Consider the following 115,343-nt stretch of genomic DNA (forward strand, 5'->3'; position numbering starts at 1 on the left):
GAGCGGCGGCATCGGCATGATCCGCCATGTGATTGCCGGGGTGCTGATTTTGGCGATCATCGAAAACGCGATGAACCTGAAGAACATCGACACGTTTTACCAATACGTGATCCGCGGCTCGATCCTGCTGCTGGCGGTGGTGATAGACCGCATGAAGCAACGCTGACCTCAAGCTCTGCGAGGAATCAATGTGGGAGGGGGCAAGCCCCCTCCCACATTGGATCTGCACTGTTTTGATGTTGGGTATTTGCCATAATGCTGCCGCGTTCACACTTATAGGCCCCGATATGCAGGAAACATCCGACACCCCCGGCAAAGACGCCGCCCCCACCGGCACCCAGACCCTGCTGCGTGGCTTGGGCGTGGTGCAGGCGGTGGCCGCCGGAGCACGGGATCTGAAAGAGATCGCCCGGCGCATCGGCACCACCCGCAGCACCACACACCGCCTGGCCAGTTGCCTGGTGGAGGAACGTTATCTGCGTGTGGTGCCGCAAGTCGGCTATTTGCTGGGGCCAAAACTGATCGAGCTGGGCTTTCAGGCGCGCGAGGAATTGCCGCTGGTGAGTCTGGCGGTGCCGTACCTGGATGAGCTGTCGGCGTTGACCGGCGACACCATCCACCTGGCCATCCGTGAGTATGACGACGTGCTCTACCTGCACAAGAACCCTGGCCGCAATGGCCCGGAAATGCGCTCGCGGGTTGGCCATCGCATGCCGCTGGCGCGTACCGGGGTGGGCAAGGCGATGCTGCTCGATGACAGTGTGGCGGAGTGGCAGCGCTTGTACGAAGCCAGCTTGCCCGAGGGTGGGAAAAACCTGCAGTGGCCGCAGCACCCGGAACAGTCCTGGGCGCAGTTCGAGCAGCGCATGCATGAATACGTGGTGGGCGGTTACGCGTTCGATCTGGAAGACAACGAGCCGTCGATCCGTTGCGTGGCGGCACCGGTGCGCGATGCCAGCCGGCGAATCGTCGCCGGCATCAGCATCGCCAGTACCGTGCCCTATATGCCGCTGGAGAAAATGGCCGAGCTGATCCCTGTGATCAAACAGGTGGCGGCCCGGCTGTCCGCAGAGTTGGGCGCCAAAGCCTGATCAGGCCTTGAGGGTCGCCATGTCGATGACGAAGCGGTACTTCACATCACCGGCGATCATGCGGGTGAAGGCCTCGTTGATCTGGCGGATGTCGAGCATTTCGATGTCGCAGGTGATGCCATGCTCGGCGCAGAAATCCAGGACTTCCTGGGTTTCGGCAATACCACCGATCAACGAGCCGGCCAGCACTTTGCGGCCCAGCACCAGCTTGGCGGCATTCACCGGCGGGTCCACCGGCTCGATCAAACCGACCAGGATATGCACGCCGTCAAAGCGCAGGGTATCCAGGTAGGGGTTGATGTCGTGCTGCACCGGGATGGTGTCGAGCAGGAAGTCGAAGTGCCCGGCGGCGGCTTTCATTTGCTCGGCGTCGGTGGACACGATCACATGGTCGGCGCCCTGGCGACGGCCTTCTTCGGCCTTGCTCGCGGAGCGGGTGAACAGCGTGACTTCGGCGCCCATGGCCTTGGCGAACTTGATGCCCATGTGGCCCAGGCCGCCCATGCCGAGGATGCCGACCTTGTCGCCGGCCTTGACCCCGTAGTGCTTGAGCGGCGAATAGGTGGTGATGCCTGCGCAAAGGATCGGCGCGGCGCTGGCCAGGTCGAGCTTGGCCGGAATCTTCACCACGAAATGCTCGCTGACCACGATGCTGTCGGAGTAACCGCCCATGGTGTTGCTGCCGTCCACGCGATCGGGGGTGGCGTAGGTCATGGTCGGGCCTTCGAGGCAATATTGCTCCAGGTCCGATGTGCACGCGGCGCAGGTGCGGCACGAATCGACCATGCAGCCAACGCCCACCAGGTCGCCGACTTTATGCGCGGTCACGCTGGCACCGACGGCGGTGACCTTGCCGACAATCTCGTGGCCCGGCATCAACGGGTACACGGCGATGCCCCATTCGTTGCGCGCCTGGTGGATATCGGAGTGGCAGACGCCGCAGTAGAGAATCTCGATGGCCACGTCATCGGCGCGCGGGCTGCGGCGTTCAAACGACATGGGGGCGAGGGGAGTGGTGGCCGACTGGGCGGCGTAACCGATAGCGGTATACATAGGGAAAACCTCGCAGGAACAATAAACAAGTGAGGCGTGCCATTCTCCCCGCCAAGCCTGCACGCGGCCATGGTGATTGCTCCGGGTGTTATGCCTATTCGTCCGGGAGTGCCCCTGGTTTGGATGCATTGGCCGCCAGACCTGCGATGATGCTCTCATCCCTTTTTTGCGAAGTTTTTTGCCATGTTGTTGACCCGCCATCTCGACGCCAACGCCACGCTGGTTTGCCTGATTGAGGGGCTGACGCCCCGCGATGGTTTTTCCCCGACCTGTCTGCCGGGCGTAAAAGTGTTGCGTGCCAGTTGCGATGTGGCGCGCGGGCCGCAGATTTATGAGCCAAGCCTGATGTTCGTCGCTCAGGGCAGCAAGGTCGCGTACCTGGGCCCGCGTACCCTTGAATACGGCGCCGGGCATTACCTGATCCAGGCAATGCCGGTGCCGTTCGAATGCGAGACCTTTGCCATGGCCGACGATGCACCGCTGTACGGCGTGACGGTAGGCATCGACCGGGTGGTGCTGGGCGAACTGGTGATGGCCATGGGCATGCAGGCCGGGCCGCCACCGACGGCGCAGACCCTGGCGTCGATGAGCTCTGTGGTGCTCGATGATGCCATGCGCGGTTGCGTGGAGCGGCTGTTGCAATGTCTGTACGACCCGCTGGAAAGCCGCATCATGGGCCCGGCGCGGGTACGCGAATTGCTGTTCACTGCGTTACGTGGCCCGCAGGCGGATGTGTTGCGCGCCCTGGTCGAGCAACAGGGGCAATTCTCGCGCATCGCCACGTCGTTGAGTCACCTGCATGCCCATTACGCCGAGCCGCTGAATATCGAGACCCTGGCCGGGTATGCGCACATGAGTGCGTCGACCTTTCATGAGCACTTCAAGCGTTGCACCCTGTTGTCGCCGGTGCAGTACCTCAAGCGTCTGCGTTTATTGAAGGCCCAGCAGTTGCTGCTGGCGGAAGGCATGGGGGTGGCGCAGGCGGCGCACAGCGTGGGGTATCAGAGCACGTCGCAGTTCAGTCGCGAGTACAAGCGCTATTTTGAGCGTAATCCCGGCGAAGAACGGGCTGCCTAGATTCTGTTGATGCAGCTCGGTCAATGTGGGAGCGGGCTTGACCGAGTCGACTGGCCTTTTCCGACCGTAAAAAAGGCCCCCGTCTGGGAGCCTTCTTCTCAAGCAGCTGGTTTACATATTCGGGTAAGTCGGCCCACCCGCGCCTTCCGGCGATACCCAGGTGATGTTCTGCGACGGGTCCTTGATGTCACAGGTCTTGCAGTGCACGCAGTTCTGGGCGTTGATCTGGAAGCGTTTCTCGCCGTCTTCCTTCGTCACTACCTCATACACGCCGGCCGGGCAGTAGCGTTGCGCCGGTTCATCATAGAGCGGCAGGTTGGTGCCGATCGGGATGCTTGGGTCTTTCAACTTCAAGTGGCACGGCTGCTCTTCTTCGTGGTTGGTGCCGGAGATGAACACCGAACTCAGCTTGTCGAAGCTCAGCTTGCCGTCGGGTTTGGGGTAGTCGATCTTCTTGCAGTCCTTGGCCAGCTTCAGGCAGGCGTAGTCCGGCTTGTTGTCGTGCAGGGTGAAGGGCAGCTTGCCGGCAAAGATGTTCTGGTCCAGCCAGTTGAAACCGCCGCCGAGGATGGCGCCGAACTTGTGCACGGCAGCGCCGAAGTTGCGGCTGGCGAACAGTTCTTCGTACAGCCAGCTCGACTTGAAGCTGTCGACGTAAGCGGTCAGTTCATCACCGCCTTCGGACTCGGCAAACAGACGGTCGGCCACGGCGTCGGCGGCGAGCATGCCGGATTTCATCGCGGTGTGGCTGCCTTTGATCTTGGCGAAGTTCAGAGTGCCGAGGTCGCAACCGATCAGCGCGCCGCCCTTGAATACCATTTTCGGCAGCGAGTTCAGGCCGCCTTTGCAGATGGCACGGGCGCCGTAGCTAATGCGTTTGCCGCCTTCCAGGTGCTGGGCCAGTACCGGGTGATGCTTGAGGCGCTGGAATTCATCGAAGGGCGACAGGAAGGTGTTGCTGTAGGACAGGTCGACGATCAGGCCGACCACCACCTGGTTGTTTTCCAGGTGATACAGGAACGAGCCGCCGGTGTTCTCGGTGCCCATGATGTCCAGCGGCCAGCCGGCGGTGTGCACTACGAGGCCGGGTTGGTGTTTGGCTGGGTCGATTTCCCAGATTTCCTTGAGACCGATGCCGTAATGCTGGGCGTCGGCGTCGCTGTCCAGGTTGAAGCGCTGGATCAGTTGCTTGCCGATATGCCCACGGCAACCTTCGGCGAACAGCGTGTACTTGCCGCGCAGTTCCATGCCGGGGGTGTACACGCCTTCCTTGGGCTTGCCTTCGCGGTCGACGCCGAGGTCGCCGGTGATGATCCCGCGCACCACGCCGTTCTCGTCGAACAGCGCTTCCTGGGCGGCGAAGCCTGGGTAGACTTCCACGCCCAGGTTCTCGGCCTGCTGGGCCAGCCAGCGGCACAGATTGCCCAGGGAAATAATGTAGTTGCCTTCGTTGTGCATGGTCTTGGGCACAAAGAAGTCGGGCACCTTGGTGGAGGCGTCGGGGCTGCGCAGTACATAGATGTCGTCGCGCACCACGGGCGTGTGGAGCGGGGCGCCCAAGGCTTTCCAGTCCGGGAACAGTTCGTTCAGGGCGCGGGGTTCAAACACCGCACCGGAGAGGATGTGAGCGCCGACTTCGGAGCCTTTCTCGACCACGCAGACGCTGATTTCCTTGCCGGCGTCAGCGGCCTTCTGTTTCAGGCGGCAGGCGGCGGACAGGCCTGCAGGGCCGGCGCCGACGATGACCACGTCGAATTCCATGTATTCGCGTTCCACAGGCTATCTCCTACTCAAGGCTCAACGGGCTTTTTTCTAATGGGTGGAGGTTCGGTGCGGCCGTGCGGCGATGGCAGGGCTCACCTTTCTCTCTAGGTGGCGCATTCTAGGTCGCGCATTATATCTACACCACCATGAGCGTCCAATACAAACGTTTGTTTGAATCGCCCGCAGGCTAGGTAAATCAAAGCAACGCGGCTTATGACTGGCTATTTTGCCGTATTGACCAGAATAGGCGTTCCGGTCAATATACGGTCGGTTTTGCGCTTACCGTAGGCAGACTGCGGGTTCCAGGAGCACGTCCAAAAACAGGCCAAGGCAGGTGCGCTCAGCAAAGCGCGCGCAGTTTACACGCCGCCATACAAGAATGACCTGTCAGTCCCCCCTGACGAACGGTCATCACTGCCCGTGATCAAGGTCACACGCCGAGGTTTTTGGAGGTGCCCTTGTGTGCCGATGAGCATCAACCGCCAGGTTCGCCTAGGCGACTTTCTTTTCACCGGAGAGTAACGAGGAATCCATGAAGGTTCTTGTAGCTGTCAAACGCGTTGTCGATTACAACGTGAAAGTTCGCGTCAAGGCGGACAATTCCGGCGTCGACCTTGCTAACGTCAAGATGTCGATGAACCCTTTCTGTGAAATCGCCGTGGAAGAAGCCGTACGCCTGAAAGAGAAAGGCGTTGCGACCGAAATCGTCGTGGTTTCCATCGGCCCCACCACCGCTCAGGAACAACTGCGCACCGCCCTGGCTCTGGGCGCCGACCGCGCCATCCTGGTCGAGTCCGCTGAAGACCTGACCTCCCTGGCCGTGGCCAAGCTGCTCAAGGCCGTTGTCGACAAGGAACAGCCGCAGCTGGTGATCCTCGGCAAGCAAGCCATCGACAGCGACAACAACCAGACCGGCCAGATGCTGGCTGCGCTGACCGGTTACGGTCAGGGCACCTTCGCTTCCAAGGTTGAAGTCAGCGGCGACAGCGTGGCAGTGACCCGCGAGATCGACGGCGGCGCGCAGACCGTTTCCCTGAAACTGCCAGCCATCGTCACCACCGACCTGCGTTTGAACGAGCCGCGCTACGCGTCCCTGCCCAACATCATGAAAGCCAAGAAGAAGCCGCTGGAGTCGCTGACGCCGCAAGCGCTGGGCGTTTCCACCGCCTCTACCAACCAGACCGTCAAGGTTGAAGCGCCGGCTGCTCGCAGCGCGGGCATCAAGGTCAAGTCGGTGGCTGAACTGGTCGAGAAACTGAAGAATGAAGCGAAGGTAATCTGATCATGACTATCTTGGTAATCGCTGAACACGACAATAAGGTGCTGGCCCCGGCCACCCTGAACACCGTGGCCGCTGCCGTTAAAATCGGTGGCGATATTCACCTGTTGGTAGCCGGCGAGGGCGCAGGCCCGGTGGCTGAGGCTGCTGCAAAAATAGCTGGCGTAAGCAAAGTGCTGCACGCCGACAACGCTGCCTACGCGCATCAGTTGCCGGAAAACGTTGCGCCGCTGGTGGCAGAGCTGGGCAAGGGCTACAGCCACATCCTGGCCGCCGCCACCTCCAACGGCAAAAATATCCTTCCACGGGTGGCTGCACAGCTGGACGTCGACCAGATCTCCGAGATCATCTCGGTCGAAAGCGCCGACACCTTCAAGCGCCCGATCTACGCCGGTAACGCCATTGCCACCGTGCAATCGAGCGCCGCGATCAAGGTCATCACCGTGCGCGCCACCGGTTTCGACCCGGTCGCCGCCGAGGGTGGTTCGGCCGCGGTTGAAGCCGTCTCCGCCGCCCACAATGCGGGCACTTCCAGCTTTGTTGGCGAAGAGCTGGCCAAGTCGGATCGCCCTGAGCTGACCGCTGCCAAGATCGTCGTTTCCGGCGGGCGTGGCATGCAGAATGGCGACAACTTCAAGCACCTATACGCCCTGGCCGACAAGCTGGGCGCTGCGGTAGGCGCCTCCCGCGCTGCCGTCGACGCGGGTTTCGTGCCCAACGACATGCAGGTCGGTCAGACCGGCAAAATCGTTGCGCCACAGCTGTACATCGCCGTCGGTATCTCCGGCGCGATCCAGCATCTGGCTGGCATGAAGGACTCCAAAGTGATCGTTGCGATCAACAAGGACGAAGAAGCTCCGATCTTCCAGGTGGCTGATTATGGCCTGGTGGCGGACTTGTTCGAAGCCGTACCCGAGTTGGAGAAGCTGGTCTAATCCAGTCGCTTCACTTATAAAGAGCCCGGTCTTGTGACCGGGCTTTTTTTTGACTTTCGGAGAGCTTCGCCATGCAATTGCGCCCCTGGATCGTATTGCTGGGCCTCACGCTGCTGCCAACCCTGGCGCAAGCCGGCGGCAAATGTGATCGCCTGGTCATCACCGGCAGCCCGGATGCACCGCCGCTGCTCTGGCGCGACCCGCAAGACCCCACGCACTTGATCGGCGCCACCGCCGATGTGCTGCAGCAGGTGGCCAAGGACCTCGGCCTGAAAATCGACCTGCTCTACGGCGGCAAACGCGCCGCCGCCCTGGATGAAGTGCGCAGCGGACGCATGGACATCCTCGCCGACGCGCCGCTGAACCTCGGCGAGTTGCAAACTCTGGACTACATTCACCCGGCGCTGATGCAACTCGACTACCTCGTCTGGACCCGCAAGGATTCCGCCCTGGTCTACAGCACTGCGGCCGATCTGCACGGCCACCCAGGCGCGGTGTCGGAGCGGGCACGCTTGAGTGCGGATTTCGACACCTTCGCCAGTCAGCAGCTCAGCCTGCAACGCCTGCCCACGCTGACCCCGGCCTTCCAGAAACTGTTGCTGGGGGAAGTGGACTACGTGCTCGCCAGTCGCTATTCCGGCATGGCCATGGCCCAGAGCCTGGGCATGAGCAACGACCTGGTGGCTCGCGACGTGCCCATCGATCAGCCCGGCCTGTACCTGGCCATTTCCCACAACTCGGCCTGCAATGATCCGTGGCTGCGCGGACAGCTGGCGAAAAAGATGACAGAATTGCCCGCGTCCGGTGTGGCGCAAGCTGCGTTGCAGCGCAATCTGGAACGCTGGAAGGCGCAATTGCAGCAACCCGTCGGCACCTCAACACAGTAGGGATTTTCAGTGACTTTTCGACCTCTTTTAGCGGCCCTCGCCGTTGTCGCGCTGGCGGGATGTGCAGCCGATCCTGCGCCGAATGAACAGCTGCGCCTGACCCGGCAAGCGCTTGAGCAAGCCAGTGCGGTCGGTGCCGTCGCCGAAGAGTCGGCCGAATTGAAACGCGCCGAAGACAAATTCGCCCGGGCCGAGGCCGACATGGCCGAGCAGTCCTACAAGGACGCGCGCATGCAGGCCGAGCAGGCCGAACTGGATGCCCGCCTGGCCGAAGCCCAGGTACTGACCCGCAAGAGCCAGGAGCAGTTGAACGTGCTCAACACCCGCATCACCCGCTTGCGCAAGCAACTGCAGTTGGGAGAAGCCCAATGAGCCGGCTGATTCATGGGGTGAGCGCCTTGCTATTGGCCGGCGCCATGCTGGGCGGCTGCGCCACCCATCCAAACAGCGAGCTGGCTCTGCAGCAGGCGGGCGGCGATTTCCAGAAGGTCAAGGAAGACGCCAATGTGCTGCGCTTCGCGCCCAAGGATGTGATCCGCGCCGGTGAGTCACAGGCCCGCGCCGACCGCCTGTCCAGCTACTGGGGCAGCGGTGCCGATGTGGAGCATTACGCCTACCTGAGCCGTCGCTACAGCGCGATTGCCCGTGAACATACCGAGCAGGGGCTCAATGCAGAACGCGGCGCCAAGCTGGAACTGGAGCGCCAGAGGCTGCAACTGGCCCTGCGCGAAAGCAAGCTGTCGAGCGTGCAACAGCAGGGCAAGTGGCTCGAAGAGCAAATCACCAGCCTCGCCACTCAGACCGACCGCGGTTTGGTGATGACCCTGGGTGACGTGCTGTTCGACACGGGGGACGCCGAGCTTAAAAACTCGGCCAACCGCACAGTGCTGAAAATCGTGCAGTTCCTGCAACTGAACCCCAAGCGCGTGGTGCGTATTGAGGGTTATGCGGACAACACCGGCGGCGAGCAGGAAAACCTCAGGCTGTCCCGCGACCGTGCGCAATCGGTGGCCGATGTGCTGGTGGACCTGGGTATAGACGAAAAGCGCGTGCAAGTTGAAGGGTATGGCGACCAGTACCCGGTGGAGGCCAATGCTTCCGAGCGGGGCAGGGCGCAGAATCGCCGGGTTGAAATCGTCTTCTCCGACGCCAAGGGCCAGCTGGGCGCCGCCCGCTAGGAGCCTGGCGCAGGTCAAAATGTGGGAGGGGGGTTGCTTCCGATAGCGGTGGATCAGTCACAACATCATTGACTGACACTCCGCTATCTGGAGCAAGCCCCCTCCCACATGTGTTTCTGTACCGCTGGAAACTCTATCCGCAACCGTTACAGTTTTTGCTGTCACTGCCGCGCGCCCTCGACTATTGTGGCAACTGTCCCCGTACACTTCTAAACTGTGCCGGTATGTTTCACACAAAAATAAAACGCCCGTGAAATCGAGTGCTGCGTCATGACCAATCTGTTGCTTTACCAACGTATTGCCCAGCAACTGGCTGAGGACATCCGGCGCGGTGTCTATCAACCGGGGGAGCGCGTGCCTTCGGTGCGCAAGATGAGCTCTCAGCTCAATGTGAGTCACGCCACGGTTTTGCAAGCCTACGCTAACCTGGAAGACCAGGGGTTGATCCGGGCGCGGCCGCAGTCCGGCTATTACGTGCACCAGACGCCCGCGCTCACCGCGCCCACGCCGGATATAGCTCGGGTAGAGCGCCCGGGGTTGGTCACCCGCAGCAGCATCATTCAACAGGTATTGGGCGAATCGCGCCGCGAAGGCGTGTTTCCACTGGGCGCCGCTGTGCCGAGTGTCGACTACCTGCCGGTGCGGGCGCTGCATCAGCAGTTGGCCAAGGTTACGCGCTTTCAGAGCCCTCGGGCCTTCAGCTATATGTTCAGCCCCGGCTTCGAGCCGCTGCGCCGCCAGGTGGCGATCCGCATGCGTGATGCCGGCGTGGTGGTCGATCCATCCGAAGTGGTGATCACCCACGGCTGCGTCGACGCGTTGCAGATGTCCCTGCGCGTACTGACCCGCCCCGGCGACCTGATCGCCGCCGAGTCGCCGACCTATTACGGTTTGCTGCAACTGGCCGACCTGCTCGGCCTCAAAGTGATCGAGATTCCCAGCGACCCCTCCACCGGCATGAGCCTGGAAGCGTTGCAGCTGGCGGCCAACCAATGGTCGATCAAGGCGCTGGTGCTGACCACACGCTTGAGTAACCCGCTGGGCGGCACCATGCCCGAAGAGCGGCAGAAGCAGTTGCTGCGTCTGGCCTCGGATTTCGATATCCAGATTGTCGAAGACGATATCTATGGCGAGCTGATGTTCGAACTGGGCCGCACCAAGGCGCTGAAAGCCTACGACCGCCTGGATCGGGTGATTTACTGCTCGAGCTTCTCCAAGACGCTGTCGCCCGGTGTGCGCATTGGCTGGATGATCGCCGGCAAATATCAACAGGAGATCCAGCGCTTGCAGATGTTCAGCACCCATTCGGCGTGCAGCGTCACGCAGATGGGCGTTGCTGCCTACCTGGAGAACGGTGGCTATGATCGCCACCTGCGTTACATTCGCCAGGAATACCGCAAGAACCTCAGCGCTTTCCAACTGGCGGTGCAGCAGTACTTCCCCGAAGGCACGCAGATGACCCGGCCCACCGGCGGTTTTATTCTGTGGGTCAGCTTGCCGGGGCGCGTCAATACGCAGGAGTTGCATGTGCGTGCCCTGCAACAGGGCATCAGCATTGCGCCGGGGCTGATTTTCAGCAATACAGAGCAGTTCAACCACTGCATTCGGCTCAACTGTGGCACGCCGTGGAACCGCGAGGCAGAGCGGGCGCTGATGACGCTGGGGATGCTGGCCAGCCAGTTGTGTCAGGAGACCAGTGCCGGCCTTTGAGGTGCGGAACCGGGACAATTCCTACAGGGCTGTGCGTGTCGTGCTTGTCATGCCGCGCACAACAAGCGAGCATATGGCCTTCTGCCGTTAATGCTGTTGGCGATATGAATTCGATTTTTCGCGTTGTAGGAATGATTGGCCTGTTAACGCTGTGCAACGTCGGCGTCGCAATGGCGGCCGCGCCCGTGTCGGACACCAAGCCTGCGGCAAGCGCCGCGCAGGCGGCCTCCACCAAGAAAACGGCGCAGGCGAAGAAAGCTACGGTCGCGAAGAAAAAGCGCGCCTCGGCAAGAAAAAAATCCAAGTCAGCCCGTGAGGTCGCCCAGACCAAACTGCCACCAGCTCAACTGGACCTGTCACTGCCTTCGGACATGGTCAGGCATTTACAGCCGATCGGTACCATGCCCAAACCCAAAAGCGTGCCGCTGCTACCGCCGATGTTCGGCGACAAGCCCAGCGACAACAGCGCGTTCCAGATCAACGGCCGTTTGCTCAGCAACGAGATGAAGCTGCAACTGCGCAATGAAGAACGTCGTGATGTGGAAGGCGCCGCGCTGGATTTCGAATTCAAGCAATAACTATTGTGAGCAAGTGACGCCCTGGCTCGACCATCTGTCGCGGACTGGTCAGTCACTTGTTTTTTGCGTGAAAAACCCTTGTTGGACCATTTTAAAACGGTTGTTCAAGGGCGTACCCTAGCCCCGCCATCCCATTGAGTCGTCGAGGACCTGTTGGTCATGAAATGCCGTGAAGGCTGTGGCGCTTGCTGCATTGCCCCCTCCATCAGTTCGCCGTTACCCGGTATGCCCCAGGGCAAGCCGGCGGGCGAGCGCTGCCTGCACCTGTCGGTCGAACAGCTATGCCAGCTGTTCGGCAAGCCCGAGCGGCCGGCTGTGTGCAGTGACTTCAAGGCGGACCTGGAGGTGTGCGGCACCGACCAGGCTGATGCCATTCGGCTGATCGGCTGGTGGGAGCAGATGACGGCGGCTTGATGGGCTTTACTCTCGGAACTTCAACAATAAGGAATACAACGATGGGTTCGCTGAAACGAATGGCTGTGTTGTGCGGTTTCACGATGTTGTTCGCGGCCACCGCGCAGGCCGAGGACTGGCAGGTGGCCAAGGACGAAGACGGCATCAACGTGTCCCTGAGCGAGGTTGCCGGCTCCAAGTACAAGGCCTATCGCGGTGTCACCTTGATCAAGGCGCCCGTGGCGAAGATTCAGGCGCTGCAGGAAGATGTCGCCGCTGCCTGTTCATGGATTCACGAGTGCAAATCCCAGAAGCTGGTGGACAAGAAGGGCAATGAAGCCTGGACCTACACCCAGTTCAACGCACCTTTCCCGGTGACTGATCGCGATTCCTACACCCACATCACCACCACCAAAAATGCCGATGGCGGCATAACGCGTACATTGCAGGGCGTGCCGACCTACAAGCCGGAAGAAAAAGGCTACGTACGCGTGGCGCAGGTCGAAGGATTCTGGAAGCTGGTGCCCAAGGGCGATAACCAGACCGAGGTCACCTATCAGGTGCACACGGAGCCTGGCGGCAGCGTGCCGTCCTGGCTGGCCAACAAGTTCGTGGTCGATGCGCCGTTCAACACCTTGAAAGCCCTCAAGGAACACGCCGAGAAATAATTGCTGTCGATCAGGTGCCTGCGGCCTTGAGCGGAACGTTTGACGAGCCCTCAAGGTCCAGATGGATGTGAGCCCACACATGGGTTTTATCGAGGAGGCACCGATGCAAATGTGGCAAATTACCTTCGTTGACGATCACGGTGTGCAGTCCGTGGAGCAGTTCGACTGCGAGCACAAGCCCAGCCTCGAAGATGCGGCGCACATGATTCGCAACAAACTCGTGCCGGTCGCCGCAGAACTCGACCTCAATGACCTTGAAGGCCGCAAGCCCGAGCCTACGGTCAAGATCCTCAAGGATCAGAACAGTATCCAGATCCTCGACATTTCGCCCGCCGCCTGAACATTCCTCGTTTGCCAGCGCAGCCCCTCTGGTGGAGGTGATAGCTTCGCGCTACTCTGCAAGCGAGATCAGCGAATGATTCGCTAGGTACTGGTCTTGTCAGCTACATGCTTGTTTTCCCTGCGGTGCAGTCATTGCCGTGGTGCTCGCGCCAACAGCGCGCGGGCTTCGGGAAGCACGGAAAGTCTATCCATCAGTTTGAGGAGGACGTTTCATGAGCACAGCCTATCAAGAAGACATCAGCACCCACGTTCTACGCCGCATGAAAGAAGGCGGTTTTGATTTTTCACGGTTTCACCCCATCGAGTTCTACGCGATTTTCCCGGATGAAGAACGGGCGCGCAGGGCTGCGGGTGAGTTTCGCGGGGAGTCCCTGAATGCCCAGGTCAGCGCACGCGATGATGGCGCCTGGTACCTGGAATTGAGCAAGATCATGTCAGCCACCTACGACGGCATAGGAGACTTCGAGCAAGACTTTGAAGCGGTGGTCGAGCCGTTGGGCGGGATCATTGAAGGGTGGGGCGTCAAGCATCAGGTGCGTGGGTTACCCATGTAGCCGTCTGCACAAACGCTGCGTATCGGCTGACCTTTGGGTCGGCCGATTTTGTTTGTGCTGTGGGAAAACACTGCGCGGATTTTTCGACAGCAAAAAAAAGCCACCCAAGTTGGGTGGCCTAAAGGGAAGATCGTTGCGCTGAAACTGTAGGACGCGTCCTGTTCAGCAGATGTTGGCGATTATCCGCAGCTTCAGCTGCGCAGTGAAATCAAGTCTGACTATGCTGTTGATAGTAAAACGCCGCCTTGCGATGACGCAGGCGAGCAATGCGCCGGGAGTTATGCGCACCAGGACGGTGTGGACATATCCGGGTAGTTATTCAACTCACTGATTTTTAAGTGTTTATGCCGCTGGTACGGGCCTTGCGAAGGTCCGTATGTCCGGGTGACAAGGAGTTCGGCATGATCCGCACTTGTTTCGACGAAATGTACGACGGGGCAGGGCAGGTTCGTCCCCATTACCGTGAATTCGCCCGCTGGTTGGCGCAGACCCCGCCCGAACTGCTGGCCCAGCGCAGGCGCGAGGCCGATTTGCTGTTTCACCGAGCGGGTATCACCTTCACCCTCTACGGCGACGAGCAAGACACTGAACGCCTGATTCCCTTCGACATCATCCCCCGCAGCATTCCGTTCAGTGAATGGCAGATTGTCGAGCGCGGCTGCATTCAGCGGGTCAAGGCGCTGAACCTGTTTCTTGCCGACCTGTATCACGAACAGCGCATCATCAAGGCGGGCATCATTCCCGCCGAGCAGGTGCTGGCCAACGAGCAATACCAACTGGCCATGCAGGGCCTGGATTTGCATCGCAACCTGTATTCCCACATCTCCGGGATCGATCTCGTACGCGATGGCGATGGCACTTACTACGTACTGGAAGACAACCTGCGTACACCCAGCGGTGTCAGCTACATGCTCGAAGACCGCAAAATGATGATGCGCCTGTTCCCTGAACTGTTTGCCGCCCAGCGCATCGCGCCGATCGATCACTACCCCAGCCTGCTGCTCGACACCCTCAAGAGCGCCAGCCCCATCGACAACCCCAGCGTCGTGGTATTGACGCCGGGACGCTTCAACAGCGCCTTCTTCGAGCACGCGTTCCTGGCCAGAGAAATGGGCGTGGAGCTGGTGGAAGGCGCCGACCTGTTCGTGCGCGATGACCACGTATTCATGCGTACCACTGACGGACCCAAGGCGGTGGATGTGATCTACCGTCGCCTCGATGACGCGTTCCTCGACCCGTTGGCGTTCAACCCCGATTCCATGCTCGGTGTGCCCGGCCTGCTGGCGGCTTATCGCTGCGGCAATGTAGTGCTGGCGAATGCGATTGGCACCGGCGTGGCGGATGACAAGTCGGTGTACCCCTTCGTCACCGAGATGATCCGCTTTTACCTGGACGAAGAACCGATCCTGAAGAACGTACCGACCTTTCAGTGCCGCAAGCCTGATGAGTTGTCCCACGTGCTGGCCAACCTGCCGCACCTGGTGGTCAAGGAAACCCAGGGCTCCGGCGGCTACGGCATGCTGGTCGGGCCGGCATCCAGCGCAGCCGAAATCGAAGCCTTTCGCGCGCGCCTCAAAGCCAAACCCCACGCTTATATCGCCCAACCGACCCTGTGTTTATCCACGTGCCCGACTTTCGTCGACAACGGCATTGCACCGCGCCATATCGACCTGCGCCCGTTCGTGTTGTCCGGCAAGGAAACCCGCGTGGTGCCCGGCGGTTTGACGCGTGTGGCGCTGCGCGAAGGCTCGCTGGTGGTCAACTCGTCCCAGGGTGGCGGCACCAAGGACACCTGGGTGGTGGAGGATTGAGCCATGTTGAGTCGAACTCCCTTCATCTACGTGGTGCGCACGTTGGGCGACACCATCCACGGTTCCTGCGCGGAGGCCCCATGAGACTCTCTATCAGTCACGAAACCACATACCACTACGAAGACCCGGTGCGCGCCAGCATCCAGTACCTGCGCCTCACTCCCCACGACAGCGAACGCCAGCAGGTCATCAGTTGGCAACTCGATCTGCCACGTCCGGTGCGCGCCCAAGTGGACCCGTTCGGCAACATCCTGCATGTGCTGACCCTGGATGAACCCCACGATGCAATCGTTATCCGCGCTCGCGGCCAGGTGGATATCGACGAGCTGCGCGAAGCCGAGCATGAGGGCCAGTCGGCGTTTCCCTTTCTGCGCTGCACCCGCCTGACCGAGCCGGACGAAGCGCTGCGCGGCTTTGCCGACCAGCACTGTCAGCAACGCCGTGACCGCAATGCGTTGATCGACCTGATGCACGCGCTCAACCAGAGCATGGTCTACACGCCTGGTGCCACCGAGGTCGATACCTGCGCGGCCCAGGCCTTCGCCGGCGGAGCGGGCGTGTGCCAGGATCACACCCATGCGTTTCTTGCCTGCGCGCGAAGCCTGGGGATTCCGGCGCGCTATGTGTCGGGGTATTTATACAGCGAAGACAGCACGCACCTGGCCAGTCACGCCTGGGCCGAAGCCTGGCTGGAGGACGCGTGGTACAGCTTTGACGTGACCAACCAGATGGCGCGGCCGCAGCGGCACCTCAAGCTGGCGGTGGGCCTGGACTACCTCGACGCCTGCCCCGTGCGCGGCATGCGCCGGGGCGGCGGGCATGAGCAGATGCACGCGAAAGTGTTGGTGATGCCGACACCGGTGATCGAGGTGCAGCAGCAATGATTGCGCCGCTCCTGCAGCATAAGACTCACGGTTGGGCTTTGCGCCCGGCCATGTGCTTCAAATACCCCACCAGCAAATCCAGTTCGCTGTCGGGCAATACACTGGCGGCAAACGCGGGCATCTTGGCCTGTGGCCAGTGCCGCACGTTCTGCGGGTCGCGAATATACCGCTTGAGAAAATCGCCGCTGAAATACTCGGTGGGGCTGTAGGGAATATTCAGGTCAGGCCCCACCTCTGCATCCCCGGCGCCATTGAGCCGGTGGCAGGCCAGACAGTTCTTCTGGAACAGTGCAAAGCCCTGGTTGACCGGATCATTCGCCGCCAGCTCAGGGGCGGGCAATAACGCAGGAAAACGCTCGGCCACGGTCTTTAGCTGTTTGATTCGGGAAACCTGAAACGGCCACTGCTCCGGGCTGATCGGCCCCGCCTGCGGGTCGGTCCACACCAGATAAAACGGCCCGGCGCTTGGTTTGCCAGGCGTCAGGGACGGCCAGGGGTGGGCCGGGTCCTCCACTGCCAGCCAGGCGCGAGCACCGGTTTTTTCCAGCAAGGGCGCGGCGTTGAGTTCGGCCGCAAACCCATCCAGGGCGACCGCCTGCAGATGACTCTGCGGTGCAAGCCCCGGCAACAGCACCGCCAGCGGCACTGCGCGATACGTCATATCGCGCTTGTAGGAAACGTCATCAACGATGTGCACCGTCTGCGCATCCGGGTGCTTGAGCAAGTCGGCGGTCTGCCAGGTCCTGCTGGTGTGGTCCAGTTCGATAGTCAATTGCGCGGCGCCGGCCGGCACGCTGAGCAGCAGGGCGAACAACGCAAGGAGTGTTTTCAACAGTGAGCCCGTTTTCAAGTCGCAATGACCTTCAAGATAGCGGAAATCAGCTTGTAAAAAGACAGCCCCTGCAACGGGATCGCTATGCGCAATACCTCGCAGGTGCTGTCAAAAACTGCAATTCTGATGCGCTGGATGCACAGAACGAGTGGATCGGATCGTTACCCAATAACCTTGGTTAAATTGGGCAGGATCAAAATCAATGTGGTGGCGAACAGAATAAGTCCCGCCTGACGTACTTTCGAATGCTTGAACATGGCTGACTGCCTTTTGTTGTTATTCCTGAGCGTCAAATGCGTGCCGTTGAATCCAGTATCGCGATCTGGCGTGACATCTTTCTTACAGCTGCTCCAGCAAAACCCGGCAGCAACCTCTTACTGAGTTCAACCTTAGAGCCCTCGTTCTTGCACGCTTAGATTCATTTCATATCAGCTAAGCGTGATTCGAGCTTAAAAAGGCATGAGGCATAACGCCATATTGGCGCCAATGCCTTGGCTAGACAGCTAAAACGATTAATCAGGTCATTCCCTCAGATGCCTACCGTTCGTCCGGGCGCAGGGGGTCAAAGCGGCGAGCGCATCCGTTATTGAAACCGTGTCAATCGGGCCTGGATAAAGGCTTGGAGGGTGAACGAGCAGTTCTGCGCTTGCGTTATGGGCATGTTTCAAGGCAGGCTCTCTGGGTGTTCATTATTCCCATCGCCGTGTCAGGTATTTTTTATGTCGCTACGCGTCTGCATTCTGGAAACCGATATCCTGCGCCCTGGCTTGATTGATCAATACCAAGGCTACGGACAGATGTTCAAGCGTCTGTTTTCCCGGCAGCCGATTGCCGCCGAGTTTGTCGTCTACAACGTCGTGCAGGGCGAATACCCGCCGGATGACGAAGCTTTCGATGCGTACCTGATCACCGGCAGCAAGGCCGACTCCTTCGGAACCGACCCCTGGATCCAGACCCTCAAGACGTATGTGATGGAGCGTTACGCGCGCGGCGACAAATTGCTCGGTATTTGTTTCGGACACCAGTTATTGGCATTGCTGCTCGGCGGCAAGACCGAACGCGCGAGCCAGGGCTGGGGCATGGGCACTCACGATTACACGCTTGATGCCAAGGCCCCGTGGATGAGCCCGGAGGTACCGGAGCTGACGCTGCTGATCAGTCATCAGGACCAGGTCACCACCTTGCCGGCCAACGCCACGGTTATCGCCTCGAGTGAATTCTGCCCCATCGCCGCCTACCACATCGGTGATCAAGTATTGTGCTTCCAGGGCCATCCTGAATTCGTCGCTGATTACTCCCGCGAGCTGCTGGAAATTCTTCAGACAACGCTTGGGGAAAAGGTCTACACCCATGGCGTCGCAAGCCTGGAGCGAGACCACCACGGCGCCACCGTGGCGGAATGGATGATGCGCTTCGTGGCGCACAAACCCGAGTCGGCTTAAAGCCAGCCCGACCGCTTGAAGCTGGCCCACAGGCTGATGCAGCCGGTGGCAATCAACCCGAGCACCGCGAAGTAGCCGTAGTGCCATTGCAGCTCGGGCATGTTCTGGAAATTCATCCCGTAAATCCCCGCCACCGCCGTGGGGAATGCCAGGATCGCTGCCCACGCGGCGAACTTGCGCTGCACCACGCTCTGCCGTGACGCCTCCAGCAAGACGCCGATCTCGATGGTCTGGCTGGCGATATCGCGCAGAGTGGTGAGGTCTTCCATCTGCCGCGTCACGTGGATCTGCACATCACGGAAGTAAGGGCGCATGTTCTTGTCGATAAACGGGAAGCTCAGCTTCTGCAGTTCCTGGCTGATCTCCACCATCGGCGCCACATGGCGCTTGAGCCGCAGCACATCGCGGCGCAGGCCGTGGATCTTCTGTATATCGCGTTCGCTCAGCGAGCTGCACAGCACATTGCGCTCCAGCTCATCGATCTCGGCATGGATCGCTTCACTCACCGGCTGATAGTTCTCGGTGACGAAATCCAGCAGCGCATAGAGTACGAAATCTTCCCCATGCTCCAGTAACAGTGGCCGTGCCTCACAGCGCTGACGCACAAAGCCGTAGGACGCCGAGTGGCCGTTGCGTGCGGTGATGATGTAGCCGTTGCCGGCAAAAATATGGGTTTCGATAAACTCCAGCTTGCCGTTCTCGCGCACCGGCGAGTAGGTGACGATAAACAGCGCGTCGCCGAAGGTCTCGAGCTTCGGGCGGCTGTGCTTTTCCATGGCGTCTTCGATTGCCAGTTCGTGCAGATTGAACTGGCGCTGCAGGTTGGTCAGCTCCAGGGTGCTGGGCTCTTCCAGCCCGATCCAGACAAAATGATTCGGTTTGGCGGCCCAGGCCGCGCCTTCATCAAGGGTGATATCCGTGACTTTCTTGCCATCGCTGTAAACGGCTGCCGCAACAACTCTACCCATGATGCTGATCACTTCTAGTCGGGAGGACAGGAGTTGGGCAGCTTAGCCTGATTGACGTTCCGTTGTTGCTCCGGCAATTTCACGGTCCATGGCGGTGATGCATTCATCCATCTGCGCCTGGCACACTTGCATCAACGCTGGAATGTCATCCGCCGTCAGGCCCGCCGTCGGAATCGGCGCCAACGACCGTATGAGCACATCGCCACTGTTCCAGCGATTAAGCTGCATATGCGTCACGTAATTGCTGACACACACCTGCACGATGGGCACACCCGCCGCAATCGCCATATGAAACGCGCCTTTTTTGAATGGCAACAAGCCCTTGCCCAGATTTCGCGTGCCCTCCGGGAACACCCAGATCGACGTGTCTTCATGCTGCAGGGTACGCGTAGTGGTCAGCATCGCGCGGCGCGCCTTGTGCGCATTGCCCCGGTCGATCAGCACATTGCCCGCCAGCCAGAACAGCTGGCCGAACAGTGGCACCCATTTCAGGCTTTTCTTGGCGATACACACGGTGCGGTGGGGCACCACGGTGCCCAGCACAAACAGGTCATAGTTTGACTGGTGATTGGCGATCACCACGCAGGTCCCCGGCTTATCACGCAGCGAGTCGACATTGGCCTTCACGTTCAGGCGCAAAATCCACATCGCCGGCACTGCGTACAGGCGGGCACACAAGCGACTGTTGTCCGGATTGAACGGTCGGCAAATACCCAACAGCACGCCCAGCACACCGGCGACCATAAAGTGCAGACCCATCAACAACATACGCAACAGAAACAGCATCGACACGGCCCATCGAGACAAAAGGTGGCGCAGTGTACGGATGTGCACTGTATTCGGCAATTGACCCTAAGGACGTGGGAGATGGCCGATGTTTAAGCGCATGTTTCAACTAGCGCTGACAAACCCTGTCTGGAGCGGCCAGTAAAGTTTCGGATTTTCTTGTAAGAAAAAGCCCGACACTAGGTCGGGCTTCGGTGGGCGCGGTGCAGGAGCTTAACTGAGGCCATGGCTCTGATCCTGGATGATTGCGTCATCCAACGCCTCCAGCAGTGCCTTGCGCACCTTCAATTTGGTCTGCTTGTGCGCAGCCATATTGATCTTTTTCAACTGCCGCGCCGCTTCCAGAGCCGCTGCGTGCAGTTCCTCCGGTGCCACCACCTTGTCGAGGAAGCCCGCTTGCAGCGCGCCCTGCGGGTCAAACATCTCGGCGTTGATCACCGAGCGGTGGAATGCCGATTTGCGCAGGCGATCGCGCGCCAACTCGATGCCTGCGTGGTGCATGGTCATGCCGATCGCCACTTCGTTCAGGCCAATGCTGAACGGGCCCTCCACGCCGATCCGATAATCCGCCGACAGCAGCAGGAACGCGCCTTTGGCCACCGCATGCCCGGGGCACGCCACAATCACCGGGAACGGATGCGACAACAGGCGCCGCGCCAGCGTCGAACCGGAAGTTACCAGGCCGATGGCCTCCTTGGGGCCTGCGGTCATTACCTTCAAATCATAACCACCCGACAGAATGCCCGGCGTTCCGGTGATGACCACCACCGCGCGATCCTTCTCGGCCTGATCCAGTGCCTCATTAAAAGCGCTGACCACCGCCGGAGAAATGGCATTCACCTTGCCGTTGCTCAAGGTCAGGGTCGCGATACCTTCTTCGAAGTGGTAGGCAATCAACTCACTCATGACGCGTTTCCTTGCAGGACTTGTTATAGAAGAATGCAGCAGACGTTACCCACCACGCACGCCCCGGTAAAGCGCCGTGACTGACTACCCAGTCAGGCTTTTCCCGCACCTGCAAGGGTAGACGGCCCGGAGCAGGGCGTGACAATCGAGTCAGACGCACGCCGTCAGTGCCCGAGAATGGCACAATCACCACCCCCCGTCGGGTGTGTGCTGGCGGAGCGGTCTAACCGCATGAAAATTCTGAAAAAAACCTTTGCCATCAGAAAGGCTTTCGACTACATTAGCGCGCCTCGACAGACTGAACTGGTTTGCCGAGATACGGTGAAGTGTCCGAGTGGCTTAAGGAGCACGCCTGGAAAGTGTGTATACAAGAAATTGTATCGAGAGTTCGAATCTCTCCTTCACCGCCAAATTTGATGTAAACAAAACCCCTGGTTTCGAGAGAAACCAGGGGTTTTGTAGTTTCTGGCCCTTGCAAAGGCGCGTTCAGGCAACTCGCAACATCATGGGCCATCCGCTGAGGTCTGGCCCATGATACGTCGCGTGCCAGAGTGCTGACTCTGACAGTTCCTGCTTACTGCGCAGCCTTCAATTTGACCACATCACCCGAAATCTTCGTGGTATAGCCGCTCAGTACCCACGCCCAGAACCACTTCTCCTGAATTTGTGTATTGATCAGCGCATCACCGCCTTTGGCCTGGATGGCGGCGGTCTGTGCGCGCACGAAGCGGCTGTTCTGGCCGATCGGGATGATGCCGAACAGCATGACGCCGGTGGCGCTGGCTTCGCTGTGGCCCAGAACGGTGTACTGGCTGCTGTCGTATTGCGGGGATTTGATGGCGGTGCCGGTGCAGCCGGCGAGGGTGAAGCCGAGAACGGCTGCTGCAACTGCTTGACGGGCGTACTTCATTGGTAACTCCATGGGCTGAATATCGAGATTCAATTCTCGAAGGCGCGACACTCTAATGGCGTGAAGGTCGGATTGAAATCCATCGTAGGAAATTTCCTGGATTTCTGTGGCGAGCGGGCAAACCCTAATGCCGTTCATTTAAGGAACATGTGTCGGCTTATTGTGGCGAGCGGGCTTGCCCCGCGTTGGGGTGCGAAGCGCCCCCAATCAAGGAAAACGCGGTGTGCATGACGCTGCGCGGAGCATGGTTTTGGGGCTGCTGCGCAGCCCAACGCAGGACAAGCCTGCTCGCCACAGGGAATCTGCGCTTAACTGAACGGCATTGGGGCTTGCCCGCTCGCCACAAGGCGCGCCCCGCATTCAATCAGAGATGCAACCAGGCCAGGCTGCCAAGTACCACGGCCACGCCGCCGGCGGTATACGACAGGCGCTTGAGCCATTCCTTGCGCGTGAGCAAGGTAATCGCCGCCAACGAGATCGCGATCTGAATCGCGGTCATCGCCTGGGCCCAGCGGTGATGCTGGTGCAGGGCCTCCTCGGACTTGTCATTCCATTCTTTGGAGGTCGCTTCAAGTTTCTCCGCCTGTTTGCGTACGTCCTCCTTCTGGCCTTTATAGCGCTGGATTTCATCTGTGTAATGGGCGACGTCGACGCCGGGGATGTGGGTGGCCAGTTCGGCCAGATTCTGGCGGCTGGATTTGGCCTGGTAGTAATTCCACTGGTTGGCGGCTTCGGTCTTGAAGATGGCGGCGTTGTTCTTGTCCATCGCCGCTTCGCTCTCGGTGGAGCCGGCCTGGTAGCTGAGCATGGCGCCGAGGGTGGCCATCAGCGCGGTCATCACGGCAATGCGGCTGGCGAACCTGTCCCCGCGACCGTGGGCATGTTCAGTAGTGTGTTCGATGTGCTTTTCGTGGGGGCTGGGGACTTCGAAGGCTTCGGACATGGCGGCGGCTACAAGCGGACTGAGGGAGTCTGATTCTTCACCGTTAAGGCTGTCTCAAGCCTGTCCGTAACGTCGGAAAATTCGCACATACACCGCGATATTGATCAGCAGTACCAACGCGCCCAAGCCCAGTTGAATCTGCGGTGTGAGCGCGGCCGGGTAAATCAGCGCGAGAATGTAGTGCTCGACAAAGCCGCCGCCGTAGCCGTCTTGGCCGGCCAGGTGGCGAAACAGGTTTTCCCAGCGTGTCAGCGGGCAGGGCAGATGAAACACCTCGACAACAACGCCCCACGCGGCTGCCGGCAGGTGCAGCCATAGGATCGGTCGCCATTTCAAGGCGAGCAGCCCGCCGAACAGCGCGAACAGGATGAAACACAGGTGGAACAGCACGAGGCCATCGGCGGCCAGACGATAGAGCATTTTTGATTCCGTTATAAAGTGGCCGAGGGCGAGGTGTCGCGTGAATGACGTTATAGCTCAAGTTGAATGGCGTTTATCCCGAACGCCTTGGCAATTTTTTCCCGAGTGGTCCGGCGAGGTTTACTGACGACCTCTTGCTGGGCAAATTCGGATTGTGAAATACCCAAGCGACCGGCGACCTCTTCCTGGGTCAGGCCCAAGTGCTCGCGCCACGCCCGGATCGGCGTTGCTCCATCCACCAAGCGGCTTACGACCGCGTGGGGGACCAGATTCGGGTCGTTCTGCTGGGCCAGATAATGTTCATAAGGAATTACCACGAAGGCTGGGCTGCCCTCCGTATTGTGGATGATCTGTACGGCAGCAGGTTCGTTCGTCACGTTTTTTGACCTCTTGAATGCTGACCACATGGATGCCGCCGTCCCAGTCGAATTTGACGGATTTTCTGGTCCAGTGGATTGAGTTCATTGAAGAGCAATAAGTCTTTTATAAGGTTTGCAAGGGGCTTTTTCACACCTTTTTACGCAGGTGATCGCGCCGTTCTCACAAATCCTGGACGGCCGTTATGCACGCCGGCTGGTAAAACTGTGACGCGATATGAATACCTCACCGTCATCTGAGCCGAGCACAATCCCGAATGAAGGAGGTTGCTTGCAGGCAAGCGTGGCCGCTATTGTGCTGATCTCTCTAGTCCGTCCAAGGATCCTTCTCCGATGAGTGCACCGCGTACCGCTGTCCCGATCAAGGCCGTGATTTTCGATATGGACGGTTTGCTGCTGGACACTGAAGGCATCTATACCGAAGTCACCCAGATCATCGCCGAGCGCTACGGTCGCACCTATGACTGGGGGATCAAGCAGCACATCATCGGGCGCGGCTCACAGGATCTGGCGGAGTACGTCGTCAAGGCACTGGACCTGCCGATCACCCCGGCGGAGTTCCTGGAAATCCGCGAGCCGCTGATGAGCGAGCGTTTCCCCAAAGCCCTGGGCATGCCGGGCGCCGAGGCGCTGGTGCGGCATTTGAAGGCGCACAATATTCCGATTGCCGTGGGCACCAGTTCGTCGCGAAACTCGTTTGGTCACAAGACCACTTTGCACCGCGAATGGTTTGGCCTGTTCGGCACCATCGTCACTGCTGACGACCCGGAGGTCGGCGCCGCCAAGCCTGCGCCGGACATCTTCCTCACGGCCGCCCGCCGCCTGGGCGTGGCGCCGCAGGATTGCCTGGTGTTCGAAGACTCGCCGTTCGGCGTCACGGCTGCCAAAGCCGCGCAGATGACGGCCATTGCGGTGCCCGATGAAGCCATGGCCGACAGCAAGTACCAGCATGCCGATCAGATCATCCGCAAGCTGGCGGACTTCGACCTGGCCGCCTATGGCCTGCCGCCTCTGCCTTGAACAGGCAGATCTGATCTTCAGCGGCTGAACGTGCCCGGCCAGCCAATGACTTTCTTCGGCCTCGGCGTCGCGTAGGTGCGCACCTTCGAGGTCGACAAGCCCAGGCGCACAAGGCCCTCGGCAATCGTCACCGCCGCGGTCACGCCGTCCACCACCGGCACGCCGGTGCGCTGGCGGATCTGTTCGTCAAGGCCGGCCATGCCGCCACAGCCCAGGCAGATCACCTCGGCCTTGTCCTCGGTAATTGCCAATTGGGCCTGGCGAACGATGGCTTCCATGGCGGCCAGCGGATCTTCCTCCAGTTCCAGCACCGCCATGCCACTGGCACGCACCGACGCACAGCGCTGATACAAGCCGGCGAGTTTCAGCCGGTCTTCAATCAGCGGCACGGTGCGGTCCAGGGTGGTCACCACCGAATACGCATGGCCCAGGAACATCGCCGTACTGGCGGCCGCTTCGGTGATGTCCACCACCGGCACGTTCAACAATTCCTGCAGTCCCTCGCGTCCATGCTCGCCATAGCCGGCCTGGATGACCGCATCGAACGGCTGGTCGTAGGCCATCACCCGGTCCATCACCGCAATGGCCGCCAGGTAGCTTTCGAAATTGCCCTCCACCGACTCGGCGCCAAAGTAGGGCGTGAGTCCGACAATCTCGGTGCCCGCGCAGGCCACGGTCCGCGCCTGCTCGGCGATGGCGTCGGTGATGGATTGGGTGGTGTTGACGTTGACCACGAGGATGCGCATGAAACCTCCTTGACGAGTGACAGACGTCGCCTCAAGCCTTGCTGATGATATTCCCGGCATGCAGCCCGCATTCCTTCTGCGTTGCCTCTTCCCACCACCAGCGACCTTCGCGCTCATGCTGATTCGGCAACACCGGGCGCGTGCACGGCTCGCAGCCAATGCTGATAAACCCGCGCTCATGCAGGCTGTTGTACGGCAACTCCAGCATGCGGATATAGCCCCAGATTTCTTCGCTGGTCATCTGCGCCAGCGGGTTGAATTTGTACAGGGTGCGCTCAGGTGTGGAAAAGGCCGTGTCGATTTCCAGCACCGCGACCTGGCTGCGCGTGCCGGGGCTCTGGTCGCGGCGCTGGCCGGTGGCCCAGGCGCTGACGCCGGACAGCTTGCGGCGCAGCGGTTCGATCTTGCGTATGCCGCAGCACTCGCCGTGGCCGTCCCGGTAGAAGCTGAACAGGCCCTTTTCCTTGACGAAGGGTTCCAGCTTGCTCTGGTCCGGCGAGATCAGTTCGATGTCGATCTTGTAGAAATCGCGTACCTGCTCGATAAACCGGTAGGTCTCCGGGTGCAGGCGGCCGGTGTCGAGGCTGAACACCTTGACGTTCTTGTTCAGCTTCCAGGCCATGTCCACCAGCACCACGTCTTCGGCACCGCTGAAGGAAATCCACAGGTCATCACCAAACTGGCTGAAAGCCAGCTTGAGAATGTCCTGGGCAGACTTGTTGGCATAGGTCGTGGCGAGTTCAACGACGTCGAAGGCTTGGTTCATCAGGACGGTTCCTACAGGTCAGTGGCGCTGAGCGCTCTATAGGGGAGCGATGGTATCAAAATCAGCCCGGGGTTGCGGGGCTGCGCTTGAGCCATCGGGTCCGCCAACTGGCTGCCGGTATTCGGCGGCTCTGATGACCTGTTCTGCTCAAACGCCTGCCAGCAGCCGCTCATAAGGAATGCTCAAGCCATCGTGCAGACGCTTGATCATGGCCAGGCTCAACTTGCGCTTATGATTCAAAACTTCCGAGACCCGCCCACTGGTCCCGATAAATGGCTCCAGGTCGCGGGCTGTCAGGCCCATTTGCTCCATGCGAAATTTGATCGCTTCCACTGGATCCGACGCAGGCATGGGAAAATGTTCCGCTTCGTATTTTTCGATGAGCACGGCGAGAATTTCCAGTTCGTCGCCCTCGGGTGAGCCGATCTGCGCTCCCCATAGCTGCTCCACTCGCGCGAGCGCGGCGGTCAGGTCTTCAGGGGTATGAATGGGTTTAATGTTCATCACACGGTCTCCGCGTTTATTTGATCGTATTGCGCATGAGTGCCTAAAAAGCGTATGAACCCAAGCTGGCGTTGATAATCGATGGCCATGATGACTCGATATTTGTTGCCGCCTACGTTGAAGACGACCCTGCCAGCCTTGAGAATGCTCGCTTTTCTGAGCCTTGCCTTCAGCGCCTGTGGCGTCGGGTAGGTGGCGTTCTCCATGTACCGATACAGTTCGACCAACGGCGTTCTCGCGTCGGCATGGTTTGGGTGGCTTTCCCAGAACCGTCGAAAGGTCGATAGCGCGATTATTCGCATCGTGCAGACCTCCCGATTTGGGAGATTAGGCGTGGGCAGAACGGGATGCAACTCCGGAAACAAATTCTGACGAGTAGGCAATCGCCTATGTGATCCTTCACAGACGGCGCATAGGCAGTAGCCGCCGACGCTATAGGCGTGCTGGCGGGCCGTCCACAAACGTACTGATTCAGGTTTTTTCGTGCCTTGCGCTTCGTGAGGTCAGAGGCCGGAGTGCCGGGGGGACTACAGGCTTTCCAGCGTCTGTAACAAAACCCGTACCTTCGTCATCGACTCCTGATACTCCGCCTCCCACTGCGAATCCGCCACAATCCCGCCGCCGCCCCAGCAGCACACCTGATCATCCTTGACCAGCAGGCTGCGGATGGCGATCGAGCTGTCCATCTCGCCACGTACGTCCAGGTACACCAGCGAGCCGCAGTACAAGCCGCGTCGGGTGGGTTCCAGCTCGTCGATGATCTGCATGGCGCGGATCTTCGGTGCGCCAGTGATGGAGCCGCCGGGGAAGCTGCCGGCGATCAGGTCGAGTGCGTCCTTGTCGCTTGCCAGCTCAGCGGTCACGCTGCTCACCAGATGGTGCACGTTGGGGTAGCTTTCCAGGCTGAACAGTTCCGGCACTTTGACCGAACCGGTGCGGCAACTGCGGCCCAAGTCGTTGCGCAGCAGGTCGACAATCATCAGGTTCTCGGCGCGATCCTTGGGGCTGGCCAGCAGTTCGGCGGCGTTGGCCGCATCTTCCTCTGGCGTGAGGCCGCGCGGTCGGGTGCCTTTGATCGGCCGGGTTTCGACCTGGCGCCGGCTGATTTTGACAAAGCGTTCTGGCGACAGGCTCAGCACCGCGCCATGATCGGGCAGGCTCTGGAAGCCGGAAAATGGCGTTGGGCAAGCCTCGCGCAGGGCGCAGTAGGCCGCCCACGGATCGCCAAGGCAGGGCGCGCGAAAGCGTTGCGCGAAGTTGACCTGGTAGCAGTCACCGGCCTGGATATAGTCGTGGATACGCGCGATGGCATCGCGATAAGCCTCGGCACTCAGGTCCGGTGCCATGGGACCACGGAGCTTGAAACTGGCCTTTGAGGCCGCGACCGGCTGATTGAATACGTCAATTAGCCGTTGCCGTTCGCTCTCTGGCAGGGCTGGGTGAAACACCAGCTGGCTGGTCTGCACCAAGTGATCACTGACCAGCGCCCAGGCATACAGGCCAAGGCGTGCGTCCGGCAGGTGGAGGTCGTCCGCAGCCAGCTGCGGCATCTGCTCCAGATGGCGACCGAAGTCGTAGCTCAGATAACCGATCAGGCCGCCGGCAAACGGTAATTCGTAGCCGGCGGGCACATTTGCTTCACCTAACTGGGTCAGGCTTTTGCGCAAGCGTTGCAGAAAATCGCTGCCGCTTTCGTCCGGCGCTACCGTCAGAGTGGCCTGCGGCCAGGCGCTCAGCAGGTCATACCGCCCGCGCTCGGCTGTAGGCCGGCCGCTGTCCAGCAGCACCGCGCCGGGGGCATGGCGGATCGCCGCAAAATACTGGGCGGGGTTTGCCTGGTAAGGCAACGGGTGGACGGAGCAGGTCGACATGCGGGGGGAGCCTTGACGGCAGCTAAAAGCTACAAGTTGCTAGCTTAAAGCTGAAAGTTAAAACGCAGTTGCTCTTTCTTGACGCTCACAGCTTGCAGCTTTCAACCGGCGAAAGCTGCAATATGCCCGAACATTTCCTGCGCAAACCTCACTCGCTCCTCCGGCGTTTCCGTCACGCCAGCGGCTTTCAGGGTTTCCAGACGCGCTTCCACGGCATGGGTGCGCAGGGTCAAGCCGCAGTCGTTGGCGATCTGAATGTTCAACCCCGGCCGCGCATTCAGCTCCAGAATCAGCGGGCCTTTCTCCTGGTCCAGCACCATGTCCACGCCGATATAGCCCAGCCCGCACAACTCATAGCAGCCGGCTGCCAGCTTCATGAAGCCGTCCCAGTTGGGCAACTGCACGCCGTCCACGGCGTTGGTGGTGTCCGGGTGCTTGGTGATGATGCTGTTCAGCCAGGTGCCGCGCAGGGTCAGGCCGGTGGCCAGGTCCACGCCAACGCCGATCGCGCCCTGGTGCAGGTTGGCCTTGCCGCCGGACTGACGGGTCGGCAGCCGCAGCATGGCCATGACCGGGTAGCCCATCAGCACGATGATGCGGATGTCTGGCACGCCTTCGTAGCTGATGCTCTTGAAGATCTGGTCGGGCACCACACGGTATTCGATCAGCGCGCGGTCGCGGTGCCCGCCCAGGGAATACAGGCCGGTCAGGATGCTGGATATCTGGTGTTCGATTTCTTCATGGCTGATGATCTTGCCCGACACCGTGCGATAGCGCCCCTCAAAACGGTCCGCCACCACCAGGATGCCGTCACCGCCGGCGCCCTGGGCCGGTTTGATCACGAAGTCACTGCGCCCGCCGATGATCTCGTCGAGCTTGTCGATGCCTTTTTCGGTGGAAATCACCCCGTACATTTGCGGCACGTGCAGGCCGGCGGCCAGCGCGCGCTCCTTGGTGATGATCTTGTCATCCACCAACGGATAAAGGCTGCGCTTGTTGTACTTGAGCACGTAGTCGGCGTTACGCCGGTTGATGCCCATGATCCCGCGCGCTTCGAGGGCCTTCCAGGTCTTCCAGAAACCGAACATTACTGGTCAGCCTTCAGGAAAGCTTTGAAACGCACCAGCTCGGTCAGGCGGTAGCCGCGATAACGACCCATGGCCAGCATGAAGCCCACCAGGATCAACAGGATCGCCGGGAAGGTGAACACGAAGTAGATCAACTCCGGCACGCTCATGATGATGTGCGCCAGCGACGCCGCGAACAGCGTGCCGATCGCCACTTTCAGTGCGTGGTTGGCGCCGCGTTCTTCCCAGGTGATCGACAGGCGTTCGATGGTCATGGTCAGGATCACCATCGGGAACAGCGCCACCGACAGCCCGCGCTCCAACCCCAGTTTGTGGCTGAACAGACTGATGGCCGCAATCAGCACCACCACGAAGGTCAGCACCACCGACAGCCTTGGCAGCATCTGCAGCTTCAGGTGCTCCAGGTAAGAACGCAACGACAGCCCCAGCGCCGTGATAATCGTGAACAGCACAATCCCGAAGCCCAACTGCGTCTCGCGGAACGCCAGGGCAATCAGCACTGGCGTGAAAGTGCCCAGGGTCTGCAGGCCGATCAGGTTGCGCAGGATCAGGATCACCAGCACGCCAATCGGGATCATCACCATGATCATGAATGTCTGCTGCGTCTGCAGCGGCAGGCCGTACAGCGAGTATTCGAGGAAGTTGGCGTCGGTGTTCTCGTCCGTCAGCTTGGCCAGGCGGATCGCGTTCATCTCGCTGTTGTTCAGGCTGAAGGTCACCAAGGCTTTCTTGCCGCCGTCCACGGTGATCAGGTTCTCATCGCCGGTCCACCACAACAGGCGGTCGGCGGGCAGGCCCTGTTCGCCGGTTTCCGGATTGAAATACAGCCAGTCGCTGCCGTTGAAGCTGCGCAGCCACAGTTCCGGGCTTTGCGGCTGGTCGGCGACCAGGCGAATGGTGTGGACCTTTTCCACCGGCACATGGGCGATGGACAGCAGCAGCTCGACGATCTTGGCTTTGTGCGCCGTGGACGGGTCGCCCGCCAGCAGCAGCTTCACGTTGTCGTCGCTGAGGTTGTTGGTGCGCTTGATCGCCTCGGTGATGAAGGTCTCGACGTCCGCCGAGTGCTGGCGGATCGGCGCCAGCAGGGCTTCGGCAGCGATTTTTTCCGGGCCTTCCACGGCAATGCTGTCGCGGAAGGTCGGACCCTTGACCTTGATCTTTTCGCCGCTGTAGCGCTTGGTCAGCACCAGGCGGTAATACAGCGTCTGGTTGCCCTTGGCGCGGCGTGCCGACCAGGTGACCTTGCGGTTGCCATCGGTGCGGTTGACGCTGACCCCGTAGTTGTTCGAGATGAAGCTCTCGTTAAGGCTCACGAAGTCGCGGCTCAGGGGCGGCACGAACATCTGGATCTTCACCGGGTCTTTCGGATTGGCGACAAACTCGACCTTGGCGTCGATGTTCCACAGATCGTCGGTGGCATCCTCGGTAACAGGAATGCCCAGCACGAAGATCTGGTAGCAGGTGACCGAAATACCCAGCACCACCAGGATGGCGATGAGGATTTTCAGGTGCAGGGTCAAAGAGCGCATTCGGTTTACTCGGCGGTATGAGCGTCGGCGGCGCAGGCAGGCTTGCCCGCTGCGTATTTAAGACTGGGGTCGACCAGCGCATCAAAGCGTTTAAGCGCTTCGGAGCCGATCAACAGCGGGTATTGGAAGGCACTTCGGTCAGTCAAGTTCACTTCTATGCTGCGCAAAGCGCTGCCCATGCAGATATTCAGGGCAATCACCGGACGGGCGGTGTAGTTCTTGTCTTCATCCGGGTCGTAGTCACCGGCCCGGCGCTTGATTTTGCTGACGCGAGCCAGAGGCCGTTCGATGGGGTGGGAATGGGCGGTGTCGATGGCCAGGTAAAAGCGCACCCAGGATTCGCCGTTGCGTTTGAAACGCTTGATATCGCGGGCGCTGAGGGAGGCGGTCTTGGCACCAGTGTCCAGTTTGGCGGCGACTTCAAGGTCGATGCCGGCCAATTGTGCGTATTCGTTGAGGCCATACACGGTTTTCTCGGCAGCGACGCCAAGGCCCGGTGCGGCCAGCAGGCACATCAATAAAAGGAAGGGCTTGAGTCTCATAGATCCTGAGGCGTGCAATGCGATGTTCGATTCAAGGCGACTGGCATTGCTGCGCAAACTCCCTCGTGCGCCATTTCATCCAGTGATGTCAGGCAAAAGCGGCGGGCATTCTAACATGATGCTTTTTCGACGCCAGCGCTGGCAGGCGGCCATGTCCTGCCAGAGCGCGCCGGAGGTTATTAGACGATTGTCGACAATGTGGATTTATTCTTTGACTAAGTGGGGTTGATTGGCTAGTTTTTGCGACATTGCTTTTAAAGGTGTCGACAATATGCTGGATCAGCTGCAAGCCACGGTGCCGGCCCAAGACGATTCCCAGACCATGTCCGAGAACGTGTTCCGCCGTATCCAGGCCGCCATCGTCAAGGGCGAGATCGCCCCCGGCAGCAAGATCTCCGAGCCGGAGCTGGCGCGCACCTATGGCATCAGTCGCGGGCCGTTGCGTGAAGCGATCCACCGTCTCGAAGGCCAGCGCCTGCTGGTGCGGGTGCCTCACGTCGGCGCGAGAGTGGTGTCCTTGAGCCACGCCGAGCTGGTCGAGCTCTACGAAATCCGTGAATCCCTCGAAGGCATGGCCTGTCGCCTCGCCGCCGAGCGCATGACCGACGTCGAGATCGAAGAACTGCGCGAGGTGCTGCACACCCATGAGCGCGACGAAGCTTTTCAAGCTGGCCTGGGTTACTACCAGCAGGAAGGCGACTTCGATTTTCATTACCGGATAATTCAAGGCGCCGGTAACCGCACCCTGACCCAAATGCTCTGCGGCGAGCTGTATCAACTGGTGCGCATGTACCGCATCCAGTTTTCCGCCACGCCCAATCGCCCACGCCAGGCCTTTGCCGAACATCACCGCATTCTTGACGCGATTGCCGAGCGCGACGGTGAACTGGCCGAACTGCTGATGCGCCGCCATATCGGCGCTTCCAAACGCAACATTGCCCGTCACTTCCCCGACGGTGCCGCCCAATCACGAGGTGAGTCATGAGTTCCAACACTAAAAGTACGCCGGGCCAGCGTTTCCGTGACGCCGTCGCCAGCGAGCACCCTTTGCAGGTGGTCGGCGCGATCAACGCCAACCACGCCCTGCTGGCCAAGCGCGCCGGCTTCAAGGCGATCTACCTGTCGGGCGGCGGCGTCGCCGCCGGCTCCCTGGGCGTGCCGGACCTGGGGATCACTGGCCTGGACGACGTGCTCACCGACGTGCGTCGCATCACCGACGTGTGCGACCTGCCGCTGCTGGTGGACGTGGACACCGGTTTCGGCTCCTCGGCGTTCAACGTGGCGCGCACCGTCAAGTCCATGATCAAGTTCGGCGCCGCCGCCATCCACATTGAGGATCAGGTCGGCGCCAAGCGCTGCGGTCACCGTCCCAACAAGGAAATCGTGTCCCAACAGGAAATGGTCGACCGCATCAAGGCCGCCGTGGACGCGCGCACCGATGACAGCTTCGTGATCATGGCGCGCACCGACGCGCTGGCCGTCGAGGGATTGGAGTCCGCCCTGGAGCGCGCCGCCGCGTGCATCGAGGCCGGCGCCGACATGGTGTTCCCCGAAGCCATCACCGAACTGGAGATGTACAAGCTGTTCGCCTCGCGGGTAAAAGCGCCGATCCTGGCCAATATCACAGAGTTCGGTTCGACCCCGCTCTACACCACCGAACAGTTGAAATCTGCCGATGTTTCCATCGTGCTGTACCCGCTCTCGGCCTTCCGCGCCATGAACAAGGCCGCCGAGAATGTCTACACCGCGATCCGTCGCGACGGCACCCAACAGAACGTGATCGACACCATGCAGACCCGCATGGAGCTCTATGATCGTATCGACTACCACACCTTCGAGCAGAAGCTCGACGCGCTGTTCGCCGCGAAAAAGTAACGAACGCGCCGCCCTGAATAACGACAAAAATTGGAGAACGAACATGGCTGAAGCAAAAGTGTTGAGTGGCGCCGGCCTGCGTGGCCAGGTGGCCGGGCAGACCGCGCTGTCCACCGTGGGCCAGGCCGGCGCCGGTCTTACCTACCGTGGCTACGACGTACGTGAACTGGCCGCCGACGCGCAGTTTGAAGAAGTGGCCTACCTGCTGTTGTACGGCGAACTGCCAACCAAAACCGAATTGGCTGACTACAGCAAAAAACTGAGCAAGCTGCGCGACCTGCCGCAAGCCTTGAAGGAAGTACTCGAACGCATCCCCGCCGACGCCCACCCGATGGACGTGATGCGCACCGGCTGCTCGTTCCTCGGCAATATCGAGCCGGAAAAGGACTTCAGCGCGCAGCACGATGTCACCGACCGCCTGCTCGCCGCCTTCCCGGCGATCATGTGCTACTGGTATCGCTTTAGCCACGAAGGCCAGCGCATCGACTGCGCTACTGACGAGCCGAGCATCGGCGGCCATTTCCTGCACCTGTTGCATGGCAAGAAACCCAGCGACCTGCACGTCAAAGTGATGAACGTGTCGCTGATCCTCTACGCCGAACACGAATTCAACGCCTCCACCTTCACCGCACGGGTGTGTGCCTCGACCTTGTCCGACCTGTATTCCTGCGTCACCGCGGCCATCGGCTCACTGCGCGGCCCGCTGCATGGAGGCGCTAACGAAGCGGCGATGGAAATGATCGAGCGTTTCGGCTCGGCCGAAGAAGCGGTGGAGGGCACCCTCGGCATGCTGGCGCGCAAGGACAAGATCATGGGGTTTGGCCACGCGATCTACAAAGACAGCGACCCGCGCAATGAAGTGATCAAGGGCTGGGCGAAAAAACTCGCCGACGAAGTAGGCGACAAGGTGTTGTTCCCGGTCTCGGAGGCCATCGACAAAACCATGTGGGACCAGAAAAAACTGTTCCCCAACGCCGACTTCTACCATGCCTCGGCGTACCACTTCATGGGCATCCCGACCAAGCTGTTCACGCCGATCTTTGTCTGCTCGCGCCTTACCGGCTGGGCCGCGCACGTGTTTGAGCAGCGTGCCAATAACCGCATCATCCGTCCAAGCGCCGAGTACATCGGCGTCGAGCAGCGCAAGTTCGTGCCAATCGAACGTCGCTGAGTGGAGAAACCGCTGATCTCGGGGTGAAAACGGTTTAAAAAGGTGGGAGCGAGCAAGCCCGCTCCCACATTTTGATCGTATTCCACCTTGAATCAGCAGCGGTTCTTCCTTTTGCAACTACCGTGACCGAGTCCTGACGATGAACACTGAATTTCGCAAACCGCTCCCCGGCAGCCGTCTGGATTACTTCGACACCCGCGCGGCCGTCGAAGCCATTACCCCCGGCGCCTACGCCAGCTTGCCCTACACCTCCCGCGTGCTCGCCGAAAACCTGGTGCGCCGCTGCGACCCGGCCACCCTCAACGCGTCCCTGAGCCAACTGATCGAGCGCAAGCGCGACCTCGACTTTCCATGGTTTCCGGCCCGCGTGGTGTGCCACGACATCCTCGGCCAGACCGCGCTGGTCGACCTCGCCGGGCTGCGTGACGCCATCGCCCTGCAAGGTGGCGACCCGGCGCAGGTCAACCCGGTGGTGCCGACGCAGTTGATCGTCGATCACTCCCTGGCCGTCGAAGCCGGCGGTGCCGACCCGGACGCGTTCGAGAAAAACCGCGCCATCGAAGACCGCCGCAACGAAGACCGCTTCCACTTTATCGAGTGGAGCAAAAAAGCCTTCAAGAACGTCGACGTGATCCCGCCGGGCAACGGCATCATGCACCAGATCAACCTGGAGAAAATGTCCCCGGTGATCCAGGTGCGCGACGGTGTGGCCTTCCCGGATACCTGCGTCGGCACCGACAGCCACACTCCGCATGTGGACGCGCTGGGCGTTATCGCCATCGGCGTCGGCGGTCTGGAAGCCGAAAGCGTGATGCTGGGCCGCGCGTCGTGGATGCGCCTGCCGGAAATCATCGGCGTCGAGCTGACCGGCAAGTTGCTGCCGGGCATCACCGCCACCGACATGGTGCTGGCGCTGACCGAGTTCCTGCGCAAGCAAAAAGTGGTCGGTGCATGGCTGGAGTTCTTCGGCGAAGGCGCTGCGAACCTCACCCTGGGCGACCGCGCGACCATCTCCAATATGGCCCCGGAATACGGCGCCACGGCGGCGATGTTCTACATCGACCAGCAGACCATCACCTACCTCAAACTCACCGGCCGTGAAGACGAACAGGTCGCCCTGGTCGAGCAGTACGCCCGCCACACCGGCCTGTGGGCCGATGACCTGAAGGGCGCGCACTACGAGCGCGGCCTTACGTTCGATCTGTCCAGCGTGGTGCGCAACATGGCCGGGCCGAGCAATCCTCACGCCCGTGTTGCCACCCGTGACCTGGCCTCCAAAGGCATCAGCGGCCAATGGGACGAAGTGCCAGGGCAGATGCCTGACGGCGCGGTGATCATCGCCGCCATCACCAGCTGCACCAACACCAGCAACCCGCGCAACGTGATCGCCGCCGGCCTCTTGGCGCGCAACGCCAACCGGCTGGGGTTGACGCGCAAGCCGTGGGTCAAGTCGTCCCTGGCACCGGGCTCGAAAACCGTGGCCATGTACCTGGAAGAAGCCGGCCTGGCTGACGAGCTGGAAAAGCTCGGCTTTGGCGTGGTGGCTTTTGCCTGCACCACCTGCAATGGCATGTCCGGCGCGCTGGACCCGCTGATCCAGCAGGAAATCATCGACCGCGACCTGTATGCCACCGCCGTGTTGTCGGGCAACCGCAACTTCGACGGGCGGATTCACCCGTACGCCAGGCAAGCATTCCTGGCTTCGCCGCCGCTGGTGGTGGCCTACGCGATTGCCGGCACCATCCGCTTCGACATCGAAAAGGATGTGCTCGGGCTCGACGCCCAGGGCAATGAAATCCGCTTGCAGGACCTCTGGCCAAGCGATGAAGAGATCGACGCGGTGGTCGAGGCTTCGGTCAAACCGGAGCAGTTCCGCGCGGTGTACATCCCGATGTTCGCGATTCACGAAGACACCGGCCCCAAGGTGGCGCCCCTTTATGACTGGCGCCCGCAAAGCACCTATATTCGCCGCCCGCCGTATTGGGAAGGCGCGCTGGCCGGGGCGCGGCCGCTCAAGGGCATGCGCCCGCTGGCGGTGCTGCCCGACAACATCACCACCGATCACCTGTCGCCGTCCAACGCCATCATGCTCGACAGCGCCGCTGGCGAATACCTGGCGAAAATGGGCCTGCCGGAAGTCGACTTCAACTCCTACGCGACCCACCGGGGCGACCATTTGACCGCCCAGCGCGCCACCTTCGCCAACCCGAAGCTGTTCAACGAAATGGTGGTGGAAAACGGCAAGGTCAAGCAGGGCTCACTGGCGCGCGTCGAACCCGAAGGCCAGGTCACGCGCATGTGGGAAGCCATCGAAACCTACATGCAGCGCAAGCAGCCACTGATCATCATTGCAGGCGCTGACTATGGCCAGGGCTCGTCCCGCGACTGGGCGGCCAAGGGCGTGCGCCTGGCCGGGGTGGAAGCGATTGCCGCCGAAGGCTTCGAACGCATCCACCGTACCAACCTGGTGGGCATGGGCGTGCTGCCGCTGGAGTTTCTGCCGGGCACCGACCGTCACACCCTGCAGATCGACGGCAGTGAAACCTATGACGTGCTCGGCGCGCGCACTCCGGGTGCGCAGTTGACCCTGGTGATCAATCGTAAAAATGGCGAACGTGTCGATGTGCCGGTGACCTGCCGTCTGGACACCGCCGAAGAAGTATCGATCTACGAGGCGGGCGGCGTGTTGCAGCGTTTTGCCCAGGACTTCCTGGCATCGACGGCGACCGCTTGAGGGGGCTAACCATGGCACATGCAGCGCAAATCAGAATCCCCGCCACCTACATGCGTGGCGGCACCAGCAAGGGGGTGTTTTTCAGCCTCCAGGACCTGCCCGCCGCGGCGCAGGTGCCCGGCGCGGCGCGCGATGCCCTGTTGTTGCGGGTGATCGGCAGCCCCGACCCCTATGACAAGCAGATCGACGGCATGGGCGGCGCGACCTCCAGCACCAGCAAAACCGTAATCCTGTCCCGCAGCAGCCGCGTCGAGCATGACGTGGATTACCTGTTCGGCCAGGTCGCCATCGACAAGCCCTTCGTCGACTGGAGCGGCAACTGCGGCAACCTGTCGGCGGCGGTCGGTGCGTTTGCCATCAGCGCCGGGCTGGTCGATGCCGAGCGCGTGCCGCACAACGGTGTGGCCGTGGTGCGCGTGTGGCAGGCCAATATCGGCAAAACCATCATTGCCCACGTGCCGATCACCGACGGTGCGGTGCAGGAAACCGGCGACTTCGAACTGGACGGCGTGACGTTCCCGGCCGCCGAAGTGCAGCTGGAATTCATCGATCCGGCGGCGGAAGAGGAGGGCGGTGGTGGTGCGATGTTCCCCACCGGCAACCTCGTCGACGAGCTGCAAGTGCCCGGCGTTGGGACCTTCAAGGCGACGTTGATCAACGCCGGTATCCCGACGATTTTTATCAACGCCGCAGACCTCGGCTATACCGGCACCGAACTTCAGGGCGCGATCAACGGCGACCCCAAGGCCCTGGCGATGTTCGAAATCGTGCGCGCTCACGGCGCGCTGCGCATGGGCCTGATCAGCCACCTGGACGAGGCCGCCCAGCGCCAGCACACGCCGAAAGTGGCGTTCGTGGCCAGGCCTTCGGACTACGTGGCCTCCAGCGGCAAGTCGATCAAGGCCGCTGACGTGGACCTGCTGGTGCGCGCGCTGTCCATGGGCAAGCTGCACCACGCCATGATGGGCACGGCGGCGGTGGCGATTGGCACCGCAGCGGCGATTCCCGGGACCCTGGTCAACCTGGCGGCAGGCGGCGTGGAGCGTAGCGCGGTGCGCTTCGGGCATCCCTCCGGCACCCTGCGCGTGGGCGCCGAGGCCACTCAGGAGAACGGTGAATGGGTGGTCAAAAAAGCCATCATGAGCCGCAGTGCGCGGGTGCTGATGGAGGGCTTCGTACGCGTCCCTGGCGATGCGTTCTAACACCCTGCACCGTCCCGAGAACCGCCGTGGCGAGCTAACAGTTCCGGCATCTGGCAACCTGTTTTTTACTCGAAACAGGTTGCTACTTACGACGCCTGAACAGGTGGAACTTCTTCCAGATAAACACCCAATCAGGTAGCCATGAGGCTTGCTCCAGCAGGCTTTGTGAACCCCCTACCTGAATCCTGGAAGTACCTATGACCCGCATAAATACTCAGCCACAAACGCCTTATACCCCTGGTTACGACATGTCGCCCAATCCGGCCCCCGTCCGTCATGAGCACAGCGCGGATGACAATGAATATTCGGCTGCCACTCAGGACCCGACGCCGCCCCGTAACGTCATGACAGCCCAACAGCGCGGTAACTTTTCGAGTCACACTGCACTGGTCAACCACGGGCAAATGAAAGGCGCTGAAACCGGCCAACTGGCGCAACTGACCCGACAAAATCAAGCACTCAATGAGAAGTTCAACGCATTGATCGCCAAGTTTGAGTCGATGATAAAAGGACTTCAGCAGCGAATCGCCGACCTGACCCGGCAACTTGAACGCCCGAAAGAAGCCACTCAAGAAACCCCTTTTGATAACGGCGGCCAAGTCAGGCATGCCACAGTCGAGAGGCAGAACCCTGCGCAGACGTCCGATCTTGAAGCACTGAGCAGCCAAAACGATCAATTTTACCAGCATGTCAATGAGGCACTCAGGAGGCTCGCGGGGCTGCTGAAAGAGCTGAATCAACAAATTGATGGTTTGTTCCAAAGGATCAGCGGAGCGGGTGGCTCCGCCAACGATACTCCGACCCTGCCGGCGGATGACGCCAAGACCATTGAGTCGGACGGCCTGCAGCCTCAAGCACCTGCCGCCAGGAAAAGCGAAGAAACGACTCCGGCCACCCAGCCAGCAGCGTCTGCCACCCGCACCATTGAAGAGTTGATGAGAGAAAACGAGCAGCTCAACACCCACCTTGATAAATCGGCAGAGGCTTACGAGCAATTCATTGCCCAACTTCAGCAGAAAGTTGACAGCTTGAGTCAGCAGGTCAGTCAACAAAAGAAATAGGCTTCAGCACGTTGCGATTAAATGCAGGGGCTGCCCCGTGCATTTAATCGCGTCAGCACCGAGGTTCATTCAAACCGCAGTATGACCCTACGGTTGTGCTTGCTCTTCTTTTCGATCTTCTCGCAGAACACCTGGCCGATTTCCTTGGTGTTGGCCACATGGGTGCCGCCGCACGGCTGGATATCGACGCCGGCGATGTCGATCACCCGCACCGAGCCCTGAATCACTGGCGGTGCCACCGCCTGGGTACGGGTGATCTGCAGCAGCGTGGCGTACTCCGATGCCGGCATCGACAGGTTTTTTACTTCGTGGGCCTGTTCGATCAGCGCGTTCAGGTCGCGGGTGATGCTGTCCTTGTCCAGAGTCATTTCCGGCAGGTCGAAGTCCAGGCGGCCCTTGTCGGCGCTGATGCTGCAGCCGGTCACCGGCGCATCGATGATCGAGCACAGCAGGTGCAGGCAGGTGTGCATCTTCATGTGCCGGTAGCGCCGGTCCCAATCAATTTCAGCGTTCACCTGCACGCCTGCGACCAACTGCTCAGGGCATTGTTGCACCTGGTGCCAGATGATCGCGCGCGATACCGGGTCGCGCACGGTGCCGATCACCTCGACACGCGAGCCATCGGCCAGGATGAGGTGGCCGGTGTCGCCCGGTTGCCCGCCGCCAGTGGGATAGAACAACGTGTGCTCCAGGGCGATACCCTGTTCACCAACGGCAGTGACCCGGGCGCTGAACGTGTTCTGGTAGGGCGCGCTGTCGAACAGCGCCAGGGTTTCCAGGGTGTTCACGGACATGTTCAACCTCCGACGATCGATGGGCTGGCCTGCAACACCGAGCGCACCATCGCACTCAAGCCCGGCGGCGACAGCAGGGTGATTTCAAACTCCGGCCCACAGACTTTCAGGTTCAGCGGCAGGCGTGGCAGCGGGTAGTTCGGTTCGGTGCGATGCAGGCGAAATTGCAGGTGGTGGCGCTCCTTCATTGTGGGCTCCAACATCAGCCCGGGCAGGGGATGAAAATCGGCGTCCAGCACCGTGACCTTGTGTCCGGCGGTGATTTCACCGACCACATGCAGGCGCTCCTCCAAAGCGAATGCGCCGAGGTAGGTACTGTGCTCCGACGCATCGTTCTTCTGCATCTGGATCTGGTTGACCACCTTGACCTTGGTGCCCGCCGGCACGTCCTGGGTGATCACGCAGGACGGGCTGATAAACACGTTGTCGCCAATCAGCACGTAGCCCAGCACCCGTGCGCCGGAGCCGATCTCGACGTTATTGCCCAGGCGCGGGTGGCGCTTGCCGTCGGGGTTGTTGGCAATGCCACGCGCGCCGAGTGTCACGCCGCAGAGGATGTAGCAGTCGTTGCCGATTTCGCAGGTTTCGCCGATCACCGTGCCGTAGCCGTGGTCGAGCACAAATCGCCGCCCAATGCGCGCCGCCGGGTGAATGTCGGCGCCGGACAGCATCTTGCCCTGGTTGCTCAGGTGCGAGGCGATGTGCGCAAACGCCCCGTTGGCCTGGTCCGGAAAATTCCACACACGGTGCGCGAGCCGGTAGTACAACACCGCCTTGAACGAGGCGTAGGACTCCAGGATCAACTCGCCGCGCCCGCGTGAAGCCGGGTCGCGACTGGCGTAGGCGATCAGGTCTTCGGCCACCGCCTGCGCCGCGTCCTGGATCAATGGCGCCAGGTGCGCTTCGAGCTGCTTCATCTGCGCGGGCGTGAGCGTCTTGATGAGGTGCGTGAGCAGCTCATCGTGCAGCAGTTGCATGTCGATAAAGCCCCCCATGGAGCCACCTCCGCAGTCTGGATAGTTGGAAGGCCGGTTACTCGAAGTTTGGCAGGTAGCTGTCGGCATTGTCGTAGACCATGGTCAGTACCACCGTTTCAGGCGGCAGTTCGGGGGCAAGTTGGGCGATGGCGACCATGTTGGCGGCCGAGGACAGGCCCAGGCTGATGGCGTCGGTGCGCATGATACGTTTGATCATGTCGACGCACGCCCGGTGCGAGACCTTGAGCATGCCGTCGATCACGTCCAGGTTGAGAATGCTTGGGATCAGCCCGATCGACAGGCCCTGAATGTCGTGCGGCGCATGCCGGTCGTTGAGCAGGTCGCATTCTTCGGGCTCCACGCCCATCACGCGCAGGCCCGGCCACGCGGCCTTGAGGGTTTCGCCGATGCCCGTGATATGGCCCCCGGTGCCGATGCCGCTGACGAAATAGTCCGCACGCAGCTCACCGAAATCGCGCAGGATCTCCGGCGCGGTGGTGTCGCGGTGGGTCTGCGGGTTGGCACCGTTGCGTTGCTGGTTGAGCATCACGTAGCTCGGGTTTTCCAGCTGCAACTCCATGCATTTCTCGCCGTGGGAGTTGTTGCCCAGGCGGCTGTCCGACAACACCACTTTGGCGCCGTAGAGGCGCAGCAGTTTCTGTTTTTCCGGACTGTAGTTGTCGGGGATCACCAACACCACTTTGTAGCCCAGCACATTGGCGGCCATTACCAGGCCGATGCCGGTATTGCCGCCGCTGGGTTCGATCAGGGTTTGCCCGGAATCACGGATGAGCACGCCACGGCGTTCGGCGTCGAGAATCATGCCCAGGGCAATGCGCGCCTTGTGGCTGCCGCCGGGGTTGAGGGATTCGAGCTTGGCGTAGACCTCGATGCCGAGGTCTTCGGAAAACTGCGCCAGGCGCACGGTCGGCGTGTGGCCGATGGCGTCGATAATCGAGTTATGCAACATCGCTCTGCCCCCCGCTCAATACAACGGCATGTCGGGTTCGACGTCGCGCACCCAGTGTTTCATGCCGCCCTGCAGCACCTTGGTGTTGGCAAAACCGGCCGCCAGCAGGGTACTCGCCGCCTGCTCGGCGCGCGTGCCGGCGTAGCAGATCAGGTAATGAGTGTTGTCGCGGCTCAGGCGACCGAGCTGCGAATCCAGTTCGTCGAGAGGGATGTGCACCACGCCCGGTAGTTTGCACACCTCCAGCTCGCTGGCATCGCGCACATCCACCAGCACATCGGCGCTGCTCGGGTGTTCCAGCACTTGCTTGAGGGTGCGCGGCTTGATGTAGCGCTCTTCGGCCAGGGACGGCTGGGGCGCCACGGCGTCGGCACAGACTGCCGGGGCAATGGTGTGGCTGCGGCGCTGCGCTGAGCAGCACGGGCAATCGGCGCGGCGCTTGAAGCGCACTTCAGTGAATTTCATCGCCAGGGCATCGAAGCGCATCAGGCGCCCGGACAACGGCTCGCCAATGCCGATCAGCAGCTTGATCGCCTCGGTGGCCTGGATCATCCCCACCACCCCCGGCAGCACGCCGATCACCCCGCCAGCGCTGCAGTTGGGCGCAAGTTCGGCTGGCGGTGGGCTGGGAAAAAGGCAGCGATAGCACGGCCCGCCCTGGTGGTTGAACACGCTGATCTGGCCGTCGAAGCGATAGATGGCGCCGTACACCAGCGGTTTGCCCAGCTGTACGCAGGCATCGTTGACCTGGTAGCGCGTATCGAAATTGTCGGTGCCGTCGATCACCAGGTCGTAGGCGTCGACCAGCTCAAGGGCGTTATCGGCGTTGAAAGCGGTGTCGTGGGTGTTGATCCGGATATGGCTGTTGAGGTCCTGCAGGCGTCGTTTGGCGGACTCGACCTTGGGCAGGCCCAGGCTGCTGTTGCCATGAACGATCTGGCGTTGCAGGTTGCTGCTTTCCACCACATCGAAATCCACCAGGCCCAGGGTGCCGATACCGGCGGCGGCCAGGTACAGGCTGATGGGCGAGCCCAGGCCACCGGTGCCAATGATCAGCACCCTGGCCTTCTTGAGCTTCAACTGACCCTCGCGACCGACGCCGGGCAGGGTGATGTGCCGCACGTAGCGTTGCACTTCTTCATTGCTCAGCGTGTCGACGTCCATGCCGCCGGACGTGGCGAGCAGCACCTCGATCCGGGCTTTTTCCGGCAGTGGCTCGTCGGCGTCGATCAAGGCTTCTTCAGCGGTGAACAGAAAGTGTTCCTTGAGCTGGTTGTTCTTCTCGTGAAACAGGTGCGCGCGCAACTGCGGGTAGCGGCTACACAGGTTTTCCATGACCTCGCGCAATGTCGATCCGGCGCTTTCGAGGGTCGACTCCGGCAACTTGGCCACGCGAACCAGAATGTCGGGGAAAGAGACAGCGTTCATGGACAGCTCCGCATGCAAGTCGTTGAAAGGGGTGAGTGCGAAATGCTTGCCATCCCAGGCAAACAGTTTGGAGCCCAGGGATTGGCCCTGGCGGACATCGACCACGAGGTAACTGACCGGGTGGATCGGTTCGCCCATGAACAGCGCCTTGTCCTGGTCTTCATCGCTGAAATAGGCGCCGACATCCGGGTGCGAGTGGTAGATCACCACCACCGGGTTGTCGCTGCGCAACGCCTTGTTCAGCAGCAGGGTGTCGGCCACGGCAAAGGTGTAGCCGTTGGCCGCGCTGCGTGGGTACCTGTCGGGGTTTTTGCGGTGCAGTTCGTTCTGGATATTGCTGCCCGGGTACACGCTGCCATCGGCGAAAACGAAACCGCAGCACTCTTCGGGGTAGCAGCGGTCGGCGTGGGCGTAGATCTGTTCCAGGGCGGTGGGACGAAGGACATCCATGTTGCTCTCGCGTCGTGGTGGAAGGCTCAATTTTTCTTGGCCAGGAGTTTTTCGATGGGCAACTTGGTGATCGCAAAACCGGCCAGCAGGATCGCCGAGTAGAGCATCAGGTCACGGGACAGCGCCACGCCCTCATACCACGCGCCGATGATCACCGCGAACACCGGGAAGATGATGAACACAAACGACAGAATGATCGGACTCAGGCGCTTGAGCAGCATGAAGTACACGATGAAGCCGCCCACCGACGCCACCAGCCCCAGGTAGAACAGCGCGCTCCAGGAGCGCAGGGTAATGTCTTCGAACGTCGGCGTTTCAAACCACAGACCGGCCACGAACAGCATCAGGCCGGCAATCCCGATGGGCAGGGTGTTGTAAGTGATCACGCTGATGGCGCTGCCTTTTTGCTTGGTAATCACATAACACAACGCATGCATGATCGCGGCGGTGAGGATCGCCAGCACGCCGAAGAACTCGGCGTGATCCAGGTGCAGGCCCTGGCTGCGGATGATCATGTAGAGACTGCCGAAACCGATACCGATCCCGACCACCTGGGAAAAGTAGATGCGTTCACGCAAGAACAGCGCGGAAAAAATCAGGATGAACACCGGCATGCAGCTGAACAGCAGGGCGGTGAGGCCCGACGAGACATGCATCTCGCCGTAGTTGAGCAAGTAATACGGAACGCTGAAGTAGGACAGCGTCACGAATACGAAAAACCAGCGGCTTTCCCGGGGAAACAGGATTGGCTCGCGGCGCACCCTGGCAAAACACAGGAACAGCGGGAACGCGATCAGAAACCGCAGGCCGGCCGATGTGAGCGGTGGCACGCTTTCCACCGCAATCTTGATGCCCAGCCAAGTGGTGCCCCAGCTCAGGCACACGATAAGAAACATCACGCTGGTTATCAGGCCAGGCAGCCACTGTTTGGGCGTTTTTGTTTTGGCGGTGTTTTCGAGAACTGCGGACATTGGCATCGTTTATTGCTTCCCTGAGCCGACATTGAACTCTATATTGAGCGTGTAACAAGCAGTAAAAATCGGCGATTGAACCCGTAAAAGCACACTATTAGGGCGAAAGATGACTGTCAAAACAAATATTGACATGGTGTCAATTATGCGTGAGGGGTTGTCCAACGGTCAGGGCGTCAAGTACAAGCGCCTGTCCGATGTCATGGAGCGCGGCATCCTTGAAGGCCTGATTGAACCGGGACGAAAACTGCCGCCCCATCGGGTGCTTTCGGACAATCTGGGCGTCACCATTGGCACCATCAGCCGCGCCTACGGTGAGCTGGAGCGCCTGGGGCTGGTAGTGGCGCGGGTCGGCGATGGCACCTTCGTGCGCAAGCGCGGAATGGAGCGCCAGCGCGATGAAGGTTTTCGCAATGTCAGCGAGGAGCCGCGCCAGTACTTCGACATGAGCCGAAACATGCATATCCCCGGGCAGGAGACGGTGTTCCTGGCGCAGAGCTTCCAGACCCTGTCGACCAACGCCAAGTTTCTCCAGGAAATCAGCGCCTACACCCCTGACGCAGGCCTGCCGCGCTACCGCGAAGCCGGTGCGCAGTGGCTGGTACAGCGCGATTTTCATCCGATTCCCGAGCAGGTCATCTGTGTCAATGGCGGTCAGCATGGCTTGCTCTGCGCCATGATGGCTCTGCTGCGGGCTGGCGATACGGTGGTCACCGAGCAACTGACTTATCCGGGATTGATCACCGCGGCACGCATGCTCGGTATCCGCCTTATCGGCCTGGAGATGGATGAAGAGGGTGTGCTGCCGGGTGCGCTGGATGAAGTCTGTCGTAATCACCGAATTTCTGCGTTGTACTGCACACCTACTATTCAGAATCCTACGACGGCGGTGTTGTCGGTGGCGCGCCGTGAGGCGCTGTCCAAAGTCTGCCGTGAACACAATTTGTTGATTTTTGAGGATGAGGCCCACGGCGTTCTGGTGGAGGACCGGCCGCCGCCCCTCAGCTATTTCGCGCCCGAGCGTACGATTTTGATCAGCAGCCTGAGCAAGGCGGTGTCAGCCGGGCTGCGCGTGGGCTATGTGCATGCGCCGCCCGCGCTGGTCAGCCGCATTTCCGCCGCCTTGCGCTCCACCTGCTGGATGGCCACGCCAGTGACCCTGGAACTGGCCACCCAGTGGATCGAAAACGGCACGGCGGAGTACCTGTTGCGCCAGCAGATCAGCGAGATCAGCCGGCGCAAGGCGCTGGTGCAGGATTTGCTGGCGGGCCTGGCTTACCGCACCCACCTCAACAGCCCGCACTTCTGGATCGAAGTGCCGGAGCCCTGGCGCGCGTCGGAGATCGAAGCCGAACTCAAGCAGAACAATTATCTGATCGCCACCGCAGAAGCCTTTGCCGTCGGGCAGACGGCGGTGCCGCAGTTTATTCGCGCGAGTATCTGCAACACGTCGGGGGATGATCAGTTGTTGCGGGCGGGGTTCGATGCGTTGGCAACGGCGTTGGGGCAGGGTGGGGGAAGGTTCCATCTGTAAGGCTGATCAGGCTTTTTGTGGGAGGGCACAAGCCCCCTCCCACAAGTCATGTGGGCATTGATTACTTGAATCTGCGCTCGACACCTTTCTCCACCAGAATCTTCGCCGAGATCTCTTCCACCGAAAAATGCGTGGAGTTGATATGCGCAATATTTTCGCGACGGAACAGATTTTCCACTTCACGCACCTCGAACTCGCATTGGGCATAGCTCGAATAGCGGCTGTTGGGCTTGCGCTCGTTGCGGATCGCGGTCAGGCGGTCCGGGTCGATGGTCAGGCCGAACAGCTTGTGCGAGTGCGCGCGCAGGGCGGCGGGCAGGGTCAGGTGTTCCATGTCGTCTTCGGTCAGCGGGTAGTTGGCCGCACGGATGCCGAATTGCATGGCCATGTACAGACAGGTCGGCGTCTTGCCGCAACGCGATACGCCCACCAAAATCAGGTCGGCCTTGTCGTAGTAGTGCGTGCGCGCGCCGTCGTCGTTGTCGAGGGCGAAGTTGACCGCCTCGATACGCTCCATATAGTTGGAGTTGTGCCCGATGGAGTGGGACTTTCCTACCGAATAAGAAGAATGTTCGCTCAGCTCCTGCTCCAGCGGCGCCAGGAAGGTGGAGAAGATGTCGATCATGAAACCATTGGAGGTCGCGAGAATCTCACGAATGTCCTGGTTGACGATGGTGTCGAAAATGATCGGGCGGCAGCCGTCTTTTTCAGCCGCCAGATTGATTTGTTGTACCATGGCCCGCGCTTTGTCCACGCTGTCTATATAAGGCCGGGTGAATTTGGCGAAGGTAATGTTTTCGAACTGCGCGAGCAGGCTTTGGCCCAGGGTTTCGGCAGTAATGCCGGTGCCGTCGGAGATAAAGAAAGCAGATCGTTTCATTTGAGCCCTGGGCCTTAAGCTGATGGCGAATCTTGGATATGATAGGCGCGATTTTGCTGTCCCGCAGTGGGCCGCATTCTCACTTATTTTCCAGGCCCAGGCCACAAGCGCTGGCGAATGCTCCTACAGAGCCGCTGGCGTCCATGAGCTTTTCCAACACAGAAAGTGGAGAGATCACCTTGGTAGAGTACGTAGTTTCCCTCGATAAGCTCGGCGTCCATGATGTAGAGCACGTAGGGGGCAAGAACGCATCCCTCGGCGAGATGATCAGTAATCTTGCTGGCGCAGGTGTGTCGGTGCCCGGTGGTTTCGCCACCACGGCCCAGGCCTACCGTGATTTCCTCGAACTGAGCGGCCTCAATGCTCAGATCCACGCCGCGCTGGACGCTCTGGACGTCGATGACGTCAACGCCCTCGCCAAAACCGGCAGCCAGATCCGCCAATGGATCATGGAGGCCGAGTTTCCTGAAAAGCTCAACGAAGAAATTCGCACCGCCTTCGCCGCTTTGTCGGCCGGCAACCCGGACATGGCCGTGGCCGTGCGTTCTTCGGCCACCGCCGAAGACTTGCCCGACGCCTCCTTTGCCGGTCAGCAGGAAACCTTCCTGAACATCCGTGGCGTGGAAAACGTGATCCGCGCGGCCAAGGAAGTGTTTGCCTCGCTGTTCAACGATCGCGCCATTTCCTACCGCGTGCACCAGGGTTTCGACCACAAGCTGGTGGCCCTGTCTGCCGGCGTGCAGCGCATGGTGCGTTCGGAAACCGGCACCGCCGGCGTGATGTTCACGCTCGATACCGAATCGGGCTTCCGTGACGTGGTGTTCATCACCGGCGCTTACGGCCTGGGCGAAACCGTCGTACAAGGCGCGGTCAACCCGGACGAATTCTATGTGCACAAGCACACCCTTGAGGCTGGTCGTCCGGCCATCCTGCGCCGTAACCTGGGCAGCAAGGCCATCAAGATGATCTACGGCGACGAGGCCAAGGCCGGCCGCTCGGTCAAGACTGTGGACGTGGACAAGGCCGATCGCGCGCGGTTTTGCCTGAGCGATGCCGAGGTCAGCGAACTGGCCAAACAAGCGATGATCATCGAAAAGCACTACAAGTGCCCGATGGACATCGAGTGGGCCAAGGACGGTGACGACGGCAAGCTGTACATCGTGCAGGCCCGTCCGGAAACCGTGAAGAGCCGCACCTCGGCCAACGTCATGGAACGCTACCTGCTGAAAGAGACCGGCACCGTGCTGGTGGAAGGCCGTGCCATCGGCCAGCGCATCGGCGCGGGCAAGGTGCGGATCATCAAGGACGTGTCCGAGATGGACAAGGTTCAGCCCGGTGACGTGCTGGTCTCCGACATGACCGACCCGGACTGGGAACCGGTGATGAAACGTGCCAGCGCTATCGTCACCAACCGTGGCGGGCGTACCTGCCACGCGGCGATCATCGCCCGTGAGCTGGGTATCCCGGCGGTCGTGGGTTGCGGCAACGCCACCCAATTGTTGAAAGACGGCCAGGGCGTGACCGTGTCCTGCGCCGAAGGCGATACCGGTTTCATCTTCGAAGGCGAGTTGGGCTTCGACATCAAGCAAAACTCCATCGACGCTATGCCCGACCTGCCGTTCAAGATCATGATGAACGTCGGCAACCCGGACCGCGCCTTCGATTTCGCGCAGTTGCCGAACGCTGGTGTGGGCCTGGCCCGTCTGGAATTCATCATCAACCGCATGATCGGCGTGCACCCCAAGGCCCTGTTGAACTACGACGGACTGCCGCTGGACATCAAAGAGAGCGTCGACAAGCGCATCGCCGGCTACAACGACCCGGTGGGGTTCTATGTCGACAAACTGGTGGAAGGCATCAGCACCCTGGCGGCGGCGTTCTACCCGAAAAAGGTGATCGTGCGCCTGTCGGACTTCAAGTCCAACGAGTACGCCAACCTGATCGGCGGCAAGCTTTACGAGCCTGAAGAAGAAAACCCGATGCTGGGCTTTCGCGGCGCCTCGCGTTACATCAGCGAAGCGTTCCGTGACTGCTTCGAACTCGAATGCCGCGCGCTCAAACGTGTACGCAACGAGATGGGCCTGACCAACGTCGAAATCATGGTGCCGTTCGTGCGCACCCTGGGCGAGGCGAGCCAAGTGGTCGACCTGCTGGCCGAAAACGGCCTGTCCCGTGGCGAAAACGGCCTGCGCGTGATCATGATGTGCGAGTTGCCGTCCAATGCCATCCTGGCCGAAGAGTTCCTGGAGTTCTTCGACGGGTTCTCCATCGGCTCCAACGACCTGACCCAGTTGACCCTGGGCCTGGACCGCGACTCGGGGATCATCGCGCACTTGTTCGACGAGCGTAACCCGGCGGTCAAGAAGCTGCTGGCCAACGCCATCCAGGCCTGTAACAAGGCCGGAAAGTACATCGGCATCTGCGGCCAGGGCCCTTCCGATCACCCGGACCTGGCCAAGTGGCTGATGGAACAGGGCATCGAAAGCGTCTCGCTGAACCCCGATTCGGTATTGGAAACCTGGTTCTTCCTCGCGGAAGGCCAAGCGTCCGCTTAAAGTCGCTACGTCAAAAGTGCCGGTTACCCTCGCGGGCGACCGGCATTCTTATCTGTACAGGGCGGGAATCCTCGCGGACGCCGCCCTTTTTTGTGCAAGAGCATTATGCAAAGCAGCAGCAATCTGTTTCCCGTCGCCTTGATCAGTGCTGAACGTCGTGGCGACCTGAGTGAAGACGTCTATCGGCTCAAACCCGGCAACAGCCCCGACGGCACCGTCGAGCTGGCCGTTACCCGTTTGGGCCTGGCCGATGTGCCGGAAAACCGGGGCGTTCCGGTTATCTTGTTGCACGGCAGCTTTTCCAACCGGCGTTTCTGGTATTCGCCCAAAGGCCTCGGCCTCGGCGCTCACCTGGCGCGCCAGGGGTTTGATGTGTGGATCCCGGAAATGCGCGGGCACGGGCTGTCCAGGCGCAACCAGGACTATGCGAAAAATCGCGTGGCCGACTACGCGCGTTACGACTTGCCGGCCATCGGCGCTTTTGTGCATGAGCAAAGCGCGCAGACACCGCATTGGATCGGACATTCCCTCGGTGCCATCACCCTGGCTGCAGCCTTGGGCGCGCGCCATCTGGACGCATCGACGGTGGCCTCGGTGGCGTTGTTCGGCTGCCAGGTCAGCCGAACGCACTGGCCGTTGAAAATTCCGCCTGTGGAGTGGTGTGCTCGCTGGCTGCTCAAGCGCTTTGCTCGAGTGTCCGGGCCGCGTTTCAAGCGCGGGCCCGAAGATGAACCGGCAGGCGTGATGATCGAGGCGTTGCGCTGGAATGGTCTATTCGGCCGGTTTGGCGATGCCGACGCCGACTGGTGGAAGGGCCTGGCGCAGGTCGATGTGCCGTTGCTGGCGGTGAGCGCCGCGGGCGACGAACAAGACCCGGACTGGGCCTGCCGCAAGCTGTTCGAACAAGTCGGCAGCGAGCATCGCCAATACCTGTGCCTGGGGCGCGGGCAAGGGTTCAACGGGGATTTCGGGCATGTGGAAATGCTCGTCAGCAAGGCCGCCCAGGCTGAAGTCTGGCCGTTGGCGGCGCAATGGCTGAAAGATCCGCTGAGACCGTTGCTCGCGGCCCGGCCCGAGCTGATGGCCACGGTTTGATCCGGGGCTTTTCGCTGATCTGCGGTTGCGGCTAAGCTATGACGCGTTAAACGCTTCTGGTCATATTCAGTCGCCGCCTCGCGCTTGCGTTGCGGCGAAGCGGATGGGATGTTGCGTACCTGCGAGGCAGACGCTTCTTTCCAAAGACAGCTTTTTGACGCAAGGGACTCTTTCCATGATCCATTACGCAACCCCCGACCTGTGCGATGCCTACCCGGACCTGGTGCAGGTGGTCGAGCCGATGTTCAGCAATTTCGGTGGCCGCGATTCCTTTGGCGGCGAGATCGTCACCCTCAAGTGTTTCGAAGACAACTCCCTGGTCAGGGAACAGGTCGACCTGCCGGGTGCCGGCAAGGTGCTGGTGGTAGACGGTGGGGGGTCGCTGCGTCGCGCATTACTGGGCGATATGCTCGCTGAGAAAGCCGCAAAAAACGGTTGGGAAGGCATGGTGATCTACGGTTGCATCCGTGACGTCGACGTGATCGCCCAGACCGATCTGGGCGTGCAGGCGCTGGCCAGTCACCCGATGAAAACCGACAAGCGCGGCATCGGGGACCTGAACGTGGTGGTGACCTTTGCGGGCGTTACGTTCCGTCCGGGCGAATACATCTACGCCGACAATAACGGTGTGATCGTGTCACCCAGCCCGCTGAAAATGCCTGAATAAACTGCAATAGCCGACAGGGGTGAGGATGTTCGAGGAAGAAAACGCGCAATGGGGGCTGGTACATGCCCTGGTGCTGGACGGTAAAGGCGGCGCGCGTTCGATTGCCCGGACTGAACTGGACGACCTGCAACTGCAACCCCGGGAAAGCCTGTGGCTGCATTGGGATCGCAGTCATCCGCAAACCCGGACCTGGCTGCGCCACTCCAGCGGCTTGAGCGAGTTCGCCTGTGACCTGCTGCTGGAGGAGAACACCCGTCCACGGCTATTGCCGCTGCCGGATAACGAATTGCTGCTGTTTCTGCGCGGAGTCAATCTCAACCCGGGCGCCGAGCCGGAGGATATGGTCTCAGCGCGCATCTTCGCGGCTGCCAGCCGGGTGATCTCCCTGCGTTTGCGCCCTCTGCGCGCCACCGATGAGCTGCTGGTGCAACTGGCGGAAGGCAAAGGGCCAAAAAACACCTCTGAACTCATCCTTTATATGGCGCAGTACCTGACCCATAAAGTGCAGGATCTGGTGACCGACCTGTCTGAAATCGTCGATTCAGAAGAAGAAAAACTCGATGCCGACGAACGGTATACTCCGGAGCATGGCAGCATCCTGCAGATCCGTCGCAGAGCCGCCGGGCTGAAGCGATTCCTGGCGCCGCAGCGGGATATTTTCGGTCAGCTGACGCGCATCAAATTGCCGTGGTTCTGTGACGACGATGCCGACTACTGGAACGAATTGAACAACAGCCTGACCCGCTACCTGGAAGAGCTTGAATTGACCCGGGAGCGCGTGGGGCTTGTACTTGAAGCAGAAGACCGACGCTTGAGCGTGCGCATGAACCGCACGATGTACCGCTTCGGAATCATCACCGGGATCTTTTTGCCGATGAGTTTTCTCACAGGCCTGCTGGGTATAAATGTGGGAGGTATTCCTTTCTCCTCCAGCCCCTACGGATTTGCGATAGCGTGCCTGCTGATGGTGTCCGTGGCGCTCGGGCAATGGTGGCTGTTTCGACGTTTGCGTTGGGTTTGACCTGAATACGAGCTGAACGTAGGAAGGGTCGGATGTGACCTCAGGAATTTAACCCTCGTCTTTTAATTCACTTGCGAGAGGTCCTTTATGCACGATCCGTTTGAACAGTCTTTGCGTGACATGCTGAATGCTTCGCCATCCAACCGTGATGACGATGCGTGCCTGGGTCGCGTATTGAAAACCGCCAACCGTCAGGTTGGGGCGGGAGACCTGTTCGGGCTGCTCGGGCGTTGGGTGCCGGCGTTGATGATGGCCCTGAACAACGGTTCGGCTCACGTCTCCCCGGTTTCCCGTGGCAAACCTCTTGCTCGCACTGCTGATAAGGCTGATTGAATATGGAACTTGATCTCTGGACCCAGAGCCTGGTCACCGCGATGACGGCATTGTGGACCAAGGTGGCGAATTTCATTCCCAACCTGTTTGGTGCCCTGGTGCTGGTATTGCTCGGGTTTGTCGTGGCCAAGCTGCTCGACACCCTGCTGTCCAAACTGCTCGCGAAACTGGGTCTGGATCGCTTGATGGCAGGCACCGGCCTGACCAAGCTACTGGGCCGCGCCGGGCTGCAAGTGCCGATCTCCACCTTGATCGGCAAGATTGTCTACTGGTTCGTTTTGCTGATATTTCTGGTTTCGGCGGCTCAGTCCCTTGGACTTGAGCGAGTTTCAGCTACGCTCGACATGCTGGCGCTGTATTTGCCCAAGGTTTTCGGCGGCGCGCTGGTACTGCTGGTAGGGGTTCTCCTTGCGCAATTGGCCAATGGGCTGGTGCGCGGAGCCGCCGAAGGCGTGGGGCTGGACTATGCCGCCGGCCTGGGGCGAATTGCCCAGGGGCTGGTGATCATCATCAGTATTTCGGTCGCGATCAGCCAGTTGGAGGTCAAGACTGACCTGCTCAACCACGTGATTGTGATTGTTTTGATTACCGTTGGTCTGGCAGTTGCGCTGGCCATGGGGTTGGGAAGCCGGGAAATTGCCGGTCAGATTCTTGCGGGAATCTACGTGCGTGAGCTGTATCAAGTAGGGCAACAGGTGCGTGTGGGCGAGGTCGAAGGGCAAATCGAGGAAATCGGTACTGTCAAAACGACAGTGCTGACCGATGATGGCGAGCTGGTGTCGCTGTCCAATCGGATACTCCTTGAGCAGCAGGTCAGTAGCCGCTGACCCGGCACCCTGCTAATGTACGCCGCCGCGAACCCGGCTTGCCGGGCCGTAGCGGACATTGACCTGACTGTCGGCACGACTTGTTTTGAATAAAGCTCAAACGCTGTCCACGCGCTATGACCCCCGTGAGCTCTCTGATGAGGAGCTGGTCGCGCGTGCACATACGGAGCTGTTTCACATCACGCGCGCCTATGAAGAATTGATGCGCAGGTATCAACGCACTCTGTTCAACGTTTGTTCAAGATATTTGGGGAACGATAGAGATGCGGACGATGTCTGTCAGGAAGTGATGCTCAAGGTGCTGTATGGCCTCAAGAACTTCGAGGGTAAATCGAAGTTCAAGACCTGGCTCTACAGCATCACGTACAACGAGTGCATCACGCAGTATCGGAAGGAACGGCGAAAGCGTCGCTTGATGGACGCCTTGAGTCTGGACTCCCTTGAGGAAGCGTCTGAAGAAAAGGCGCCGACACCCGAGGACAAGGGCGGACTCGATCGCTGGCTGGTGTATGTGAACCCGATTGACCGGGAGATTCTGGTGCTGCGATTCGTCGCAGAGCTTGAGTTCCAGGAAATCGCTGACATCATGCACATGGGTTTGAGTGCTACAAAAATGCGGTACAAACGTGCTCTAGATAAATTACGTGAGAAATTTGCGGACGAGACTGAAACTTAGTGCGTGGCAAATATCTCTTACGTGTAGGCAAGTTCTGTTAGACTTGTCGCCGAGTTGTCCCCCGGTTTGTGGGACTGCTTTACAATCACCAGATGGGGATTTAACGGATGAAACTGAAAAACACCTTGGGCTTGGCCATTGGTTCTCTTATTGCCGCAACTTCTTTCGGCGTTCTGGCACAAGGCCAAGGCGCAGTTGAAGGCGAGCTGTTCTACAAGAAGCAGTACAACGATAGCGTCAAGCACATCGAAGACGGCTTCAACCCAGGCGCTCGCATTGGTTACTTCCTGACCGACGATCTGTCCTTGAACTTGTCCTACGACAAGACCAACCACACCCGTTCGAACGACGGTACTGGTAGCCAGAAGATCAAAGGTGACACTGGCAGCCTCGTGGCTCAGTACCACTTCGGTCAGGCCGGCGTTGACAGCCTGCGTCCATACGTTGAAGGCGGTTTCGGCCACCAGAGCCGTGGCAACGTGCAAGCTGACGGCCACAGCGGTCGCGATCAGACCACTTTCGCCACTGTCGGTACCGGCGTGAAGTACTACTTCACCAACAACCTGTACGCTCGTGCCGGTGTTGAAGCTGACTACGGTCTGGACAACGGCAAGTGGGACTACTCCGCACTGGTCGGCCTGGGCGTGAACTTCGGCGGTAACGCTGGCGCAGTTGCTCCAGCTCCTACCCCAGCACCAGCTCCAGAGCCAACTCCAGAGCCAGAAGCTCCAGTTGCTCAGGTTGTTCGTGTTGAGCTGGACGTTAAGTTCGACTTCGACAAAGCCGTTGTTAAGCCTAACAGCTACGGCGACGTGAAAAACCTGGCCGACTTCATGGCTCAGTACCCGTCCACCAACGTAGAAGTTGCTGGTCACACTGACTCCGTAGGTCCAGACGCTTACAACCAGAAGCTGTCCCAGCGTCGTGCTGACGCTGTCAAGCAAGTCCTGGTTAAAGACGGCGTGGCTCCTAGCCGTGTAACTGCTGTAGGTTACGGCGAATCCCGCCCAGTTGCTGACAACGCAACTGAAGCTGGTCGCGCTGTTAACCGTCGCGTAGAAGCGTCGGTTGAAGCTACCGCTCAGTAATTACTGAGTAGTAGAAAAAAGCCCGGCTCAGGCCGGGCTTTTTTTCGTCTGCAATTTGCCTCAGGCGCTCGCCGCCACTGCTACATAGGCCGCCTGCTCAGCCGCTGCCACCTTGCCAATCACCAGGATTGCCGGGCTCTTCAATGCAAAAGCCTGGGCATCATCCTGCATGCGCCACAGTACGCTGCGGCACTCCCGCTGCTGGGGCAGCGATGCATTCTCAATCATCGCCACCGGCATATCCGCCGTCATGCCGCCTTCGAGCAATTGCTGGCGTATCTCTTCCAGCTTCGCCACGCCCATGTACACCACCAGCGTCGTCCCGCCTTCAGCCAGCGCGCGCCAGTTCAGGCGGCTGTCGTCCTGGGTATGCGCGGTGACCAGCGTTACGCCACGGCTGACACCGCGCAACGTCAGCGGGATATCGCACTGGGTTGCGCCTGCCAGGCCGGACGTAATGCCATTGACCACCTGCGCCTCGATCCCGCGCTCGCGCAGCCACATCGCCTCTTCGCCGCCACGTCCGAAAATGCACGGATCGCCGCCTTTGAGTCGCACCACACACTTGCCCTGACGTGCATAACGCAGCATCAGGCGATGGATGAAGTCCTGTGGCGTCGAACGACAGCCGCCACGCTTGCCCACCGTAATCACGCGCGCGTTGCCGCAATGCTCCAGCACCGCCGGGTTGACCAGGTCGTCAATCAGCACCACGTCGGCTTCGTTCATCGCCCGTACCGCCTTGAGGGTCAACAGCTCCGGGTCTCCCGGCCCTGCGCCTACCAGCCAGACTTTTGCGCTCATATTCCTGTCCTCACACACTGATAGCGATTGGCTGCGGATGGCTTGCCAACAGACGTTTGATTTCCGGCACACAGGAGCCACATTGCGTACCGCATCCCAGGGACTGCTTGAGCCCATTGAGGTCCATGCCCTGGGCGATACCGGCACACACGGCGCTTTCACTGACGTTCATGCAGTTGCACAGCACTTTGCTGTTTGGCGCCGCACCACCCGGCGCAGCGCTCAAGGGCGCGAGCAGCCAGCGGCGCAGTTGGTCATCGGTGCGGCCTTCCAGCCACAGGCTCTGCAGCCAATGACGGGCCAGGGTTTCACCGGCCAGGCGCACCGCCGTGATGCGGCCTTTTTCAATCTTCACTCGCTTGCCGATCGAGCGGCGCGGATCGTCGTAGGCCATGACGGGGCCATCGTGCAGGCCCAGCATTTGGTCGATTCGCGTCAGCAGCTCAAGCTCGGGCGCTGCGGTATGTGCCGCGCGTACCAGCAACGCCGGCCGTTCCCGCCCGGCCAGGCTCAGGCTCACATAGGCAAAACCCTCGCACAGCGGGCGCAGTGCCTCGAAGTGTTGCTGCACATCGCCCTCTATCAGGGCAAACAGCTGCCATGGCAACTGCACCGCCTCCAGCCGCACGCCGCTGTGCTTGAGTTCAGGCTGTTTTGACAGCGGGTCGAACGCCGGCTGTGTGAGGGTATTCACGCCGCCCTTGAGAAACCGGTCGCCCCAGTGCATCGGCAGGAATGCCTGGCCGGGGCGCACGCTGTCGTCACTGCTCACGGCGACGATCACATTGCCGCGCCGGCTTTTGAGGTTCACCAGGTCGCCTTCCTTGAAACGATGGCGGCGCAGTTCATCCGGGTGCAGGCTCAACAATGCCTCGTTCACATGCCCAAACAACTGCGCCGCAGTGCCGGTGCGACTCATGCCGTGCCATTGATCGCGCAGGCGGCCGGTGATCAGGGTCAGGGGGAAGCGCGCGTCGCGCTGTTCCTTGGCTGCGCGATAAGGGTCGGCGATAAAGTGCGCGCGCCCCCCTTCGGTCGGGAAGATTCCGTCGGTATACAGGCGCGATGTGCCGCTGCGTGAGCCCATGGGAAAGGGCCACTGCTGCGGGCCCAGTTCGTCGAGCAGGGCATGACTGATACCCGACAAATCCAAATCACGCCCACAGGTCAGCAGCTTGAATTCATCAAAAATCTGCGCCGGGTGCTCGAAGGCGAACAGACTCGGCAGCCCCGGACGCAGACGCTGTTCCAGACGTTGGGCAAAATCCACGGTGATTGCCCAGTCCGGCCGTGCTTCTGCGGGAGGGGCAATGGCGCGGCGCACGTGGGAAATACGCCGTTCGGAGTTGGTCACCGTGCCTTCTTTCTCCCCCCAGCTGGCGGCTGGCAACAGCAGGTCGGCGTAGGCGGCGGTCTCGGTGGTGCGAAAGGCTTCCTGTAACACCACGAACGGGCAGGCTGCGAGGGCGGCGCGTACGGCCGTCTGGTCCGGCAGCGATTGCGCAGGGTTGGTGCACGCGATCCATAACGCCTTGATCTTGCCGGCCTGTACCTGTTCGAACAGCTCAATGGCCGTCAGCCCGGTCGGCTCCGGCAACGCATCCACGCCCCAGTAACTGGCGACCTCTGCGCGATGTTCAGGATTGGCGGCTTCCCGGTGACCCGGCAACAGGTTCGACAAACTGCCGGTTTCGCGCCCGCCCATGGCGTTGGGCTGGCCGGTCAGTGAGAACGGCCCGCAGCCCGGTCGACCAATCGTGCCGGTGGCCAGGTGCAGATTGATCAGCGCGCTGTTTTTAGCGCTGCCGGCGGTGGACTGGTTGAGCCCCATGCACCACAGCGACAAAAAGCCAGGGGAGGTACCCACCCATTCAGCGCACAACCGCAATTGCTCGACACTGATCCCGCACAGCTGCGTGACCATCTGCGGTGTGTAGTCATGCACCAGGCGTTTAAGCTGCGTCAATCCATCGGTATGGGCCTGGATAAAATCACGGTCGATCCAGTCTTCCCACAGCAGCAGATGCAAAATCCCATGGAACAGTGCCACATCCGTGCCTGGCAGGATGGCCAGGTGCATGTCAGCCAATTCGCAGGTGTCGGTGCGCCGAGGGTCGATCACCACGACTTTCATCTGCGGACGCCGGGCCTTGGCTTCCTCCAGGCGTCGGAACAATACCGGATGGGCGTAAGCCATGTTGCTGCCGACGATCATCACGCAGTCGCTGGTGTCGAGGTCTTCATAACTGCACGGCGGCGCGTCGGCGCCCAGGCTGCGCTTGTAGCCGACCACCGCCGAAGACATGCACAGCCGTGAATTACTGTCCAGATTGTTGGTGCCCACCAGCGCTCGCGCCAGTTTGTTGAAGCTGTAGTAGTCCTCGGTAAGCAGTTGCCCGGAAATATAGAAGGCCACGCTGTCCGGCCCGTGTTCGGCGATGGTGTCGGCAAACACGCTGGCCGCGTGGTCCAGCGCGGTATCCCAACTGGTACGGCTACGGGCCAGGCCTTTGCCCAGGCGCAACTCCGGGTACAAGGCGCGCGCGCTCAGGTCGCCCGTCAGGTGCAGGCTGGCGCCTTTGCTGCACAACTTGCCGAAATTGGCCGGATGGCTAGGGTCGCCCTGCACACCGAGGATTTGTGTGCCGTCATGCTCGATCAGCACGCCGCAGCCCACCCCGCAGTAGCAGCAGGTGGACGCGGTGACCTGGCGGTCCATCAACCGGCGTCCCGCAGGGCCAGCATCACCCGGCCGTTTTCGACACGGGCGGGATGATGGTGGGCGCAGCCGATATCCGGCGCCTGGGCTTCGCCGGAGGCCAGGTCGATCTGCCAGTTGTGCAGCGGGCAGGCCACGCGCTTGCCGTAGATCAGTCCTTGGGACAGCGGGCCGCCCTTGTGCGGGCAGCGGTCGTCGAGGGCGAAGACCTCGTCGTCACTGGTACGAAAGATCGCGATGTCGCCCTTGGGGCCGTTGATGATGCGCGAGCCCAGTGCGTTGATGTCGTCGAGGGCGCAAATATCCAGCCAGTTCATGCCTGCACCTCCAGGTGTTTGACCGGGATCACCTCGAATTCCTTTTTCAGCAGCGGCTGTTCAAGCCGTTCTTTCCACGGGTCCTGCTCGAATGACAGCGAGAATTGCAGGCGCTCGTTCAGTGCCTTGCGCCGGGCCTGGTCTTCCAGCACGGCTTTCTTGATGTGCTCCATGCCCACGCGCTGCAGGTAATGCACGGTGCGCTCCAGGTAGAAGGCCTCCTCGCGGTACAACTGCAGGAATGCGCCGTTGTACTCGCGCACTTCGTCGGCGGTTTTGAGCTTGACGAAGAATTCCGCGACTTCGGTCTTGATGCCTCCGTTGCCGCCGATATACATCTCCCAGCCGGAGTCGACGCCAATGATGCCGACATCCTTGATGCCGGCTTCCGAGCAATTGCGCGGGCAACCGGACACCGCCAGCTTGACCTTGTGCGGCGACCACATGTTGAACAGGTCGTGCTCCAGCTCAATGCCCAGTTGCGTGGAATTCTGCGTGCCGAAGCGGCAGAACTCGCTGCCGACACAGGTTTTCACGGTGCGGATGGATTTGCCGTAGGCGTGGCCGGACGGCATGTCGAGGTCCTTCCACACGCCGGGCAAGTCCTGCTTCTTGATGCCGAGCAAGTCGATACGCTGACCGCCGGTGACCTTGACCATCGGCACGTTGTATTTGTCGGCCACGTCGGCGATACGGCGCAGTTCCGAAGGATTGGTCACACCGCCCCACATCCTTGGGACCACAGAGTAGGTGCCGTCTTTCTGGATGTTGGCGTGGGCCCGTTCGTTGATCAGGCGCGATTGCGGGTCGTCCTTGGCTTCGCCGGGCCAGGTGGAGATCAGGTAATAGTTCAGCGCCGGGCGGCAGGTGGCGCAGCCGTTGGGGGTGCGCCAGTTCAGATAGCTCATGGTGCCGGCGATGGTCAGCAAATGCTGTTCGCGGATAGCCTGGCGGATTTGCCCGTGGTTGAGGTCGCTGCACCCGCAGATGGCTTTTTCGCTCTTGGGTTTTACATCGGCCGCGCCGCCCACGGTGTTGATCAGGATCTGTTCCACCAGCCCCACGCAGGAGCCGCAGGAACTGGCGGCTTTAGTGTGTTTTTTCACCTCGTCGACACTGAACAGGCCCTGTTCCTGGATCGCCTTGACGATGGTGCCCTTGCACACGCCGTTGCAGCCGCAGACTTCAGCGCTGTCGGCCATGCTCATGGCCTTGTCCTGGCCCTGATGGCCTACGTCGCCCAAGGCGTTTTCGCCGAACATCAGGTGATCGCGGATCTCGCCGATGGCATGGTTCTCACGGATCTGGCGGAAATACCAACCGCCATCGGCGGTGTCGCCGTACAGGCAGGCGCCGACGAGGATGTCGTCCTTGATCACCAGTTTTTTGTACACGCCGCCAATCGGGTCGGAGAGGGTGATGGTCTCGGTGCCTTCGCCGCCCATGAAATCGCCGGCTGAAAACAGGTCGATGCCGGTGACTTTCAGCTTGGTCGAGGTGACCGAACCTTTGTAGGTGGCAAAGCCGAGCTGAGCCAGGTGGTTGGCGCAGACCTTGGCCTGTTCGAACAGCGGCGCCACCAGGCCGTAGGCAATCCCGCGATGGCTGGCGCATTCGCCGATCGCATAAATACGCGGGTCGTAGGTTTGCATCGTGTCGTTGACCAGAATCCCGCGGTTGCACGGGATGCCTGATTTTTCCGCGAGTTCGGTATTGGGCCGAATGCCGGCGGCCATCACCACCAGATCGGCGGGGATGATGTCGCCGTTCTTGAACTGCACCGAGCCAACGCGACCATTGCCGGCATCGTGCAGGGCCTGGGTGTGTTCGCCCAGGCGAAATACCAGACCACGGCTTTCCAGTTCGGTTTGCAGCAGTTGGCCACTGGTCTTGTCCAGCTGGCGTTCCAGCAACCATTCGCCGATGTGCACCACGGTCACGTGCATGCCGCGCAGCATCAGGCCGTTGGCCGCTTCCAGGCCAAGCAGGCCGCCACCGATGACCACCGCGTGCTTGTGGGTCTTGGCGGTGTCGATCATGGCCTGGGTGTCGGCGATGTCGCGATAGCCGATCACGCCCTGCAAGGTGTTGCCGGGGATCGGCAGGATAAACGGTGTGGAACCGGTCGCGATCAGCAAACGATCGTACTCGGCCTCGGTGCCGTCCTCGGCGATGACTTTGCGTTTGACCCGGTCGATCTGCACGACCTTGCGGTTGAGCAGCAGCTTGACGTTATTGTCCAGGTACCAGTCCAGGTCGTTGAGCACGATCTCTTCGAAGGTTTGTTCGCCAGCCAGCACCGGCGACAGCAGGATGCGGTTGTAGTTGGTGTGGGGTTCGGCGCCGAACACGGTGATGTCGTAGAGATCGCTGCTCAGCTTGAGCAGTTCTTCAAGGGTACGCACCCCGGCCATGCCGTTGCCGATCATCACCAATTTGAGTTTTTTCATGTCGCTCTCCGACCAATCACGCGCAAACAAAAAAAGGCGTCCCCGCTAGTTAGCTAGCGAGGACGCCTTTGTCCGGGTCCCGTTCTCTCGGGAAGCTCGATCCTTCGTCGTTGAAGGGGCGGCTGTATGTGGGTTGTTGCCAAAGCTAATGCAGCGGTTGTGCCAAGTCGGCATAACCGCAGTTTTACTGGGCGTTCAACCTCACAGCCGAAGCGTTTTGCCCGTTAGTGGTGCAACAGTCCGTACAGCAGCACCAGATTGATCAGCAGCGACACCAGCGCCAACGTGCGCCACACCCTCAGCGGTTCGCGCTCCAGCAGCGGTCGCGGGCGTACGCTCAGTTCGCGGCGGTCGGCCTGCTCCAGCACCAGCAGCCATTCTTCGGCGGTTTCATAACGCTGCGCGGGTTGCGCGGCCACGGCGCGTTCAAGGCTCAGGGGCAGCCAATCCGGCAGGTCGGGGCGATAGCGGCTGGCGCTGACCGGTTGATGGAAGCGGGGACGTTGGAAGGCTTCGATTTCGCCGTAGGGATAATGTCCCGTCAGCAGGTAATACAGCGTAATGCCGACACTGTACAAATCCTGCTGAGGCGCAGGACGCTCGCCATTGAACGCTTCGGGGGCAATAAAGCTCGGCGTGCCGGGCAGTGTATTCATTGGGTCTTCGGAAAGGCCCGGGCAGTAGGCCAGGCCAAAATCCAGCACCCGCAGTTCACCGTCGTCGCCCAGCAGCAGGTTTTCCGGCTTGATATCGCGGTGCAGGATCTGCCGGCGATGCAGCAGGCCGACCGCGCGCAGCAAACGCTCGGCGATGGATTGCCATTGCGCCAGGGGCAACGGGCCTTGCTGCTTGAACAGCTCGGCGAGGGTGAGCCCTGGGTACTCGCGCATCACATAGTAAAGATGCTGACGCCCGCTGGCCGGGTGAACGTCCGGAAACGCGCGTCCGGCCACCCGGCGCAGAAACCATTCCTCCGACAGCAGCGCCTGGCCCGCATCGGTGTCATTGTCGTGGCCGCGCGGCAGGGTTTTTAGCAGCCAGGGCTGTTGCTGGGCGTCGCGCACTCGGTACAGCAACGATTGTCGGCTCTGCGCGACCAGGCTTTCCACCTTCCAGCCTTCGAACGCCTGGCCAGGCTTGAGCGGCGGCGGCAGTGGCCATTGCTGCAACTGCACCAGCGCATCGCCCAGGGTGGCGGCGCCGAGCGCGTCGATGCGCACCAGCAGCGCGCTGGCGTTGTCCTGGCTGCCGGCCAAGTGCGCGGCGCTCACCAGGGTGTTGACGGCCATGTCGAGGTTGGTTTGCTCGCGCAGGATGGCGCAGATGCTGTGTTCGCCCAGCGTGGCCCATACGCCGTCGCTGAGCAGCAGGAAACACTCGCCCGCGCGCAGTTCGCCGTCGAGAAAATCCAGCACTAGGTGTTGATCCAGGCCAAGGGCGCGCTTGAGCACATGCTGCATGCCCGGTTGCTCCCACACATGGTCTTCGCTGATGCGCTGCAGCTCGCCGTCCAGCCAGCGATACACGCGACAGTCGCCGACATGGGCGAGGGTGAAGCGCCGGCCGCGAAACACCAGGGCGCTGAGGGTGGTCAGTAACGGCTGGCCGCCGCCGTTGGCTTGCAGCCAGCGATTCTGCGCGAGCAATAACCGTTCGAGCGCCTGGGCCACGCCCCAGGTCTGCGGCGTGGCGTAGTAGTCCAGGGCCAGCGCCTGCAGGCTTGAGCGCGCGGCCAGGCCGCCGTCGGCACATTGGCTGACGCCATCGGCGAGGGCGCACAGGTAACCTTTGCTCGCAGCCAGTTCCGCGCTGGGCGTGACCACGCGCAGGGCATCCTGGTTTTCGCTGCGCGGACCCATGGCGCTGGCCTGGGCGACGCTTAGTTGCAGGCTCATCAGACGCGCGCGGCAGTCACTGCGGCCGAACCCCACGTCGTTCTCCAGCGGCGTTTCACGCCGTAGAGGCCGAACCAGGCCAGCACGCCGAGGCTGGCGAACAGCCACAGGGCCAGTTGATAACTGCCGGTGCTTTGCTTGATCGCGCCCATGCCAGCGGCGAGGGCGAAGCCGCCGATGCCGCCGGCCATGCCGATCAGGCCGGTCATTACGCCGATTTCGCTGCGAAAACGCTGGGGTACCAGTTGGAAGACCGCACCGTTGCCCGCGCCCAGTCCGAGCATGGTGCACACGAACAGTGCCAGGGCGGCGTAGGAACTTGGCAGGTTGAAACCCACCGCCGCGATGCACACCGCCGCCACGCTGTACATGCCCAGCAGCGTGCGGATGCCGCCGAAACGGTCCGCCAGGGCGCCGCCCAACGGGCGCATCAGGCTGCCGCCGAACACGCAGGCGGCGGTGTAGTAGCCGGCGGTCACCGGGCTCAGGCCGTACTGGTCGTTGAAGTAGCCGGGCAGGGCGCTGGCCAGGCCGATGAAACCGCCGAAGGTCACGCTGTAGAAAAACATGAACCACCAGCTGTCACGGTCGCCCAGCGCCTTGAAATAGTCGGCCATGGCTTTGGCTTTCGGGCGTTGCGGAGCATTGCGTGCCAGCCAGGCGAACACGATCAGCGTGAGGACCAACGGAATCAGCGCAAAACCGAAGACATTGCTCCAGCCAAAGGCGGCGGCCAGCACCGGGGCCAGCAACGCGGCGAACACCGTGCCGGAGTTGCCTGCCCCGGCGATGCCCATGGCCTTGCCCTGATGCTCAGCGGGGTACCACTGCGAGGCCAGGGGCAGGGCGACGGCAAAGGATGCGCCGGCCATGCCGAGGAACAAGCCCAGCAGCAGGGCTTGCTCATAACTATGAATACCCAGTTTCCACGCGCCGAACAACGCAACGATCACGATCACCTGGCCAATCAGCCCAGCGGTCTTGGGCGACAACTTGTCGGCCAGCATGCCCATCAGAAAGCGCAGCACCGCGCCCGCCAGGATCGGCGTTGCCACTACCAGGCCACGTTGCTGGGTGGTCAGGTGCAGGTCGGCGGCAATCTGCACGGCCAGCGGGCCCAGCAGATACCAGACCATGAAACTCAGGTCGAAATACAGGAACGCGGCAAACAGGGTCGGGGTGTGCCCGGATTTCCAGAAGCTTGATTTCATCACGCACCTCAACGGTAGGGGGGCTTGTCAGAAGGCCAAAACGAAAAAAAACGCCGCCATCGGGTTTGCGAAAGCAAACCGGATGTGCGACGTCTTTGTCGTGGAAGGGCAACCGCCGTTGGCTACCTGTGATGAATGCAGGGCAAGTCCTGTGCCAACACTAAACTTTGTGAAGAACGAGCCCCCGTGGCGAGCGGGCTTGCCCCGCGTTGGGGTGCGAAGCGCCCCCAATCCTGCAAAACACGGTGAACCTGATACGGCTCAGCGCCTGGTTTTGGGGCTGCTGCGCAGCCCAACGCAGGACAAGCCTGCTCGCCACAGGGAATCTGCGCTTAACTGAACGGCATGAGGGCAAGCCCGCTCGCCACAGTCAGCCCAGCAGCTCACTCATGGCAATAATCTGCTCGGCCACCTGGATCAGTTTCTGCTGGCGGCTCATGGCCTGGCGGCGCATCAGGGTGTAGGCCTCTTCCTCGTTGCAGTTTTTCATTTTCATCAGCATGCCCTTGGCCAGTTCAATGCGCTTGCGCTCGGCCAATTGCTGGTCGCGGGCCTGCAACTGGGCGCGCAGGGCCTGGTCGCTTTCGAAGCGGGCCATGGCCACGTCGAGGATCGGTTGCAGGCGCTGGGCCTGGATGCCTTCAACTATATAGGCGCTGACGCCGGACTTGATCGCCTGGCGCATCACATTCGGGTCGTGCTCATCGGTGAACATCACAATCGGTCGCGGCTGGTCGCGCGTCACCAGCACCACTTGCTCCATCACATCGCGCCCGGCTGACTCGGTATCGATCAGGATCACGTCCGGGCGCACCGTTTCGACGCGGGCGGGCAGGTCGATGGTCAGGCCGGACTCATCGATGACCTCGAAGCCGGCCTCGACCAGCGCCGCCTTGAGCCGCCCGACCTTGCGCGGGGTGTCGTTGATCAACAGGATTCGCAGCATGGGTGGCCTCCTGTCAGCGCTGAGCCTGGCGGTTGGGGTGATCCGCCAGGGCGTGCAGGCGGAAGCTGCGGGCGTAGGCGGCGGGGTCGGAGCCGTCCCAGATTTTGCCGTCGATCAACTGGCTGCTGCGCATGTCCTGGCGGCTTGCCGGCACGTCAACGGCGGCGGCGGCCTGGCGATAAAGGTTCAGTTGCTGCACCTGGCGGGCAACCTGAAGGTAGTCCGGGTCTTCACGCAGCAGACCCCAGCGGCGGAACTGGGTCATGAACCACATGCCGTCGCACAGGTACGGCAGGTTGACCTCGCCCTTGGCGAAAAAGCGCAGCGCATGGGGATCCTGCCACTGGTTGCCCAGGCCGTCGTCATAATGGCCGAGCAGGCGAGGCTCGATGCAGTCGAGCGGGGCGTCGAGGTACTCGCGGGCGCTGAGCAGCTGCGCGGTGGAACGGCGGTTTTCCTGGCTCTGCTCGATAAAACGGCTGGCTTCGAGCACCGCCATCACCAGCACGCGCGCGGTGTTGGGGTATTGGTCGACGAACGCCTGGGTGCAGCCCAGCACTTTTTCCGGGTGGTTCGGCCAGATCGTCTGGCTGGTCGCCAGGGTGAAGCCCTGATTGTGCTTCACCGCGCTGGCGGCCCAGGGTTCGCCGGCACAGAAACCGTCAATGCGCCCTGCCTGCAGGTGCGCAACCATCTGCGGCGGCGGCACCACCACGCTGTCGACATCCTGCAAGGGGTGAATGCCCTGGCTTGCGAGCCAGTAATACAGCCACATGGCGTGGGTGCCGGTGGGAAATGTCTGGGCGAAGGTCAGTTTTGTACGGCTTTGGTGCACGTGGCGGTCCAGCGCCTCAGGAGTGGTCACCCCCTGTGCCTGCAGACCGTGAGACAGATTGATGCTCTGGCCGTTCTGGTTCAGGCCCATCAGCACCGCCATGTCGGTGGGCGCCACGCCGCCGATGCCCAGGTGCACCGCGTAGATCAGCCCATACAGGCTGTGGGCGGCATCCAGTTCACCGCTGACCAGCTTGTCGCGCAGGTTGGCCCAGGATGACTGGCGCTTGAGGTTCAGGGTCAAGCCGTAGGGTTGGGCAAAGCCCTGAGTGGCCGCCACCACCAGCGAGGCGCAATCGCTCAAGGCCATGAATCCGAGGTCGAGGCTGCTCTTTTCCGGGGCGTCACTGCCATGGACCCAGGCCAATGGATCGCTGGTCGGGCCGCTGCCTGCCGAATCGTTCATCAATGCCGCCTTTTCAATCAAAAAACCAGTGAGCAAGGCTTAGCAAGGCACATGCCACGGCCTCGCGGGCGCGGCAGGCCGTCAGGTTTTCATCAAGATTGAAACCCGGCCGGCTTTCAGTATGGCCGCCTCTTGCGAGGAACATCCAAAGTGACGATCGATTCCCCTGTCATGACCCGCTCGCGCTGGTTGCTGTGCCTGGCCGTGCTGTGGGCAAGCACGTTCGCCTCGGCCGAGGCATATCGGGCGCAGGATGAAAGCCTGCATACCGTCTTTACCGCGTTGTCAGTGCCCTTGGGGTTGCCCGTGGTGGTCAGCCGCGATGTCTCGCGCACGCGCGTTTCCGGCGTGTTCGACCTGAAGGCGGCGCAGCACACCCTGCAGGCCCTGGCCGAGCAGCATGGCCTGATCTGGTACAGCGACGGCCAGGTGCTGCGTGTGTATGACGCCAGCGAGGCGAAAAGCTCTGCGGTGACGTTGCGGCATGTCTCGGTCGACCGGCTGCGCGAGTTCATGCGCCGCTCGGGGTTGGATGAATCACGCTTTCCCCTGCGCGAGAGCGCCGGGCGCACCTTTTATGTGTCCGGCCCGCCCAACTACGTGGATCAGGTGCTGCACCTGGCGCAACTGATGGATCGCCAGCGCACCCAGTTGCCGGTGGGCGATCAGGCGTTTGGCGTGGTGCAGGTGTTCAATACCCATGTGGCCGATCGCCAATACGCCCTGGGCGATGAGCAGGTCAATGTTCCCGGCATGGCCTCGATGATCGAGACCGTGCTGGCTGCCGAGCGTGAGCAAGGTGCGCGTGGTCCGCTGGCTGACAAGCGCCTGCTGGTGATTGCTTATCCTGACTCCAACAGCCTGCTGATCAAGGGCAAGCCGGCTCAGGTCAAGGTGATCGAGGAGCTGGTGACGCAACTCGACACGCCCAGGCGACCGATTGAAGTGACGTTGTGGCAGATCGACGTGGACCGTAATGAACTGGAAAAGCTGAAGACGTCCTGGTCCGGGGAGAGTGACGACGCGCCCTCAGTGACACAGGTGCTGACCCCTCTGGACGACAACCGTCTGATGACGCAACTGGCTGCGCTGGAACGTCGTCGCAAGGCCAGAGTGGTGGCGTTTCCGGTGATCCTTACCCAGGAAAACGTTCCGGCAGTGTTCCATGAAGCCCACACGTTTTACCTGCCCAAATCCGCGCAAGACGATGCCCAGTGGCAACCGGTGCGCTATCGCACCGAAGCCAGTGTGCTGCCGCGTTTTGCCGATGCGAGCCAGATCGAGATGCAACTGAGCCTGGAGGATGGGCGGCCCATGGCCGGCAAGCTCAAGGCAGGTTCGGCTGGGGCGGTGGGCCGCATTGCGATCAGCACGGTGGTGCGTGTGCCCCAGGGCCGGCGCCTGTGGCTTGGGGCTTTTCGCCGTGATGACGAGGGCGCGCGCCGCGCGCGCGGCGCCCAGGTGCGGCTGTTTGTGATCCAGGCGCGCGCGGTGGGCGGCGAGCCGAAGCTGCTGGCAGGCGCCGTGGGGCCGCCGCCACTGACCGGGGCCCAATACGAGCGGGTGCAACGTGCCTTCAACCGCGCAAGCCCTGAGTCCGCTGAGTGACCTTCGTATGGCGAAAAGTCCCACGTAGCGACTATCGAAATCCTCAGGCGCATAAGTCGTTTCCTAGCTCGGTTCGGTGGTCAGGTTTTTATAGTCCTGCCGTTGCCGTATCGGTTGATTCAGGAAGCCAGAAATTCAATGTCAGTAGATCAATACCGAGGTGTCCATGGCCATCGCAAATGATGAGCTGACAGCCTCATGGGTATTTGCCGGGTGGACCTTGCATGGTTATGGCCGCTTGACCGGGCAGAATGTGGACCTTCAATTGCCGCCCAAAGAGTGGCATGTGCTGCGGTTGCTGCTGGCATCCGGTGGTGCGTTGATGACCAAGGACCATTTGCTGGAGTCGGCCTGGCCCCGTAGAGAGGTGTCCGAGGAGTCGCTCACCCGCTGCATTTATGCGCTGCGCAAACACCTGAAGGCCGACAAGGGCTTTATCAAGACGATTTATGGCAAGGGCTATCGCTTTACTTGCCCTGTGAACGTCCAGCACAGAGCGCTGTTGGAGGGGACGCGCGAGCAGCGTCTCTGCTCGGCCTGTGGTCAGGTGCAGCATGATTAAGCGCCTGGCCAGCAGCGCCGTGTTGAGTGCGGTGCTGGTCAGCAGCCGAGCCTTGGCCGATTGCTGGGAAGACGTGGCCGGTCGCTACGATATTGAACCGGAACTGCTGCAGGCCATCGCGGCGGTGGAGTCGGGATACCGCGCGAACGCGATGAACAACGCGAACAGCGACGGCAGCCGCGATATCGGCTTGATGCAGATCAACAGCGTGCACCTGCCACGCTTGCTCAAACAGGGCATTACCGAAGAGCGGCTGCTGAGCGAACCCTGTCTGTCGGTGGAAGTGGGCGCATCGATCCTCGCCGGGTTTATCCAGCGGTTCGGTTACAACTGGACGGCCGTGGGTTCCTACAACGCGGGAGCAGGGGCGGGGCCGCAGCGTGATGCATTGCGCGAGCAATATGCGCAAAAAATCTGGGCCCGGTATGAGGCGCTGGTTGCGCTGCGTCACTGACGATCAGGCGGCATGCCTCGCGCCAGGGTGGTCACCCCGGCTATAATCGCGCCACCTTTCGCCGCCATCCGAGTCTAGCCCGCCCATGTATAACCTGGCCCGCCAGCTGTTGTTCAAACTCTCCCCGGAAACCTCCCACGATCTGTCCCTGGACCTGATCGGTGCCGGCGGCCGCCTGGGGCTCAATGGCCTGGTCTGCAAGGCGCCGGCGAAAATGCCGGTGTCGGTGATGGGGCTCGAGTTTCCCAACCCGGTCGGGCTGGCCGCCGGCCTGGATAAGAACGGCGCCGCCATCGACGGTTTTGCACAGTTGGGTTTCGGCTTTGTCGAAATCGGCACCGTGACGCCACGGCCGCAACCGGGTAATCCCAAGCCACGCATCTTCCGCCTGCCGGAAGCCGAGGCGATCATCAACCGCATGGGCTTTAACAACCTGGGCGTCGACCACCTGCTGTCGCGGGTCCAGGCGGCGAAGTACAAGGGCATCCTGGGCATCAATATCGGCAAGAACTTCGACACCCCGGTCGAGCGCGCAGTGGATGACTACCTGATCTGCCTGGACAAGGTCTACGCCCACGCCAGCTACGTCACCGTCAACGTCAGCTCGCCCAACACGCCGGGCCTGCGCAGCCTGCAGTTCGGCGACTCGCTCAAACAGTTGCTCGAAGCCCTGCGCCAGCGCCAGGAAGACCTGGCCGTGCGGCATGGCAAGCGCGTGCCGCTGGCGATCAAGATTGCCCCGGACATGAGCGACGCGGAGACGATCCTGGTAGCCCAGGCCCTGGTGGATTCGGGGATGGATGCGGTGATTGCGACCAACACCACCCTGAGCCGCGCAGGTGTCGAAGGTCTGGCCCATGGTGATGAGGCGGGCGGGCTCTCGGGCGCACCGGTTCGCGATCAGAGCACCCACATCGTCAAGGTGCTGGCGGCTGAACTTGCCGGGCGCTTGCCCATCATCGCCGTGGGCGGCATTACCGAAGGCAAGCACGCCGCCGAGAAAATAGCGGCCGGCGCAAGCCTGGTGCAGCTGTACTCCGGCTTTATCTACAAGGGACCGGCGCTGATCCGCGAATCGGTGGATGCCATCGTGGCGAGCGGGCTTGCCCCAGTGCCGTTCAGTTAAGCGAACGCGATGCCCAAAGTAACCAAGATCAAATGTGGGAGCGGGCTTGCCCGCGAAGGCGTCGGCCCAGCAAACATTGAGGTCGACTGACCCACCGCTCCCACAGGGAATCTGCGCTTAACTGACTGGCATTAGGGCTTGCCCCGCTTTGGGGTGCGAAGCGCCGCCCCCAAGCCAGCAAACCGCGGTGTACCTGATACGGCTCAGCGCCGGGTTTTGGGGCTGCTGCGCAGCCCAACGCAGGGCAAGCCTGCTCGCCACAGGGAATCACGCTTAACTGAGCGGGCAAGGGTTAACCCACAATAAGCGCTAGCCTCAATGGGTTTTGCCATCCAATAAAAAGGGCTCCATAAGGAGCCCCTGGGCCGAAGCCCGCCGCCTGGGTAAGGCGTGCGTGGTTAAGTCGTTACATAGTCAAAGGTGGTATGTCGGAATTAGATGCCTTGATTAGCCGACGGCGTGAAGTTCGTTGAGTCTGTGGATGCCCGCAGTGCCAGTCATACCGTCCCAGTTGTCGCCACGTCCTTCTCGCCAGCCGTTGATCCAGGCTTGGCGTACCGACGGTAGAGTAAATGGGCAAAGCTCACGGGATTTGCCATGAACGCCATATTGATATCCGCGTAAAAATGCTCTTTCCAACGGATCACGCTTGAGTCTTCTCATAGGGTGTTTCCCTCACTGGTTGACTGTCTAGATATCCTTCGGCCTCGTCTGGGGCCGGGCAGAGTGTTCTGCCGTTGGTGGGCTCGCTGCCGGCGTGGCGAGCCTGTGTGTCGGCGTCGTTACGGCGCCAACCTGTGTTGAGTTCTAACCAATAGGTCACATGGATTCAATGATCGTTTTGTCATAAGCACGTAACGTTTTGGATGCTATAGCCATAAGCTGGGATGGCTTTTCGCCCCTTTTTATCGGCAAAGCCAGCTATGATGTGCCCCGCGATGGCCATGGGTTCAATCCCTTGGTGAGAATGCCCGCCCGTTGCAGTCGGTTATTATTCGACGAAGGGTCGGAATATTTCTTTTTGTTGCCTAACATTATTGATCTGCCTCTGTATTCAGGGCCCACGGGTCCTATCGCCGGGGTGGAACGGCACATTCGTGCCACGCGAGCACTCTTCAAGAAAAGTGCTTGATTGAAAACCGAACCGGCGATGCGTTGCCCGTTCATTTATTGCTGAAAAGCCTGGAATGCCCCATGTCGGACCGTTTTGAACTCTTCCTCACTTGCCCCAAAGGCCTCGAAGGCCTGCTGATCGAGGAAGCCGTCGGGCTTGGCCTTGAGGACGCCCGCGAGCACACCTCGGCCGTGCGCGGCATGGCCGACATGGAGACCGCCTACCGCTTGTGCCTCTGGTCGCGTCTGGCCAACCGCGTGCTGCTGGTGCTCAAGCGCTTCCCGATGAAGGACGCCGAAGACCTCTATCACGGCGTGCTGGACATCGAGTGGGCCGAGCACATGGTCCCCGACGGCACCCTTGCCGTTGAATTCAGCGGCCATGGTTCGGGCATCGACAACACCCACTTCGGCGCGCTGAAGGTCAAGGATGCGATTGTCGACAAACTGCGCACCCCCACCGGCGAACGACCGTCCATCGACAAAATCAACCCGGACCTGCGCATCCACCTGCGCCTGGACCGTGGCGAAGCCATCCTCTCCCTCGACCTGTCCGGCCACAGCCTGCACCAGCGCGGTTACCGCCTGCAGCAGGGCGCCGCGCCGCTGAAGGAAAACCTTGCGGCCGCAATCCTGATCCGTGCCGGCTGGCCGCGCATTGCCGCTGAAGGCGGCGCGCTGACTGACCCGATGTGCGGCGTGGGCACCTTTCTGGTCGAAGGCGCAATGATCGCCGCCGACATGGCGCCCAACCTCAACCGCGAACTGTGGGGCTTCACCACCTGGCTCGGCCACGTGCCGGCGCTGTGGAAGAAGCTTCACGCCGAAGCGTCGGAACGCGCCGCCATCGGCATGAACAAACCGCCGCTGTGGGTGCGTGGCTACGAAGCCGACCCGCGCCTGATCCAGCCCGCGCGCAACAACATCGAACGCGCAGGTCTGAGCCACTGGATCAAGGTGTACCAGGGCGAAGTCGGCACCTTCGAGCCGCGTCCGGACCAGAACCAGAAAGGCCTGGTCATCTGCAACCCGCCCTACGGCGAGCGTCTGGGTGACGAAGCCAGCCTGTTGTACCTTTACCAGAACCTCGGCGAGCGTCTGCGTCAGGCCTGCATGGGCTGGGAAGCGGCGGTGTTTACCGGCGCGCCGGACCTTGGCAAGCGCATGGGCATCCGCAGCCACAAACAGTATTCGTTCTGGAACGGCGCATTGCCGTGCAAGCTGCTGCTGATCAAGGTCAACCCGGATCAGTTCGTCACCGGCGAGCGTCGCACCCCCGAACAGCGCCAGGCCGAACGCGAGCAGGCCGCTTACGACCAGGCCCCGCTCGAGCCGCAGGAGCGCCAGTACAACAAGAACGGCAACCCGATCAAACCGGCGCCAGCGCCGGTCGTCGAGCAGGCACGCTTGAGCGAAGGCGGGCAGATGTTTGCCAACCGCCTGCAGAAAAACCTCAAGCTGCTGGGCAAGTGGGCCAAGCGTGAAGGCGTGGATTGCTACCGCGTGTACGACGCCGATATGCCGGAATACTCCATGGCCATCGACCTGTACCACGATTGGGTCCATGTGCAGGAATACGCCGCGCCCAAGTCCATCGACCCGGAAAAAGCCTCGGCGCGCATGTTCGATGCCTTGGCCGCGATTCCCCAGGCGCTCAACATCGACAAGAGCCGCGTGGTGGTCAAGCGTCGCGAGCGCCAGAGCGGCACCAAGCAGTACGAGCGCCAAAGCGCCCAGGGCAAATTCACCGAGGTCAGCGAAGGCGGCGTGAAGCTGCTGGTCAACCTCACCGACTACCTGGACACCGGCCTGTTCCTCGACCACCGGCCGATGCGCATGCGCATCCAGAAGGAAGCGGCCGGCAAGCGCTTTCTCAATCTGTACTGCTACACCGCCACTGCCAGCGTGCACGCCGCCAAAGGTGGCGCGCGCAGCACCACCAGCGTCGACCTGTCCAAGACCTACCTGGACTGGGCGCGTCGCAACTTCTCGCTCAACGGCTTCTCCGACAAGAACCGCCTGGAGCAGGGCGATGTGATGGCGTGGCTGGAGGCGAGCCGCGATGAGTTCGACCTGATCTTCATCGACCCGCCGACCTTCTCCAACTCCAAACGCATGGAAGGCATCTTCGACGTACAGCGCGACCACGTGCAGTTGCTCGACCTGGCCATGGCGCGTCTGGCGCCGGGCGGCGTGCTGTATTTCTCGAACAACTTCCGCAAGTTCGTGCTCGAGGACAACCTCAGCGAGCGCTACGCCGTCGAGGAAATCAGCGACAAGACCCTCGACCCGGATTTTGCGCGCAACGCCAAGATCCACCGCGCCTGGAAAATCACCGCGCGTTGATCGATGCGTGTCCACTGCAGGCGCGAGTTTACTTGCTCCTGCAGTGGTTTGAGGCTGGTCAAACCCCGGGCCTATGGCTATAACTAAGGCCTGGCCAACGTGACATCCCCGCACGTTGGCGTCTTGAGTGTTGTCCATGCCGTTGCAAGCCGTCCGCCCAAAAATACTAGGCTTTATCAGTGAGCAGGCCTCCGCCTGGATGGTGGCGTCGGTGGTATTCCTGGCAGGGGTTGCCTTGACCATCGTGGTTGCGTGGGCAGCGCGCGAACTCAATCAGCAGCAAGTGCGCCAACGCTTCCAATTGTTGGTCGGCGAGCGCTTCAGCCGCCTGCAGGAACGCTTCGAAGACCAGGAGCAACGCCTGGGTAGCCTGCAACGTTTCTTCATCAATTCCCAGGACGTCACCCGCGCAGAGTTCGACGGCTTCGCCCAGCCCTTGCTGCTGCACGCGCGCGCCTATGCGTGGGCGCCCCGCGTATTGCACGAACAGCGCAGCCGGTTTGAGCAGGACATGTCTCGCGCGCACGGTACGCCATTTGCCATCCGTGAACTCAATGCGGTCGGCGAACTGGCCCCGGCGGCCGAGCGTGATGAATACGTGCCGGTGCTGTACAGCCAGACCCAGAGCCTGTTCGGCTCGCCACTGGGGTTCGACCTGCTGGCCCAGCCCATGCGGCGCTCTACCCTTGAGCGGGCGCAGAAGAGCGGCAAGCTGGCGGTGTCCCAACCCATCCAACTGGTCGGCGTGGAGCCGGCCTACGCGCCGGGAGTGCTGCTGGTTGCGCCGGTCGCTTCCCCGGCAGGGGAGCCGTTCGGTTTCGTGATGGCTGCGATCAGCATGCGCCAGTTGGTGGCCGACGGCCTGCCCAGGCCCGACCGCGATAACCTGGTGACGCAGATCGTCGACACCTCCGACCTGCAGCAACGCATGCTGTATGAGTCAGGCAACACGCCAAGCGACGGCGACCTTAGCGTGACTCGGCGCCTGACCCTGGGCGACCATGTCTACGCCCTGACCTTGCGTCCCAGTCAGGTGTTTGACCGGTCCAGCCGCTCCTCGATGGCCAGCATTTTGAGTATGGGCGGGCTGCTCAGCCTGCTGGTTGCAGCCTTGCTCTACGTGCTGGTCAGCCAGCGTCAGCGTGCGCTCAAACTGGTGGAGCAGCGCACCGTGCAACTGCGCGTGCGCGAGCAGGAACTGCGCGGCGCCCATAGCCAGCTGCGCAGCGTGCTGAATGCCGCCACTCAAGTCGCCATCATCGCCACCGACCTGCGCGGCGTGATCACTACCTTCAACGCCGGTGCTGAACAGATGCTTGGGTTCAAGGCCGCCGAAGTGGTTGGGCGCGCCACCCTCGAAAGCCTGCACCTGGCGTCGGAGCTGGAAGCCAGCGCCGCGAGCGTGAGCCTGTTGCTGGGCAAGCGTATCCCGCCGGGCCAGGCCATGCTGGTGCAGAGCCCGGACAGCCTGCACGAGGCGCGCGAATGGACCCTGGTCCGCGAAGATGGCAGCCAGTTGATCGTGAATATGCTCGGCACTGCATTGCTCGATGACCATGGCCTGTGGGTGGGGCATCTGGCGATCTACCTCGACGTGACCGAGCAAAAGCGCGCCTACGAGGCTCTGGCTGCACGGGATCGCCTGCTGAAAAAACTCAGCGCCCACGTACCCGGCGGGATTTTCCAGTTCACCCTCAAGCGCCGGGGCGACTGGCGCTTCATCTATGCCAGCGATGGCATGCGCGATATCTATGAAATCGAGGTAGGGGTGTTGCAGCACGACGCGGAAAAGGTCTTCGAGCGTATCCACCCGTTGGACGTCGAGCGCATACGCGCCTCGATTCGCTCGTCGGCCGTGCAGTTGAGCCATTGGCGCGAAGAGTATCGTGTGATCTTGCCGCAGCGCGGGTTGCGCTGGATTCGTGGCGAGGCCACACCGGAAGAATTACCCGGAGGCGGCACGCTGTGGCACGGTTATGTGTCGGATATTTCCGATCTCAAACGGGTAGAAGAAGAACTGCGTGCGTTGTCCATCACCGATTCCCTGACCGGCATCCACAACCGTCGCTACTTCCAGGACCGCCTCAAGTCCGAGATGGTGCGCGTCAGACGCACGTCAGGGGCGTTGTCGGTGATCATGCTCGATATCGACCACTTCAAGCGCATCAATGATCGCTATGGGCACGGGGTGGGCGACGGCGTGCTGCAGGAGCTGTGCAAGCGCATCGGCCAGCGCCTGCGCCGCACCGATGTGTTCTGCCGCTTGGGGGGCGAAGAGTTCATGGTGTTGTGCCCCGGTACCGACGGCCAACAGGCCTACAGCCTGGCGATGGAGCTGTGGGAATCATTGCGCAGCGTACCGATGGATACCGTGGGTACGGTGACCGCCAGTTTTGGGGTGGCCAGTTGGCGTGTCGATGAGGGCATCGACGGGTTGCTGCTGCGCGCCGATTCGGCGGTGTACCTGGCCAAACAGGCAGGCCGTGACCGTGTCACGCCGGAAAAACTACCGGCCTGAAGGCAGACACAAAAACCAAGGTGGGAGGGAGCAAGCCCCCTCCCACATTTAGAGCACCGGCGCTGCCGCCATCACTTTAGGCTGGCGATACAGGTCAAGCAGCACCTGGTCCAGCACCGACGAGGCGCCCCACGGCTTCGGATCGTTGAGGATCGCCACCACCGCCCAGGTGTAGCCGTTATTGTCGCGACTGAACCCGGCAATCGCGCGTACGGTGTTCAGGGTGCCGGTCTTGACGTGGGCTTCGCCGCGCATGGCGGTGGTCTTCAGGCGTTTACGCATGGTGCCGTCGGTGCCGGCAATCGGCAGGGAGCTGATGTATTCGGCGGCATACGGGCTTTTCCACGCGGCCTGCAACATGGCGGCCATTTCACGGGCGCTGACGCGTTCGGCGCGGGACAGGCCGGAACCATTCTCCATCACCAGGTGCGGCGCGGTGATGCCTTTCTTCGCCAGCCACTGGCGCACCACACGCTGCGCGGCCTTGGCATCGTCGCCATCGGCATCGTTGCGAAATTGCGCGCCCAGGCTCAGGAACAACTGCTGGGCCATGGTGTTGTTACTGTATTTGTTGATGTCGCGGATGATTTCCGCCAGATCCGGCGAGAATGCGCGGGCCAGTACCTTGGCGCTTTTGGGCACCGGCGCCTGGAGGTCACGGCCCTGGATACTGCCCCCCAACTCTTTCCAGATGGCGCGCACGGCGCCGGCGGTGTAGGTGGCGTGGTCGAGCAGCGACAGGTAGGTCTGCGAACTGCAGCCATCGGCCAACTGGCCGCTGACGGTCACGGTGACGCTGCCATCGGCGGCGCTGACCGGGTTGTAGCGCACATCGCCGGTGCACTGCTTGGCGTTGGAAACCTTCACCTGGTTATCGATACGGATGGTGGCAATCGGCGGCTCGACCGAGACGATCACCCGTCCCCCATCGTTACGCGTGACAAAGCGCAGGGCCTTGAGGTTGACCAGCAACGCGTCGGGCTTGACCAGAAACGGTTTGTTCTCGTCGTTGCCGTCGTCATTGAACTCGGGCAGCAGCGGCTGGTTGAAGAAACTGCGGTCCAGCACCAGGTCGCCGGTGACTTGCTGCACGCCATTGGCCCGCAGGTCGCGCATCAGCAGCCAGAGTTTTTCCATGTTCAGCTTGGGGTCGCCGCCGCCCTTGAGGTACAGGTTGCCATGCAACACGCCACCGCTGAGGGTGCCGTCGGTGTAGAACTCGGTTTTCCACTGATGGTTGGGCCCCAGCATTTCCAGGGCCGCATAGGTGGTGACCAGCTTCATGGTGGAGGCGGGGTTCACTGAGACGTCGGCGTTGAATACAGTCGGCGTGCCCGGGCCGTTGAGCGGAATCATTACCAGGGACAGGGCGGTGTTTTGCAGCTTGGCTTTCTGCAGCGCTTGCGCCACGTTGGGCGGCAGGCTGTTATTGACGGGGGCGGCGGTGGCGGAAAAGGCCAGTGGCAGGAGCAGACCGGCGAGTAACAATGGACGCAAAGATTTGATCATAAAAAATAGAACCCTGCTGCTGAGGAGGGTGAAAAAGGCGAGGGGAACGTAAGAAAATCCCTCAGTGATCATGAAAGTGTCGGCATTATGCCCCAAGGTCGCGCCACTTGTAGCTGAACGATAGCTGGAAATCGGCGTTTTTTTGCAGGCACGGCGTTGCTTTCACGGCAGCGTCAGCGGTGAGTTCATCGATTGAGTGATTTTGAACGGTTGTCCGGTGACTGAGACGTCACGGGCGTGGAGCACCAGAGCAGGGGCTCGCGTAAACAAACAGGGCCATCACGAGGATGGCCCTGAGGACAATCAGGCAACCGGATTGATCGGCTTTTCCGGGTACCAGACGTCCAGCAACGGGCTGACTTCAGCTTTGGTCAGTTCGTCGCGGGATTTGAGCCAGGCTTCAACCTTGGCGCGCTGCTCTTCGCTGACCGAGCCACGCTTTTGCAGGCAGACCAGACCGTAGTCGTCACCGCCGACATAGCCCAGACCGTTGGCTTCCATGGCTTCTTTGAGGAATGCGTCGAGAAATGCATCGATTGCATCGTCAGCCAGGTCTTTCTTGAATTCCAGGTTCAGTTCGAAACCCAATTCCTGGAACTCGTCCACACACAGTTTTTTGCGCAGACGCTGGGAGCGGTTAGTGGCCATGAAACATTCCTCTTAATAAATAACGGTGCGCACTTTACCAGCTAATAGACGCGGCCGCCTCACGGCGTTACGCAAACCCTCATCCGCTTCATCGGTAAAGTCTGCCGGGGCAGGCCTGTTAAACGGTGGTTTGTGTCAGTCAGCCGGTATTTTTCGCCGTATATGCATGGCTTCATGGTGGTGTAATAAATCCATGCTGCCGCGATGCCAGAGCCCCCACGACCGACCTTGACGGAAACCCGCCCATGCCAGCTCCCCTGATTCCTGTAGAAACTTCGCCAGACCTGCCGACGGACGCCGATGTGGTCGTGATCGGCGGCGGCATCATCGGTGCCTTTACCGCCTATTACCTGGCCAAGCGCGGGATGAAAGTCGCGCTGGTGGAAAAGGGCCGTATCGGCGCTGAACAATCGAGCCGCAACTGGGGTTGGTGCCGCCAGCAGAATCGCGATGCGCGCGAGCTGCCGATGGCCACCAAGAGCCTGGAGCTGTGGTCACAGTTCGCCGCCGAAACCGGCGAGCAGACCGGTTTCACGCGCTGCGGCCTGCTTTACCTGAGCAATGATGAAAAGGAAATCGACGGCTGGGCGCGCTGGGGCGAGTTCGCCCGTTCGGTCAACGTCGAGACCCATATGCTCACCGCGCAGCAAGCCGCTGAACGGGGTCAGGCCACCGGCAAGCAATGGAAAGGCGGGGTCTACGCGCCCACCGACGGCATTGCCGACCCGTCCCGCGCAGCGCCTGCGGTCGCGCGCGCGATCATGGCGCTGGGCAGCACGGTGCATCAGGACTGCGCCGTGCGCGGGCTGGAGACCGAGGGCGGGCGACTGTCGGGTGTGGTGACCGAGAAGGGCACCATCCGTACCCGTCTCGCGGTGCTGGCTGCCGGTGCCTGGGCGTCGTCGTTCTGCCGTCAGTACGGCATTCGTTTTCCCCAGGCGACCATTCGGCAAACAGTGCTGCGCGTATCGCCGCCCAATCAGGAACTGCCGAGCGCGCTGCACACCACCCAGGCCTCGATGACCCGCCGCTTTGATGGCAGCTATACGCTGGCCATCAGCGGGCGCGGGCGAGTTGACCCGACGCCGCAGTTGCTCAGCTTTGCGCCGCAGTTTTTACCGATGTTTCAGCGTCGCTGGCGCAACCTGGCGGTGGGTGGCTTCGAGGGCGCGCGGGCAGGGCATGAGAGCTGGAAGCGCTGGCGTCTGGATGAGCCGACGCCAATGGAAAAGATGCGGATTCTGGATCCCACGCCGGATGCGGCGGCGGTGAAACTGACCTATGCGCGCGCGACGCAACTGATGCCGGCCTTTAAAGAATCTTCGGTAACAGCGGCGTGGGCGGGGTATGTGGACAGTACACCTGATGGAGTGCCCGGCATTGGGGAAATGGCCAGCTTGCCAGGGTTGGTGTTGGCAGCGGGGTTCAGTGGACATGGCTTTGGGATCGGGCCGGGGGCAGGGCATTTGATTGCGGATATTGTGAGTGGAGCGCGGCCGATTGTGGATCCGGAGCCTTATCACCCGGATCGGTTTAAGTCGTCGGCTTGGGGGAAGGTGGCGGACTTTTAATGTGTTGGGGGGTGTACATATCCGTTGCCGCCATCACCGCGGCAGGCGATATGGCGGCTGTGCGCGGGATACCTCTGGGTATGCCGGGTCCTTTGGTGCTGTTCACCGTCAAGGACGGCATCCCACCCAGGACCTGTTGGTCAACCTCAGCGAATCACTGGCCTGCGACTTTGCCTTCGACCTGGAAAGTACGCGGCGCGAATGTGCATTGGGTATGCACAACTGATTGAAGTGTCACGCTTGCTGGCACGAGCGCGTGCTGGATGATGTTTCAAGAGCCTTCCGTCCTTAGAACCCACCGGTATGGGGGAGTGAGCGCGATCAACTGTGGGAGACAGCGGCAAGTCTTCGACTTAGCGCTGTCGCGCAGCAAACTGTAACCTCTGTGGCGAGCGGGCTTGCCCCGCGTTGGGGTGCGAAGCGCCGCCAATCAAGGAAAATGCGGTGTACCTGACACTGCCCGGAGCATGGTTTTGGGGCTGCTGCGCAGCCCAACGCAGGGCAAGCCTGCTCGCCACAGGAATGTGTCCTGAAGTTTGATGTTTTAAATCAATACCTTATTTTGTATTTGATAAAAGCTGGCTTGCCTGCGAAGGCATCGGCTGGGTCTGCCTGAAGGATTGAGGTGTCTGCATCGCAGGCAAGCCAGCTCCCACAAAAAAGCGAATCCACCAGATCCTGCTTTTGCCCTGTTTTTAATCTTGATCTCACGCGCCCCGTCAACCGCGCTGGCCTTACGCAGGCTTGAATCCGTTGCTAACCCGGCAGTCCCGCCGGGTTAGCCGCGCTGGGCCAAGGATGGCGCATCCTTAACTACCAAACCCAACAATCGCCTTGATCTCCAGATACTCCTCAAACCCCACCACTCCATATTCCCGTCCATTCCCCGAGCGCTTGTACCCGCCAAACGGCGCCATCGGATCCCACGCCGGGTGATTCAAGTGCACCTGCCCCGCGCGAATACGCAACGCCACCGCACGGGCGGCCTGCAGATCCTGCCCCTGCACGTGTGCGCCCAGCCCGTACACCGTGTCATTGGCGATGGCCACCGCTTCATCCACCGTGTCATACGCGATGATACAAAGCACCGGCCCGAAAATTTCCTCCTGGGCGATACGCATGCGGTTCTCCACCTCGGAGAACACCGTCGGCCGCGTGTAAAAGCCGTTATCAAAACCTGCCGCACGCCCCGGGCCCCCACACACCAGTTTCGCCCCTTCGTCGATACCGGCCTCGATCATCACTTGCACACGCTCGAACTGCGCCTGATTGGCAATCGGCCCCAGCACCGTATCGTCCGATGACGGGTCACCCACGATGATCGCGTTGGCCGTCGCCGCCGCGAGTGCTTCGACTTCGGCCAACCGCGCCCTTGGCACGATCATCCGCGTCGGCGCGCTGCACGACTGGCCCACGTTGCGAAACGCCGACATCACCCCCAATGGCACCACCCTGGCAAAGTCCGCATCGGGCAGCATCACGTTCGGCGATTTTCCGCCCAGTTCCTGGGTCACGCGTTTGACCGTCGGCGCGGCAGCCTGCGCCACCAAAGCGCCGGCGCGGTTGGAGCCGGTGATGGAAATCATGTCGATGTCAGGGTGCGCCGCCATCGCCGCGCCCACCTCGTGGCCGCTGCCGTTGACCAGGTTGAACACCCCCGGCGGCAGGCCGGCATCGTGCACCAATTGGGCGAACAGCAGCGCGCTCAGTGGCGACAATTCGCTGGGTTTGAGCACCACGGTGCAGCCGGCGGCAATCGCCGGCGCGACCTTGGCAGTGATCTGGTACAGCGGCCAGTTCCACGGCGTGATCAGCGCGCACACGCCGATAGGCTCGCGTTCGATGGCGGTGCTGCCTTCGAGCGTGTGAAAGCGGTAGCTCGCCAACAGATCACGCGCCACCCGCACATGCTCGGCCGCCAGCGGCACCTGCATGGCGCGGGCAAAGCCGATGGCGGCGCCCATTTCCAGAGACAGCGCTTGGGCCAGTTGCTCTTTGCGCTCCAAAATCAACTCGTGGATTTTCCCCAGCACCACGGCGCGCGCCGCCGGGGCGGTGGCCGACCAGCCGGGAAACGCCGCACGCGCCGCAGCGACGGCGCGGTCGACATCTTCGCCGGAGCCGCGTGCCACCTGCGCGGCCACCTCTTCGGTGGCCGGGTTGATCACCGCCAGGCTCGCCGCAACGGCGGGCGCAACCCAGCGGCCATCGATGTAGAACTTGTCCGCCGTGTGCGCATCGACGCTGTAGCGGTTCGAAGAGTGTGTAGTCATTCAACGGGCTCCCTGGAGCGATAACAGCTTATTTCACCGCGTAAATCTTGCGCACATACACCGAGCCACGCCAGGCACAGGGCGCGCCTTTGGCGACGAACACGGTGTCGCCGGGGTTGACCGTCGTGTCCACGCCATCGGCGTCCTGCAACGTCATGCTGCCTTCGATCAGGTACATCAATTCATGCAGCTTGTGCGGGCGACCGTGACGGGCATAGGGCGTTGAATCCCAAATGCCCACACGCAGCTCGGTGCTTTCATCGTCGAAAAGGTTGTTGGCGCGGCATTGCGGCGCGGGGCCGATCAAAATCTGGGCATCGGGCGCGGCGGACGGATTGAGCGGGGTGCGCGGATCGAGCCAGGTGAGGCCGGGACGCAGCGGCGCGTCGGTCAGGTTCAGCGCGCAGAAGGCCCATGCGCTACCGGGGCTCGCCTGCAGGGTGAGGCGCGTGCCCCGGCCGATCACGGCGCTGTCGCCGACCCCCAGCTCCAGGGTCTGCTCGGCGCTGTGCAGCAGGACGGAACCGGCTTGCACCACCAGCGTTTCGCTGTAGGGGAAATCGTCGATCACAGCTTCACCGCTGAACGCGACACGCCCGGCGGACACGCCGTCGTCACTCAGCCAGGCGATCTGGCGGGCGTCGCCGAACGGGTCAAGCGCGTTCAGCGCTGCGTGGCGAAAGGGGGTATCAACGGCGCTGCCATCAGCGCGGGCGAGCATCAGAATACGGGGAGAGGACATGGGTAAGGCTCCAGGAAAAAATCAACCGACCGCTTGGGTGATCAGGGCAAACAGGTGGACGTCGCCGCTGGCCTTGGGCGGTGTGCCCTTGGCCATGCGGGCGACGGTGTCGACGCACTTGAGACCGGCCTGTTCGAGCCAGTCGCCGAGGCCGCACTCGGCCGGAATGTCGATACGCACAAAGGCGTCCGGCACCTGCTCGAGTAACGTGGTGATCAGGTGTTTGGCCTGTTCGGGGGTTTCGGCCACCACGGGGCCGATGCAGCGCCCACGGCCGAACGGGCGCAGCAGCGCAAACCCGCGCAACTGGCCGTCGCGTTCTATGCCCACGGCGTGTTCCACCTGCAGGTCGCGCAGGATTTCACGGCGGTCCAGGCCGCTGCCGGCGTTGGCCAGGGCGATCACGGTGGCGTGATCGTCGGCCGTCAACGGGCGACAGTGTTCACCCTCGGCCAGCGCGGTCTGCTCGGGCACCTGCACCTGGCCTTGGTGTTGCTGTATATGGCCGAACTCGACAAAACCCTGACTGGCATACAGCGGCGCGCCGGCCACGGTTGCGTTGAGCAACGGCGTGCGCGCATCGCAGGCCTTCAATGCCAGCTCCATCAAGCGCCGGCCAATGCCACGGCCCTGATAATCGTCGCTGACGATCACCAGGCCGATGGTGGCGTAGTCGCCCTGAGGGCAGGCGAATGCGGTGCCGATCAGGCGCTCGCCGTCGAGTACCACAAAGCCGTCACTGACCCGCTGCAACATCGCCCAGTCTTCCTGGCGATGGGGCCATTTGAGTTGCACCGACAGGGCATGGGCGGCCGGCAAGTCGGCCACCGTCATCGCGCGATAGAAGAAATCAGTGTGTGGCTGGGCTGCCATGGCGGGTCTCCGTTGAGCAGAAGGGGGAGCATCATTGGAATGCCTGTATCCCACCTGTTTTCAGGGCTGGCAAGAGGGCGCGCAGTATTCGGCAGATTTGCGATGCAGGAGGGTCGCACCACCATAGTTACTACTAAATTGGAGGCGGCGCTCAGCAGCAAATGCGTTGCCGTGCGCAGGGCTGTTCATGGCCGCGTCAGCGTGCAGCATCAAGTACGGCGGCTCACCACACTTTCTGCCGCTCGCCAGCCCCATTCTTGAGCCTTCATCCCATAAAAGGGCCATTAAGGCGCATGAATACGGGCTTTGCCCAAGGCTTGTGCGCGCCGCAAACTCTGCTGGCGCTGACGCTAAAAACGGTGCTTTGTATTGAGGTGCGGGCGTTTTTGACGCCATCTGCTGATTTCACAGTGTTGTAATGAAGCTGTGTTGCACAGGGCTGACGCGCCGCCAGAGCCGCGAACGCTTGGCCACATTCCACTGACTCCAGGACTCCACGCCATGAGCTTTCTTCGTCCCAAATTCATTACGTTCGACTGCTACGGTACGCTGACCAACTTTCATATGGGCACCCTGACCCGCGAGCTGTTTGCCGACCGCGTCACGCCCGAGCAGATGGAGCAGTTCGTCAAGGACTTCACCGCCTACCGCCTCGACCAGGTGATGGGCGACTGGCGGCCCTACGATGAAGTGCTCAAGACCGCCCTGGCCCGTACCTGCAAGCGCTGGGGCATTGAGTACCGCGAAGAAGGCCAGCTGTATTACGACGCCGTGCCGACCTGGGGTCCCCATGCCGACGTGCCGGCGGGCCTGTCGAAGATCGCCGACAAGATTCCCCTGGTGATTTTCTCCAATGCCATGGACAGTCAGATCATGTCCAACGTCGACAAGCTCGGCGCACCTTTTCACAAAGTGTTCACCGCCCAACAGGCGCAGGCCTACAAGCCACGCCTGCGGGCATTCGAATTCATGCTCGACAACCTGGGCTGCGGTCCGGAAGACATCTTGCATGTGTCGTCCAGCTTCCGTTATGACCTGATGCCGGCCCATGACATGAAGATCAAGCACAAGGCCTTCGTCGCCCGTGGGCATGAAGTGCCGGCCAATGCGGCCTATGGCTATCAGCAGATTACCGATATCGGCGGTTTGCCTGGCCTGGTGGGTTTGTAAAACGAACGTTTTCTGCGCGCGAGGTTAGACATGGGCAGTGAATCCTATTGGCTCGACACCGCACCGGCCTTCACCGGCGCACAGTCGGGCGACTTGCCCCGGCAGGTCGATGTGGCGGTCATCGGTGGCGGGTTCACCGGGCTGTCGGCTGCCCGTGCACTGGCCATGCGCGGCGCCAGTGTGGTGGTGCTGGATGCCGGGCGGGTGGTCGGCGAAGCGTCGGGGCGCAACGGCGGGCAGTGCAACACCGGCGTGGCCCAGGACTACGCCGGGCTGCACGCCAGCCTCGGGGCCGAGCGGGCGCGCGCTTATTACCAGGCCTATGAAAGCGCTGTGCACACGGTGGTGTCGTTGGTCGAGCAGGAGCAGATCGCCTGCGACCTGGTGCGCAACGGCAAGCTCAAGCTGGCGGCCAAGCCCCTGCATTACGAGGGACTGGCACGTACCTGTGAGCTGATTCGCCGTGAGGTGGACGCCGATGTTGAATTGCTCGACGCCGGGCAGGCCCGTGCTGAAGTCAATTCAGCGCAGTTTCACGGCGGCCTGCTGCAGCGCAACGGCGTGCAGATGCACATCGGGCGCTTCGGTGTTGGCCTGGCCGAAGCCGCCGCGCGACGTGGCGCGATGATTCACGAGCACACCCTGGTCAACGACTGGAAGGCGCAAGCCGGTGGCTATCAGGTCAACACCGCCAAGGGCTCGTTGCACGCCGGCCAGGTGCTGCTGGCCAGCGGCGCCTGCCAGCACGGCGGCCTGGGCTGGTATCGCCGACGCATTGTGCCGGTGGGCAGCTTTGTGATCGTCACCGAGGTGTTGCCCCAGGCACTGATCGACCAGCTGTTGCCGCAGCACCGTGCCTACGTCACCAGCCGCATGATCGGCAATTATTTTCGCCTGACCCCGGACAACCGCCAGCTGTTCGGCGGGCGTGCGCGGTTTGCCATGTCCAACAGTGTGTCCGACGCCAAGAGCGGCAAGGTGCTGCAAGCGGCGATGGTGAACATGTTCCCGCAACTGGCGGATGTGAAGATCGACTATTGCTGGGGCGGCCTGGTGGACATGACCTCCGACCGCCTGCCACGCGCCGGCCAGCATGGCGGCGTGTTTCACTCCATGGGCTACAGCGGCCATGGCGTGCAGATGTCGGTGCACATGGGCCAGGTAATGGCCGAGGTGATGGCCGGCAATGTGGCGGCCAACCCATGGCGCGAACTCGAGTGGCCGGCGATCCCGGGCCATTTCGGCACACCCTGGTTCCTGCCGTTCGTGGGCGCCTATTACCGCTTCCAGGATTATTTGCATTGAAGCGCCACAGTTGACTCACCGTCGTTTGCGTTTCCAGGACGCTCCGGATATCCGTGAGCACTCGAATCTTTAGATCTTCGACAGGTAGCCTTGCCATGACAGACAACAAGAACACGCCCGAACTCATCTCCGGTGCAGAAAGCCTGCGGGTATTTGAAGGCCTCAACCGCGGCATGTCGCGCCGCAACGCCCTGCAGATGCTTGGCGTCGCCGGTGTCGCGGCGGCGGGCGCGGGCAGCCTGTTCGGCGCTGCCGGCAAGCTGTGGGCCGATGACGCGCCGGTGGCCGGCAAGGGCAAGCCTGGCGGTAAAATTCGCGTGGCCAGCGTGGCCAGCTCCACCGCTGACACCCTCGACCCGGCCAAGGGCGGCCTGTCTACCGACTACGTGCGCCAGTACATGTTCTACAACGGCCTGACCCGTTTCGACGTGCACATGGTGCCGCAACTGGAACTGGCCGAACGCATCGACAATACCGACGCCACGCTGTGGACCATCACCCTGCGCAAGGAGGTCACCTTCCACAACGGCAAGCCGCTCACCGCCGCCGATGTGGTGTATTCCCTGAATCGGCACAAGGACCCGGCAATCGGCTCCAAAGTCATGGCGCTGGTGGCGCAGTTCGAGGAGATCAAAGCCAGCGGTCCGAACGAGGTGCAGATTCGCCTCGGCGCGCCGAATGCCGAGCTGCCCTCGATCCTTGCCGTGTCGCACTTGCTGATCGTGCCTGAAGGCACCACCGACTTCAGCCAGGGCATCGGCACCGGGCCGTTCAAGGTCAAGGAATTCAAACCGGGCGTGCGTTCGGTGGCCGTGCGCAACCCCAACTACTGGAAACCCGGCCTGCCATACCTGGACGAGATCGAAGTCATCGCCATCAGCGACGAGCCGTCGCGGGTCAATGCGTTGCTGTCGGGCGATGTGCACGCGATCAACCAGGTCGACCCGCGCTCCACTACGCGGATCAAGGCCAGCGCTGGCCATCAATACGTCGATTCGCCCTCGGGCAACTACACCAACCTGATCATCCGCCAGGACCAGATGCCGGGCAAAAGCCCGGAGTTCACCCAGGCCATGAAATGCCTGCTGGACCGTGAACAGGTCAAGTCCGCAGTGTTCCGCGGGTTTGCCGTGGTGGGTAACGATCACCCGATTGCGCCCGGTTCGCGTTACTACAACGCCGACCTGCCGCAGACCGTGTACGACCCGGAGAAGGCGCGCTTCCTGCTGAAAAAGGCCGGCATGGAAAGCATCACCATGCCGCTCGCCGCTTCGCCCGCCGCGACCTCCTCGGTGGACATCGCCGTGCTGTTGCAGCAATCGGCGAAACAGGCCGGCCTCAAGCTCGACGTCAACCGCCTGCCCAGCGACGGCTACTGGTCCAACCACTGGATGAAGCACCCGTTGAGCTTCGGCAACATCAACCCACGGCCGAATGCCGACGTGATGTTCTCGCAGTTCTTCCAGTCCAAGGCGCCGTGGAACGAGTCCGGCTGGCAGAACGAGCAGTTCGATCAGTTACTGTTGCTGGCGCGCGCCGAAACCGACGAGGCCAAGCGCGGCAAGATGTACGCCGACATGCAGACCCTGGTGCATGACCATTGCGGTATCGGCGTGCCGGTGTTCATCAGCAACATCGATGGTGTCGACCAGCGCCTGAAGGGGTACAGCACTCACCCGCTGGGCGGCTTCATGGGTTACATGTTCGCCGAGCAGGTGTGGTTGGACGCGTGATGGGGGCTTTGCGATGAACAGCACTACACTGTGGTTGATCGGCCGGCGCCTGGGCGCTGCCGTCGTGACCTTGTTGATCGTGTCCATGGTCGTGTTCGCGATCACGGCAGTCCTGCCGGGTGATGCGGCGCAACAGGCCCTCGGCCAGTTCGCCACGCCTGAACAGGTGGCGGCACTGCGCCTGAAACTGGGGTTGGACCAGCCCGGTGTATTGCGCTACCTGCACTGGTTGATGAGCCTGCTCACCGGCGATCTGGGTATGTCGGTGTCCAGCGCAATGCCGGTGAGTGAATTGATGGGCGGGCGGGTACCCAACACCCTGATGCTGGCGGCCACTACGGCGCTGGTTTCGGTGCCGGTGGCCCTGTTGCTCGGCATCGGTTCGGCGATGGCCCGAGGCGGGCGCATCGACAACATTCTGAGCTTTGTCACCCTGGCCATGGTCGCGGTGCCGGAGTTTCTGGTGGCGACCCTGGCGGTGCTGATCTTCGCGGTGAACCTGGGGTGGCTGTCGTCGCTGTCCTACGCCAGCGATATCAGCTCGCCGTGGGAGTTCATGCGCACCTATGCCTTGCCGGTGATGACGCTGTGCTGCGTGATCGTCGCGCAAATGGCGCGCATGACCCGCGCGGCGGTGATCGACCAGCTCGATAGCCCCTACGTGGAAATGGCGCGGCTCAAAGGCGTCGGCCCGATCCGCATCGTGCTGCGCCATGCCTTGCCCAATGCGATCGGCCCGATTGCCAATGCCATCGCCCTGAGCCTGTCGTACCTGCTGGGCGGCGTGGTGATCGTCGAAACCATCTTCAACTACCCGGGCATTGCCAGCCTGATGGTCGATGCGGTGACCAACCGCGACATGGCGCTAGTGCAAGCCTGCACCATGCTGTTCTGCACCGCTTACCTGAGTCTGGTGCTGATCGCCGACCTCTGCGCAATCCTCTCCAACCCGAGGCTGAGAAACCAATGAACACGCTCATTGCGAAGTCCAAGCCTGCATCCTCTGCCCTGGCACTGGCCAAAGTCTCCAACGGCCCGTCCTGGCTGGGGCTGGCCGGTGCGCTGATTTGCGTCGCCTGGCTGCTGTTGGCGCTGGTGGGCCCCTGGCTGGCGCCGCACCCGGTGGGTGAAGTGGTGTCCGATAACGTCTTCGACGGCTTCAGCCTGGCGCACCCGTTTGGCACTGATTACCTGGGTCGCGACATGCTCAGCCGGGTCATGGTCGGCGCACGTTTCACCGTCGGCCTGGCGCTGGTGGCAGCCGTACTCGCCAGCACCCTGGGCACGCTGTGTGCGCTGGTGTCGGTGGTGTCACCCAAGTGGCTGGACGAAATCATCAGCCGCATCATGGACGCCTTCATTTCCATCCCGAGCAAAATGCTCGCGCTGATCATGGTGTCGGCTTTTGGCTCGTCGGTGACCCTGCTGATCTGCACGGCGGTCATCAGCTACATCCCCGGATCGTTCCGCGTGGCCCGCAGCATGGCGGTGAACATCGAGGCGCTGGAATACGTGCAGGTCGCCCGCACCCGTGGCGAGCGCCGTTTGTACGTGGCGTGCCGGGAAATCCTGCCGAACATCCTCAACCCGGTGCTCACCGACCTCGGCTTGCGGTTCGGTTACATCGTACTGTTGCTGGCCGGCATGAGTTTTCTCGGCCTCGGCGTGCAGCCACCCGACGCCGACCTCGGCTCGCTGGTGCGCGAAAACATCGGCGGCCTCAGCCAGGGCGCGCTGGCTATCGTTATTCCGGCGTTGGCCATCGGCACCCTGACCATCGGCGTGAATCTGTTGATCGACTACCTGTCTTCCAGACGTAGCCGACGCACCGGAGGCCATTGAAATGACTGAATTGATTCGTGTCGAAGACTTGCGCGTGGTCGCCTGTGGCGAACGCGGCGAGGTGGAAATCGTCAAGGGCGTGAGCTTTGCGCTCGAACAAGGCCAGGTGCTGGCGCTGATCGGCGAGTCCGGTTCCGGCAAGACCACCATCGCCCTGGCGCTGTTGGGCTATGCGCGCAGTGGTTGCCGGTTGTCCGGCGGCGTGGTGCGCGTGGGCGAGCACGACATGCTGGCGGCGAGCGAAAGCCAGTTGCAGAAACTGCGCGGCAACCGCGTGTCCTATATCGCGCAAAGTGCCGCCGCTGCGTTCAACCCGGCGAAAAAACTCATCGACCAGGTGGTGGAGGGAGCCTTGATCCATGGCCTGGGCAGCCGCGTCGAGCTGGAGGCCAAGGCGGTCGACCTGTTCCGCGACCTGTCATTGCCAGACCCGGAAACCATCGGCCAACGTTACCCGCACCAAGTGTCGGGCGGGCAGTTGCAGCGGGTAATGGCGGCCATGGCGCTGATCAGCGACCCGTTGCTGGTGGTGCTCGACGAACCCACCACGGCGCTGGACGTGACCACCCAGATCGACGTGCTGCGCGCGTTCAAGCGTGTGGTGCGCGAGCGCGGCGCCACGGCGGTGTACGTGTCTCACGACCTGGCGGTGGTGGCGCAGATGGCCGACCGCATCGTGGTGCTCAATGACGGACAGATCCTTGAACAAAGCGACACTGCGCCGCTGCTGTTGGCACCGACCCATGACTATACGCGCAGCCTGCTTGCGGCCGCGCGACCCGACGCGACGATTCGCCCGCCCAGCGGCATTGCTGAAGACGCACCGCTGCTGACCATCAGCGGTCTGACCGCCGGCTACGGCAACAAGAACGCCCAGGGCATGCCGCTGATCCGTGTGCTCGAAGGCATTGACCTGACCGTACGCCGTGGCCAGGCGATCGGCGTGATCGGCGAGTCCGGCTCGGGCAAATCCACCCTGGCGCGGGTGGTCGCGGGCCTGCTGACGCCGGCTCTGGGCGGCCTCACGTTCGACGGTCAGCCCCTCGGCGGCCGCTTGTCCGAGCGCACGCCGGAGCAGTTTCGACGCATTCAGATGGTGTTCCAGAACGCCGACACCGCGCTCAACCCGATGCACAGCGTCGGCGCCATCATCGGTCGCCCGCTGAAAATGTATTTCGGCCTCAAGGGCGCGGCGTTGCGCGAGCGCACCCATGAACTGCTCGATCTGGTGCGCCTGCCGCACGCCCTGGCCGAGCGGCGCCCCAGCGAGTTGTCCGGTGGGCAGAAGCAGCGGGTCAACCTGGCCCGGGCGCTGGCCGCCAAACCGGACCTTATCCTTTGCGATGAAGTGACCTCGGCCCTGGACACCGTGGTCGGCGCGGCGATTCTTGAGCTGCTGCGCGACCTGCGCCAGCAACTGGGCGTGTCCTACCTGTTTATCAGCCACGACATCTCCACCGTGCGCGCGCTGTGTGACGACATCGTGGTGATGTACAGCGGCCACAAGGTGCAGGCCGGCAGCCGCGAGTCGTTTGCCGCGCCGCCGTTCCATCCCTACACCGACCTGCTGATTCATTCGGTGCCTGAGTTGCGCCAGGGCTGGCTGGAAACTTGCGGCGCCACCAGCGGCACCTTGCCGCCGGTGGGCGCGCGGGTCGCCGTGCCGGAGCTGTGCACCTTTCTCAACCGTTGCCCGGTGCGTATCGATGGCGTATGTAATCGCGTCGCCCCCAGCCGCCACTCCCTGGACAATGGCAGTGAAATGCTCTGCCACCATGACGGCGCCCAATTGATCAAGACCCAGCGTGGCCTCGTCGTGGAAACCAGCGGAGCCTACGCATGAGCCGATATTTTGCCCTGCAACGGAGCCAGTCCTTATGAAACCGCGCGTACTGGAGATCCTGAAAAAACTGATGGCGTTTGACACCGTGTCGTCCGAGTCGAACATGGCTTTGATCGAGTACGTGCGCGACCTGCTGCTGACCCAGGGCATCGAGTCGCTGATCGTCAAGGATGCGAGCGGCAAGAAGGCCAACCTGTTCGCCAGCACCGGGCCTGAGGTGCGGCCCGGCGTGCTGCTGTCCGGGCACACCGATGTGGTGCCGGCGGCGGGGCAGGCCTGGACCTTCCCGCCGTTCGCCGCCACCGTGCAGGACGGGCGCATCTACGGGCGTGGCAGTTGCGATATGAAGGGCTTTATCGCGCTGGCCATCGACGCCATGCTCGATGCCGCCCATCACACCTTGAACCGCCCGTTGCAACTGGCCTTGTCCCATGACGAAGAGATTGGCTGCGTCGGCGTGCGACGCCTGCTCGATGTGCTGCACCTGGCGCCGATGCGTCCGTTTCTGTGCGTGGTCGGCGAGCCGACCAACATGCAGTTCGTACTTGGCCACAAGGGCAAGGGCTCCTACCGCACCTATTGCCGGGGCCTGGAGGCGCACTCGTCGCTGGCGCCGCGCTCGGTCAACGCCATTCATGTCGCCTGCGACTTTATCGCCGCGCTGCGCGAGAGCCAGCAGCAGTTGCAGCGCCATGGCGCCCAGGACAGCGATTACGACGTGCCCTACAGCACCGTGCATGTCGGGCAGATTGTCGGCGGCAAGGCGCTGAACATCGTGCCTAACCTGTGCACCCTGGATTTCGAGGTGCGCAACCTGCCGGCCGACAACCTGGACCAGTTTCTGGAACAACTGCGCGAGCGCGCCGAAGTGATTGTGCAGGAGGCGAAAAAACTCTCCAGCGTGGCCGCTATCGAGATCGAAACCGTCAACACCTATCCCGGCCTCGATACGCACCCCAGCGTTGAAGCGGTGCGTTTTCTCAAGCAGTTCGCCGCGCCTGATACCGGCACGGCCAAGGTCTCGTTCGGCACCGAAGGCGGGCTGTTCAAGCAGCGCCTGGACGTGCCGGTGGTGGTGTGCGGGCCGGGTTCCATCGAGCAGGCGCACAAGCCCGACGAGTTTATCGAGATCAGTCAGATGGACGCTGGCGAGGCATTCCTGCACGGCCTGCTCGGCTCTTTGAAGGCCTAGCAGAGCCTGCCGTTGCGCGCGTAATTTCAGCACGCCACGCTGCCCACGCGACGCTTTCGGCATCCTCGTCCGCGGCACCTCCCTAGACTGGAGCGTGTCTCGGATCAGGACTCGACCATGCTGACTACTCGCTTGCAAGACCCCAGCCTTCTGGCTGAACTCGCCTACGTTGACGGCCAGTGGATCGCCGCCGCCAGCGGCGCCACCCTGGACATCCTCGACCCCGCCAATGGCGAGGTGCTCGCACGGGTGCCAGCCATGGACGCGGTGGACACCCGCCGCGCCATCGACGCCGCCGAGCGTGCCTGGCCTGCCTGGCGTGCACGCCCGGCCGCCGAACGCGCAGCACTGCTGGAGCGTTGGTATCAGGCCATGCTCGATAACCTCGAGGACCTGGCGCTGATCATGACCTGCGAGCAGGGCAAGCCGCTCAATGAAGCCCGTGGCGAGATTCGCTACGGCGCAGGCTTCGTCAAATGGTTCGCCGAAGAAGCGCGCCGGGTGTACGGCGAAACCATGCCGGCCCCCAGTGGCGACCGACGTCTGCTGACGTTGAAGCAGCCGGTGGGCGTGTGCGCCGCCATCACCCCGTGGAATTTCCCCAACGCGATGATCACCCGCAAATGCGCGCCGGCATTGGCCGCCGGTTGCCCGATCATCGTCAAGCCGTCCGACCTCACACCGCTGTCGGCCCTGGCCCTGGCGGTGCTGGCTGAGCGTGTCGGCATTCCGGCCGGTGTCTTCAATGTGATCACCGGGCTACCCGCCGGCATCGGCGCCGAGCTGACCGGCAACCCGGTGGTGCGCAAGATTTCCTTCACTGGCTCCACTGCCGTCGGCCGCCTGCTGATGCGCCAGAGTGCCGAGCACATCAAGCGCCTGAGCCTGGAACTGGGCGGCAATGCGCCGTTCGTGGTGTTTGACGACGCCGACCTTGAGCAGGCGGTGGCCGGGGTGATGATCAGCAAGTTTCGCAATGCCGGGCAAACCTGCGTGTGCGCCAACCGCATCCTGGTGCAGGCCGGCATCTATGAGCGCTTCGCCGCGCGGCTGGTGGAGGAAGTGGGCAAGCTCCAGGTGGGCAATGGGCGGGAGGAGGGTGTGACCATCGGCCCGCTGATCAACCCTGCGGCGGTGGCCAAGGTGACGCGGCATATCGAGGATGCCCTGAGCCAGGGCGCGACCTTGCTGTGCGGCGCCGTTCCCGCTGGCGACAGTCCGTTCGTGCAGCCCACGGTACTGGGCGGTGCCCACGCCGGGATGCTGCTGGCTAATGAGGAAACCTTTGGGCCGGTAGCGCCACTGATGCGCTTTACTGACGAAGCTGAGGCGCTTGCGCTGGCCAACGCCACGCCTTACGGGTTGGGCGCCTATTATTTCACTCAGAACCTGGCGCGCTCATGGCGCTTTGGTGAGGCGCTGGAGTTTGGCATGGTCGGGCTCAATACCGGGATCATCTCGATGGAGGTCGCGCCGTTTGGCGGCATCAAGCAGTCGGGGCTGGGGCGTGAGGGGAGCAAGTACGGGCTGGATGAGTATCTTGAGGTTAAGGCGTTTCATATTGGGGGGCTGGGGTGACAGCTTTTTAGCGGAGTGTGTCCGTTATGGGTAACGGCTACGTATGGTTCCGCCCTTACGGCGGGTCACTTTGGAAAAGCCGGAATGCCGGCCCAGCCCAAAGTAACCAAAGGGCTCTTGCCCCACCACTCGGCACCTCGCTTAGGCTCGGTGCCGTGGTTGACGGGGCGCCTGAGATCAAAATCAAAAGCAAAGCAGATCAAAAGCAGTGTGATATCCAACAGACAAATGGAGATCAACTGTGGGAGGGGGCTTGCTCCCGATAGCAGTGGGTCAGCTACCAATAAGCTGACTGACACTCAGCCATCGGGAGCAAGCCCCCTCCGACATTTTGTTCAGCGGTCGGCTCCAAAGCCGGAGTGAGGGCATGCCGCGCCTGGGCGAGGCACCGAGTGTTGGGCAAGAGCCCAATACACCCAATCAATACCCCTTCCCCCGATCCACCTCCCCAACCATCCGCTCCCCCCGCTCAAACCTGCGAATATTCCCCAACAACACCTCAAACGCAGTATCCGGCTGAGTCATCGCGGCGATATGCGGCGTCATCAAAATCTGCGGATGCCCCCAAAACGGATGTTCCGCCGGCGCCGGCTCCTGCTGCAGCACATCCAGCACTGCGCCGCTGAGTTGCCCGCTGGAAAGCGCTTCCAGCAGGTCCCCCTCCACCAGGTGCCCGCCGCGCCCCATGTTGATCAGCCCCGCGCCCTGCGGCAACTGCTCAAACAAGCGGCTGTTGAGAATGCCCTGGGTCTGCTCGGTCAACGGCAACACGCACAGCAGAATGTCGCACTGGCCGAGAAACGCCGGCAGTTGTGCTTCACCCGCATAACACGTAACCCCCGGCAGTTGATGCACGCTGCGTGCCCAACCCGACAAGGCAAACCCCAGCGGCGCGAGGGTCGCGAGGATCTGCTGCGCCTGCGCGCCCAGGCCCATCACGCCGACGCGGCGGTTGGCCGCCGGTTGCAACCGGTGCGCCTGCCAGCAGCGCGCCGTCTGTTGCTGGCGGTAGCGCAGCATGTCGCGGTGCAGGCTGAGCACGGCCCAGGTGGCGTATTCGCACATGCCCTGGGTGATGCCGGGATCGAGCAGGCGCACCACCGGCAAGTCGGCGGGCAAGCGTGCCAGGTCCAATTGGTCGACCCCGGCCGATACGGCAAACAGCACCTTCAGGTTGGGCAGCAATTGTTCAATATCGTCCGGCGCCAGCCAGGCGGCGAGGTATTCGATTTCGCTGGGGTCGCCGATGTCCGGCCAGGCGCGCCATTCGATGTCCGGCGCGTGTTCGGCGAACAAGGCCTGCCAGCGTTCGCCGCGCACGGGGTCGGATTTGTAGAGCAGGGCCATGGGCATCTCCGCAGGGCTGAAAGTAGCCATCATCATCGCGCAATGCCGGCGCAGGATCTGTTGAAACGCAGTGGAAAAACAGTCGATCCGAATTTCTCACGGGGCAAGTTCGGTGCAGTTCGTTTTTGCCAAGCCGTAATCTGAATGTCATCGCAACCACCTTTCGGTTGCCGGGCTCACCTTGGGAAATGCCATGAACAGCAGAGTCGATAAAACCCCTCATTTGCTCCGTCAGCGCGATCAATTCGTACCCCGTGGCCTGATCACCGCGCATCCGCTGGTGATTGACCGCGCCCAGGGCGCCGAACTCTGGGACGTGGAAGGCAAACGCTACCTCGATTTCGTCGGCGGTATCGGCGTGCTGAACATCGGTCATAACCACCCCAAAGTGGTCGCGGCGGTGCAGGCGCAGTTGCAGAAAGTCTCTCACGCCTGCTTCCAGGTGGTGGCCTACCAGCCTTATCTCGACCTGGCCCAACGCTTGTGCGAGATGATCGGCGGGGAAGAGGCCTACAAGGCGGCATTCTTCACGTCCGGCGCCGAGGCGGTGGAAAATGCGGTGAAGATCGCCCGCGCCCACACCAATCGTTCGGCGGTCATTGCCTTTCGCGGCGGCTTCCACGGTCGTACGTTGCTCGGCACCACGCTCACTGGCATGAGCCAGCCGTACAAACAGAATTTCGGTCCGTTCGCGCCGGAGGTGTTTCACACCCCGTACCCCAACGCGTATCGCGGCATGACCAGCGAGCTGGCGCTCAAGGCGCTGGATGAATTGCTGGCCACCCAGGTTGCCCCGGACCGCGTCGCGGCGATTCTCATCGAACCGGTGCAGGGCGACGGCGGTTTCCTCGCCGCGCCGCCGGAGTTTCTCCAGGCCTTGCGCGCATTGGCTGACAAACACGGCATCGTGCTGATCCTCGATGAAATCCAGACCGGTTTCGGTCGCACCGGCAGCTGGTTCGGTTTCCAACACTCGGGCATCCAGCCCGACCTGGTTACCGTGGCCAAGAGCCTGGCCGGTGGCTTGCCGTTGTCCGGCGTGGTGGGCAAGACGCATATCATGGACGCGCCGCTGCCCGGCGGTCTGGGCGGCACCTACGGCGGTAATGCGTTGGCCTGCGCGGCGGCGTTGGCGGTGATCAGCGCGTTCGAAGAGGAACAACTGCTGGCGCGCAGCCACGTGCTCGGCGAACGCCTGCGCCACGGTTTGCTCGGTTTGCAGGCGCGCTACCCGCGTATCGGTGACGTGCGCGGCACCGGCTTCATGCTGGCAATCGAACTGGTCAAGGACGACGCGGCGCGCAGCCCGGATGCCGACCTCAATCAGCGGGTGATCGACGAAGCCCGCGCCGGTGGTCTGCTGGTGATCAAGTGCGGCGTGTACCGCAACGTGCTGCGCTTCCTTGCGCCGTTGGTGACCACCGAGGCGCAGGTCGACGAAGCCGTGCAGATTCTTGACGCAGCCCTGGCACGGGTCTTGAACTGAGCCGCTACCGGCGGCGAACCCGGCTGGCGGCACCGCCCGTGACCCGTTATGGGGCGCGGGCGGCCACACTGCATCATTGGAGGCGTGACCCCTCATGGGACTGACAGATTATCGAGCGTTGCTGATCGATTGTGATGGGGTGCTGGTGGACCGTGACTCGGGCGTGTTCGCCGCGTTGCAGCCGCTGCTCGACAGCCGTGGCGGGCCAGCGCCAGCCAGGGAGCAGGTGCTGGCCGAATTCAATACGGTGATCGAGGGCCTCTACCCGCGGTTTGCCGAGCTGGGCTTCAGCGGCGTGCTGTGTTTTGCCCATCGCCAGCTCGCCGAGCGCTGGGGGCTGCACGCCAGTTGGGAGGAGGGCATGAGCTTTGCGCGTTCGGCGGGCAACTGGTCGCTGTTCGAGGATGCGCCGGGGGCGATGCTGTACCTGCGCAAGTTCTATCGTCTGCTGGTGCGCGGCGACCGCGATGCCGAAGACCGTAAGCTGTTGTGCGAGCGCCTGGGCATCGAGGCGGAGCATTTCATTTCCCTGATCGAGGCTGAGCAATGGCTTGACCGCAAAGGGGCGCAGGTAGAGCCTGTGTTGCACGTGACCCGCGCATCAGCCGGCGCCGTTCTGGCGCTGGACCGTTGCCTGATCGGCCGCAACCGCTCGCCGCAGCCCACGCCGTGTGCGGCCGATTACTGCATTAACAGCATGGCTGATCTGGTCGCTCAGCATCAGCTGTCTTTACGGCGCTGATTTTGCTAGAAGATTGCTTACAAACGGCAGTCAAGAGGTATGCAATGGAAGGGCTCGTCAAGCTGGACCGGATCGACATCAGCATTCTGGTTGAACTGCAAAAAGATGGTCGGATGACCAACGTCAGCCTGGCCGATGCCGTGGGCCTGTCCGCCAGCCCCTGCCTGCAACGGGTCAAGCGGCTGGAGTCGGCCGGTTATATCTCCAGCTACAAGGCGCATCTGAACCTGGCCAAGATCACCGATTCGGTCACGGTGTTCACCGAAATTACCCTCAGCGACCACAAGCGTGAAGACTTCGCCAAGTTCGAATCCAACATCCGCCTGGTGGATGAGGTGCTCGAATGCCATCTGATCAGCGGCGGCTACGATTACCTGGTGCGCTTCATGACCCGCAGCATCCAGCATTACCAGGAAGTGGTCGAAGGCCTGCTGGACAAGAACATCGGCATCTCCAAGTACTTCAGCTACATCGTGATCAAATCACCGGTGTTGAAAGACGGCGTGCCGCTGCGCAAGCTGCTGCGTCACTGAGTGCGGTTTCGCCCGTTCAGGATCAGCAGGGTCAACAGCCCCGCGACAATGCCCCAGAATGCCGATCCGATGGAAAACAGCGTCAGCCCTGATGCGGTGACCATGAAGGTGATCAGCGCCGCCTCGCGTTCCTTAGGTTCGTGCATGGCGACGCTCAGGCCGTTGATGATCGAGCCGAACAACGCCAGCGCCGCAATCGACAGCACCAGCTCTTTTGGCAAGGCGGCGAACAATGCCGCCAGGGTCGCGCCGAACACCCCTGCAATGCCGTAGAACAGCCCGCACCACACGGCGGCGGTGTAGCGCTTGTGGCGATCCTCATGGGCGTGCGGCCCGGTGCAGATGGCCGCGCTGATCGCCGCCAGGTTGATGCCGTGCGAACCGAACGGCGCCAGCAGCAGCGAGGCCAGCCCGGTGACGCTGATCAACGGCGAGGCCGGCACGTTGTACCCGTCGGCGCGCAGCACGGCGATGCCGGGCATGTTCTGCGAGGTCATCGCCACCACGAACAGCGGGATGCCGATGCTGATGGTTGCCGCGAGCGAGAAGTGCGGCGTGGTCCACACCGGCACCGCCACTTCCAGGTGAAAGGCGCTGAAATCCAGCAGCCCCAGCAGCCCGGACAATGCGGTGCCGATCACCAGCGCAGCGAGCACCGCATAACGCGGCGACAGGCGCTTGATGATCAGGTAGGTAAAAAACATTCCCAGCACCAGCGCGGTGCGATGTTGCGCGGCGACGAAAATCTCGCTGCCGATCTTGAACAGGATGCCAGCCAGCAACGCTGCGGCCAGTGATGCGGGGATGCGCTTGAGTAGTTTTTCAAAGCTGCCGGTCAGCCCGCAGAGCGTCACCAGCACCGCGCAGGTGATGTAGGCACCAATGGCCTCGCCGTAGCTCACGCCGCCCAGGCTGGTGATCAACAGCGCAGCGCCGGGTGTCGACCAGGCGACGGTAATCGGCGTGCGGTAGCGCAGCGACAGGCCGATGCTGCACACCGCCATGCCGATGGACAGCGCCCAGATCCACGAAGAAATCTGCGCCGTGGTCAAACCGGCCGCCTGGCCGGCCTGGAACATCAGCACCAGGGAGCTGGTATAGCCAGTCATCATGGCGATAAAACCGGCGACGACGGCCGACGGCGAAGTGTCGGCCAGCGGGCGCAGGGGCGCGTGAATGGCATCGGTCATGATGAGGGTGTTCCTTTTACCTGGGTATTTGCCGGTGAGGGCGCAGATTCAAGCCTAAACTCAAAGGTCACCGGTCATTGCAATACAGCCGGGACCGCAAACAGCCGTACAGTGTGTTGGCGTATACGGTTGTGTACAATGTGCCCCGTTTTCAGGCGATACTTGCCAGCGTCACGCTGTTGCCGTATTACCGTTAATTCGCCGCCGTTCTCCAAACCCGAGTGCTCATGAACGAACAGTTGCAACCTCTCAAGAAACAACCGCGCGCCGGCAAAACCGGTCGCACCGGCACCCAGGACGATATCGTCTATGCGCATATCTTCGAGGCGATCCTCGAACAGCGCCTGGCACCCGGCACCAAATTGAGTGAAGAGGCACTGGGCGAAATCTTTGGCGTGAGCCGCACCATCATTCGCCGTGCGCTGTCGCGTCTGGCCCATGAAGGCGTGGTGCTGCTGCGGCCCAATCGCGGTGCGGTGGTTGCCAGCCCGAGTGTCGAAGAGGCCCGCCAAGTGTTCATGGCGCGGCGTCTGGTGGAGCGCGCGATCACTGAATTGGCCGTGCAGCACGCCACCGCCGAGCAGTTGGCCGAACTGCGTCAGATGGTCAACGACGAGCGCGACAGCTTTTCCCGGGGGGATCGTGGTGCGGGTATTCGTCTGTCCGGCGAATTTCACCTCAAACTGGCGGAAGCGGCGAAGAATGCGCCGCTGATCAGCTTTCAGCGCAGCCTGGTTTCGCAGACTTCATTGATCATCGCGCAGTACGAAAGCGGCAACCGCTCGCATTGTTCCTACGATGAACATACCCAGTTGATTGACGCGATCGAGGCGCGCGATGCGGTGCTGGCGGTGGATTTGATGATGCATCATATGGATCATATCGACAGCAAGCTCAACCTTGACGAGGAAGGGGCTTCGGATGATTTGCATGCGGTGTTTTCGCATTTGTTGCAGACCAGGAAGGGTGGGCGGTCTTCGTTGAAGGTGTGAACACATTTTAAAAGTGTGGGAGGGGGCTTTAATTGTGTACATATCCGTTGCTGCGGTAACGGCTGCTTGCGGTTCCGCCCTTACGGCGGGTCACTTTTTGAAGAGCGCAAAAAGTAACCAAAAACGCTTCGCCCCACCACTCGGCACCTCGCTAATGCTCGGTGTGCCCGCACTCCGGCTTGAATCCGTGGGCCGCCGCAATGGGCCATCCCTGGCCCAGTGCGGCTAACCCGGCGTCCTGCCGGGTTACCCACGGATTCAAGCCTGCGTTCGGCCAGCGTGGTTGACGGGGCGCTTGATCAAAATCAAAAGCCAAAGCAAAGCAGATCAAAAGCAGATCAAAAGCAGATCAAAAGCAGGATCTGGTTCATTCGCTTCTCTGTGGGAGCTGGCTTGCCTGCGATGCAGACACCTCAATGCATCAGGCAGGCCCAGTCGATGCCTTCGCAGGCAAGCCAGCTCCCACATTTGATCGCGTTCACCTTCCCCGTGTAGCCAGGATCACCGTTGGTGCACCAACCGGCCAGCCGCATAGGTCTGCAACACCGTCCGATCATCCCCCAGCGTCATCAACACAAACAACGTCTCGGCAATATCTTTTGACTGCTTCAAGCGATAACTGAGCAGCGGCGTAGCGTTGTAATCCAATACCAGAAAGTCCGCATCCGTACCCGGTTGCAACGTCCCGATCCTGTCCTCCAGACGCAGCGCCCGCGCGCCGCCCAGCGTGGCGAGGTACAGCGACTTGAACGGGCTCAACCGCACGCCCTGCAACTGCATGACTTTGTACGCCTCGTTCAGGGTCTGCAGCAGCGAGAAACTGGTGCCACCGCCCACGTCGGTGCCCAGGCCGACATTGAGCTTGTGCTTCTCGGCCATCGGCAGGTTGAACAGCCCGCTGCCCAGAAACATGTTCGAGGTAGGGCAGAAGGCGACCGCCGAGCCGGTCTGCGCCAGGCGCGCGCATTCGTCGTCACACAGGTGCACGCCGTGGGCGAACACCGAGCGTTCGCCCAGCAGCTTGTAGTGGTCGTACACGTCCAGGTAGCCGCTGCGCTCCGGGAACAGCTCCTTCACCCATTCGACTTCCTGCGTGTTCTCGCTGATGTGGGTCTGCAGGTACAGGTCGGGGTATTCCCCCAGCAACTGCCCGGCCAGTGTCAGTTGCTCCGGCGTGCTGGTGGGCGCAAAACGCGGGGTGACGGCATAGTGCAGGCGGCCCTTGCCGTGCCAGCGTTCGATCAGCGCCTTGCTGTCCGCGTAGCTGGTTTGGGCGGTGTCGGTGAGGTAGTCCGGCGCGTTGCGGTCCATCATCACTTTGCCGGCGATCATGCGCAGGTCGAGTTTTTGCGCGGCTTCAAAGAATGCGTCCACCGACTGCGGGTGCACGCTGGCGAACACCAGCGCGGTGGTGGTGCCGTTGCGCAGCAGTTCCTTGATGAAAATATCCGCGACGTGCTCGGCATGGGCTTTGTCGGCGAACTGGCTTTCGCACGGAAAGGTGTAGGTGTTGAGCCAATCGAGCAATTGCTCGCCGTAGGCGCCGACCATGCCGGTTTGCGGCAGGTGGATATGGGTGTCGATCAGCCCTGGCGTGATCAGCGCGTCCTGATAATGAACGACTTCGGTATCGGCGGGCAGGCTCGGCAGCAGGTCGGCGGCGTGGCCGACGGCGCTGATAAGGCCGTTTTCGATCACCAGCAGACCGTCTTCGAAATACTCGTAGGAGGCTTCGATCCCCACTTCGGCAGGGTCGCCGATGCTGTGCAGGAGGGCGGCGCGGTAGGCTTTGCGAGTCAAAGGCATGGGGGTCTCGATTCAGATAGCTTGGCTGCGACGTGACGCCGGCAGCAGTTTGGCAATGGGTTCGGCGCGGGCAGCGTGCTGGCCGAAACTGGCGTTGTAGGTGGCGATGATTTCGCCGGCGATGGAAATGGCGATCTCCATCGGCAGTTTGCCCTTCACCTCGGTGAGGCCCATGGGGCAGCGCATGCGTTGCAAGTGCGCGGCGTCGAAACCGCGATCGCGCAGACGGTGTTCGAACTTGACGCGTTTGGTTTTGGAGCCGATCAGGCCGAAGTAGGTGAAGTCGTTGCGCTTGAGCAGGGCGGCGGTCAGTTCCAGGTCCAGCGCGTGATTGTGGGTCATGACGATGCAGTAGCTGCCCGCCGGCAGGTCGGCAATTTCGTCGACCGGCTCTTCGCTGACGATTTTACGCACGCCCTCGGGAATCTGTTGCGGAAATTCCTGCTCTCGCGAATCGATCCAGCGCACCCGGCACGGCAGGCTGGCCAGCAACGGCACCAGTGCGCGGCCGACATGGCCTGCGCCGAATACCGCAATGTGCGCCTGCACCTGGCCCATGGGCTCGAACAGCAGCACGGTCACGCCGCCACAGCACTGGCCCAGGCTGGCGCCGAGGCTGAAGCGCTCCAGGTGGGTGTTTTGCTGGCCGCGCGCAAGCATGTCGCGGGCGATCTGCATCGCCTTATATTCCAGGTGCCCGCCGCCGATGGTGTCGAAGGTCCGGTCGGCGCTGATCACCATCTTCGAACCGGCATTGCGCGGGGTGGAGCCCAGTTCTTCGATGATGGTGACGAGCACGCAGGGTTCGCCGCTGGTTTGCAGGTGGGCGAGGGCGCTGATCCAGTTGTTCATGGTGACCTCTTGTGGTGTCTGTCGGGCCGTCATCGCGGGCAAGCCCGCTCCCACATTTGACTGCATTCACACATCAAAATGTGGGAGCTGGCTTGCCTGCGATGGCAGCACCTCGGTCCTAAAGCGAACCCTGCAACCGCCGCATCTGCTCACACCCCCACAACACCCGCTCCGGCGTCGCCGGGGCATCGATCTTCGGTTGATGGCGATAACCACCGAGGCTCGCCACTGCATCCTTGATCGCACACCACGAGGCAATGCCGAGCATGAACGGCGGCTCGCCCACGGCCTTGGAGTGAAACACCGTGTCTTCCGGGTTCTTGCGGTTCTCTACCAATCTGACGCGCAAATCCAGCGGCATGTCGGCCACCGCCGGGATCTTGTAGCTGGCCGGGCCGTTCGTCATCAGTTTGCCCTTGTCGTTCCATACCAACTCCTCCATGGTCAGCCAGCCCATGCCCTGGATGAAGCCGCCTTCGACCTGGCCGATGTCGATGGCCGGGTTCAGCGAGGCGCCCACGTCATGCAGGATGTCGGTGCGCAGCATCCGGTATTCACCGGTGAGGGTGTCGACGATCACTTCGCAACAGGCCGCGCCGAACGCGTAGTAGTAGAACGGCCGCCCGCGTGACTGGCTGCGGTCGTAGAAAATTTTCGGAGTCTTGTAGAACCCCGTGCTCGAGAGTGACACCTGGGCGAAGTACGCCTGCTGGATCAACGTCTCGAAACTCAGGATCTGCTCGCGCACGCGCACATGGCCGTTGCGAAATTCCACATCCGCTTCGCTCACGTCGTACTTGCGCGCGGCAAATTCCACCAGACGCTGCTTGATGGTTTCGGCGGCGTTCTGCGCGGCCTTGCCGTTCAGGTCGGCACCGCTGGAGGCGGCGGTGGGCGAGGTGTTCGGCACTTTGTCGGTGTTAGTGGCGGTGATCTGCACGCGGTCGATGTGCACCTGGAACACCTCGGCCACCACTTGCGCGACCTTGGTGTTCAGGCCCTGGCCCATCTCGGTGCCGCCGTGGTTGAGGTGGATGCTGCCGTCGGTGTAAATGTGGATCAGCGCACCGGCCTGGTTGAGGAAGCTGGCGGTAAACGAGATGCCAAATTTCACCGGGGTCAGCGCCAGGCCTTTTTTCAGGATCGGGCTGTGGGCGTTGTATTGGCGGATCGCTTCGCGGCGCTCGGCGTACTGGCTGCTGGCTTCAAGTTCGACGGTCATCTCGTCGAGCATGTTGTGCTCGACGGTCTGGTAGTAGTGAGTGACGTTGCGCTCGGTCTTGCCATAGTAATTGGCCTTGCGCACCGCCAGCGGGTCGAGCGCCAAGTGACGGGCGATGGCGTCCATCACCTCTTCGATAGCGACCATGCCCTGGGGGCCACCGAAGCCGCGATAAGCGGTGTTGGACGCGGTGTTGGTCTTGCAGCGATGGCCGTTGACCGTGGCATCGCCCAGGTAATACGAATTGTCGGCGTGGAACATCGCGCGGTCGACAATCGAGTTGGACAGGTCCGGCGAGCAGCCGCAGTTGCCCGCCAGCTCCAGGTTGATCCCGTGCAGCCGGCCGCTGTCGTCAAAGCCCACGTCGTATTCGATATAGAACGGGTGGCGCTTGCCGGTCATCAGCATGTCTTCGACGCGCGGCAGGCGCATCTTGGTTGGCTGACCGGTAAGGCGCGCGACCACCGCACACAGGCAGGCGGGGCTCGCTGCCTGGGTTTCCTTGCCGCCAAAACCGCCGCCCATGCGGCGCATGTCGACGACGATTTTGTTCATCGACACATCGAGCACTTCAGCCACCAGTTTCTGTATTTCGGTGGGGTTTTGCGTGGAGCAGTAGACGACCATGCCGCCGTCTTCGGTGGGCATCACCGAGGAAATCTGGGTTTCGAGGTAGAAGTGTTCCTGGCCGCCGATGTGCAGGGTGCCTTGCAGACGATGTTTGGCCGTGGCCAATGCGCCCGCCGAATCCCCACGTTGGTGGGTGTGGCTGTCGAGCACGAAATGTTTGTTGCGGTAGGCCTCGACCACATCGAGCACCGGCTCCAGGTCTTCGTATTCGATCAGCGCCGCCATCGCGGCCTTGCGCGCGGTGTCGAGGTCACGGGCGGCCACGGCGAGCACCACCTGGCCGACGTATTGCACGGTGTCGATGGCCAGCAGCGGGTCGCCGGGCAGCAGCGGGCCGATGTCTTTAAGGCCTGGCACGTCTTCGTGGGTGATGACGATGCGCACCCCGTCGAAGGTGTAGCAGGGCGCGGTGTCGATGCTGAGGATGCGCGCGTGGGCACGGTCGGACAGGCGCGCATACAGGTGCAACTGGTTGGGAAATTCCAGGCGGTCATCGATGTATTGCGCTTCACCGCTGACGTGCTTGGCGGCGCTGTCGTGCTTGACGCTGCGGCCCACGCCAGAGATGATTTCCCCGGCGAACAGCTCGGCCAGTTCGGCCTGGGTGTTAACGACGGCGTGATGGTTAGACATAAGCGGTCACCCGAGTCTCGACGTGCGGCGTCTGCAGTTCGATGAAGTATTTGCGCAGCAGGTTTTGCGCGCTGAGCAGGCGGTATTCCTTGCTGGCGCGAAAATCCGAAAGCGGGGTGAAGTCATCGGCCAGGGCGGCGCAGGCGTGTTCGACGGTGGCGGCGTTCCAGGTGGCGCCGACCAGCGCGGCTTCGCAGTTTTTCGCGCGTTTGGGCGTGGCGGCCATGCCACCAAAAGCAACGCGCGCTTCGCTGACCACGCCGTTGTCGACCTTCAGGTTGAAGGCGGCGCAGACCGCTGAAATATCATCGTCCAGACGCTTGGACACCTTGTACGCACGAAACAGCACGTGGCCCTTGGGCACGATGATTTTTTCGATGAATTCGCTGTCTTGCCGGGCGGTAACACGGTAGTCGATGAAGTAGTCTTCCAGCGCCAGGGTGCGCCGGGTGTTGCCCTTGCACAGCACGATCTGCGCGCCCAGGGCGATCAGCAACGGCGGTGAATCGCCAATCGGCGAGGCGTTGCCGATATTGCCACCCAGGGTGCCCTGGTTGCGGATTTGCAGGGAGGCAAACCGCTGCAGCAGTTCGCCGAAGTCCGGGTAGGCCTGGTGCAGGGCGCTGTAGCAGTCGGAGAGGGGGGCGGCGGCGCCGATTTCCAGGCGGTCGTCGAAGGACTCGATGCGCTTCATCTCGTCGATGTTGCCCACATAGATCATCACCGGCAGCGTGCGGTGAAACTGCGTGACTTCCAGCGCCAGGTCGGTGCCACCGGCGAGCAGTCGGGCCTGTGGGTAGGCGTCGTAGAGGTCGGCCAGGTCGGCGACGGTGAGCGGCACCAGGCAGCGTTTGTCGCCGCTGCTCAGCTCGCCGGTCTGGGTGGGCGCGATGGCCTTGAGGCGCGCGATGGTCTGTGCTTGGCGGCTGTCGAACTGGTCCTGGGGTTTGTTGCAGCAAGCCTGCTCGGCGGCGGCCAGGATCGGGCGGTAGCCGGTGCAGCGGCACAGGTTGCCGGCCAGGGCTTCGTGGGCTTTGCGGCTGTCGGGCGAATCGCTGTTCTTTTGCAGGGCAAACAGCGACATCACAAAGCCCGGCGTGCAAAAGCCGCATTGCGAGCCGTGGCACTCGACCATCGCCTGCTGCACGCTGTGCAATTGGCCCTGGTGCTTGAGGTCTTCGACGCTGATCAGTTGTTTGCCGTGCAATGACGAGACAAAGGTCAGGCACGAATTGAGGCTGCGATAACGAATCTGCTCGACGCCGCTGTCATCGCGGTGCAACTCGCCCACCACCACGGTGCACGCGCCGCAGTCACCGCTGGCGCAGCCTTCCTTGGTGCCGGGTTTGCCCACGTGTTCACGCAGGTAGTTGAGCACCGTCAGGTTGGGGTCCAGGGCATGCTCGCTACGGAGTTCCTGGTTGAGTAAAAACTGGATCACGGAAGGCCTCGCAGATTCATTATTGTTGTAACCGCTTTGCGCCGAATCTAGTCATGTCTGACTTTTCGGTCAATTAGTTTCTGACTTAAGGGTCAAGAAAGCGCGGTCACAGCATCCTCAATTAAGGTTCAGGCTTTTTAAACCGGCGCATTTACGGGGTGATGAGCTGCAATAACTGCTTATTTCATGCCAAATTCGCCCCTGTGGGCGTAGCGCCATCAGCGAGCCAATGCGCTACACTGCCGCGCTGTCAACGATAGAAGATTTTGAAGGGAAAACATGACGTTCAAGGCGCCGGACAGTCTCGCCGAGCAAATTGCTCACCACCTCGCCGAACGTATCATTCGCGGCGATTTAAAGCCTGGGGAACGCATCCAGGAACAGAAAGTCACGCTGGCGCTGAATGTCAGCCGTGGTTCCGTGCGCGAAGCCTTGCTGATCCTCGAACGTCGCCACCTCATCGCGATCCTGCCGCGCCGTGGCGCCCATGTCACCGAACTGACTGCGCACAAAGTGCAGAGCCTGTGCACGTTGATGGGCGAGCTGTATATCCTGCTCGGCAATGCGGTCGCCGAGGGCTGGCAGACTCAGACCGACATGGCGCCATTCGTGCAGATCCAGCAGCGCCTGGTGAGCAATTTCGAACGCCAGGACATCCGCGCCTTCGTCGAAGAAAGCTTCAACGTGATGCGCGCCGCATACCCCTTCGCCAACAACCCGTATCTGCAGGAAACCATCGAGAACCTGCAACCGGCGATGAACCGTGCCTACTACCTGGCCCTGGATCAGCGCAAGGCGAGCATGAGCGAGTACCTGGCGCTGTTCGAGCAACTGCTCGCCGCCGTGCTCGAGCGTGACTTGGCGCAGATTCGCACGGTGCTGTCGGCCTACTGCCAGCGCAGCAGCTCGCTGGTGATCGCCGCGTTGGCGGACGCCTAAACGTGCGGCTCAAGTGCATCAAGCTGGCGGGGTTCAAATCCTTCGTCGACCCGACCACGGTGAACTTCCCCAGTAACATGGCGGCGGTGGTCGGGCCCAATGGGTGCGGCAAGTCGAATATCATCGACGCCGTGCGCTGGGTGATGGGCGAGAGTTCGGCGAAGAACCTGCGTGGCGAGTCGATGACCGACGTCATCTTCAATGGCTCCACCAGCCGCAAACCGGTGAGCCAGGCCAGTATCGAGTTGGTGTTCGACAACTCTGACGGCACCCTGGTCGGCGAGTACGCCGCCTACGCGGAGATCTCGATTCGCCGCAAGGTCACCCGTGACAGTCAGAACAGCTACTTCCTCAACGGCACCAAGTGCCGTCGACGCGACATCACCGATATCTTCCTCGGCACCGGCCTGGGCCCGCGCAGCTACTCGATCATCGAGCAGGGCATGATCTCCAAGCTCATCGAAGCCAAGCCCGAGGATCTGCGCAACTTCATCGAAGAAGCCGCCGGCATCTCCAAGTACAAGGAGCGCCGCCGTGAGACCGAAAACCGCATCCGCCGCACCCATGAAAACCTCGCCCGCCTGACCGACCTGCGCGAAGAGCTGGAGCGCCAGTTAGAGCGCCTGCACCGCCAGGCCCAGGCGGCCGAGAAGTATCAGGAATACAAGGGCGAGGAACGCCAGCTCAAGGCGCAGCTGTCGGCCTTGCGCTGGCAGGCGCTGAACGAGCAGGTGGGCCAGCGCGAAGCGATCATCGGCACCCAGGAAATCAGCTTCGAAGCCCTGGTGGCCGAGCAGCGCAACGCCGACGCCAGCATCGAGCGCCTGCGTGACGGGCACCATGACCTGTCCGAGCGCTTCAATCTGGTGCAGGGGCGCTTCTATTCGGTGGGCGGCGACATTGCCCGCGTCGAGCAGAGCATTCAACACGGCCAGCAGCGCCTGCGCCAGCTGCAGGACGACTTGAAGGAAGCCGAGCGCGCGCGTCTGGAAACCGAGTCGCACCTGGGCCATGACCGCACCCTGCTGCTGACCCTCGGCGAAGAGCTGGACATGCTCACCCCCGAGCAGGAGATCACCAACGCCGCCGCCGAGGAAGCCGCCGCCGCCCTGGAAGAAGCCGAAACCACCATGCACGGCTGGCAGGAGCAGTGGGACGCCTTCAACCTGCAATCTGCCGAACCGCGCCGTCAGGCCGAGGTGCAGCAGTCGCGCATCCAGCAACTGGAAACCAGCATGGAGCGCCTGGCCGAGCGCCAGCGCCGCATGCTCGAGGAGCGCGCGCTGCTCGCCGCAGACCCTGAAGACGCGGCGATCATGCAATTGAACGAGCAACTGGCCGAAAGCGAGATGACGCTTGAAGAACTCGAAGCCAGCGAAGAACAGCAAGTGGAGCGCCTGGAGCAACTGCGTCAGCAATTGCACACGGCGACCCAGGCCCAGCAGCAGGCCCAGGGCGATTTGCAGCGGCTCAATGGCCGGCTGGCATCCCTTGAGGCATTACAGCAAGCCGCCCTGGACCCGGGCACCGGCACCGCCGAATGGTTGCGCGACCAGAACCTGGCCGAGCGTCCGCGCCTGGCTGAAGGCCTCAAGGTGGACGCTGGTTGGGAATTGGCCGTGGAAACCGTTTTGGGCGCCGACCTGCAAGCGGTGCTGGTCGATGACGTTGGCGGTTTCGACCTGGCCGGGTTCGCCCAGGGCGATCTGCGCCTGCTCAGCCCGGACGCCGATGGCAAACGGGTGCCAGGCAGCCTGCTCGACAAGGTCGAGGCGGCCGTTGACCTGTCGCCTTGGCTGGGCCAGGTCAGGCCGGTCGAATCCCTCGACGAGGCGCTGGCCCAGCGCAGCCAGCTGGCGGCGGGTGACAGCCTGATCAGCCGCGATGGCTACTGGGTCGGGCGCCATTTCCTGCGTGTGCGCCGTGCCAGTGAAGCCGAAAGTGGCGTATTGGCCCGTGGCCAGGAAATCGTCAACCTGAGTGCCGAGCGCGAAGAGCGCGAAGCCACCCTGGAGCGCCTGGAAACCGAATTGCAAACCCTGCGTGCCACCCAGCGCCAGCAGGAAACCGGTCGCGAACACCTGCGCCGCCTGTTGCAGGACGAAGCGCGTCAGCAGGGCGAATTGAAAGCGCAGCTCTCGGCGAGCAAGGCCAAGGCCGAGCAACTGACCCTGCGCCGCACGCGTCTGGACGAAGAAGTCGCCGAGATGGGCGAGCAACGCGCCCTTGAACACGAACAGATCGGCGAGGCGCGCCTGCAATTGCAGGAAGCTCTCGACAGCATGGCCCTGGACACCGAGCAGCGCGAGCTGCTGCTGGCCCAGCGCGACAGCCTGCGCGAACGCCTTGACCGTGTGCGCCAGGAAGCCCGGCAGCACAAGGATCACGCCCATCAGTTGGCGGTGCGCCTGGGCTCATTGCGCGCCCAGCACGCGTCCACCGCCCAGGCCCTCGAACGCCTGGAGATGCAGTCCGAACGCCTCACCGAAAAACGCGAGCAATTGAGCTTGAACCTGGAGGAGGGCGAAGCGCCGCTGGAAGAGCTGCGCCTCAAGCTTGAAGAGTTGCTCGAAAAGCGCATGAGCGTCGACGAAGAACTCAGGACCGCGCAGATCGCCCTGGAAGATGCCGACCGCGAACTGCGCGATGCCGAGAAGCGTCGCACCCAGGCCGAGCAGCAATCGCAGTTGATCCGGGGTCAACTCGAGCAGCAGCGCATGGAGTGGCAAGCCCTTACCGTGCGCCGCAAGACCCTGCAGGATCAGTTGCTCGAAGACGGCTACGACCTGCACGGCGTGCTTAATACGCTGACCGCCCAGGCCAACGAGAAAGACGCCGAAGAAGAACTCGAACGCATTGCCGCGCGCATTCAGCGTCTGGGCGCGATCAACCTCGCGGCCATCGATGAATATCAGCAGCAGTCCGAACGCAAACGTTATCTGGATGCCCAGGATGCCGACCTGGTCGAAGCGCTGGACACGCTGGAAAACGTGATTCGCAAGATCGACAAAGAAACGCGCAACCGCTTCAAGGATACCTTTGATCAGATTAATGGCGGTTTACAGGCCTTATTCCCGAAAGTTTTCGGCGGTGGCAGCGCTTATCTGGAACTGACGGGCGAAGATCTACTCGATACAGGGGTGACGATCATGGCGCGTCCGCCGGGCAAGAAGAACAGCACCATCCATTTGTTGTCCGGCGGCGAAAAAGCCCTGACCGCACTGGCGCTGGTATTTGCCATCTTCAAGCTCAACCCGGCGCCGTTCTGCATGCTCGACGAGGTGGATGCGCCGCTGGATGACGCGAACGTCGGGCGCTATGCAAGGCTGGTCAAGGAGATGTCCCAGACCGTGCAGTTCATCTATATCACCCATAACAAGATCGCCATGGAAATGGCTGATCAACTGATGGGAGTGACGATGCACGAACCGGGGTGTTCGCGATTGGTGGCGGTGGATGTGGAAGAAGCGCTGAAGATGGTGGAATCTTAAGCGCTGCCATCGGCGAAAATGCGTGGTGCGATATAGGGCGTTTTACCAATCTGGAGAAAGTGGCAAATGGACATATTTGTTCAAGGCATTTTGACAGACGGTGTAAAGTTATCTTTGGTCGTGCTAGTTTAATGTCAATTTTTCGTACGCGTGGGCAAAACGTCAGTCAGAACATAGAGTTGGCGCCACGTTTTAAAGCGGTTTGCACGGTGCTAAACCCCTTATTTTTCAGCATTTTTTATTAGAGGCACGGGATTACATGGAAATCGGTCTGCGCGAGTGGCTGATCGTCATCGGCATCATTGTGATTGCCGGTATTCTTTTTGATGGCTGGCGCCGTATGCGCGGTGGCAAGGGCAAGCTGAAGTTTCGTCTGGACCGCAACCTGTCCAACTTGCCCGACGACGACGGCAGCGCCGAGCTGCTGGGGCCGCCCCGTGTGCTCGATACCCATAAAGAGCCGCAGTTGGACGAGCATGACCTGCCGTCGATGAGCGCGCCGCAGCGTGAAGCCCGCGAGCCGTCCAAACGTGGCAAACGCGGCAATGCCGGCGCCGCCGAACCGCATCAGGGTGACTTGAACCTCGACGTGGACGAAGGCCCGAGCTTCAGCAGTCGCGACGATGATTTCCCCGATGAAAACGTCGGCAGGCAGGCCTCGCGCCAGTCTGTCAGCGATCAGCCGGCCGCCGAGGAAGTGCTGGTGATCAGCGTGATCTGCCGCGACGCGGGTGGCTTCAAGGGTCCTGCGCTGTTGCAGAACATTCTCGAAAGCGGCCTGCGCTTTGGCGAGATGGATATTTTCCATCGTCACGAAAGCATGGCCGGTAACGGCGAAGTGCTGTTCTCCATGGCCAACGCGGTCAAACCCGGCACCTTCGATCTGGACGACATCGACCTGTTCAGCACCCCGGCGGTGAGTTTCTTCCTCGGCCTGCCAGGCCCGCGTCACCCGAAACAGGCGTTCGACGTGATGGTGGCCGCAGCCCGCAAGCTGTCCCAGGAGCTCAACGGCGAACTCAAGGACGACCAGCGCAGCGTGCTGACCGCCCAGACCATCGAACATTATCGTCAGCGCATCGTCGAGTTCGAGCGTCGTGCCCTGACACAGAAACGCTGAGGTTCGATCTTAAGCGTTGTCTGTAGAATCCGTGCACTAACATATTGAGCAGCTTCGGCTGCTCTTTTGCTTTATGAGAGAACACCCATGACCGCCGCCCACACCCGCATTCTCGAACTGCGCGCTGAACTGGATCAGCACAACTACCGCTATCACGTGCTCGACGAGCCGAGTATTCCGGACGCCGAGTACGACCGCCTGTTCCATGAGCTCAAGGCCCTGGAGGCCGAGCATCCGGAGTTGGTGACGCGCGATTCGCCGACCCAGCGGGTGGGCAGCGCGGCGTTGTCGGCGTTTACCCAGGTGCGCCATGAGATCCCCATGCTCAGCCTGGGCAACGCGTTCGATGAGAGCAGCATGCTGGAGTTCGATCGGCGCGTGACCGAGGGCCTGGACCTGCCGGCCGGCGACCTGTTCGGCGCTGTGGAGTACAGCTGCGAGCCGAAGCTCGATGGCCTGGCGGTCAGCCTGCTGTACCAGGACGGCGAGCTGGTGCGTGGCGCCACCCGTGGCGACGGCACCACCGGCGAAGACATCAGCGTCAACGTGCGCACCGTGCGCAACATCCCGCTCAAACTGCACGGCAGCGGCTGGCCGGCGACCCTGGAAGTGCGCGGCGAAGTCTTTATGTCCAAGGCCGGTTTCGAACGGCTCAACGCATCGCAGCTGGAAGTTGGCGGCAAGACCTTCGCCAACCCGCGCAACGCCGCCGCCGGCAGCCTGCGCCAACTGGACTCGAAGATCACCGCCAGCCGCCCGCTGGAATTCTGCTGCTATGGCATCGGTCAGGTGACGACGGATATCAGTGACAGCCATATCGGCAACCTGCAGCAGTTGCAGCAGTGGGGCCTGCCGATCAGCCACGAACTCAAACTGGCCAAGGGCATTCAGGATTGCCTCGATTATTACCGCGACATTGGCGAGCGGCGTAACAGCCTGCCCTATGAAATCGACGGCGTGGTGTTCAAGGTCAACCGCATTGCCTCCCAGCGCGAACTGGGCTTTCGCGCCCGCGAGCCGCGCTGGGCCATTGCCCATAAATTCCCGGCCATGGAAGAGCTCACCGAGCTGCTCGATGTTGAGTTCCAGGTGGGCCGTACCGGCGCTGTGACGCCGGTGGCACGTCTGAAGCCAGTGAAGGTGGCCGGTGTGACGGTGTCCAATG

At 61.7% G+C, this 115,343-nt stretch carries 99 protein-coding genes, 1 tRNA gene and 2 pseudogenes (1 of these 102 running past the window's edge); 58 read left to right on the forward strand and 44 right to left on the reverse strand.

The window, feature by feature from the left end; genetic code table 11:
• Together TU75_RS08930 and TU75_RS08935 are read left to right on the forward strand one after the other, a co-directional pair.
• Positions 1-166: pseudogene (locus tag TU75_RS08930) on the forward strand (L-arabinose ABC transporter permease AraH); the annotation flags it as partial.
• 121 nt (positions 167-287) lie between these two features.
• Positions 288-1,091 (forward strand): IclR family transcriptional regulator, encoded by an 804-nt coding sequence (locus TU75_RS08935; RefSeq protein WP_015372749.1) that lies wholly within the window; start codon positions 288-290, stop codon positions 1,089-1,091.
• On the opposite strand, the gene TU75_RS08940 is transcribed toward TU75_RS08935, so the two are convergent.
• A complete protein-coding gene (locus TU75_RS08940) occupies positions 1,092-2,144 on the reverse strand; it encodes an NAD(P)-dependent alcohol dehydrogenase (protein WP_003230232.1) in 1,053 nt (350 codons plus the stop codon).
• Between the two features lie 183 nt (positions 2,145-2,327).
• Between TU75_RS08940 and TU75_RS08945 the strand changes: the two genes are divergently transcribed.
• Complete coding sequence (locus TU75_RS08945; RefSeq protein WP_060548727.1) at positions 2,328-3,221, forward strand: AraC family transcriptional regulator; 894 nt, start codon at positions 2,328-2,330, stop codon at positions 3,219-3,221.
• 111 nt (positions 3,222-3,332) lie between these two features.
• Here TU75_RS08945 and TU75_RS08950 read toward each other — a convergent pair whose 3' ends face one another.
• Complete coding sequence (locus tag TU75_RS08950) at positions 3,333-4,997, reverse strand: electron transfer flavoprotein-ubiquinone oxidoreductase (protein WP_003230235.1); 1,665 nt, start codon at positions 4,995-4,997, stop codon at positions 3,333-3,335.
• Positions 4,998-5,517: 520 nt separating this feature from the next.
• Between TU75_RS08950 and TU75_RS08955 the strand changes: the two genes are divergently transcribed.
• The 13 genes from TU75_RS08955 (at position 5,518) to TU75_RS09015 (ending at position 16,204) form a co-directional block, all read left to right on the forward strand.
• Positions 5,518-6,267 carry an electron transfer flavoprotein subunit beta/FixA family protein gene (locus TU75_RS08955; RefSeq protein ID WP_003230236.1) on the forward strand — a complete coding sequence of 250 codons (750 nt, stop codon included), beginning with the start codon at positions 5,518-5,520 and terminating at the stop codon, positions 6,265-6,267.
• A 2-nt stretch (positions 6,268-6,269) separates the two neighbouring features.
• Complete coding sequence (locus TU75_RS08960) at positions 6,270-7,199, forward strand: electron transfer flavoprotein subunit alpha/FixB family protein (protein ID WP_003230237.1); 930 nt, start codon at positions 6,270-6,272, stop codon at positions 7,197-7,199.
• 71 nt (positions 7,200-7,270) lie between these two features.
• Positions 7,271-8,086, forward strand: coding sequence for a substrate-binding periplasmic protein (locus TU75_RS08965; protein ID WP_060548728.1), 816 nt, complete (start codon positions 7,271-7,273; stop codon positions 8,084-8,086).
• A 9-nt stretch (positions 8,087-8,095) separates the two neighbouring features.
• Complete coding sequence (locus tag TU75_RS08970) at positions 8,096-8,458, forward strand: DUF4398 domain-containing protein (protein ID WP_060548729.1); 363 nt, start codon at positions 8,096-8,098, stop codon at positions 8,456-8,458.
• Positions 8,455-9,264, forward strand: a complete 810-nt coding sequence (locus TU75_RS08975; RefSeq protein ID WP_060548730.1) for an OmpA family protein — start codon at positions 8,455-8,457, stop codon at positions 9,262-9,264. Before TU75_RS08970 ends, TU75_RS08975 begins: the two co-directional genes overlap by 4 nt.
• 270 nt (positions 9,265-9,534) lie before the next feature.
• A complete protein-coding gene (locus TU75_RS08980; protein ID WP_003230241.1) occupies positions 9,535-10,974 on the forward strand; it encodes an aminotransferase-like domain-containing protein in 1,440 nt (479 codons plus the stop codon).
• Positions 10,975-11,078: 104 nt separating this feature from the next.
• Positions 11,079-11,552: a hypothetical protein gene (locus tag TU75_RS08985; RefSeq protein WP_060548731.1), complete on the forward strand. Its 474-nt coding sequence runs from the start codon at positions 11,079-11,081 to the stop codon at positions 11,550-11,552.
• Positions 11,553-11,711: 159 nt separating this feature from the next.
• Entirely contained in the window at positions 11,712-11,966 is a 255-nt protein-coding gene (locus TU75_RS08990) for a YkgJ family cysteine cluster protein (protein ID WP_003230243.1), read from the forward strand.
• Positions 11,967-12,007: 41 nt separating this feature from the next.
• Positions 12,008-12,613 carry an START domain-containing protein gene (locus TU75_RS08995; RefSeq protein WP_060548732.1) on the forward strand — a complete coding sequence of 202 codons (606 nt, stop codon included), beginning with the start codon at positions 12,008-12,010 and terminating at the stop codon, positions 12,611-12,613.
• A 103-nt stretch (positions 12,614-12,716) separates the two neighbouring features.
• Positions 12,717-12,953: a hypothetical protein gene (locus tag TU75_RS09000; RefSeq protein ID WP_003230245.1), complete on the forward strand. Its 237-nt coding sequence runs from the start codon at positions 12,717-12,719 to the stop codon at positions 12,951-12,953.
• 214 nt (positions 12,954-13,167) lie between these two features.
• Entirely contained in the window at positions 13,168-13,509 is a 342-nt protein-coding gene (locus TU75_RS09005; protein ID WP_003230246.1) for a ribonuclease E inhibitor RraB, read from the forward strand.
• Positions 13,510-13,910: 401 nt separating this feature from the next.
• Positions 13,911-15,320, forward strand: a complete 1,410-nt coding sequence (locus TU75_RS09010; protein ID WP_060548733.1) for a circularly permuted type 2 ATP-grasp protein — start codon at positions 13,911-13,913, stop codon at positions 15,318-15,320.
• Positions 15,321-15,400: 80 nt separating this feature from the next.
• Positions 15,401-16,204, forward strand: a complete 804-nt coding sequence (locus TU75_RS09015) for a transglutaminase family protein (protein ID WP_003230249.1) — start codon at positions 15,401-15,403, stop codon at positions 16,202-16,204.
• Between the two features lie 25 nt (positions 16,205-16,229).
• Here the strand turns inward: TU75_RS09015 and TU75_RS09020 are convergent, their stop codons facing one another.
• On the reverse strand, positions 16,230-17,036 hold the full coding sequence (locus tag TU75_RS09020) for a c-type cytochrome (protein WP_060548830.1): 807 nt from the start codon (positions 17,034-17,036) through the stop codon (positions 16,230-16,232).
• A 719-nt stretch (positions 17,037-17,755) separates the two neighbouring features.
• Between TU75_RS09020 and TU75_RS09025 the strand changes: the two genes are divergently transcribed.
• A complete protein-coding gene (locus tag TU75_RS09025; RefSeq protein ID WP_015372741.1) occupies positions 17,756-18,478 on the forward strand; it encodes an amidotransferase in 723 nt (240 codons plus the stop codon).
• On the opposite strand, the gene TU75_RS09030 is transcribed toward TU75_RS09025, so the two are convergent.
• The 3 genes from TU75_RS09030 to TU75_RS09040 all read right to left on the reverse strand — a co-directional run bounded on the left by TU75_RS09030 (position 18,475) and on the right by TU75_RS09040 (position 21,138).
• Complete coding sequence (locus TU75_RS09030) at positions 18,475-19,446, reverse strand: magnesium and cobalt transport protein CorA (RefSeq protein WP_003230257.1); 972 nt, start codon at positions 19,444-19,446, stop codon at positions 18,475-18,477. The genes TU75_RS09025 and TU75_RS09030 overlap by 4 nt on opposite strands.
• 42 nt (positions 19,447-19,488) lie before the next feature.
• Positions 19,489-20,232 carry a lysophospholipid acyltransferase family protein gene (locus tag TU75_RS09035; protein ID WP_060548734.1) on the reverse strand — a complete coding sequence of 248 codons (744 nt, stop codon included), beginning with the start codon at positions 20,230-20,232 and terminating at the stop codon, positions 19,489-19,491.
• A 213-nt stretch (positions 20,233-20,445) separates the two neighbouring features.
• Positions 20,446-21,138 carry a crotonase/enoyl-CoA hydratase family protein gene (locus TU75_RS09040; RefSeq protein ID WP_060548735.1) on the reverse strand — a complete coding sequence of 231 codons (693 nt, stop codon included), beginning with the start codon at positions 21,136-21,138 and terminating at the stop codon, positions 20,446-20,448.
• A gap of 320 nt (positions 21,139-21,458) precedes the next feature.
• Here TU75_RS09040 and TU75_RS09045 point away from each other — a divergent pair.
• Positions 21,459-21,548: transfer RNA gene (locus tag TU75_RS09045), tRNA-Ser, on the forward strand.
• A gap of 164 nt (positions 21,549-21,712) precedes the next feature.
• Here TU75_RS09045 and TU75_RS09050 read toward each other — a convergent pair.
• The 4 genes from TU75_RS09050 to TU75_RS09065 all read right to left on the reverse strand — a co-directional run bounded on the left by TU75_RS09050 (position 21,713) and on the right by TU75_RS09065 (position 23,818).
• Positions 21,713-22,048: a hypothetical protein gene (locus tag TU75_RS09050; protein ID WP_003230266.1), complete on the reverse strand. Its 336-nt coding sequence runs from the start codon at positions 22,046-22,048 to the stop codon at positions 21,713-21,715.
• Positions 22,049-22,412: 364 nt separating this feature from the next.
• Entirely contained in the window at positions 22,413-22,991 is a 579-nt protein-coding gene (locus TU75_RS09055) for a DUF4337 domain-containing protein (RefSeq protein WP_003230268.1), read from the reverse strand.
• 54 nt (positions 22,992-23,045) lie between these two features.
• Positions 23,046-23,411 carry a DUF2784 domain-containing protein gene (locus TU75_RS09060; protein WP_003230271.1) on the reverse strand — a complete coding sequence of 122 codons (366 nt, stop codon included), beginning with the start codon at positions 23,409-23,411 and terminating at the stop codon, positions 23,046-23,048.
• 50 nt (positions 23,412-23,461) lie between these two features.
• A complete protein-coding gene (locus tag TU75_RS09065) occupies positions 23,462-23,818 on the reverse strand; it encodes a helix-turn-helix domain-containing protein (protein WP_003230273.1) in 357 nt (118 codons plus the stop codon).
• Between the two features lie 303 nt (positions 23,819-24,121).
• Here TU75_RS09065 and TU75_RS09070 point away from each other — a divergent pair, with 303 nt between their 5' ends.
• A complete protein-coding gene (locus TU75_RS09070) occupies positions 24,122-24,808 on the forward strand; it encodes an HAD-IA family hydrolase (RefSeq protein ID WP_060548736.1) in 687 nt (228 codons plus the stop codon).
• Positions 24,809-24,825: 17 nt separating this feature from the next.
• Here TU75_RS09070 and TU75_RS09075 read toward each other — a convergent pair whose 3' ends face one another.
• From TU75_RS09075 to rloA, 8 genes are all read right to left on the reverse strand, one after another.
• Positions 24,826-25,554, reverse strand: coding sequence for an aspartate/glutamate racemase family protein (locus tag TU75_RS09075; RefSeq protein ID WP_060548737.1), 729 nt, complete (start codon positions 25,552-25,554; stop codon positions 24,826-24,828).
• Positions 25,555-25,585: 31 nt separating this feature from the next.
• Entirely contained in the window at positions 25,586-26,320 is a 735-nt protein-coding gene (locus tag TU75_RS09080; RefSeq protein ID WP_003230278.1) for a phosphoadenylyl-sulfate reductase, read from the reverse strand.
• A 147-nt stretch (positions 26,321-26,467) separates the two neighbouring features.
• Entirely contained in the window at positions 26,468-26,824 is a 357-nt protein-coding gene (locus tag TU75_RS09085) for a helix-turn-helix domain-containing protein (protein ID WP_003230279.1), read from the reverse strand.
• Positions 26,824-27,126, reverse strand: coding sequence for a type II toxin-antitoxin system HigB family toxin (locus TU75_RS09090; protein ID WP_060548738.1), 303 nt, complete (start codon positions 27,124-27,126; stop codon positions 26,824-26,826). Before TU75_RS09090 ends, TU75_RS09085 begins: the two co-directional genes overlap by 1 nt.
• 225 nt (positions 27,127-27,351) lie before the next feature.
• Positions 27,352-28,695, reverse strand: coding sequence for an aminodeoxychorismate synthase component I (gene pabB / locus TU75_RS09095; RefSeq protein WP_015372689.1), 1,344 nt, complete (start codon positions 28,693-28,695; stop codon positions 27,352-27,354).
• A gap of 101 nt (positions 28,696-28,796) precedes the next feature.
• On the reverse strand, positions 28,797-29,783 hold the full coding sequence (locus TU75_RS09100) for an alpha-L-glutamate ligase-like protein (RefSeq protein ID WP_060548739.1): 987 nt from the start codon (positions 29,781-29,783) through the stop codon (positions 28,797-28,799).
• On the reverse strand, positions 29,783-31,315 hold the full coding sequence (gene rloB / locus TU75_RS09105) for an osmotic stress tolerance membrane protein RloB (protein ID WP_060548740.1): 1,533 nt from the start codon (positions 31,313-31,315) through the stop codon (positions 29,783-29,785). Before rloB ends, TU75_RS09100 begins: the two co-directional genes overlap by 1 nt.
• A 5-nt stretch (positions 31,316-31,320) precedes the next feature.
• Positions 31,321-31,857, reverse strand: a complete 537-nt coding sequence (rloA, locus tag TU75_RS09110) for a retropepsin-like aspartic peptidase RloA (protein WP_003230286.1) — start codon at positions 31,855-31,857, stop codon at positions 31,321-31,323.
• Positions 31,858-32,128: 271 nt separating this feature from the next.
• Between rloA and TU75_RS09115 the strand changes: the two genes are divergently transcribed.
• From TU75_RS09115 to TU75_RS09140, 6 genes are all read left to right on the forward strand, one after another.
• A complete protein-coding gene (locus TU75_RS09115) occupies positions 32,129-32,842 on the forward strand; it encodes a GntR family transcriptional regulator (RefSeq protein WP_003230287.1) in 714 nt (237 codons plus the stop codon).
• Positions 32,839-33,732, forward strand: coding sequence for a methylisocitrate lyase (gene prpB / locus TU75_RS09120; RefSeq protein ID WP_003230289.1), 894 nt, complete (start codon positions 32,839-32,841; stop codon positions 33,730-33,732). The genes TU75_RS09115 and prpB overlap by 4 nt, the downstream gene beginning before the upstream one ends.
• Positions 33,733-33,775: 43 nt before the next feature.
• On the forward strand, positions 33,776-34,903 hold the full coding sequence (prpC, locus tag TU75_RS09125) for a bifunctional 2-methylcitrate synthase/citrate synthase (RefSeq protein ID WP_060548741.1): 1,128 nt from the start codon (positions 33,776-33,778) through the stop codon (positions 34,901-34,903).
• 139 nt (positions 34,904-35,042) lie between these two features.
• The gene (acnD, locus tag TU75_RS09130; protein WP_015372686.1) at positions 35,043-37,637 is read left to right on the forward strand and encodes a Fe/S-dependent 2-methylisocitrate dehydratase AcnD; all 2,595 of its coding nucleotides are present in this window, start codon (positions 35,043-35,045) and stop codon (positions 37,635-37,637) included.
• Between the two features lie 11 nt (positions 37,638-37,648).
• Positions 37,649-38,839, forward strand: a complete 1,191-nt coding sequence (gene prpF / locus TU75_RS09135) for a 2-methylaconitate cis-trans isomerase PrpF (RefSeq protein ID WP_060548742.1) — start codon at positions 37,649-37,651, stop codon at positions 38,837-38,839.
• Between the two features lie 197 nt (positions 38,840-39,036).
• On the forward strand, positions 39,037-39,900 hold the full coding sequence (locus TU75_RS09140; protein WP_231981920.1) for a coiled-coil domain-containing protein: 864 nt from the start codon (positions 39,037-39,039) through the stop codon (positions 39,898-39,900).
• A 65-nt stretch (positions 39,901-39,965) separates the two neighbouring features.
• Here the strand turns inward: TU75_RS09140 and TU75_RS09145 are convergent, their stop codons facing one another.
• From TU75_RS09145 to TU75_RS09165, 5 genes are read right to left on the reverse strand one after another with little or no spacing between them, the layout of a single operon-like run.
• The gene (locus TU75_RS09145; RefSeq protein WP_060548743.1) at positions 39,966-40,694 is read right to left on the reverse strand and encodes an alanyl-tRNA editing protein; all 729 of its coding nucleotides are present in this window, start codon (positions 40,692-40,694) and stop codon (positions 39,966-39,968) included.
• Positions 40,695-40,696: 2 nt separating this feature from the next.
• Positions 40,697-41,689: a serine O-acetyltransferase gene (locus tag TU75_RS09150; RefSeq protein ID WP_060548744.1), complete on the reverse strand. Its 993-nt coding sequence runs from the start codon at positions 41,687-41,689 to the stop codon at positions 40,697-40,699.
• Positions 41,690-41,726: 37 nt separating this feature from the next.
• Positions 41,727-42,641, reverse strand: coding sequence for a PLP-dependent cysteine synthase family protein (locus TU75_RS09155; protein ID WP_003230301.1), 915 nt, complete (start codon positions 42,639-42,641; stop codon positions 41,727-41,729).
• A gap of 15 nt (positions 42,642-42,656) precedes the next feature.
• A complete protein-coding gene (moeB, locus tag TU75_RS09160; protein ID WP_060548745.1) occupies positions 42,657-44,519 on the reverse strand; it encodes a molybdopterin-synthase adenylyltransferase MoeB in 1,863 nt (620 codons plus the stop codon).
• 26 nt (positions 44,520-44,545) lie between these two features.
• Entirely contained in the window at positions 44,546-45,490 is a 945-nt protein-coding gene (locus TU75_RS09165) for a DMT family transporter (RefSeq protein WP_003230305.1), read from the reverse strand.
• 109 nt (positions 45,491-45,599) lie between these two features.
• Here TU75_RS09165 and TU75_RS09170 point away from each other — a divergent pair, with 109 nt between their 5' ends.
• On the forward strand, positions 45,600-47,024 hold the full coding sequence (locus TU75_RS09170; protein ID WP_032869684.1) for an aminotransferase-like domain-containing protein: 1,425 nt from the start codon (positions 45,600-45,602) through the stop codon (positions 47,022-47,024).
• 61 nt (positions 47,025-47,085) lie between these two features.
• Here the strand turns inward: TU75_RS09170 and ppsR are convergent, their stop codons facing one another.
• Positions 47,086-47,904, reverse strand: a complete 819-nt coding sequence (gene ppsR / locus TU75_RS09175) for a posphoenolpyruvate synthetase regulatory kinase/phosphorylase PpsR (protein ID WP_003230310.1) — start codon at positions 47,902-47,904, stop codon at positions 47,086-47,088.
• A gap of 179 nt (positions 47,905-48,083) precedes the next feature.
• Here ppsR and ppsA point away from each other — a divergent pair, with 179 nt between their 5' ends.
• From ppsA to TU75_RS09215, 8 genes are all read left to right on the forward strand, one after another.
• Entirely contained in the window at positions 48,084-50,459 is a 2,376-nt protein-coding gene (gene ppsA, locus TU75_RS09180) for a phosphoenolpyruvate synthase (RefSeq protein ID WP_060548832.1), read from the forward strand.
• Between the two features lie 105 nt (positions 50,460-50,564).
• Complete coding sequence (locus tag TU75_RS09185) at positions 50,565-51,554, forward strand: alpha/beta fold hydrolase (RefSeq protein ID WP_060548746.1); 990 nt, start codon at positions 50,565-50,567, stop codon at positions 51,552-51,554.
• Between the two features lie 178 nt (positions 51,555-51,732).
• Positions 51,733-52,221: a ribonuclease E activity regulator RraA gene (gene rraA / locus TU75_RS09190; RefSeq protein WP_085986475.1), complete on the forward strand. Its 489-nt coding sequence runs from the start codon at positions 51,733-51,735 to the stop codon at positions 52,219-52,221.
• 25 nt (positions 52,222-52,246) lie between these two features.
• Complete coding sequence (locus TU75_RS09195) at positions 52,247-53,242, forward strand: zinc transporter ZntB (RefSeq protein WP_060548747.1); 996 nt, start codon at positions 52,247-52,249, stop codon at positions 53,240-53,242.
• 87 nt (positions 53,243-53,329) lie between these two features.
• Positions 53,330-53,575: a hypothetical protein gene (locus tag TU75_RS09200; RefSeq protein WP_003230316.1), complete on the forward strand. Its 246-nt coding sequence runs from the start codon at positions 53,330-53,332 to the stop codon at positions 53,573-53,575.
• A gap of 2 nt (positions 53,576-53,577) precedes the next feature.
• A complete protein-coding gene (locus TU75_RS09205; protein WP_003193288.1) occupies positions 53,578-54,402 on the forward strand; it encodes a mechanosensitive ion channel family protein in 825 nt (274 codons plus the stop codon).
• Positions 54,403-54,487: 85 nt separating this feature from the next.
• On the forward strand, positions 54,488-55,078 hold the full coding sequence (gene sigX / locus TU75_RS09210) for an RNA polymerase sigma factor SigX (RefSeq protein WP_060548748.1): 591 nt from the start codon (positions 54,488-54,490) through the stop codon (positions 55,076-55,078).
• 107 nt (positions 55,079-55,185) lie between these two features.
• Positions 55,186-56,166: an OmpA family protein gene (locus tag TU75_RS09215; protein ID WP_003230320.1), complete on the forward strand. Its 981-nt coding sequence runs from the start codon at positions 55,186-55,188 to the stop codon at positions 56,164-56,166.
• 60 nt (positions 56,167-56,226) lie between these two features.
• Here the strand turns inward: TU75_RS09215 and cobA are convergent, their stop codons facing one another.
• The 8 genes from cobA to TU75_RS09255 form a co-directional block, all read right to left on the reverse strand.
• Positions 56,227-56,970 carry a uroporphyrinogen-III C-methyltransferase gene (gene cobA, locus TU75_RS09220; protein WP_060548749.1) on the reverse strand — a complete coding sequence of 248 codons (744 nt, stop codon included), beginning with the start codon at positions 56,968-56,970 and terminating at the stop codon, positions 56,227-56,229.
• A 10-nt stretch (positions 56,971-56,980) separates the two neighbouring features.
• On the reverse strand, positions 56,981-59,689 hold the full coding sequence (locus TU75_RS09225) for a nitrate reductase (protein ID WP_060548750.1): 2,709 nt from the start codon (positions 59,687-59,689) through the stop codon (positions 56,981-56,983).
• A complete protein-coding gene (nirD, locus tag TU75_RS09230; RefSeq protein ID WP_003230326.1) occupies positions 59,689-60,006 on the reverse strand; it encodes a nitrite reductase small subunit NirD in 318 nt (105 codons plus the stop codon). Before nirD ends, TU75_RS09225 begins: the two co-directional genes overlap by 1 nt.
• Entirely contained in the window at positions 60,003-62,456 is a 2,454-nt protein-coding gene (nirB, locus tag TU75_RS09235) for a nitrite reductase large subunit NirB (RefSeq protein WP_060548751.1), read from the reverse strand. The genes nirD and nirB overlap by 4 nt, the downstream gene beginning before the upstream one ends.
• A gap of 224 nt (positions 62,457-62,680) precedes the next feature.
• Positions 62,681-64,351 (reverse strand): bifunctional protein-serine/threonine kinase/phosphatase, encoded by a 1,671-nt coding sequence (locus TU75_RS09240; protein WP_060548833.1) that lies wholly within the window; start codon positions 64,349-64,351, stop codon positions 62,681-62,683.
• Positions 64,351-65,562 (reverse strand): nitrate/nitrite transporter, encoded by a 1,212-nt coding sequence (locus TU75_RS09245; RefSeq protein WP_003230331.1) that lies wholly within the window; start codon positions 65,560-65,562, stop codon positions 64,351-64,353. Before TU75_RS09245 ends, TU75_RS09240 begins: the two co-directional genes overlap by 1 nt.
• A gap of 370 nt (positions 65,563-65,932) precedes the next feature.
• Entirely contained in the window at positions 65,933-66,508 is a 576-nt protein-coding gene (locus TU75_RS09250; RefSeq protein ID WP_003230332.1) for an ANTAR domain-containing response regulator, read from the reverse strand.
• A 13-nt stretch (positions 66,509-66,521) separates the two neighbouring features.
• Positions 66,522-67,748, reverse strand: coding sequence for a CmpA/NrtA family ABC transporter substrate-binding protein (locus tag TU75_RS09255; protein ID WP_060548752.1), 1,227 nt, complete (start codon positions 67,746-67,748; stop codon positions 66,522-66,524).
• A 150-nt stretch (positions 67,749-67,898) separates the two neighbouring features.
• On the opposite strand from TU75_RS09255, the gene sctC reads away from it, so the two are divergent.
• The 4 genes from sctC (at position 67,899) to TU75_RS09275 (ending at position 71,498) form a co-directional block, all read left to right on the forward strand.
• Positions 67,899-69,356, forward strand: coding sequence for a type III secretion system outer membrane ring subunit SctC (gene sctC, locus TU75_RS09260; RefSeq protein WP_060548753.1), 1,458 nt, complete (start codon positions 67,899-67,901; stop codon positions 69,354-69,356).
• A 166-nt stretch (positions 69,357-69,522) separates the two neighbouring features.
• The gene (locus TU75_RS09265) at positions 69,523-69,918 is read left to right on the forward strand and encodes a winged helix-turn-helix domain-containing protein (RefSeq protein ID WP_003230338.1); all 396 of its coding nucleotides are present in this window, start codon (positions 69,523-69,525) and stop codon (positions 69,916-69,918) included.
• A complete protein-coding gene (locus TU75_RS09270) occupies positions 69,911-70,372 on the forward strand; it encodes a transglycosylase SLT domain-containing protein (protein ID WP_060548754.1) in 462 nt (153 codons plus the stop codon). Before TU75_RS09265 ends, TU75_RS09270 begins: the two co-directional genes overlap by 8 nt.
• Positions 70,373-70,457: 85 nt before the next feature.
• A complete protein-coding gene (locus TU75_RS09275; RefSeq protein ID WP_060548755.1) occupies positions 70,458-71,498 on the forward strand; it encodes a quinone-dependent dihydroorotate dehydrogenase in 1,041 nt (346 codons plus the stop codon).
• 447 nt (positions 71,499-71,945) lie between these two features.
• On the opposite strand, the gene rmf is transcribed toward TU75_RS09275, so the two are convergent.
• Complete coding sequence (rmf, locus tag TU75_RS26370; protein WP_002553055.1) at positions 71,946-72,161, reverse strand: ribosome modulation factor; 216 nt, start codon at positions 72,159-72,161, stop codon at positions 71,946-71,948.
• Between the two features lie 531 nt (positions 72,162-72,692).
• Here rmf and rlmKL point away from each other — a divergent pair.
• Together rlmKL and TU75_RS09285 are read left to right on the forward strand one after the other, a co-directional pair.
• Positions 72,693-74,957 (forward strand): bifunctional 23S rRNA (guanine(2069)-N(7))-methyltransferase RlmK/23S rRNA (guanine(2445)-N(2))-methyltransferase RlmL, encoded by a 2,265-nt coding sequence (rlmKL, locus tag TU75_RS09280; RefSeq protein ID WP_015372674.1) that lies wholly within the window; start codon positions 72,693-72,695, stop codon positions 74,955-74,957.
• Positions 74,958-75,093: 136 nt separating this feature from the next.
• Complete coding sequence (locus TU75_RS09285; protein ID WP_060548756.1) at positions 75,094-77,475, forward strand: sensor domain-containing diguanylate cyclase; 2,382 nt, start codon at positions 75,094-75,096, stop codon at positions 77,473-77,475.
• Between the two features lie 48 nt (positions 77,476-77,523).
• Here the strand turns inward: TU75_RS09285 and dacB are convergent, their stop codons facing one another.
• Both dacB and TU75_RS09295 read right to left on the reverse strand, forming a co-directional pair.
• Positions 77,524-78,984 carry a D-alanyl-D-alanine carboxypeptidase/D-alanyl-D-alanine endopeptidase gene (dacB, locus tag TU75_RS09290; RefSeq protein WP_060548757.1) on the reverse strand — a complete coding sequence of 487 codons (1,461 nt, stop codon included), beginning with the start codon at positions 78,982-78,984 and terminating at the stop codon, positions 77,524-77,526.
• A 303-nt stretch (positions 78,985-79,287) separates the two neighbouring features.
• Complete coding sequence (locus tag TU75_RS09295; protein WP_003230349.1) at positions 79,288-79,632, reverse strand: YggL family protein; 345 nt, start codon at positions 79,630-79,632, stop codon at positions 79,288-79,290.
• Positions 79,633-79,877: 245 nt separating this feature from the next.
• Here TU75_RS09295 and TU75_RS09300 point away from each other — a divergent pair, with 245 nt between their 5' ends.
• Together TU75_RS09300 and TU75_RS28505 are read left to right on the forward strand one after the other, a co-directional pair.
• A complete protein-coding gene (locus tag TU75_RS09300) occupies positions 79,878-81,203 on the forward strand; it encodes an NAD(P)/FAD-dependent oxidoreductase (RefSeq protein WP_003230351.1) in 1,326 nt (441 codons plus the stop codon).
• Positions 81,204-81,253: 50 nt separating this feature from the next.
• Positions 81,254-81,495: pseudogene (locus tag TU75_RS28505) on the forward strand (DUF6124 family protein).
• Between the two features lie 517 nt (positions 81,496-82,012).
• On the opposite strand, the gene TU75_RS09305 reads toward TU75_RS28505, so the two are convergent.
• The 3 genes from TU75_RS09305 to TU75_RS09315 are packed head-to-tail and all read right to left on the reverse strand — an operon-like array spanning position 82,013 to position 85,091.
• Positions 82,013-83,476 carry an aldehyde dehydrogenase family protein gene (locus TU75_RS09305; protein ID WP_060548758.1) on the reverse strand — a complete coding sequence of 488 codons (1,464 nt, stop codon included), beginning with the start codon at positions 83,474-83,476 and terminating at the stop codon, positions 82,013-82,015.
• Positions 83,477-83,504: 28 nt separating this feature from the next.
• Positions 83,505-84,218 carry a cupin domain-containing protein gene (locus TU75_RS09310; protein WP_060548759.1) on the reverse strand — a complete coding sequence of 238 codons (714 nt, stop codon included), beginning with the start codon at positions 84,216-84,218 and terminating at the stop codon, positions 83,505-83,507.
• Between the two features lie 21 nt (positions 84,219-84,239).
• Positions 84,240-85,091, reverse strand: coding sequence for a GNAT family N-acetyltransferase (locus tag TU75_RS09315; protein WP_060548760.1), 852 nt, complete (start codon positions 85,089-85,091; stop codon positions 84,240-84,242).
• 501 nt (positions 85,092-85,592) lie between these two features.
• On the opposite strand from TU75_RS09315, the gene TU75_RS09320 reads away from it, so the two are divergent.
• From TU75_RS09320 to TU75_RS09355, 8 genes are all read left to right on the forward strand, one after another.
• Complete coding sequence (locus TU75_RS09320; RefSeq protein WP_003230364.1) at positions 85,593-86,261, forward strand: haloacid dehalogenase type II; 669 nt, start codon at positions 85,593-85,595, stop codon at positions 86,259-86,261.
• 30 nt (positions 86,262-86,291) lie between these two features.
• Positions 86,292-87,566 carry an NAD(P)/FAD-dependent oxidoreductase gene (locus TU75_RS09325; protein WP_060548761.1) on the forward strand — a complete coding sequence of 425 codons (1,275 nt, stop codon included), beginning with the start codon at positions 86,292-86,294 and terminating at the stop codon, positions 87,564-87,566.
• A gap of 95 nt (positions 87,567-87,661) precedes the next feature.
• A complete protein-coding gene (locus tag TU75_RS09330) occupies positions 87,662-89,299 on the forward strand; it encodes an ABC transporter substrate-binding protein (protein WP_003230368.1) in 1,638 nt (545 codons plus the stop codon).
• Positions 89,300-89,312: 13 nt separating this feature from the next.
• On the forward strand, positions 89,313-90,269 hold the full coding sequence (locus TU75_RS09335; RefSeq protein WP_003230370.1) for an ABC transporter permease: 957 nt from the start codon (positions 89,313-89,315) through the stop codon (positions 90,267-90,269).
• Positions 90,266-91,141 (forward strand): ABC transporter permease, encoded by an 876-nt coding sequence (locus tag TU75_RS09340; protein ID WP_003230371.1) that lies wholly within the window; start codon positions 90,266-90,268, stop codon positions 91,139-91,141. The genes TU75_RS09335 and TU75_RS09340 overlap by 4 nt, the downstream gene beginning before the upstream one ends.
• Before the next feature lies 1 nt (position 91,142).
• Positions 91,143-92,984 (forward strand): ABC transporter ATP-binding protein, encoded by a 1,842-nt coding sequence (locus tag TU75_RS09345; RefSeq protein WP_060548762.1) that lies wholly within the window; start codon positions 91,143-91,145, stop codon positions 92,982-92,984.
• A 34-nt stretch (positions 92,985-93,018) separates the two neighbouring features.
• A complete protein-coding gene (gene argE / locus TU75_RS09350) occupies positions 93,019-94,176 on the forward strand; it encodes an acetylornithine deacetylase (RefSeq protein WP_015372666.1) in 1,158 nt (385 codons plus the stop codon).
• 117 nt (positions 94,177-94,293) lie between these two features.
• The gene (locus tag TU75_RS09355) at positions 94,294-95,754 is read left to right on the forward strand and encodes an NAD-dependent succinate-semialdehyde dehydrogenase (protein ID WP_060548763.1); all 1,461 of its coding nucleotides are present in this window, start codon (positions 94,294-94,296) and stop codon (positions 95,752-95,754) included.
• Positions 95,755-96,174: 420 nt separating this feature from the next.
• Here the strand turns inward: TU75_RS09355 and TU75_RS09360 are convergent, their stop codons facing one another.
• Positions 96,175-97,101 (reverse strand): 2-hydroxyacid dehydrogenase, encoded by a 927-nt coding sequence (locus TU75_RS09360; RefSeq protein WP_060548764.1) that lies wholly within the window; start codon positions 97,099-97,101, stop codon positions 96,175-96,177.
• A 193-nt stretch (positions 97,102-97,294) separates the two neighbouring features.
• Here TU75_RS09360 and gabT point away from each other — a divergent pair, with 193 nt between their 5' ends.
• From gabT to TU75_RS09375, 3 genes are all read left to right on the forward strand, one after another.
• Entirely contained in the window at positions 97,295-98,587 is a 1,293-nt protein-coding gene (gene gabT / locus TU75_RS09365; protein WP_003230380.1) for a 4-aminobutyrate--2-oxoglutarate transaminase, read from the forward strand.
• 94 nt (positions 98,588-98,681) lie between these two features.
• On the forward strand, positions 98,682-99,329 hold the full coding sequence (locus tag TU75_RS09370) for an HAD family hydrolase (RefSeq protein ID WP_060548765.1): 648 nt from the start codon (positions 98,682-98,684) through the stop codon (positions 99,327-99,329).
• A gap of 44 nt (positions 99,330-99,373) precedes the next feature.
• Positions 99,374-99,862 (forward strand): Lrp/AsnC family transcriptional regulator, encoded by a 489-nt coding sequence (locus TU75_RS09375; RefSeq protein ID WP_003230384.1) that lies wholly within the window; start codon positions 99,374-99,376, stop codon positions 99,860-99,862.
• On the opposite strand, the gene TU75_RS09380 is transcribed toward TU75_RS09375, so the two are convergent.
• Complete coding sequence (locus TU75_RS09380) at positions 99,856-101,052, reverse strand: benzoate/H(+) symporter BenE family transporter (RefSeq protein ID WP_060548766.1); 1,197 nt, start codon at positions 101,050-101,052, stop codon at positions 99,856-99,858. The two genes, TU75_RS09375 and TU75_RS09380, sit on opposite strands and share 7 nt — an antisense overlap.
• 227 nt (positions 101,053-101,279) lie before the next feature.
• Here TU75_RS09380 and TU75_RS09385 point away from each other — a divergent pair, with 227 nt between their 5' ends.
• The gene (locus TU75_RS09385; protein WP_003230388.1) at positions 101,280-102,044 is read left to right on the forward strand and encodes a GntR family transcriptional regulator; all 765 of its coding nucleotides are present in this window, start codon (positions 101,280-101,282) and stop codon (positions 102,042-102,044) included.
• Positions 102,045-102,545: 501 nt separating this feature from the next.
• On the opposite strand, the gene guaD is transcribed toward TU75_RS09385, so the two are convergent.
• The 4 genes from guaD to xdhA all read right to left on the reverse strand — a co-directional run bounded on the left by guaD (position 102,546) and on the right by xdhA (position 108,628).
• Positions 102,546-103,850, reverse strand: a complete 1,305-nt coding sequence (guaD, locus tag TU75_RS09390; protein WP_060548767.1) for a guanine deaminase — start codon at positions 103,848-103,850, stop codon at positions 102,546-102,548.
• A gap of 12 nt (positions 103,851-103,862) precedes the next feature.
• Positions 103,863-104,702, reverse strand: coding sequence for a xanthine dehydrogenase accessory protein XdhC (gene xdhC / locus TU75_RS09395; RefSeq protein ID WP_003230395.1), 840 nt, complete (start codon positions 104,700-104,702; stop codon positions 103,863-103,865).
• Positions 104,703-104,820: 118 nt separating this feature from the next.
• Positions 104,821-107,187 (reverse strand): xanthine dehydrogenase molybdopterin binding subunit, encoded by a 2,367-nt coding sequence (xdhB, locus tag TU75_RS09400; protein WP_060548768.1) that lies wholly within the window; start codon positions 107,185-107,187, stop codon positions 104,821-104,823.
• Complete coding sequence (gene xdhA / locus TU75_RS09405; protein ID WP_060548769.1) at positions 107,180-108,628, reverse strand: xanthine dehydrogenase small subunit; 1,449 nt, start codon at positions 108,626-108,628, stop codon at positions 107,180-107,182. Before xdhA ends, xdhB begins: the two co-directional genes overlap by 8 nt.
• A 279-nt stretch (positions 108,629-108,907) precedes the next feature.
• Here xdhA and TU75_RS09410 point away from each other — a divergent pair, with 279 nt between their 5' ends.
• The 4 genes from TU75_RS09410 to ligA all read left to right on the forward strand — a co-directional run.
• Positions 108,908-109,567 (forward strand): GntR family transcriptional regulator, encoded by a 660-nt coding sequence (locus tag TU75_RS09410; protein WP_060548770.1) that lies wholly within the window; start codon positions 108,908-108,910, stop codon positions 109,565-109,567.
• 2 nt (positions 109,568-109,569) lie between these two features.
• Entirely contained in the window at positions 109,570-113,058 is a 3,489-nt protein-coding gene (gene smc / locus TU75_RS09415) for a chromosome segregation protein SMC (RefSeq protein ID WP_060548771.1), read from the forward strand.
• A gap of 259 nt (positions 113,059-113,317) precedes the next feature.
• The gene (zipA, locus tag TU75_RS09420) at positions 113,318-114,178 is read left to right on the forward strand and encodes a cell division protein ZipA (protein WP_003230404.1); all 861 of its coding nucleotides are present in this window, start codon (positions 113,318-113,320) and stop codon (positions 114,176-114,178) included.
• 87 nt (positions 114,179-114,265) lie between these two features.
• Positions 114,266-115,343 carry the beginning of an NAD-dependent DNA ligase LigA gene (gene ligA / locus TU75_RS09425; protein WP_060548772.1) on the forward strand. The gene runs 1,277 nt beyond the window's last position, so only the first 1,078 of its 2,355 coding nucleotides appear in the window; its start codon is at positions 114,266-114,268; its stop codon lies beyond the right edge, outside the window.

This window comes from Pseudomonas poae (genome assembly GCF_001439785.1).
Lineage (GTDB): Bacteria > Pseudomonadota > Gammaproteobacteria > Pseudomonadales > Pseudomonadaceae > Aquipseudomonas > Aquipseudomonas poae.

Coding starts and splice junctions, on each gene's coding strand:
- rlmKL (WP_015372674.1), top strand. CDS start 72,693: ATGTCGGACCGTTTTGAACTCTTCCTCACTTGCCCCAAAGGCCTCGAA.
- TU75_RS09015 (WP_003230249.1), top strand. CDS start 15,401: ATGAGACTCTCTATCAGTCACGAAACCACATACCACTACGAAGACCCG.
- TU75_RS08960 (WP_003230237.1), top strand. CDS start 6,270: ATGACTATCTTGGTAATCGCTGAACACGACAATAAGGTGCTGGCCCCG.
- TU75_RS09385 (WP_003230388.1), top strand. CDS start 101,280: ATGAACGAACAGTTGCAACCTCTCAAGAAACAACCGCGCGCCGGCAAA.
- gabT (WP_003230380.1), top strand. CDS start 97,295: ATGAACAGCAGAGTCGATAAAACCCCTCATTTGCTCCGTCAGCGCGAT.
- TU75_RS09005 (WP_003230246.1), top strand. CDS start 13,168: ATGAGCACAGCCTATCAAGAAGACATCAGCACCCACGTTCTACGCCGC.
- TU75_RS09330 (WP_003230368.1), top strand. CDS start 87,662: ATGACAGACAACAAGAACACGCCCGAACTCATCTCCGGTGCAGAAAGC.
- TU75_RS09225 (WP_060548750.1), bottom strand. CDS start 59,689: ATGGACCGCCAGGTCACCGCGTCCACCTGCTGCTACTGCGGGGTGGGC.
- TU75_RS08945 (WP_060548727.1), top strand. CDS start 2,328: ATGTTGTTGACCCGCCATCTCGACGCCAACGCCACGCTGGTTTGCCTG.
- TU75_RS09410 (WP_060548770.1), top strand. CDS start 108,908: ATGACGTTCAAGGCGCCGGACAGTCTCGCCGAGCAAATTGCTCACCAC.
- TU75_RS09195 (WP_060548747.1), top strand. CDS start 52,247: ATGTTCGAGGAAGAAAACGCGCAATGGGGGCTGGTACATGCCCTGGTG.
- TU75_RS09025 (WP_015372741.1), top strand. CDS start 17,756: ATGTCGCTACGCGTCTGCATTCTGGAAACCGATATCCTGCGCCCTGGC.
- prpC (WP_060548741.1), top strand. CDS start 33,776: ATGGCTGAAGCAAAAGTGTTGAGTGGCGCCGGCCTGCGTGGCCAGGTG.
- pabB (WP_015372689.1), bottom strand. CDS start 28,695: ATGTCGACCTGCTCCGTCCACCCGTTGCCTTACCAGGCAAACCCCGCC.
- TU75_RS09200 (WP_003230316.1), top strand. CDS start 53,330: ATGCACGATCCGTTTGAACAGTCTTTGCGTGACATGCTGAATGCTTCG.
- xdhB (WP_060548768.1), bottom strand. CDS start 107,187: ATGTCTAACCATCACGCCGTCGTTAACACCCAGGCCGAACTGGCCGAG.
- TU75_RS09070 (WP_060548736.1), top strand. CDS start 24,122: ATGAGTGCACCGCGTACCGCTGTCCCGATCAAGGCCGTGATTTTCGAT.
- xdhC (WP_003230395.1), bottom strand. CDS start 104,702: ATGAACAACTGGATCAGCGCCCTCGCCCACCTGCAAACCAGCGGCGAA.
- TU75_RS09140 (WP_231981920.1), top strand. CDS start 39,037: ATGACCCGCATAAATACTCAGCCACAAACGCCTTATACCCCTGGTTAC.
- TU75_RS08955 (WP_003230236.1), top strand. CDS start 5,518: ATGAAGGTTCTTGTAGCTGTCAAACGCGTTGTCGATTACAACGTGAAA.
- TU75_RS09205 (WP_003193288.1), top strand. CDS start 53,578: ATGGAACTTGATCTCTGGACCCAGAGCCTGGTCACCGCGATGACGGCA.
- TU75_RS09155 (WP_003230301.1), bottom strand. CDS start 42,641: ATGTTGCATAACTCGATTATCGACGCCATCGGCCACACGCCGACCGTG.
- guaD (WP_060548767.1), bottom strand. CDS start 103,850: ATGCCTTTGACTCGCAAAGCCTACCGCGCCGCCCTCCTGCACAGCATC.
- TU75_RS09275 (WP_060548755.1), top strand. CDS start 70,458: ATGTATAACCTGGCCCGCCAGCTGTTGTTCAAACTCTCCCCGGAAACC.
- dacB (WP_060548757.1), bottom strand. CDS start 78,984: ATGATCAAATCTTTGCGTCCATTGTTACTCGCCGGTCTGCTCCTGCCA.
- TU75_RS09055 (WP_003230268.1), bottom strand. CDS start 22,991: ATGTCCGAAGCCTTCGAAGTCCCCAGCCCCCACGAAAAGCACATCGAA.
- acnD (WP_015372686.1), top strand. CDS start 35,043: ATGAACACTGAATTTCGCAAACCGCTCCCCGGCAGCCGTCTGGATTAC.
- TU75_RS08965 (WP_060548728.1), top strand. CDS start 7,271: ATGCAATTGCGCCCCTGGATCGTATTGCTGGGCCTCACGCTGCTGCCA.
- TU75_RS08985 (WP_060548731.1), top strand. CDS start 11,079: ATGAATTCGATTTTTCGCGTTGTAGGAATGATTGGCCTGTTAACGCTG.
- TU75_RS09310 (WP_060548759.1), bottom strand. CDS start 84,218: ATGTCCTCTCCCCGTATTCTGATGCTCGCCCGCGCTGATGGCAGCGCC.
- TU75_RS09040 (WP_060548735.1), bottom strand. CDS start 21,138: ATGAGTGAGTTGATTGCCTACCACTTCGAAGAAGGTATCGCGACCCTG.
- TU75_RS09320 (WP_003230364.1), top strand. CDS start 85,593: ATGAGCTTTCTTCGTCCCAAATTCATTACGTTCGACTGCTACGGTACG.
- TU75_RS09285 (WP_060548756.1), top strand. CDS start 75,094: ATGCCGTTGCAAGCCGTCCGCCCAAAAATACTAGGCTTTATCAGTGAG.
- TU75_RS09085 (WP_003230279.1), bottom strand. CDS start 26,824: ATGAACATTAAACCCATTCATACCCCTGAAGACCTGACCGCCGCGCTC.
- TU75_RS09150 (WP_060548744.1), bottom strand. CDS start 41,689: ATGGGGGGCTTTATCGACATGCAACTGCTGCACGATGAGCTGCTCACG.
- TU75_RS09115 (WP_003230287.1), top strand. CDS start 32,129: ATGCTGGATCAGCTGCAAGCCACGGTGCCGGCCCAAGACGATTCCCAG.
- TU75_RS09315 (WP_060548760.1), bottom strand. CDS start 85,091: ATGGCAGCCCAGCCACACACTGATTTCTTCTATCGCGCGATGACGGTG.
- argE (WP_015372666.1), top strand. CDS start 93,019: ATGAAACCGCGCGTACTGGAGATCCTGAAAAAACTGATGGCGTTTGAC.
- TU75_RS08995 (WP_060548732.1), top strand. CDS start 12,008: ATGGGTTCGCTGAAACGAATGGCTGTGTTGTGCGGTTTCACGATGTTG.
- TU75_RS09355 (WP_060548763.1), top strand. CDS start 94,294: ATGCTGACTACTCGCTTGCAAGACCCCAGCCTTCTGGCTGAACTCGCC.
- TU75_RS09250 (WP_003230332.1), bottom strand. CDS start 66,508: ATGCTGCGAATCCTGTTGATCAACGACACCCCGCGCAAGGTCGGGCGG.
- TU75_RS08975 (WP_060548730.1), top strand. CDS start 8,455: ATGAGCCGGCTGATTCATGGGGTGAGCGCCTTGCTATTGGCCGGCGCC.
- TU75_RS09010 (WP_060548733.1), top strand. CDS start 13,911: ATGATCCGCACTTGTTTCGACGAAATGTACGACGGGGCAGGGCAGGTT.
- TU75_RS09335 (WP_003230370.1), top strand. CDS start 89,313: ATGAACAGCACTACACTGTGGTTGATCGGCCGGCGCCTGGGCGCTGCC.
- TU75_RS09090 (WP_060548738.1), bottom strand. CDS start 27,126: ATGCGAATAATCGCGCTATCGACCTTTCGACGGTTCTGGGAAAGCCAC.
- TU75_RS09100 (WP_060548739.1), bottom strand. CDS start 29,783: ATGTTCGGTTTCTGGAAGACCTGGAAGGCCCTCGAAGCGCGCGGGATC.
- TU75_RS09345 (WP_060548762.1), top strand. CDS start 91,143: ATGACTGAATTGATTCGTGTCGAAGACTTGCGCGTGGTCGCCTGTGGC.
- rloB (WP_060548740.1), bottom strand. CDS start 31,315: ATGCGCTCTTTGACCCTGCACCTGAAAATCCTCATCGCCATCCTGGTG.
- TU75_RS09255 (WP_060548752.1), bottom strand. CDS start 67,748: ATGAACGATTCGGCAGGCAGCGGCCCGACCAGCGATCCATTGGCCTGG.
- TU75_RS09245 (WP_003230331.1), bottom strand. CDS start 65,562: ATGAAATCAAGCTTCTGGAAATCCGGGCACACCCCGACCCTGTTTGCC.
- TU75_RS09375 (WP_003230384.1), top strand. CDS start 99,374: ATGGAAGGGCTCGTCAAGCTGGACCGGATCGACATCAGCATTCTGGTT.
- TU75_RS09325 (WP_060548761.1), top strand. CDS start 86,292: ATGGGCAGTGAATCCTATTGGCTCGACACCGCACCGGCCTTCACCGGC.
- TU75_RS08935 (WP_015372749.1), top strand. CDS start 288: ATGCAGGAAACATCCGACACCCCCGGCAAAGACGCCGCCCCCACCGGC.
- TU75_RS09380 (WP_060548766.1), bottom strand. CDS start 101,052: ATGACCGATGCCATTCACGCGCCCCTGCGCCCGCTGGCCGACACTTCG.
- TU75_RS09145 (WP_060548743.1), bottom strand. CDS start 40,694: ATGTCCGTGAACACCCTGGAAACCCTGGCGCTGTTCGACAGCGCGCCC.
- TU75_RS08990 (WP_003230243.1), top strand. CDS start 11,712: ATGAAATGCCGTGAAGGCTGTGGCGCTTGCTGCATTGCCCCCTCCATC.
- TU75_RS08980 (WP_003230241.1), top strand. CDS start 9,535: ATGACCAATCTGTTGCTTTACCAACGTATTGCCCAGCAACTGGCTGAG.
- TU75_RS09240 (WP_060548833.1), bottom strand. CDS start 64,351: ATGAGCCTGCAACTAAGCGTCGCCCAGGCCAGCGCCATGGGTCCGCGC.
- TU75_RS09075 (WP_060548737.1), bottom strand. CDS start 25,554: ATGCGCATCCTCGTGGTCAACGTCAACACCACCCAATCCATCACCGAC.
- TU75_RS09265 (WP_003230338.1), top strand. CDS start 69,523: ATGGCCATCGCAAATGATGAGCTGACAGCCTCATGGGTATTTGCCGGG.
- TU75_RS09000 (WP_003230245.1), top strand. CDS start 12,717: ATGCAAATGTGGCAAATTACCTTCGTTGACGATCACGGTGTGCAGTCC.
- ppsR (WP_003230310.1), bottom strand. CDS start 47,904: ATGAAACGATCTGCTTTCTTTATCTCCGACGGCACCGGCATTACTGCC.
- TU75_RS09270 (WP_060548754.1), top strand. CDS start 69,911: ATGATTAAGCGCCTGGCCAGCAGCGCCGTGTTGAGTGCGGTGCTGGTC.
- zipA (WP_003230404.1), top strand. CDS start 113,318: ATGGAAATCGGTCTGCGCGAGTGGCTGATCGTCATCGGCATCATTGTG.
- TU75_RS09065 (WP_003230273.1), bottom strand. CDS start 23,818: ATGTGGTCAGCATTCAAGAGGTCAAAAAACGTGACGAACGAACCTGCT.
- TU75_RS09370 (WP_060548765.1), top strand. CDS start 98,682: ATGGGACTGACAGATTATCGAGCGTTGCTGATCGATTGTGATGGGGTG.
- prpF (WP_060548742.1), top strand. CDS start 37,649: ATGGCACATGCAGCGCAAATCAGAATCCCCGCCACCTACATGCGTGGC.
- nirB (WP_060548751.1), bottom strand. CDS start 62,456: ATGAAAAAACTCAAATTGGTGATGATCGGCAACGGCATGGCCGGGGTG.
- TU75_RS09300 (WP_003230351.1), top strand. CDS start 79,878: ATGCCAGCTCCCCTGATTCCTGTAGAAACTTCGCCAGACCTGCCGACG.
- TU75_RS09080 (WP_003230278.1), bottom strand. CDS start 26,320: ATGAACCAAGCCTTCGACGTCGTTGAACTCGCCACGACCTATGCCAAC.
- TU75_RS09305 (WP_060548758.1), bottom strand. CDS start 83,476: ATGACTACACACTCTTCGAACCGCTACAGCGTCGATGCGCACACGGCG.
- cobA (WP_060548749.1), bottom strand. CDS start 56,970: ATGAGCGCAAAAGTCTGGCTGGTAGGCGCAGGGCCGGGAGACCCGGAG.
- TU75_RS09295 (WP_003230349.1), bottom strand. CDS start 79,632: ATGGCCACTAACCGCTCCCAGCGTCTGCGCAAAAAACTGTGTGTGGAC.
- moeB (WP_060548745.1), bottom strand. CDS start 44,519: ATGGATGTCCTTCGTCCCACCGCCCTGGAACAGATCTACGCCCACGCC.
- TU75_RS09060 (WP_003230271.1), bottom strand. CDS start 23,411: ATGCTCTATCGTCTGGCCGCCGATGGCCTCGTGCTGTTCCACCTGTGT.
- TU75_RS08940 (WP_003230232.1), bottom strand. CDS start 2,144: ATGTATACCGCTATCGGTTACGCCGCCCAGTCGGCCACCACTCCCCTC.
- rmf (WP_002553055.1), bottom strand. CDS start 72,161: ATGAGAAGACTCAAGCGTGATCCGTTGGAAAGAGCATTTTTACGCGGA.
- nirD (WP_003230326.1), bottom strand. CDS start 60,006: ATGAACTGGCTGGATATTTGCGCCCTCGACGACATCAACGCACTGGGC.
- TU75_RS09035 (WP_060548734.1), bottom strand. CDS start 20,232: ATGCTGTTTCTGTTGCGTATGTTGTTGATGGGTCTGCACTTTATGGTC.
- TU75_RS09215 (WP_003230320.1), top strand. CDS start 55,186: ATGAAACTGAAAAACACCTTGGGCTTGGCCATTGGTTCTCTTATTGCC.
- TU75_RS09340 (WP_003230371.1), top strand. CDS start 90,266: ATGAACACGCTCATTGCGAAGTCCAAGCCTGCATCCTCTGCCCTGGCA.
- TU75_RS09030 (WP_003230257.1), bottom strand. CDS start 19,446: ATGGGTAGAGTTGTTGCGGCAGCCGTTTACAGCGATGGCAAGAAAGTC.
- TU75_RS09050 (WP_003230266.1), bottom strand. CDS start 22,048: ATGAAGTACGCCCGTCAAGCAGTTGCAGCAGCCGTTCTCGGCTTCACC.
- TU75_RS09170 (WP_032869684.1), top strand. CDS start 45,600: ATGACTGTCAAAACAAATATTGACATGGTGTCAATTATGCGTGAGGGG.
- TU75_RS09165 (WP_003230305.1), bottom strand. CDS start 45,490: ATGTCCGCAGTTCTCGAAAACACCGCCAAAACAAAAACGCCCAAACAG.
- TU75_RS09185 (WP_060548746.1), top strand. CDS start 50,565: ATGCAAAGCAGCAGCAATCTGTTTCCCGTCGCCTTGATCAGTGCTGAA.
- TU75_RS09360 (WP_060548764.1), bottom strand. CDS start 97,101: ATGGCCCTGCTCTACAAATCCGACCCCGTGCGCGGCGAACGCTGGCAG.
- prpB (WP_003230289.1), top strand. CDS start 32,839: ATGAGTTCCAACACTAAAAGTACGCCGGGCCAGCGTTTCCGTGACGCC.
- rloA (WP_003230286.1), bottom strand. CDS start 31,857: ATGAGACTCAAGCCCTTCCTTTTATTGATGTGCCTGCTGGCCGCACCG.